The 115,343-nt window shown below is 34.8% G+C and carries 95 protein-coding genes and 1 tRNA gene (2 of these 96 running past the window's edge); 52 read left to right on the top strand and 44 right to left on the bottom strand.

The features are described 5' to 3' along the window. The 4 genes from hppD to uvrC form a co-directional block, all read right to left on the bottom strand. Positions 1-619: the 5' portion of a 4-hydroxyphenylpyruvate dioxygenase gene (hppD, locus tag G3A46_RS01300; RefSeq protein ID WP_139854083.1), read on the bottom strand. Its footprint begins 542 nt before the window's first position; the window shows 619 of its 1,161 coding nt (coding positions 1-619); its start codon is at positions 617-619; the stop codon falls past the left edge of the window. Positions 620-745: 126 nt separating this feature from the next. Beyond that, complete coding sequence (locus G3A46_RS01295) at positions 746-1,903, bottom strand: homogentisate 1,2-dioxygenase (RefSeq protein WP_165145198.1); 1,158 nt, start codon at positions 1,901-1,903, stop codon at positions 746-748. A 132-nt stretch (positions 1,904-2,035) separates the two neighbouring features. Further along, complete coding sequence (locus G3A46_RS01290) at positions 2,036-4,270, bottom strand: patatin-like phospholipase family protein (protein WP_165145195.1); 2,235 nt, start codon at positions 4,268-4,270, stop codon at positions 2,036-2,038. Between the two features lie 32 nt (positions 4,271-4,302). Further along, complete coding sequence (gene uvrC, locus G3A46_RS01285; RefSeq protein WP_165145192.1) at positions 4,303-6,105, bottom strand: excinuclease ABC subunit UvrC; 1,803 nt, start codon at positions 6,103-6,105, stop codon at positions 4,303-4,305. A gap of 131 nt (positions 6,106-6,236) precedes the next feature. Between uvrC and G3A46_RS01280 the strand changes: the two genes are divergently transcribed. The 6 genes from G3A46_RS01280 to G3A46_RS01255 all read left to right on the top strand — a co-directional run bounded on the left by G3A46_RS01280 (position 6,237) and on the right by G3A46_RS01255 (position 11,006). After that, positions 6,237-7,109, top strand: coding sequence for a RimK family alpha-L-glutamate ligase (locus tag G3A46_RS01280; protein WP_165145189.1), 873 nt, complete (start codon positions 6,237-6,239; stop codon positions 7,107-7,109). A 146-nt stretch (positions 7,110-7,255) separates the two neighbouring features. Next, entirely contained in the window at positions 7,256-7,681 is a 426-nt protein-coding gene (locus tag G3A46_RS01275; RefSeq protein WP_139854078.1) for a RimK/LysX family protein, read from the top strand. Further along, the gene (rimK, locus tag G3A46_RS01270) at positions 7,678-8,550 is read left to right on the top strand and encodes a 30S ribosomal protein S6--L-glutamate ligase (protein WP_139854077.1); all 873 of its coding nucleotides are present in this window, start codon (positions 7,678-7,680) and stop codon (positions 8,548-8,550) included. The genes G3A46_RS01275 and rimK overlap by 4 nt, the downstream gene beginning before the upstream one ends. A 2-nt stretch (positions 8,551-8,552) precedes the next feature. Continuing rightward, positions 8,553-9,566 (top strand): succinylglutamate desuccinylase/aspartoacylase family protein, encoded by a 1,014-nt coding sequence (locus G3A46_RS01265; RefSeq protein ID WP_165145186.1) that lies wholly within the window; start codon positions 8,553-8,555, stop codon positions 9,564-9,566. 230 nt (positions 9,567-9,796) lie between these two features. Beyond that, complete coding sequence (locus G3A46_RS01260; protein ID WP_165145183.1) at positions 9,797-10,252, top strand: DUF4168 domain-containing protein; 456 nt, start codon at positions 9,797-9,799, stop codon at positions 10,250-10,252. 187 nt (positions 10,253-10,439) lie between these two features. Beyond that, complete coding sequence (locus G3A46_RS01255) at positions 10,440-11,006, top strand: 5-formyltetrahydrofolate cyclo-ligase (protein ID WP_165145180.1); 567 nt, start codon at positions 10,440-10,442, stop codon at positions 11,004-11,006. Between the two features lie 39 nt (positions 11,007-11,045). On the opposite strand, the gene G3A46_RS01250 is transcribed toward G3A46_RS01255, so the two are convergent. The 4 genes from G3A46_RS01250 to G3A46_RS01235 all read right to left on the bottom strand — a co-directional run bounded on the left by G3A46_RS01250 (position 11,046) and on the right by G3A46_RS01235 (position 16,523). Continuing rightward, complete coding sequence (locus tag G3A46_RS01250; RefSeq protein WP_165145177.1) at positions 11,046-11,660, bottom strand: lipoprotein signal peptidase; 615 nt, start codon at positions 11,658-11,660, stop codon at positions 11,046-11,048. Positions 11,661-11,965: 305 nt separating this feature from the next. Then, positions 11,966-12,349, bottom strand: a complete 384-nt coding sequence (locus G3A46_RS01245) for a TraR/DksA C4-type zinc finger protein (protein WP_139854072.1) — start codon at positions 12,347-12,349, stop codon at positions 11,966-11,968. 3 nt (positions 12,350-12,352) lie between these two features. After that, on the bottom strand, positions 12,353-15,784 hold the full coding sequence (gene ileS / locus G3A46_RS01240) for an isoleucine--tRNA ligase (protein WP_165145174.1): 3,432 nt from the start codon (positions 15,782-15,784) through the stop codon (positions 12,353-12,355). Positions 15,785-16,004: 220 nt separating this feature from the next. After that, positions 16,005-16,523, bottom strand: coding sequence for a hypothetical protein (locus tag G3A46_RS01235; protein ID WP_165145171.1), 519 nt, complete (start codon positions 16,521-16,523; stop codon positions 16,005-16,007). A 403-nt stretch (positions 16,524-16,926) separates the two neighbouring features. Here G3A46_RS01235 and G3A46_RS01230 point away from each other — a divergent pair, with 403 nt between their 5' ends. The 13 genes from G3A46_RS01230 (at position 16,927) to G3A46_RS01170 (ending at position 30,789) form a co-directional block, all read left to right on the top strand. Then, complete coding sequence (locus G3A46_RS01230; protein WP_165145168.1) at positions 16,927-19,020, top strand: thioredoxin family protein; 2,094 nt, start codon at positions 16,927-16,929, stop codon at positions 19,018-19,020. A gap of 20 nt (positions 19,021-19,040) precedes the next feature. Beyond that, on the top strand, positions 19,041-20,531 hold the full coding sequence (locus tag G3A46_RS01225; protein WP_165145165.1) for an aminotransferase class V-fold PLP-dependent enzyme: 1,491 nt from the start codon (positions 19,041-19,043) through the stop codon (positions 20,529-20,531). A 58-nt stretch (positions 20,532-20,589) separates the two neighbouring features. Further along, on the top strand, positions 20,590-21,480 hold the full coding sequence (locus G3A46_RS01220) for a DUF6268 family outer membrane beta-barrel protein (protein ID WP_165145162.1): 891 nt from the start codon (positions 20,590-20,592) through the stop codon (positions 21,478-21,480). A gap of 107 nt (positions 21,481-21,587) precedes the next feature. Next, positions 21,588-21,941, top strand: coding sequence for a hypothetical protein (locus tag G3A46_RS01215; RefSeq protein WP_165145159.1), 354 nt, complete (start codon positions 21,588-21,590; stop codon positions 21,939-21,941). A 124-nt stretch (positions 21,942-22,065) separates the two neighbouring features. After that, entirely contained in the window at positions 22,066-22,599 is a 534-nt protein-coding gene (locus G3A46_RS01210; RefSeq protein ID WP_165145156.1) for a lipid-binding SYLF domain-containing protein, read from the top strand. A 165-nt stretch (positions 22,600-22,764) separates the two neighbouring features. After that, on the top strand, positions 22,765-23,853 hold the full coding sequence (locus G3A46_RS01205; RefSeq protein ID WP_165145153.1) for a HAMP domain-containing sensor histidine kinase: 1,089 nt from the start codon (positions 22,765-22,767) through the stop codon (positions 23,851-23,853). A 6-nt stretch (positions 23,854-23,859) separates the two neighbouring features. Further along, entirely contained in the window at positions 23,860-25,176 is a 1,317-nt protein-coding gene (locus G3A46_RS01200) for a sigma-54 dependent transcriptional regulator (RefSeq protein ID WP_165145150.1), read from the top strand. Positions 25,177-25,575: 399 nt separating this feature from the next. Continuing rightward, the gene (locus tag G3A46_RS01195; RefSeq protein WP_165145147.1) at positions 25,576-26,871 is read left to right on the top strand and encodes a Glu/Leu/Phe/Val dehydrogenase; all 1,296 of its coding nucleotides are present in this window, start codon (positions 25,576-25,578) and stop codon (positions 26,869-26,871) included. Positions 26,872-26,970: 99 nt separating this feature from the next. Then, positions 26,971-27,387, top strand: a complete 417-nt coding sequence (locus G3A46_RS01190) for a GreA/GreB family elongation factor (protein WP_165145144.1) — start codon at positions 26,971-26,973, stop codon at positions 27,385-27,387. Between the two features lie 93 nt (positions 27,388-27,480). Further along, entirely contained in the window at positions 27,481-27,861 is a 381-nt protein-coding gene (locus G3A46_RS01185; protein ID WP_165145141.1) for a hypothetical protein, read from the top strand. Positions 27,862-27,890: 29 nt separating this feature from the next. Continuing rightward, on the top strand, positions 27,891-29,024 hold the full coding sequence (locus G3A46_RS01180; protein ID WP_165145138.1) for an NAD(P) transhydrogenase subunit alpha: 1,134 nt from the start codon (positions 27,891-27,893) through the stop codon (positions 29,022-29,024). A gap of 3 nt (positions 29,025-29,027) precedes the next feature. Then, on the top strand, positions 29,028-29,336 hold the full coding sequence (locus G3A46_RS01175) for an NAD(P) transhydrogenase subunit alpha (RefSeq protein WP_139854057.1): 309 nt from the start codon (positions 29,028-29,030) through the stop codon (positions 29,334-29,336). 64 nt (positions 29,337-29,400) lie between these two features. Continuing rightward, entirely contained in the window at positions 29,401-30,789 is a 1,389-nt protein-coding gene (locus G3A46_RS01170) for an NAD(P)(+) transhydrogenase (Re/Si-specific) subunit beta (protein WP_165145135.1), read from the top strand. A gap of 95 nt (positions 30,790-30,884) precedes the next feature. Here G3A46_RS01170 and G3A46_RS01165 read toward each other — a convergent pair whose 3' ends face one another. Together G3A46_RS01165 and G3A46_RS01160 are read right to left on the bottom strand one after the other, a co-directional pair. Further along, entirely contained in the window at positions 30,885-31,826 is a 942-nt protein-coding gene (locus G3A46_RS01165) for a putative sulfate exporter family transporter (RefSeq protein WP_165145132.1), read from the bottom strand. A 54-nt stretch (positions 31,827-31,880) separates the two neighbouring features. Beyond that, positions 31,881-32,987, bottom strand: coding sequence for a mechanosensitive ion channel family protein (locus tag G3A46_RS01160; RefSeq protein WP_165145129.1), 1,107 nt, complete (start codon positions 32,985-32,987; stop codon positions 31,881-31,883). Between the two features lie 265 nt (positions 32,988-33,252). Here G3A46_RS01160 and G3A46_RS01155 point away from each other — a divergent pair, with 265 nt between their 5' ends. Together G3A46_RS01155 and G3A46_RS01150 are read left to right on the top strand one after the other, a co-directional pair. Continuing rightward, positions 33,253-35,271, top strand: a complete 2,019-nt coding sequence (locus G3A46_RS01155; RefSeq protein ID WP_165147548.1) for a cation:proton antiporter — start codon at positions 33,253-33,255, stop codon at positions 35,269-35,271. A 97-nt stretch (positions 35,272-35,368) separates the two neighbouring features. Next, positions 35,369-36,193 (top strand): SDR family oxidoreductase, encoded by an 825-nt coding sequence (locus G3A46_RS01150; RefSeq protein ID WP_165145126.1) that lies wholly within the window; start codon positions 35,369-35,371, stop codon positions 36,191-36,193. A 211-nt stretch (positions 36,194-36,404) separates the two neighbouring features. Here G3A46_RS01150 and G3A46_RS01145 read toward each other — a convergent pair whose 3' ends face one another. Further along, positions 36,405-37,151, bottom strand: a complete 747-nt coding sequence (locus G3A46_RS01145) for an SDR family oxidoreductase (RefSeq protein ID WP_165145123.1) — start codon at positions 37,149-37,151, stop codon at positions 36,405-36,407. A gap of 287 nt (positions 37,152-37,438) precedes the next feature. Here G3A46_RS01145 and G3A46_RS01140 point away from each other — a divergent pair, with 287 nt between their 5' ends. After that, positions 37,439-39,532, top strand: a complete 2,094-nt coding sequence (locus G3A46_RS01140) for an amino acid carrier protein (protein ID WP_165145120.1) — start codon at positions 37,439-37,441, stop codon at positions 39,530-39,532. 131 nt (positions 39,533-39,663) lie between these two features. Here the strand turns inward: G3A46_RS01140 and G3A46_RS01135 are convergent, their stop codons facing one another. The 5 genes from G3A46_RS01135 to G3A46_RS01115 form a co-directional block, all read right to left on the bottom strand. Then, complete coding sequence (locus G3A46_RS01135; RefSeq protein ID WP_165145117.1) at positions 39,664-40,854, bottom strand: MFS transporter; 1,191 nt, start codon at positions 40,852-40,854, stop codon at positions 39,664-39,666. A 104-nt stretch (positions 40,855-40,958) separates the two neighbouring features. Continuing rightward, on the bottom strand, positions 40,959-41,597 hold the full coding sequence (locus G3A46_RS01130; RefSeq protein WP_165145114.1) for an HdeD family acid-resistance protein: 639 nt from the start codon (positions 41,595-41,597) through the stop codon (positions 40,959-40,961). Positions 41,598-41,816: 219 nt separating this feature from the next. After that, the gene (locus tag G3A46_RS01125; RefSeq protein WP_165145111.1) at positions 41,817-43,208 is read right to left on the bottom strand and encodes an NAD(P)/FAD-dependent oxidoreductase; all 1,392 of its coding nucleotides are present in this window, start codon (positions 43,206-43,208) and stop codon (positions 41,817-41,819) included. Between the two features lie 270 nt (positions 43,209-43,478). Next, entirely contained in the window at positions 43,479-43,895 is a 417-nt protein-coding gene (locus tag G3A46_RS01120; RefSeq protein ID WP_165145108.1) for a DUF2141 domain-containing protein, read from the bottom strand. A 229-nt stretch (positions 43,896-44,124) separates the two neighbouring features. Next, positions 44,125-44,931: an META domain-containing protein gene (locus G3A46_RS01115; protein ID WP_165145105.1), complete on the bottom strand. Its 807-nt coding sequence runs from the start codon at positions 44,929-44,931 to the stop codon at positions 44,125-44,127. Between the two features lie 419 nt (positions 44,932-45,350). Between G3A46_RS01115 and G3A46_RS01110 the strand changes: the two genes are divergently transcribed. From G3A46_RS01110 to G3A46_RS01100, 3 genes are all read left to right on the top strand, one after another. Beyond that, entirely contained in the window at positions 45,351-46,985 is a 1,635-nt protein-coding gene (locus G3A46_RS01110; RefSeq protein WP_241836848.1) for a serine hydrolase, read from the top strand. A gap of 88 nt (positions 46,986-47,073) precedes the next feature. After that, positions 47,074-47,526: a Na(+)-translocating NADH-quinone reductase subunit F gene (locus G3A46_RS01105; protein WP_165145099.1), complete on the top strand. Its 453-nt coding sequence runs from the start codon at positions 47,074-47,076 to the stop codon at positions 47,524-47,526. 183 nt (positions 47,527-47,709) lie between these two features. After that, positions 47,710-48,288, top strand: a complete 579-nt coding sequence (locus G3A46_RS01100; protein ID WP_165145096.1) for a GNAT family N-acetyltransferase — start codon at positions 47,710-47,712, stop codon at positions 48,286-48,288. Positions 48,289-48,301: 13 nt separating this feature from the next. Here the strand turns inward: G3A46_RS01100 and recO are convergent, their stop codons facing one another. Both recO and G3A46_RS01090 read right to left on the bottom strand, forming a co-directional pair. Next, positions 48,302-49,021: a DNA repair protein RecO gene (recO, locus tag G3A46_RS01095; RefSeq protein WP_165145093.1), complete on the bottom strand. Its 720-nt coding sequence runs from the start codon at positions 49,019-49,021 to the stop codon at positions 48,302-48,304. After that, a complete protein-coding gene (locus tag G3A46_RS01090; RefSeq protein WP_165145090.1) occupies positions 49,021-51,318 on the bottom strand; it encodes a T9SS type A sorting domain-containing protein in 2,298 nt (765 codons plus the stop codon). Before G3A46_RS01090 ends, recO begins: the two co-directional genes overlap by 1 nt. 296 nt (positions 51,319-51,614) lie before the next feature. On the opposite strand from G3A46_RS01090, the gene G3A46_RS01085 reads away from it, so the two are divergent. Further along, the gene (locus G3A46_RS01085) at positions 51,615-52,415 is read left to right on the top strand and encodes a glutamate dehydrogenase (protein WP_165145087.1); all 801 of its coding nucleotides are present in this window, start codon (positions 51,615-51,617) and stop codon (positions 52,413-52,415) included. Positions 52,416-52,436: 21 nt separating this feature from the next. Here G3A46_RS01085 and G3A46_RS01080 read toward each other — a convergent pair whose 3' ends face one another. Further along, on the bottom strand, positions 52,437-53,579 hold the full coding sequence (locus G3A46_RS01080) for a cystathionine gamma-synthase (RefSeq protein ID WP_165145084.1): 1,143 nt from the start codon (positions 53,577-53,579) through the stop codon (positions 52,437-52,439). 154 nt (positions 53,580-53,733) lie between these two features. Between G3A46_RS01080 and G3A46_RS01075 the strand changes: the two genes are divergently transcribed. Together G3A46_RS01075 and G3A46_RS01070 are read left to right on the top strand one after the other, a co-directional pair. Continuing rightward, positions 53,734-54,492 (top strand): DUF3298 and DUF4163 domain-containing protein, encoded by a 759-nt coding sequence (locus G3A46_RS01075; protein WP_165145081.1) that lies wholly within the window; start codon positions 53,734-53,736, stop codon positions 54,490-54,492. A gap of 9 nt (positions 54,493-54,501) precedes the next feature. After that, positions 54,502-54,861 (top strand): ArsC/Spx/MgsR family protein, encoded by a 360-nt coding sequence (locus G3A46_RS01070; protein WP_139854035.1) that lies wholly within the window; start codon positions 54,502-54,504, stop codon positions 54,859-54,861. Positions 54,862-55,023: 162 nt separating this feature from the next. Here G3A46_RS01070 and G3A46_RS01065 read toward each other — a convergent pair whose 3' ends face one another. Then, positions 55,024-55,509, bottom strand: coding sequence for a thioesterase family protein (locus G3A46_RS01065; protein ID WP_241836847.1), 486 nt, complete (start codon positions 55,507-55,509; stop codon positions 55,024-55,026). Between the two features lie 85 nt (positions 55,510-55,594). Between G3A46_RS01065 and G3A46_RS01060 the strand changes: the two genes are divergently transcribed. From G3A46_RS01060 to G3A46_RS01040, 5 genes are all read left to right on the top strand, one after another. Further along, the gene (locus G3A46_RS01060) at positions 55,595-56,557 is read left to right on the top strand and encodes an alpha/beta fold hydrolase (protein ID WP_165145076.1); all 963 of its coding nucleotides are present in this window, start codon (positions 55,595-55,597) and stop codon (positions 56,555-56,557) included. A gap of 70 nt (positions 56,558-56,627) precedes the next feature. Further along, positions 56,628-57,485, top strand: coding sequence for a YicC/YloC family endoribonuclease (locus G3A46_RS01055; protein ID WP_165145073.1), 858 nt, complete (start codon positions 56,628-56,630; stop codon positions 57,483-57,485). Between the two features lie 66 nt (positions 57,486-57,551). Further along, positions 57,552-58,139 (top strand): guanylate kinase, encoded by a 588-nt coding sequence (gene gmk, locus G3A46_RS01050; RefSeq protein WP_165145070.1) that lies wholly within the window; start codon positions 57,552-57,554, stop codon positions 58,137-58,139. A gap of 37 nt (positions 58,140-58,176) precedes the next feature. Then, complete coding sequence (nadD, locus tag G3A46_RS01045; RefSeq protein WP_165145067.1) at positions 58,177-58,767, top strand: nicotinate (nicotinamide) nucleotide adenylyltransferase; 591 nt, start codon at positions 58,177-58,179, stop codon at positions 58,765-58,767. Positions 58,768-59,027: 260 nt separating this feature from the next. Continuing rightward, positions 59,028-60,032, top strand: a complete 1,005-nt coding sequence (locus G3A46_RS01040) for an NAD(P)H-dependent glycerol-3-phosphate dehydrogenase (RefSeq protein WP_165145064.1) — start codon at positions 59,028-59,030, stop codon at positions 60,030-60,032. 54 nt (positions 60,033-60,086) lie between these two features. Here G3A46_RS01040 and G3A46_RS01035 read toward each other — a convergent pair whose 3' ends face one another. From G3A46_RS01035 to G3A46_RS01020, 4 genes are all read right to left on the bottom strand, one after another. Next, entirely contained in the window at positions 60,087-62,225 is a 2,139-nt protein-coding gene (locus tag G3A46_RS01035) for a prolyl oligopeptidase family serine peptidase (protein WP_165145061.1), read from the bottom strand. Positions 62,226-62,344: 119 nt separating this feature from the next. Beyond that, positions 62,345-62,725 carry a DoxX family membrane protein gene (locus G3A46_RS01030; protein WP_165145058.1) on the bottom strand — a complete coding sequence of 127 codons (381 nt, stop codon included), beginning with the start codon at positions 62,723-62,725 and terminating at the stop codon, positions 62,345-62,347. Positions 62,726-62,835: 110 nt separating this feature from the next. After that, positions 62,836-63,594, bottom strand: a complete 759-nt coding sequence (locus tag G3A46_RS01025) for a tetratricopeptide repeat protein (protein ID WP_165145055.1) — start codon at positions 63,592-63,594, stop codon at positions 62,836-62,838. Beyond that, on the bottom strand, positions 63,584-64,171 hold the full coding sequence (locus tag G3A46_RS01020; RefSeq protein WP_165145052.1) for a sigma-70 family RNA polymerase sigma factor: 588 nt from the start codon (positions 64,169-64,171) through the stop codon (positions 63,584-63,586). Before G3A46_RS01020 ends, G3A46_RS01025 begins: the two co-directional genes overlap by 11 nt. A 102-nt stretch (positions 64,172-64,273) precedes the next feature. On the opposite strand from G3A46_RS01020, the gene G3A46_RS01015 reads away from it, so the two are divergent. The 5 genes from G3A46_RS01015 to G3A46_RS00995 all read left to right on the top strand — a co-directional run bounded on the left by G3A46_RS01015 (position 64,274) and on the right by G3A46_RS00995 (position 72,983). After that, a complete protein-coding gene (locus G3A46_RS01015) occupies positions 64,274-65,275 on the top strand; it encodes a hypothetical protein (protein ID WP_165145049.1) in 1,002 nt (333 codons plus the stop codon). Between the two features lie 228 nt (positions 65,276-65,503). Then, positions 65,504-67,264: a T9SS type A sorting domain-containing protein gene (locus G3A46_RS01010; RefSeq protein ID WP_165145046.1), complete on the top strand. Its 1,761-nt coding sequence runs from the start codon at positions 65,504-65,506 to the stop codon at positions 67,262-67,264. Between the two features lie 98 nt (positions 67,265-67,362). Continuing rightward, complete coding sequence (locus tag G3A46_RS01005; RefSeq protein WP_165145043.1) at positions 67,363-68,355, top strand: hypothetical protein; 993 nt, start codon at positions 67,363-67,365, stop codon at positions 68,353-68,355. A gap of 3 nt (positions 68,356-68,358) precedes the next feature. Beyond that, positions 68,359-70,371: a PKD domain-containing protein gene (locus tag G3A46_RS01000; protein ID WP_165145040.1), complete on the top strand. Its 2,013-nt coding sequence runs from the start codon at positions 68,359-68,361 to the stop codon at positions 70,369-70,371. Continuing rightward, positions 70,359-72,983, top strand: coding sequence for a CHAT domain-containing protein (locus tag G3A46_RS00995; RefSeq protein WP_165145037.1), 2,625 nt, complete (start codon positions 70,359-70,361; stop codon positions 72,981-72,983). The genes G3A46_RS01000 and G3A46_RS00995 overlap by 13 nt, the downstream gene beginning before the upstream one ends. On the opposite strand, the gene G3A46_RS00990 is transcribed toward G3A46_RS00995, so the two are convergent. From G3A46_RS00990 to G3A46_RS00975, 4 genes are all read right to left on the bottom strand, one after another. Continuing rightward, on the bottom strand, positions 72,975-73,964 hold the full coding sequence (locus tag G3A46_RS00990) for an aspartate-semialdehyde dehydrogenase (RefSeq protein WP_165145034.1): 990 nt from the start codon (positions 73,962-73,964) through the stop codon (positions 72,975-72,977). The genes G3A46_RS00995 and G3A46_RS00990 overlap by 9 nt on opposite strands. A gap of 399 nt (positions 73,965-74,363) precedes the next feature. After that, on the bottom strand, positions 74,364-74,774 hold the full coding sequence (mscL, locus tag G3A46_RS00985) for a large conductance mechanosensitive channel protein MscL (RefSeq protein ID WP_165145015.1): 411 nt from the start codon (positions 74,772-74,774) through the stop codon (positions 74,364-74,366). A 78-nt stretch (positions 74,775-74,852) separates the two neighbouring features. Next, complete coding sequence (gene alr / locus G3A46_RS00980) at positions 74,853-75,962, bottom strand: alanine racemase (RefSeq protein ID WP_165145012.1); 1,110 nt, start codon at positions 75,960-75,962, stop codon at positions 74,853-74,855. Between the two features lie 2 nt (positions 75,963-75,964). Next, on the bottom strand, positions 75,965-76,624 hold the full coding sequence (locus G3A46_RS00975) for a thymidine kinase (RefSeq protein ID WP_165145009.1): 660 nt from the start codon (positions 76,622-76,624) through the stop codon (positions 75,965-75,967). A gap of 184 nt (positions 76,625-76,808) precedes the next feature. Here G3A46_RS00975 and G3A46_RS00970 point away from each other — a divergent pair, with 184 nt between their 5' ends. The 3 genes from G3A46_RS00970 to rsmI are packed head-to-tail and all read left to right on the top strand — an operon-like array spanning position 76,809 to position 78,714. Then, positions 76,809-77,669 (top strand): hypothetical protein, encoded by an 861-nt coding sequence (locus G3A46_RS00970; RefSeq protein ID WP_165145006.1) that lies wholly within the window; start codon positions 76,809-76,811, stop codon positions 77,667-77,669. Positions 77,670-77,679: 10 nt separating this feature from the next. Continuing rightward, a complete protein-coding gene (locus G3A46_RS00965) occupies positions 77,680-78,036 on the top strand; it encodes a DoxX family protein (protein ID WP_165145003.1) in 357 nt (118 codons plus the stop codon). A 3-nt stretch (positions 78,037-78,039) separates the two neighbouring features. Continuing rightward, entirely contained in the window at positions 78,040-78,714 is a 675-nt protein-coding gene (gene rsmI, locus G3A46_RS00960; RefSeq protein ID WP_165145000.1) for a 16S rRNA (cytidine(1402)-2'-O)-methyltransferase, read from the top strand. Between the two features lie 34 nt (positions 78,715-78,748). Here rsmI and G3A46_RS00955 read toward each other — a convergent pair whose 3' ends face one another. Beyond that, positions 78,749-79,339 (bottom strand): carboxymuconolactone decarboxylase family protein, encoded by a 591-nt coding sequence (locus G3A46_RS00955; protein ID WP_165144997.1) that lies wholly within the window; start codon positions 79,337-79,339, stop codon positions 78,749-78,751. A gap of 82 nt (positions 79,340-79,421) precedes the next feature. After that, positions 79,422-80,912: a T9SS type A sorting domain-containing protein gene (locus G3A46_RS00950; RefSeq protein WP_165144994.1), complete on the bottom strand. Its 1,491-nt coding sequence runs from the start codon at positions 80,910-80,912 to the stop codon at positions 79,422-79,424. Between the two features lie 153 nt (positions 80,913-81,065). On the opposite strand from G3A46_RS00950, the gene recJ reads away from it, so the two are divergent. Beyond that, the gene (gene recJ, locus G3A46_RS00945; RefSeq protein ID WP_165144991.1) at positions 81,066-82,757 is read left to right on the top strand and encodes a single-stranded-DNA-specific exonuclease RecJ; all 1,692 of its coding nucleotides are present in this window, start codon (positions 81,066-81,068) and stop codon (positions 82,755-82,757) included. A gap of 39 nt (positions 82,758-82,796) precedes the next feature. Here recJ and G3A46_RS00940 read toward each other — a convergent pair whose 3' ends face one another. Further along, a complete protein-coding gene (locus G3A46_RS00940) occupies positions 82,797-83,564 on the bottom strand; it encodes a UDP-2,3-diacylglucosamine diphosphatase (RefSeq protein WP_165144988.1) in 768 nt (255 codons plus the stop codon). 52 nt (positions 83,565-83,616) lie between these two features. After that, a complete protein-coding gene (locus G3A46_RS00935) occupies positions 83,617-84,066 on the bottom strand; it encodes a 6-carboxytetrahydropterin synthase (protein WP_165144985.1) in 450 nt (149 codons plus the stop codon). Between the two features lie 107 nt (positions 84,067-84,173). On the opposite strand from G3A46_RS00935, the gene G3A46_RS00930 reads away from it, so the two are divergent. Next, positions 84,174-84,809 carry a 2OG-Fe(II) oxygenase gene (locus G3A46_RS00930; RefSeq protein WP_139854007.1) on the top strand — a complete coding sequence of 212 codons (636 nt, stop codon included), beginning with the start codon at positions 84,174-84,176 and terminating at the stop codon, positions 84,807-84,809. Positions 84,810-84,937: 128 nt separating this feature from the next. Here the strand turns inward: G3A46_RS00930 and G3A46_RS00925 are convergent, their stop codons facing one another. Together G3A46_RS00925 and G3A46_RS00920 are read right to left on the bottom strand one after the other, a co-directional pair. Then, positions 84,938-86,272 (bottom strand): MATE family efflux transporter, encoded by a 1,335-nt coding sequence (locus G3A46_RS00925; protein WP_165144982.1) that lies wholly within the window; start codon positions 86,270-86,272, stop codon positions 84,938-84,940. A gap of 40 nt (positions 86,273-86,312) precedes the next feature. Further along, entirely contained in the window at positions 86,313-86,819 is a 507-nt protein-coding gene (locus tag G3A46_RS00920) for a GNAT family N-acetyltransferase (protein ID WP_165144979.1), read from the bottom strand. A 135-nt stretch (positions 86,820-86,954) separates the two neighbouring features. Between G3A46_RS00920 and G3A46_RS00915 the strand changes: the two genes are divergently transcribed. Next, positions 86,955-87,028 (top strand) — tRNA-Ala (locus tag G3A46_RS00915). Positions 87,029-87,058: 30 nt separating this feature from the next. Here G3A46_RS00915 and G3A46_RS00910 read toward each other — a convergent pair. The 5 genes from G3A46_RS00910 to G3A46_RS00890 form a co-directional block, all read right to left on the bottom strand. After that, positions 87,059-87,898 (bottom strand): alpha/beta hydrolase, encoded by an 840-nt coding sequence (locus G3A46_RS00910; RefSeq protein WP_165144976.1) that lies wholly within the window; start codon positions 87,896-87,898, stop codon positions 87,059-87,061. Beyond that, positions 87,898-90,627, bottom strand: a complete 2,730-nt coding sequence (locus G3A46_RS00905; RefSeq protein WP_165144973.1) for a PD-(D/E)XK nuclease family protein — start codon at positions 90,625-90,627, stop codon at positions 87,898-87,900. The genes G3A46_RS00910 and G3A46_RS00905 overlap by 1 nt, the downstream gene beginning before the upstream one ends. A gap of 75 nt (positions 90,628-90,702) precedes the next feature. Beyond that, positions 90,703-92,094: an OmpA family protein gene (locus G3A46_RS00900; RefSeq protein WP_165144970.1), complete on the bottom strand. Its 1,392-nt coding sequence runs from the start codon at positions 92,092-92,094 to the stop codon at positions 90,703-90,705. 122 nt (positions 92,095-92,216) lie between these two features. Next, positions 92,217-93,416 (bottom strand): glycine C-acetyltransferase, encoded by a 1,200-nt coding sequence (kbl, locus tag G3A46_RS00895; RefSeq protein ID WP_165144967.1) that lies wholly within the window; start codon positions 93,414-93,416, stop codon positions 92,217-92,219. Between the two features lie 109 nt (positions 93,417-93,525). Further along, entirely contained in the window at positions 93,526-96,663 is a 3,138-nt protein-coding gene (locus tag G3A46_RS00890) for a UvrD-helicase domain-containing protein (RefSeq protein ID WP_165144964.1), read from the bottom strand. 159 nt (positions 96,664-96,822) lie between these two features. Here G3A46_RS00890 and G3A46_RS00885 point away from each other — a divergent pair, with 159 nt between their 5' ends. Beyond that, complete coding sequence (locus G3A46_RS00885; RefSeq protein ID WP_206735935.1) at positions 96,823-97,431, top strand: superoxide dismutase; 609 nt, start codon at positions 96,823-96,825, stop codon at positions 97,429-97,431. 103 nt (positions 97,432-97,534) lie between these two features. On the opposite strand, the gene G3A46_RS00880 is transcribed toward G3A46_RS00885, so the two are convergent. Both G3A46_RS00880 and G3A46_RS00875 read right to left on the bottom strand, forming a co-directional pair. After that, positions 97,535-99,433 carry an amidophosphoribosyltransferase gene (locus G3A46_RS00880; RefSeq protein ID WP_165144961.1) on the bottom strand — a complete coding sequence of 633 codons (1,899 nt, stop codon included), beginning with the start codon at positions 99,431-99,433 and terminating at the stop codon, positions 97,535-97,537. Positions 99,434-99,529: 96 nt separating this feature from the next. Then, on the bottom strand, positions 99,530-100,453 hold the full coding sequence (locus G3A46_RS00875) for a PfkB family carbohydrate kinase (RefSeq protein WP_165144958.1): 924 nt from the start codon (positions 100,451-100,453) through the stop codon (positions 99,530-99,532). A 232-nt stretch (positions 100,454-100,685) separates the two neighbouring features. Between G3A46_RS00875 and G3A46_RS00870 the strand changes: the two genes are divergently transcribed. The 5 genes from G3A46_RS00870 to G3A46_RS00850 all read left to right on the top strand — a co-directional run bounded on the left by G3A46_RS00870 (position 100,686) and on the right by G3A46_RS00850 (position 105,953). Then, the gene (locus tag G3A46_RS00870) at positions 100,686-101,819 is read left to right on the top strand and encodes an ATP-binding protein (protein ID WP_165144955.1); all 1,134 of its coding nucleotides are present in this window, start codon (positions 100,686-100,688) and stop codon (positions 101,817-101,819) included. Positions 101,820-101,875: 56 nt separating this feature from the next. After that, the gene (locus G3A46_RS00865; RefSeq protein ID WP_165144952.1) at positions 101,876-103,009 is read left to right on the top strand and encodes an SPFH domain-containing protein; all 1,134 of its coding nucleotides are present in this window, start codon (positions 101,876-101,878) and stop codon (positions 103,007-103,009) included. Between the two features lie 69 nt (positions 103,010-103,078). Then, a complete protein-coding gene (locus tag G3A46_RS00860; protein ID WP_165144949.1) occupies positions 103,079-104,167 on the top strand; it encodes a DNA helicase PriA in 1,089 nt (362 codons plus the stop codon). Beyond that, positions 104,167-104,892 (top strand): metallophosphoesterase family protein, encoded by a 726-nt coding sequence (locus tag G3A46_RS00855; RefSeq protein ID WP_165144930.1) that lies wholly within the window; start codon positions 104,167-104,169, stop codon positions 104,890-104,892. Before G3A46_RS00860 ends, G3A46_RS00855 begins: the two co-directional genes overlap by 1 nt. A 71-nt stretch (positions 104,893-104,963) precedes the next feature. Beyond that, positions 104,964-105,953, top strand: coding sequence for an acyl-ACP desaturase (locus G3A46_RS00850; protein ID WP_139853992.1), 990 nt, complete (start codon positions 104,964-104,966; stop codon positions 105,951-105,953). Between the two features lie 106 nt (positions 105,954-106,059). Here the strand turns inward: G3A46_RS00850 and G3A46_RS00845 are convergent, their stop codons facing one another. From G3A46_RS00845 to G3A46_RS00835, 3 genes are all read right to left on the bottom strand, one after another. After that, positions 106,060-107,613 carry an aldehyde dehydrogenase family protein gene (locus tag G3A46_RS00845; protein ID WP_165144927.1) on the bottom strand — a complete coding sequence of 518 codons (1,554 nt, stop codon included), beginning with the start codon at positions 107,611-107,613 and terminating at the stop codon, positions 106,060-106,062. A 98-nt stretch (positions 107,614-107,711) separates the two neighbouring features. Further along, positions 107,712-108,248, bottom strand: coding sequence for a 3-hydroxyanthranilate 3,4-dioxygenase (locus G3A46_RS00840; protein ID WP_165144924.1), 537 nt, complete (start codon positions 108,246-108,248; stop codon positions 107,712-107,714). Positions 108,249-108,314: 66 nt separating this feature from the next. Then, a complete protein-coding gene (locus G3A46_RS00835; protein WP_165144921.1) occupies positions 108,315-108,794 on the bottom strand; it encodes a CAP domain-containing protein in 480 nt (159 codons plus the stop codon). 198 nt (positions 108,795-108,992) lie between these two features. Here G3A46_RS00835 and G3A46_RS00830 point away from each other — a divergent pair, with 198 nt between their 5' ends. Both G3A46_RS00830 and G3A46_RS00825 read left to right on the top strand, forming a co-directional pair. Next, positions 108,993-110,054, top strand: coding sequence for an isoaspartyl peptidase/L-asparaginase (locus tag G3A46_RS00830; RefSeq protein WP_165144918.1), 1,062 nt, complete (start codon positions 108,993-108,995; stop codon positions 110,052-110,054). Between the two features lie 96 nt (positions 110,055-110,150). Continuing rightward, positions 110,151-115,343, top strand: partial view of an MG2 domain-containing protein gene (locus G3A46_RS00825; protein WP_165144915.1) — the 5' portion only. 456 nt of this gene lie beyond the right edge of the window; the window shows 5,193 of its 5,649 coding nt (coding positions 1-5,193); the start codon lies at positions 110,151-110,153; the stop codon falls past the right edge of the window.

Genomic DNA, 115,343 nt, shown 5'->3' with positions numbered 1-115,343 from the left:
CATCCTCGTACCATTTTACCCAAACGTTCATTTGATTCCAACCTACGTTTCCTACCATATGGTCGATGTATTTTAAACCAGTTGGTGTTGGATTGTAGTCGCTTTTCCACTCACGGAAACCAGGTAAAAAGGTTCCATTGTAATTTTTACGCTCAACAAACATATGTACTGTTTCACCATAAGTGTAAATACCACTGCGTACTACTTCTCCATTCTCGTCTTTTTCAACGGTTGGTTCCATATATGGTTTAGCACCGCGTTTTGTAGTTTCTTCGAATGCGCTTCTAGCATCTTCTACCCAAAGTGCAATCACCTTTACACCATCACCGTGTTTTACAATATGGTCGTTGATAGGGGACTTGCTATTAAGAGGTGTAGTTAAAACTAGTGTGATTTTATCTTGCTTAAGCACATAGCTTACCGAATCACGAGATCCTGTTTCAAGACCTTTATATGCATATGATTGAAATCCAAATGCTGTTTTATAAAAATGGGCACTCTGCTTTGCATTACCCACATAGAACTCTACGTAGTCTGTACCTAATAACGGCAGAAAGTCTTCTGCTCCTTCAAAAATCTTTTCTAGTCCATACTCGACCGACTTTACTTCTTTGCTCATAATTTAATTTTCTAAAAATCCTATTATTTATTAATCGAGAAGATTCTCTATGAGAGTTTCTTCTTGTAATTTTCTTTAATTGTCTTCAAATGTACTATATAATAAAGTATAATTACAATTGAAGGATTACTCTAACCAACTTTTGTAATAAGTGCCATCAGATAGTTTTAATCCATCTTCAGTAACCTTAAGAGGTTTAAAAGTATCTACCATCACGGCAAGTTCTTCCGTTTTAGTTTTTCCAATACTTCTTTCTGCTGCACCTGGGTGTGGGCCGTGAGGAATACCCGCAGGGTGTAATGTAATTTGACCTGCTTCAATATCGTTTCGGCTCATAAAATCTCCATCTACATAGTATAACACTTCATCGCTATCAATATTGCTGTGATTATAAGGAGCAGGAACACTTAATGGGTGATAATCATAAAGCCTTGGAACAAAACTACACACAACAAATGCATTTGTTTCAAATGTTTGATGTACTGGTGGCGGTTGGTGAATACGTCCTGTTATAGGCTCAAAGTCATGGATTGAAAAAGCATAAGGGAAATTATATCCATCATAACCAACAACATCAAATGGGTGAGTGGCATAAACCAATTCAAAAATTTCGTCTTGCTTCTTTACTTTAACCAAAAACTCACCTTTTTTATCATAAGTTTCAAGTTCTTCGGGCTTTCTAATGTCACGTTCACAATATGGTGAATGCTCTAATAATTGACCGAACCAGTTTCTATATCGTTTTGGAGTGTAAATAGGGTGTTTGGACTCTACAATAAACAAACGATTATCTTCAGTATCAAATTCAATTTGATAAATTATTCCACGAGGTACTAATAGATAATCTCCATACTTAAAATCAAGATTTCCTAAAAAAGTACGCAATTTACCTGAGCCTCTGTGAATAAAAATTAATTCATCAGAATCTGTGTTTTTATAGAAATAATCTTTCAGAGATTTTTTTGTAGCGGCAAGAACAATGCTGCAGTCGCTATTGGTAAGTACAGTTTTTCTACTCTCTAAATAATCGTTTTCTGGTTCAACATTAAACCCTTTTAATCGAAGTGATTCTATATTATTAGCTCTTGCAATTTTAGGGGAAACATTGTATTGTTTTTTTATCTCTTTTACTTGAGTAGGCCTGTGTTCGTGGTAGATATTACTATACATTCCATCGAAACCAATTGTGCCAAAAAGTTCTTCGTAGTAAAGACTTCCGTCTGGCTTTCTAAATTGGGTATGTCGTTTAGGCGGTATTTTGCCAAGTTTATGGTAGAAAGGCATATATGATGTTAAATATTAAATCAATAAATTTTGAGGTTAAAAATTTCAACGTCAACATTTTAATGTTTCAAATTGAAATGCTTAACCTCACAAATATCGGAAAAATATACTACTTACTGAACTAAGAAAACATTAAAACCTATAGCCTAATGCCACATACCATATCCCGTCATCGTGTTCCGGTGAGAAAGAATATTTTATTTCCATAGGTCCTAAAACTGTTTCTAAGCCGTAACCTAAAGAAAACCCTGAGTAGTCGATACCATCAGCCCAGTCTCCATTTTCTAAAATATCATTACCTACGTTAGCAATGTTTGCTGAAACATTTATGTGGTTTTTTTTGAAAATTTCATAGTCAATAGAAAGGACACTCTTAAGATATGTGTTCCCTCGAATTGAAATAGCGCTATAGCCTAAAAACGGAATAATGTTGTTCATCTCTTTAAATCCGTATCCACCAAGTGCGAAGTCTAATGTCGTGGTTTCAGTGCCTCCTAATTTAAAACCACCTTCAGCGGTTATGTGAGCCGAGAATTTATCAGAGATTTTATGTGCGTAACCCATTTTTGCTTTTGCAAGTGAGAAAGGTTTAAAGTCTTTGTTTCGACCGTGAGCAAATAAATACCAGTGAAAATCTCCAGAAAAATAGGTTCCACTTTTCGGGAAGAAGCTATTGTCGTAAGTATCGTACTTTAAAAGTCCAAAAGCACTATAGTAATTGGTGCTTTCAAAAACAGTACGAGGAATATTATTATTGTCTGTACCAATGGTTTCCGATAGGTATCTAAGGTATTTATGCTCTCCTCCTATACTAAATACAAAAGACCTTCTGAAAAGTGTTTCGAAGTAAATTTGATTAGTAAAATCACTATAATTAATAGAAAGATTATTAATCGGAAGTGAGAGTTCATTATTTATATCTGGGTCTATAAATGTAATTGGTACTTCTGTGTCAAAAAAGTGATATTTTGAATTAATACCTACACTCCAATAAAACCCTTTGTCGATATAATATTGAAAATTATACCGAAGATTATCTCCTGCTATTAAATCTAATGAAGCGATATCGTTATTAGTTAAAAGTCTCTTTTTAGTGATGTTTACTAATGCTGCAGTGTGGAATAAATCGTCGTAATGTGCTGAAAAACGAAGCAACATTGACGATTTGCTCTCCCGTAATTGCAATAATAAAGTGTTTTTTTGATTGTCGTCTTCTATGAATCTATAGTTAATATCTTGAAAATTACCTGTAGCTGATAGGTTGTTGATTCCTTCATTAAAAGCTTTGAAGGTTACTTTATCTGGAGTTCGGAGTTTTAATTTTCCTAATACATAGCTTCGAGTATAATTGTCAAGACCTTCAATTTTCACTTCTTTTATATAGATAGAATCTCGGTTTACAATATTTACTTTCTCTTTTTCTGAAGGTTTTTGTTTTGAAGCTACCTGAAGTAGTTCTTCTCTAAATTTATTTGCTTCATCAATACCAGATTGTACTATTTTCTTTCCTTCGTCGAATGAAACAACCGAGAAATCCTGAATATTTGGATGTATATAAATATCAGTTTTTCCACGTTTTTCAATCATATCATTAATGGTGCGATAGTTATTTATTTGTACTAAAACATCAATAGCAGATTTAAGTCTAGTTCTGTCTTTTAGACTGTCTTGAACATCAATCCCAATTATTAAGTCCATCCCCTTAGCTTTAACTTCATTAATAGGATAGTTGTTAACCACACCCCCGTCAATAAGAACGCGATCGTTAATTATTACAGGACTAAAAAGCGAAGGTAAGGCTCCACTTGCAGTAATAGCTCTAGGTAGGTAGCCGCGCTCTAGTATAACTTCTTTTCCCGTTTCAACATCGGTAGCAATACAGAAAAATGGAATTGGTAGTTTGCTAAAATCTGAAGTAGTGCTAACGTGACTCGTTAATTTTGAAATTAAGTTATAGACATTCTGACCTTTAGAAATTCCTGAAGGAAACCCAATTTTAAAATTATCGAAAGGTAGTATCAAGGAGTATTTTTCCGATTCTTCTTTCTCGTAAAATGTCTTGGCACTTCTCGGAATATTATCGCGAATTAAGGTATTAAAGTCTGTTTTTTGAAAAATACTGTCAAGCTGGTTTGCTGAATATCCCGCTGCGTATAGAGCTCCGATAATTGCCCCCATACTTGTACCGCCAATATAATCTATACGAACCCCAGACTCTTCAATAACTTTAAGAGCTCCAATATGCGCAAGTCCTTTTGCACCTCCACCACTTAAAACAACGCCTACTTTTAAATCTTCCTTATCTTTTGTTTGTGAAAATGAAAGCGTAGAAACCAGTATAAATAATATAAAAAGTGCTTTTTTCATTTATTAAATTTCTATTTTATTAATTAAATATATTAATCCGACTTAGTCTTTTGAAAATGGGTAACTATTTTCTTAGCTCTACTAGCACCTACTACTTTTGAAAGCTCTTCAAAATTAGCTGAAGCAACACGTTTAGTGCTTTTGAAATGCTTCAATAATTCAACGATTGTTTTTTCTCCAATTCCCGGAATAGTTTCCAATTCTGTATTAAGCGCTTGCTTACTGCGTTTGCTTCGGTGGAAGGTGATTCCAAATCGGTGAGCTTCATTTCGTAGTTGCTGTATAATTTTTAAAGTTTCACTTTTTTTATCTAAATATAACGGAATAGGATCGTCTGGATAAAACAGTTCTTCTAAACGCTTGGCGATTCCTATTATTGCTATTTTTCCACGTAAACCTAATTTGTCTAGGCTCTTTAACGATGATGAAAGTTGTCCTTTTCCTCCATCTATAATGATAAGTTGAGGTAAAGGTTGCTCTTCCTCCAACAATCTTTTATACCTGCGGTAAACAACTTCTTCCATTGAGGCGAAATCGTCTGGTCCTACTACCGTTTTTATATTGAATTTTCGATAATCCTTTTTGCTAGGTTTCCCATTTTTAAAAACCACACAAGCAGCTACAGGATTGGTTCCTTGTATATTACTATTGTCGAAGCATTCAATATGACGTGGCTCTACCGAAAGGCGAAGATCTTTTTTCATCTGCGCCATAATTCGCTTTTCATGGCGGTCTGGGTCTACAATTTTAGCTTGTTTAAACTTCTCCATTCGGAAGTACTTTGCATTCCTTTCAGATAAGTCTAAAATCGCTTTTTTGTCGCCTAACTTAGGTACGTGAACCTTTACTTCTTCTCCTAATTCCAATGCAAAAGGTACATAAATTTCTCTTGAAAGTGAATTGAATCGCTGTCGGAGTTCTATAATGGCTAGTTGAAGTAACTCCTCGTCGGTTTCATCCAACTTCTTCTTTATTTCCAGTGTATGCGACCGTATAATTGCTCCATGTGAAAGCTGTAAAAAATTAACGTAAGCATAGCCTTCATCAGAAATAATACTGAAAACATCAACATTGTTTATTTTAGGGTTTACAACAGTAGATTTAGATTGATAGTTTTCTAAAATATCTATCTTCTCCTTTATGCGTTGAGCTTCTTCAAATCTTAATTCATCTGCATATTGCTTCATTAGCTTTTTGAACTTGTGTAAGGATTCTTTAAAATTTCCTTTTACAATATCTCTAATAGCTTCAATATTTTCATGATATTCTTTTTCAGAATACAAGCCTTCACAAGGCCCTAAGCAATTTCCGAGATGGTATTCTAGACAAACTTTGTATTTTCCGTTTTTAATCTTTTCTTCAGATAAATCGTAATTACAAGTACGTAGTGGATACAACCCTTTAATTAAATCTAGGAGGGTGTGTACGGTTTTCATACTTGTGTAAGGTCCGAAATACTCCGACCCATCTTTAATCATGCGTCGAGTTGGGAAAACTCTTGGGAAACGTTCGTTCTTAATACAAATCCACGGATAGCTTTTGTCATCTTTCAGCAATACATTGTATCGTGGTTGATATTTCTTAATTAAGTTGTTTTCTAACAAAAGAGCATCCGTCTCTGTTTGAACAACAATATGCTTAATGTTGGCAATCTTTTTTACAAGAATTCGTGTTTTGCCGTTATCTTGTTGTTTGTTGAAATAAGAAGAAACCCTTTTCTTTAAATTTTTTGCCTTCCCAACGTAAAGTAATTTCCCGTCCTTATCGTAGTATTGATATACTCCAGCCGAATCGGGAAGCGTTGAAATTTGTAGTGTTAACGAAGCATTAGACATAACCCCAAAGATAATAGTTTGTAAATTTTAAATGATGCGTTTTCGGCTTCTAAATGTTAATAATAAATTATTTTTTTGGACCATTAAATCTCGTTACCTTTTTGGTTAAATTGCACCGCTAACTGTTATCTATGAATATCGCCATTTTATCGCGTGGAGAGACGCTTTATTCTACTAAAAGTCTACTTCATGCTGCTTCAGCCAGAAATCATAATGTAGAAGTTTTGGACCCTACTTTTTGCAATCTCGAAATAGAAAACGGAAAGGCAGTGGTCTATTACGAAGGTAATATTATTGATGACCTTGATGCAATTATTCCAAGAATTGGAGCTTCAAATACTTTTTATGGTACTAGTGTAGTCCGTCATTTTGAAGCTATGGGGGTTTTTACAGTGGTTTCTTCTTTGGGTATCACAAACAGCCGTGATAAATGGACGTGTTTTCAAGTATTAGCAAAACATCAAATTCCCATGCCGAGGACTATATTCGCGTCTTTCTATGATTTTGAAGAACAGTTAAATACATTTAAGGGAAAACCAATCATCATAAAACTTTTAGAAGGCACTCACGGGGAAGGGGTTATCCTTACCGAAAGTCCACAAAATGCATTGGCAACTATTGAAACTTTAAATGCCGCTGGAGTTAAGTTTTTATTGCAAGAATATATCGAAGAGGTAAAAGGCTCTGATGTACGTGCAATAGTGGTTGATGGAGTAGTGGTTGCTGCTATGAAACGAAAAAGCAAAGCAGGCGATTTCAGAAGTAATTTGCATCGCGGAGGTTCTTCAGAAATCATTGAGCTTTCTACATCTGAAGAAAAACTAGCTATTAAAGCGGCAAAAGCAATGGGTCTAGGTTTTTGTGGGGTTGATATCTTACAATCCAAAAACGGACCGTTAGTTTTAGAAATAAATAGCACTCCAGGTTTAGAAGGTATTGAAAATACTTCTGGAAAAAATGTTTCTAAAAGTGTAATTGGTTATATTGAACGCAATATTAAATAGTTAATACCTTGAGACGAATAGAAACTCGTCTCATATAATCAAAAAACATAAAACAATTATAATATATCATCTGCTGTTGAGGTTTGGTTTCGATTTTAATTTCAAATTCGTTTTCATACCTTGCATTTGTAAAAACCTAAAATACATTGAAAAGAAACATTGGTAGAATAGACAAAGCTGATTTTCCTTTACTCAATCTGTTTGATGTTGAAGTGAAAATTGACACAGGTGCATACACTTCATCCATTCATTGCAAAAATGTAAAGGTTGAAGATAATTACCTGAAATGCTTGTTTCTAGACGAAGAACATCCTAGCTATCACGAAAAGGAAATTATCTTTGACGAGTACGACGTAAAAGTTGTAAAAAGTAGTAACGGACAATCTGAAGCTAGATATAGAATAAAAACCGAAATCCTTCTTTTCGGAAAAACTCAAGAAATTTATTTAACCCTAAGCGATCGTGAGGAAATGCGTTTTCCAGTGCTTTTAGGCAGAAGTTTTTTGAGCAATAAATATGTTGTTGACATCAACAAAACCAATCTTTCGTATAAATTAAAAACTAAAAAATGAAGATCAGAATACTATCCGCAAATGCAAACCTATATTCTACTAGGCGACTTGTGGAAGCCGCTAAAGCTAGAAATCACGAGGTTGAGGTTATCAATCATGCAAAGTGCGATATAGTTATTGAAAAGAAAAACCCTGTAATAATGTACAAGGGTCAAAAGCTGGATCATACCGATGCTATTATTCCTCGTATTGGTGCTTCAGTTACATTTTACGGAACTGCAGTGGTTCGTCAATTTGAAATGCAACGCGTTTTTACAACTACCGAGTCGCAAGCATTAGTGCGTTCGCGTGATAAATTAAGAAGTTTACAAATTTTATCTCGTGCAGGATTAGGACTTCCAAAAACCGTTTTTACAAACTATTCAAAAAACGTAAAGGAAATTGTTGATCAGGCAGGTGGGGCTCCCGTAATTATTAAGTTATTAGAGGGAACTCAAGGAATTGGTGTTATTCTAGTTGAAACTAGAAAAGCTGCTGAATCTGTAATTGAAGCCTTCAATAATTTACAAGCTCGTGTAATTGTGCAAGAGTTTATTAAAGAAGCTGGAGGAGCCGATATTCGTGCATTTATTGTAGATGGTCAGATTGTTGGTGCCATGAAAAGACAAGGGAAAGAAGGAGAATTTAGAAGTAATTTACACCGAGGTGGTTCGGCATCCGTTATAAAACTAACAGATGAAGAAGAAACTGCAGCTTTAAAAGCAGCAAAGGCTATGGGACTTGGTATTGCTGGAGTAGATATGCTTCAATCTGCACGTGGGCCACTTATTTTGGAAGTTAACTCTTCTCCTGGTTTAGAAGGAATTGAAACGGCTACTGGAAAAGATATTGCTAACTCAATTATCAAGTATATAGAGCGTAACGTGTAATTATGGCCAAAAAAGAAGAACGCGATATAGTTATTTTAAATGAACGTATTGCCCTAGGTGAAAGCCGTACAGTAGATTTTAGTATTGCAAAGCTTTACACATCAACGAAAGTAGAAATTCCAATAATCGTTGAACGATCGAAAATCCCAGGGCCAACGGTATTGATAACAGCAGCTCTTCACGGCGATGAAATTAACGGTGTAGAAATAGTAAGGCAGGTTATTGCTAAAAAGATAAACAAGCCAAAACGAGGTACAATAATTTGTATTCCAATTCTCAATGTTTTTGGATTTCTTAATGGCGATCGAAATTTTCCTGATGGCCGTGATTTAAATCGTGTGTTTCCAGGGACTAAAACAGGTTCGTTAGCAAGTAGGGTAGCCTATCATTTTACTAAGAAGGTTTTGCCACACGCAGATTATTGTTTAGATTTTCATACAGGAGGGGCTAGTAGGTTTAATGCTCCACAAATACGCATAAAACCAGATGACGAAAAACTATTAGAACTAGCCAAAGTTTTTAATGCGCCATTCACAGTTTATTCCAATACATTAGAGAAATCATATAGAAAAACTTGCCACAAAATGGGAATACCTTCATTGCTTTTTGAAGGTGGTAAAAGTTTGGATAGCAATAAAGATATAGCACGAGAAGGTGTTGAAGGTATTATGCGGTTTTTAAAACATTTAGATATGTTAGGGTCTAGACATAGTGTTGCAGACGCTGAATCTGAAACCGTAATTATCGAAAAAAGTAAGTGGATTCGTGCCGTTAGAAGTGGCCTTTTACACGTAAAAATTGACTGTAATAAACACGTAAAAAAAGGAGAGTTTTTAGCTACCATTACAGATCCATATGGTAAAATGCGTTTCAAAGTTTTGTCTCCTAACGAAGGGTATATTATAAATGTAAATCAATCGCCCATTGTAAATCAAGGGGATGCAATATTTCACATCTCTACAGCAATTACTCCAAATACTTCAGAATCTGAAGAAGAAAATCTCGAAATAGTTTAATGCTAAGTAGAATTTTTTCTACGCAAACGTTTCGTAATAAGCTATGATTCAGTCTTATGAATCATAAAATACTACTAAATTTAAGTTAATAAAGTGATTTTTATTGGTAGACTTTAATGATGCAGTTAGCTTTGAAGCTTTCGGAATTGACAATTGACATTGATTTCTCATTTAGACCTATCTTATTATTGAGTCAATTCTTCTAATCATTTTATCTTTAAATATCAATTATGTTAAAATCAGTAAAACTTAAAAGTGTATTTTTATTTGTAACAATGTTGGGGACTTTTGGTCTTTTTGCCCAAGATAACCAAGTTAGTGAGGCAGAGTTAACAAAATTTGCCAATGCTTATATAGAATTACAAGTTCAAAATCAAACGGCACAACAAAAGATGGTTCAAATTATTGAAGCAGAAGGAATAGATGTACAACGCTTTAGTGCAATTCAGCAAGCTAGTATGAATCCAGAGGTAAAGGTTGAAGCCACAGAAGAAGAAATAAAAAAGCACCAAAGTGCAATTGAAAAAATGCAAAAATTGCAACCAGAATTAGAAAAAGAAGCAAGTCAGAGAATTATTGCTACTGGCTTAACGATGGAACGTTTTGAAGCACTTGCGGGATTAATTCAAAATGATGAAAGCTTGCAGCAACGTGTGGAAGCTATTTTAATGAAAAGTCAGGAATAATATAATATTTCAAATTTGTATAAAGAGAGAGGTTTTAGCCTCTCTTTTTTTATTTCTTGATTTCTCCCAAAATATGAATAAAAAAGAGAGACTCCAATCCCTATATTTGTGTAATAAATAAATAATTACAGTAAATCTTAGTTATATTATTTCTGACTAATGTTACTTGTATTATATGGCCTGAATTATGCTCGATAAACCCACATTGCGAAAAAAATATAAAGAATTACGCAAAAGCCTTTCTGATGAAGCTATTGATGATATGAGCCTGCAGATAGCAAACCAAGCCTTAAAACTGCCAATTTGGGATAAAACCAACTATCATATTTTTCTTACTATCACAGGAAAACAAGAGGTTAATACGGAGTACCTTTTGCATATATTACAAGGAAAGGATAAAAGCATTATCGTTCCCAAAGCTGAGTTTTCTTCAGGTGAAATGAAAAATATATTGTTACAGGAAAATACTGCTTTAAAAACTTCAGAATATGGGATTCCGGAACCTGTTTCAGGAATAGAAGTGCCGGCAGAAATAATAGATGTGGTTTTTGTTCCTTTATTAGCTTACGATAAAAAAGGAAATAGGATAGGTTACGGAAAAGGTTTTTACGATAGGTTTTTAAATAAATGTAAGACTACAGCAGTATTTATTGGACTTTCCTTTTTTGATGCTGAATCTGAAATTCCTTACGAAAACACAGATATTCCACTAGATTATTGTGTAACACCTAAGGGTACTCAATCATTTAAATAAATGCTACTTATAGTCGCTTGCGTAATGTAAGATGTTTTATTATTCAGTAATCTGCTCCTTTTTCGGAAACGCGGTTTTATTAAAAAGAAGTAATAAAATAACCCCAACGCTAATAGCAGAATCAGCAATATTGAATACAGGGTCGAAGAATGTAAAATACGTTCCTCCGAAAAAAGGAATCCATTCTGGTAGTGTTCCTCCGTATAATGGGAAGTATAGCATATCTACTACTTTTCCGTGAAACAGTGTTCCATATCCACCCTCTTCCGGGAATAAAGTTGCTACCTGTCCATAGCTGTCGTTAAAAATAATACCATAAAACACCGAGTCTATTATATTACCTAAGGCGCCAGCAAAAACCAAGGAGATACATAAAATTAAAATCTTAGGAGCGTTTTTTCTAACAGAGTCCCACAACCAATACCCAATTCCGCCAATAGCTACAATCCTAAATAGAGTTAAAAAAAGTTTGCCGTATTCTCCAGGAATTTTAGCGCCCCAAGCCATACCTTCATTTTCTACAAACAGTATTCGGAACCAATCGAAAACACGAATTTCTTCGCCTAACATAAAGTTAGTCTTGATGTAATATTTTGAAATTTGATCTATCAATAAGATCAAAATAATAATGAGAGAGGCTTTTTTAATACTCATAATTTTTTAGGCAATTGCTTTTCAGCTATACAGTTTTAGAGAACCATTGTTTCAAAATTTTACTTTAAAAAACAGGGTTTTCCAATAGCATATCTTTTGAGAATGACGGCAAAAATAGTAATATTTATCTATACTTAGTACTGAAACACTTTGGTTATTTCTTTCAGTTTCAATAGGAAGTGATTTAAATGAACAATTGGCAATTATACTTTCTTCAATTGAGGATTTCTGAAATTGTATTCCATAAAAAAAGCCCCGAATTTCTCGGGGCAATTGATGATTTTAAAATAAGTCAGCGGTCTAAATTACTTTTGTAAGTTTTTAGCCTCAATACTCAATGTAGCGTGTGGAACAAGTTTTAAACGCTCTTTGTTTATCAACTTACCTGTAACACGGCAAATTCCATAAGTTTTGTTTTCAATACGCACTAATGCGTTTTTAAGGTCACGGATAAACTTTTCTTGGCGAATAGCCAACTGTGAAGAAGTTTCCTTGCTCATAACCTCACTTCCTTCATCAAAAGCTTTGAATGTAGGTGAAGTATCGTCTGTACCGTTATTGCTATCGTTTTTATAAGCACTTTGGATAAGTTCTAGTTGTTCAGTTGCATTAGCGATTTTTTCATTTAAAAGTGCTCTAAACTCTTCTAGCTCAGCATCTGAATATCTGGTTTTTTCTGTGTCAGTCATAATCTAATGTTTTATAATACTAATAAGTGTTTCAATTTCATCAAATGCAATTTCCGTTCCGTCCTGTAAATTTGGTTGAAACTGCATAACCTCTGTTAGTGTTTCTTCTTTAATATACTGCATGTATTGTGTCACAGCAGTTTCTAATATTTCGTTGTTTTGAAGTGTAACTTTTATTTTGTCTGTAACTTCAAACCCGCTATCTTTTCTTAGATTTTGAATTCTGTTTACGAGCTCACGAGCTATACCTTCATTTTTTAAATCTGGTGTTATTGTAACGTCTAATGCTACTGTGATACCATTAGCATTTGCTACTAACCAGCCTTCTATATCTTGAGAGCTAATAATTACATCTTCAAGTGCCAATTTAGTATTTATTTCATTAATAAGTACAGTTATTTCCCCCTCTTTTTCAATTTCTGCAATTTGTTGTTGGTCAAATTTTGAAATTGCTGCTGCTACAGCTTTCATATCTTTCCCAAAACGTGGTCCTAGCACCTTAAAGTCTGGCTTTATTTGTTTTACCAATATACCAGATCCTTCGTCAATAAGCTCTATCTCTTTTACGTTTACTTCACTTTTTATTAAATCGGAAACAGCTAGTATTTCTTCTTTATCAGAATCATCCAATACAGGAATCATTATCTTCTGAAGTGGTTGACGTACCTTAATCTTCTCTCTTTGGCGCAACGATAATACCAATGACGATATTGTTTGCGCTTTTTGCATTTTGTGTTCTAGTTTCTTGTCAACGAACGCAGCATCGGCCTTTGGAAAATCGGTCAAATGTACTGAGGCTTTTTTATCTCTAGATGTCCCCTCTGTTAAGTCTTTGTAAAGCCTATCCATAAAAAATGGAGCTACAGGCGCACCTAATTTAGCAACGGTTTCAAGACAAGTGTAAAGCGTTTGGTAAGCCGAAAGTTTATCGATGTTGCTAGTGCTTCCGCCATTTTGATTTGGTCGAGCTGTTTTCCAATATCTTCTTCTACTTAATCGAACAAACCAGTTGCTCAAATTCTCTTGTACAAATTCTGAAATTGCACGTGTAGCCTTTGTCGGCTCATAATCTGAATAATATTCATCCACTTTTTGAATAAGTGTATGTAATTCAGAAAGTATCCAACGGTCAATTTCAGGTCTTTCCTCTAAGGCTATGTCTTCTTCAAGATACTTAAAATTATCGAGATTAGCATATAAACTGAAAAAACTGTACGTATTATATAGTGTTCCGAAGAATTTATTTCGCACTTCTGAAATACCGTCTTGGTCAAATTTTAAATTATCCCAAGGGTTGGCATTGCTTATCATATACCAACGTGTAGCGTCTGGACCGTAATTATCTAAAGTCTCGAATGGGTCTACAGCATTTCCTAAACGCTTACTCATTTTCTGACCGTTTTTATCTAATACAAGTCCGTTTGAAACTACGTTTTTATATGCTACATCATCAAAAATCATAGTAGCAATTGCGTGAAGTGTGTAGAACCAGCCACGAGTTTGGTCAACTCCTTCCGCAATGAAATCTGCTTGGCGCCAAGTTTTTTCAACTTTTTCTTTGTTTTCGAAAGGATAGTGCCACTGTGAGTAAGGCATACTTCCACTATCAAACCAAACATCAATTAAATCTGATTCGCGCTTCATTGGCTTTCCACTTGGAGAAACAAGTGTAATTCCATCAACTATGTTTTTATGAAGGTCAACCTTATCATAGTTTTCTTTTGAGAAATCTCCAACTTTGAAATTTTCAAAAATGTCCTTCTCCATCAATCCTGCAGAAACCGCTTTTTGCATTTCGGCCTTCAGTTCTTCAATTGAACCAATTATAATTTCCTCTTTTCCGTCTTCGGTTCTCCAAATTGGCAAAGGAATTCCCCAATAGCGTGATCGTGAAAGGTTCCAATCGTTAGCATTTGCAAGCCAATTACCAAAACGGCCTTCACCTGTGGCTTTAGGCTTCCAGTTTATTTCTTTGTTTAATTCGTGCATTCTATCGCGGAACTCGGTTACTTTAATAAACCAAGAATCCAATGGATAGTATAAAATAGGTTTGTCTGTTCTCCAACAGTTAGGATAGCTGTGAAGGTATTTCTCTACTTTAAATGCCTTGTTTTCAATTTTTAATTTAATGGCGATTTCAACGTCAACAGACTTTTCTGGTACATCAGCATCGTCATAATATTCATTTTTCACATACTTACCAGCAAACTCCTTCATCTCTGGACGGAATTTTCCTTGAAGATCTACTAGAGGTACAAGGTTTCCGTTTTCGTCTTGCACCAGCATTGGAGGAACTTCGGGAACTGCTTCTTTTGCAACTTTCGCATCATCTGCACCAAAAGTTGGGGCTGTATGTACTATACCTGTTCCGTCTTCTGTGGTAACGAAATCTCCTGCAATTATTCTAAAAGCATTTTCGGGATTGTCGTGAGGTTGAGCATAATCTAATAACTGCTCATATTTAATACCCACTAATTCCGATCCTTTAAATTCCTTTACAACTAAATATGGAATGTTTTTATCTTCTTTATTGTATGCGTCTAACGCTTCTGCATTTGTTACTTTCTCGTATTTATTAGAGAATTGGTTAGCAACTAGATTTTTAGCCAAGATTACGTTTATAGGCTCAAACGTGTATTGGTTAAATGTTTTTACTAATACATAATCAATTTTTGGACCTACAGTTAGTGCTGTGTTACTTGGCAGTGTCCAAGGAGTTGTAGTCCAAGCTATAAACCAAATATCTTTTGACTCTTCCGATAGAAAGCTTGGGAGGGTTTCAGAGATTGCTTTAAACTGAGCAACAACGGTTGTATCTGTAACATCTTGATAAGTTCCAGGTTGGTTAAGCTCGTGTGAACTTAATCCTGTTCCCGCTTTCGGTGAATACGGCTGAATTGTATAGCCTTTATAAATTAAGTTTTTGTTGTAGATTTCCTTTAAAAGCCACCAAACAGTTTCCATGTATTTTGGTTCATAGGTAATGTATGGATCTTCCATATCTACCCAATAACCTGCGCGTTCGGTAAGGTTGTTCCAAACATCTGTATATCGCATCACGGCTTTTTTACAAGCAGCGTTATATTCTTCAACAGAAATCTTTTTGCCGATATCTTCTTTGGTAATTCCTAATTCTTTTTCTACTCCCAACTCAATAGGTAAACCGTGAGTATCCCACCCAGCTTTTCTATCTACTTTATATCCTTTTTGGGTTTTATAACGACAGAAGATGTCTTTTATAGCTCGCGCCATAACGTGGTGTATTCCTGGAAGACCATTTGCAGATGGTGGTCCTTCAAAAAATACAAATGGTTCTGCTCCTTCACGAATGGAAATACTCTGTTCAAAAATGTTTTCATCTTTCCAGAAATCGAGTACTTCTTCCGCCAGTTTAGGGAGGTCTAGCCCTTTGTATTCTTTAAATTTTGTGCTCATAAGTTGGGTGTTGTAATGGTTTTTATGCCCTTTTTGTAGACAGGGTGCAAAAATAAGCAATTTTACAGAATTGAGTAGCAGAGACTAAAGGCAAAATTTGAAGTAGAAGCGTTACTAATTCAATTAGTGTTTGTAAAGAGGTGTCTTCAAAAATTATTCAATAAAAAAAGTCGTCTAAAACTTAATTTTAGACGACTTTTTAATAAGGTTAATTAATGCCTTAGATGCGCTCATAGTTTACTTTGAAACTACCTACAGTAGGAACATCATTAATCGTTTCGTTAATTTCTCTTTTTAAGTTCAATTTTGTTTCATTGAAAAGAGAAACATCAAAAGTTTCAGAATTACCGTCAATTGTAATAGTCAGTCTCTTTTTATCTGGACTAATAGAATATGTACCTTCATCATCTACAACGATAATTTCAGAATCGGTAGTAGTGTTACCAGCTGTTGTGATTTTAGTTTCAATACGGTATTGTCCTGAAGCACTATAAGAACCATTAGCTCCAAATACTGTAGTCATTTGAAAAGTATCACCAACAATTTTAGTAATAGATTTTACTTCTGTTCCATTTACAGTGTAAGTCTGCTCAATATCGCCTGTTAATAATGTTGTTTTGTAGTTACCTGAAAGGTTATCATTATTAAATACGTAAGGTCCTGGACCATCATCATCACTACTACAGCTAATTGTTGCAAGAGCAAGTGTAAAAAGAAAAATTAATTTTTTAAAATTCATAATCGTGGTTTTAAATTAAATTGTTTTATAAATAAAGTTGAGATATAATACTTTCATCAAAACTTAGATTTATATATTTTATTGTAAAGGCGGCGAAAGTAATGCGTATTATCCAAATAATAAAGTGATTAACAGATTTTTTACAGATCTAGAGTTTATGAAATTTAACCCTGAACTAAATCAAAATCCTCATTTCAAATTTGGGATTAAATAATGTTAAGCTAATGGACTAATGTTAATACTGTAGAATATTTAAATTTTAGTAATTGAAAACGGAAGATATCAATATATTTGTGGATTACCTTTTTAGGGTTTAAAATTTTAGTGACTTGTAATTAACTCCCCAATAAAAATACGTAGGTCATTGGCTATCGGTTTTTTGGGAAAAATTCAAAAATTGAAAATGAACAAATTTTTTCTCTACCTCCTCTTAACTATTGTTTCGATTTCTACAGTTCAATCTCAAATATTAGACCCAGTAAAATGGTCTACTAGTGTAAAAAAAATATCAGAATCAGAATACGATTTAATTTCAAAAGCTACAATTGAAGGTGGTTGGCATCTTTATTCACAAGTAGTTCCAGAGGGAGGACCCCTACCAACCGTTTTTACTTTTGAAGAAAATAATGCTTACAAAACTATAGGAAAAGTAAAAGAAGGGAAGGGAGTTACAGAAATGGACCCTGTGTTTGATATGATAATTACTTTCTTCTCAAACACTGCTACATTTACTCAACGTGTACAATTAACAGGTGATAAAGGAACCACTATAAAAGGTGAAGTTGAATTCATGGTGTGTGACGATACTCGTTGTTTGCCACCAAACTATGTAGATCTTGTTTTTAAAATTCCAGACCCTAAAAATGATTCAGATTCAGCAATAGCAGTTGTGGATAAAGATGATTCTAAATCTGATGACGTAAAAGAGGAAGAAAAGAATGTTGAAGAAATTGTTCCTTCCACTACCGATTTTCTAGAAAATGTAACTACTACAGATACAATACAAGGAACGGCAAATTCGTCAGACTCTTCTAAGGCTGCGGTTGAGCAAACTAAAAAACAAGAGAGTAAAGGACTTTGGACAATATTTGTTGTTGCTTTCCTTTTTGGGTTTACTGCATTGCTTACACCTTGTGTATTTCCAATGATTCCGATGACTGTTAGCTTTTTTACGAAACAAAGTAAATCTAGAGCAGCGGGAATTAAAAATGCTATTATTTACGGTATTGCAATTATTGTAATTTATGTATTCTTAGGAGCGATTGTAACTTGGTTTTTTGGAGCTGATGCGCTTAATGCCTTATCAACAAACGTATGGTTTAATTTCTTTTTCTTCATATTACTAGTAATATTCGCACTTTCATTTTTAGGTGCTTTTGAAATAATGCTTCCTAACTCTTGGGCAAATAAAGTAGACAAACAAGCAGATAGAGGAGGTATAATTGGGATTTTCTTTATGGCACTGGCATTAGCCATTGTTTCTTTTTCATGTACAGGTCCTATTATTGGAACATTGCTAGTAGAAGCTGCCTCTAAAGGGGGAATTGCTCCTTTTGTTGGGATGTTCGGATTCTCATTAGCGTTAGCAATGCCATTTGCATTGTTCGCAGCATTCCCAGGGTGGATGAATTCACTTCCAAAATCTGGTGGATGGTTAAACACAGTAAAAGTGTTTTTAGGATTCTTAGAATTGGCATTAGCATTTAAATTCCTTTCAAACGCAGACTTAGTTCTTCAACTACATTGGTTAGAAAGAGAGGTATTCTTAGCAATTTGGATTGCTGTTTTTGGAGCTTTAACGCTTTACTTATTCGGAAAATTCCAATTACCACACGATTCACCTATCGACAGATTATCGGTAGGGCGTCTAAGCATAGGATTAATTGTTGCTGCATTTACTATTTATCTAATACCAGGATTGTGGGGTGCTCCTCTAAAACTAATTAGTGGTTTCCCACCTCCAATGCAGTACAGCGAATCTCCTTATGGTGTAGGTTACACAAAATTAGGTAGCGGTGGAAGCGCTACTACAGCTGAATTCCCTGAAGGAGCTCATCTTGGACCACACGATATTTTGGCATTCCACGATTATGAAACTGGATTGGCATATGCTAAAAAAGTTGGAAAACCTGTATTGGTAGATTTCACGGGGCACGCTTGTGTAAACTGTCGTAAAATGGAAGAACGCGTTTGGAGTGAACCTAAAATATTAAAGTTACTGAATAACGACGTAGTTCTTATTTCACTTTATGTTGATGATAAAAGACCATTGCCAGAAGGAGAAAAGTACATTTCGGAAATATCTGGAAAGGAGTTGAAGTATATCGGTCAAAAATGGAGTGAATTCCAAATTTTAAGATATAAAGCAAACGCACAGCCATTCTATGTGTTAATGGATCACAACGAAGAAAATTTAATAGATCCAGTAGGTTATACTCCAGATATTGAGGAGTATTACGATTGGCTTCAAAATGGTGTAGGTGCCTTCGATAAATAATAACATTTAAATTTTAGACAGTGATAACTTCTGAAAAAAATATAGAGGCTAGCGCGCTGGAAAAGTATTTTGAGACTTTCAGAAATAATATTGTTGGTATCAATCAAAGCTTTACTTCGCCATTCGGAAGCAAAAAGATAATTTATACCGACTGGACAGCAAGTGGTCGTTTGTATGCGCCCATTGAAGAAAAACTTCTAAAAGACTTTGGGCCTTTTGTAGCTAATACGCATACCGAAACATCCGTAACGGGAACGGCTATGACTAGAGCTTACCACGAGGCTAGAAACATTATTAAAAGGCACGTTAATGCCAACCAAAATGATGTGTTAATTACCTCTGGTAGCGGAATGACGGGAGCTGTAAATAAGTTTCAACGTATTCTTGGATTGAAAATTCCTGAGAATATTAAAAAGTACACTAAGATTCCTGACGAAATAAGACCTGTGGTTTTTGTTACTCATATGGAGCACCACAGCAATCAGACTTCATGGTTAGAAACTATAGCAGATGTTGTTGTAATTCCACCAAATGATGATGTTTTAGTTTGTCTAGAAACTTTTGAAGAAATTCTAAAAAAACACGCAGACCGACCTATAAAGATTGCTGCAGTTACTGCTTGCTCTAACGTAACAGGAATTCAGACGCCATACCACGAAATTGCAAAATTGATGCACGCGCAAGGAGGCCTTTGTTTTGTAGATTTTGCTTGTTCTGCGCCGTATATTTCAATTGATATGCACCCAGAAGAAGAAGGTGCTCACCTGGATGCGATATTCTTTTCGCCGCATAAATTTTTGGGAGGTCCTGGAAGTAGTGGTGTGCTAATTTTTAATAATAATCTTTATAAAAATACTATTCCTGATAACCCAGGAGGAGGAACTGTATCGTGGACAAACCCTTGGGGGAATCATAAATATATTGACGATATCGAAACTCGTGAAGATGGCGGTACCCCAGGATTTTTACAAACTATTCGCACAGCGCTTTCAATTCGTTTGAAAGAAAAAATGGGAGTTGAAAATATTTTAAAACGCGAACACGAAATTTTAGATATAGTTTTTGAAAAACTCAATAAAATCCCAAACCTAAACATACTCGCGCCCAATATTCAAGATAGATTGGCGGTAATCAGCTTTTATATAGATGATTTACACTTCAATCTTGGTGTGAAAATTTTAAATGATTATTTCGGAATTCAAACTCGTGGAGGTTGTTCTTGCGCAGGCACTTATGGCCATTATTTGCTTCACGTAGATCAAGAAACTTCAAATAGTATTACTTGTGAAATAGACTCTGGAGATTTATCGCATAAACCAGGGTGGATAAGGATGTCTTTTAGTCCAACAACAACTAATGCTGAAGTTTTATACGTTTGTGAGGCATTAAAACAATTAGCAGAAAACTTTCCAACTTGGAGTAAAGACTATAAGTATAATTCAAAAAGCAACGAATATATTCATATCAATGAAGCTGTAGACAATAAAATGGAGGACTGGTTTACGTTCTAGTAAATATTTATTTTATCTTTAAAACGATAAACTTGCTTACCATTTTATTCTACATATATTGAAAAAACTATTACTTCTCGTTTTTCTGTTTCCGCTTTCAATTTCTGCACAAGAATATGTGGATCTATTCCGAATAGGATATGGGCAAACTTTAAATAATAATTTTAAAGATTCCGACAGTGATACAAATGTTGATTTTTTTGATGTTGGCTTCACATTTCCTTTAGTTTTAAACGAAAACCACGCATTAATTACTGGAGCTGATTTCAGCTTTAATAAGGTTCAATTATTTCCCGAATCAAAATTTTCAAATCTTTACAGTACGAATTTGAAATTAGGAATGGCCTCTACATGGTCGGAAAAATGGAGTACAACAATAGTTTTGTTGCCTAAAATTGCTTCAGATTACCATGATATTTCTAGTGATGACTTTTTTCTTGGAGCCTTTGCCTTGTTAAAATTAAAAAAGAACAAAAACCTTACCTATCGCTTTGGGTTTTATGGGTCTCAAGAAGCTTTTGGGTTGTTTACTACTCCTATTTTAGGATGGTATTATCTAAGCCCAAACAAACGATTTGAAATGGATATGAGTCTGCCAATTGCAGCAGATGTTAGTTACAAGCTAGGTGCTACAACCGTTGGAATTGACTACTTTGGAATTGGACGCAGTTATAATGTTCATTATGAAAACATCAAAACACTTTACGCCGATTTAAGTTCATTAGAATTTGCAAGTTATTTACAATTTAATGCTTTACAAGAAAGTGTGTTGCTACGTGCAAAGGTTGGATATTCTACCAATAAATATGAAATGTATGCCGAAGGCGAAAAGATTGATTTAGGTCTTTCTGCCTTTAGTTTTGGCGATAATAGAACACAATTAAATCCTACTTTAAGTGGCGGAGTATTTTTGAAATTGGAAGCTATTTATAGATTTCATATTAAGTGAAAATTAATACCAATTAAAACCTAAAGATCAAGAGATGAATTTCTAAAATAGCTGAATTTCAGATTTTTAAATTGGAAATTGATCCTTGAATTTTTTATATTTAGACTATGGAGCGAAAATGTCCAGAATGCGGGGGTAAAATTATAGGTCGCGCAGACAAGAAATTCTGCAGCGACGCTTGTCGTAATTCCTATAATAATTCACTTAATAAGGACAGTAAAAACTTAGTTAGAAATATAAATAACCGACTCCGTAAAAACTATCGTATTCTCGAAGAGTTAAACAAAGAAGATAAAACCAAAACCACAAAAAGTACACTTCAAAGAAAAGGGTTTAGTTTTGAATACTTCACAAGCACCTATACCACAAAATCAGGTTCTACCTATTATTATTTATACGACCAAGGATATCTTCCATTAGACAATGACTTTTATCTTTTAGTAAAAAAAGATCTCAAATAAATATTGCAGCCCCTTCCTTTTTAATAGCCTATTGGCATATAATTATATTTAATCTAACACTCTTTTAACCTATCCTTTTTTGTGAAAGAATTAATTTTAGGCTTAAATAATAAAAAGTAAGATTATGAAAACTAAAAACATATTAATGGTAATGATGCTATTTTTTAGTGTATCATTATTTGCGCAAGCCGTCGATGATAAAAGGGTAGTTGCAGATGCTGAAAATGCGAAAGCTGCTTTTCTAGAAGTAAACCCAAAACTTCAACGCTATTTTGATGATGCAAAAGCCTATGTAATTTTTCCAAATGTAGGTAAAGGAGCTGTAATTATTGGGGCTGCATCTGGTAATGGAGCAGTTTACGAACAAGGTCAACTTGTAGGTATGGCCAGTATGAAACAACTTGATGTGGGAGCCCAAATTGGAGGAAAAGCCTTTAGCGAAATTGTTTTCTTAAAAACAGATAAAGCTGTTGAAGACTTTATGAATAATAAATTTCGTTTTGGATCGAATTTATCAGCCATTGCTGTAAACCAAAGTCCACCTTCATTTGATGTAACATATACCGATGGTGTAGCCGTATTTACACTTCCGAAAGAAGGATTAATGGCTGAGGTTTCAGTTGGAGGACAAAAATTTGAATTTAGACCTTTCGATTAATCTATTTTCATAATAGATATAAAACTTAAGGCATTTTATAAAAACTGTTTAAGACGTATTTGAAGTCTTAAACAGTTTTTTTATTCGGTTTTTTCAAGTGAAACTACTACTAAAACCCTACGAAGCTTTTATTTTGATACCTTTGAAAAAGATCTATTATCTTTTATGACACCAGAAGAAAATCTTACCGAGCGTCTCAAAGAACTCACCTGTTTGTATGAGGTTTCGTCTATAATTGTAAACAACGATTATAACGAATTAGATAAAACTCTATACTCGATTGTATTGAGTCTTAGGAAGTCTTTTCAATTTAACAAGCATACTACTGTTGAAATAAACTCGCATCCATTTCATCTTATTTCAAATGCGCTGCCTAAAACCAGTGTTACCATTGAAAGCAACATTAAAGTTTTTAATGAGCCGAAAGGGTATATTAAAGTGCACTATCCTTCGAATAAATACTCTAAAGAAGATTTTTTAAAAGAAGAAAAACAGTTGTTAGATACTGTGGCAATTAATGTTGGTGATTTGTTAGAGCGCGTGTCAATTCGAGAAAATGAAACGGTTCTAAAGCGAAAAATGGAACACGCAGACCGATTGAGTATTTTGGGTGAAATTACTGCGGGAATTGCTCACGAACTCAATACCCCTCTTGCTAATATTCTTGGTTTTGCAGAATTACTAAAAAGTAAAGAGACTGAAAACACTCAAACGAGCAAAGACCTCGATAAAATAATTAATAGCGCAATTTTCTCAAGAGAAGTAGTTAAAAAACTGATGTTTTTTGCTTGTGAAATGCCACAAAATCTGGATCAAACAGATATTGTTCCTGTAATTAGAGATGCCGTAAACTTACTTGATCCTACGTTTAAAAAGAACGAAGTTAGGTGTAAGGTGATACTTCCTGATGAGCCAGTTATGCTTAAGGCCGATACTATTCAGCTTACTCAAGTAATTTTCAATCTAACTTTAAATGCCATTTACTTTTCTCCTCAAGATGGGTTGATTACAATTTCATTGGAACAGAAAAATAAAAGTATAATCTTAAAAATTTCTGATGAAGGACCTGGTGTTCCAGATGAGAATGTTGATAGAATTTTTCAACCATTTTACACGACAAAATCTGTTGGAGATGGTTCAGGACTTGGGTTGAGTGTTGTGCACGGAATTATAAGAAGTCATCGTGCTACCATTGATTATCAGGATAATAATCCTAGAGGTGCTATTTTTGTAATTACATTTCAAAAACATTAAAAACAGATGCTGCAAAAGGAAAACATATTGATAGTTGATGATGATATAAATATCCTTGAGCTTATACAGCGGCATCTACATTCGTTAGGATATCATACGTATAAAGCTGTTTCGGTAAAAGAAGCAGTAGCTATCTTACGCGACACGGATATAGACTTACTTATTACCGATTTAAAAATGCCTGAAGTTGATGGATTTCAACTTATTCAATTTGTTTCAGAACACTATCCTAATATGCCTAAATTGGTGGTTACAGGCTACCCTTCTATTCAAGATGCCCTTTCAGCTATTAAGTCTGGTGCCGTGGATTATTTGGTAAAACCTTTTACCAAAGAAGAATTAAAACAAGGAGTTTTAAAATCACTTTCAACCAGGTCAAAAAGAAAGAAATCTACAGAATCAGTTGACACAAAAAGGTACAATGAAATTATCGGGGAGAGTCAGTTAATTAAAAATGTACTTCAGATAATTGATAGGGTAAAAGACAACAAGGCCACAATATTTATAAGTGGTGAAAGTGGGACAGGAAAAGAGTTGGTAGCTCGTTCAATTCACTATAATGGTAAGTTTTCTCGTGCGCCGTTTATTGCGGTTAACTGCGGAGGAATCCCTGAAAATCTATTAGAATCAGAACTTTTTGGTTATGTAAAGGGAGCGTTTACAGGGGCTAATGAAGACCGCGATGGTTTTTTCCAGGCTGCAGAAGGTGGTACTATTTTTTTAGATGAAATTGGAAATGCGCCATTATCTGTTCAAACCCGACTTTTAAGAGTTTTACAGGAGAAAGAGGTGATGAAAGTAGGTGAAAGAAAAACAGAAAAAATTGATGTTCGTGTAATTGCAGCAACAAATAGCGATTTAAAAGATATGATTGCGAAGGAGACTTTTAGAGAAGATCTTTTTTATCGATTAACAGTTGTAGAAATAAATGTACCGCCACTTCGCGAGCGAAAAGAGGACATTCCGTTATTAGCAGATAAGTTTTTGTTTAAATATGGAAATGAATACAAAGATCGTTACGTTACACTAGATTCTGATGCGCAAGCCTTATTACAGCGGTATGATTGGCCAGGAAATATTCGGGAATTGGAAAATGTAATCCAGCGTGCGGTAATTATGTGCGATCGAACAATTGGCGTAAAAGACTTGCCTGAAACACTTAAATATCAGATAGACTTTCCTGACAGCGATTTACTTTCTTTAAAAGAAATGGAGAAGATTTATATCCAAAAAGTGCTAGAGGCCACAAATAATAATCAAACTAAAGCTGCCGAAATTCTCAATATCGACCGAAAGACACTTCGCGGTAAAATTAAAGAATAGCAGCTAGGCTCTTTCAAAAAACTTTTAACCTTTCATATCATCCTTCATTTTAGGTTGGGGAATTTCTCCCCACCTGAGAAAATTTTCCCCAGAGTATAGCCTAAATTTTTTAATGTAAAAAATCGTCTAAAGGCCTGTGGTTTCAATTGTTTGTGTAAATTTATGACTATAAAATAATAGATGGCACGCGCCTTGCCGATAAAATATTTAAGTAATATATAAGCAGGAGAAAGCATAAGAAATTTATGTTATCAAACGTTCGTACGTTACTTGTTTTGTGTTTACGCATAATCCAAGCTTGGTGTTTATCTGTGGCGATTTTGAGAAATTTCAGCAAAACGCACCGAAGCCTTTATTAAAAAGGAAGCCAGAAATGGCAGCTAATTAAAATTAATTAAAATGATAAACGAACAAACAGTGGAAAAACCAAAGCCATTAAAAAGAGGGATGTTGGACAATGTGTTGGAGCAATTCAACCATGCAGCAGATATTATAAATCTGAATCCAAATGTTCGCAAAATCCTAAGTATTACTAACACCGAAATTATTATAAATTTTCCAGTTCGTATGGATAATGGCGACGTGGAAATATTTACAGGGTATCGAGTTCAGCATAACAATGCACTTGGGCCATACAAAGGAGGTCTTCGTTACCACCCTACTGTAGATATTGATGCTGCACGTGCATTGGCGATGTGGATGACTTGGAAAACTTCGTTGGCAGGTTTGCCTTATGGAGGTGCAAAAGGAGGGATTCAAATAGATCCTTCAAAGTTTTCTAAAAATGAATTAGAGCGTATTACCCGTAGGTTTACTTATGCTTTAGGTGAAAACATAGGACCTGAGCACGATATTCCTGCTCCAGATGTAAATACAAACGCTCAAACAATGGCGTGGATTGCCGACACTTATATGAGTACTAAAAGTACTAGTGAGCGTTCAAAAAACCAGCACGTTGTTACAGGAAAGCCAACAGGAAGTGGTGGTTTAGAAGGTCGTGACCGAGCTACAGGTTACGGTGTTTTCTTAACTATTAAATTCTGGGCAGAAAAGAATAATATTAGTTTAGCAGGAAAAAAGTACATCGTTCAAGGTTTCGGTAATGTGGGCTATTGGGCTTCACACTTCCTAGAAATTGAAGGTGCCAAATTGGTAGGTGTACAAGATGCTTTTGGAAGTATTCAAAATCAAGAAGGTATTTCTACAGAAGATCTTTTCAACTATAGCGTTTCAAACAATGGAAGCATCTTAGGTTTCCCAGAAGCAAAACCATTTGACAGTAAAGATTTTTTCAGTATAGATTGCGACATCTGTATTCCAGCAGCATTAGGAAATCAAATAACTAAGCATAACGCACATACAATAAAAGCAACTTTAATTGCTGAAGGAGCAAATGGTCCTACAGATGTTGAAGGAGAAAAAATATTAATGGAACGTGGAATAACTATTATTCCAGACATTCTATGTAATTCAGGAGGTGTAATTGGAAGTTATTTTGAATGGCTTCAAAACCGTAACGGAGAGCTTTGGCAAATGGATGAGATTCTAGAAAAGCTTGAAAAGAAACTTCGTACTTCATTTGAAAAAGTTCTTAAATACACAGAAGAAAATAAAACAGATATGAGAACAGCAGCTTTCAGTATAGCTATAGAGCGTATTGAAAAAGCTTATATACTTAGAGGTATATTTCCATAATCTTTTACCAACTTATACAAGATAGTTCATCCTCCTCACATATTGTTTTTTATAAAGCACTGTGATGAACTATCTTTTTTTAAAACAGACAAAGGAACCATGAAATATGGAAATTTGATATTAGAAAAAAAGGAATACGTCTTTTTAAAGCGTCTATTAAATGTTTCCGGCTATTATAAAGACGAAAACACAAAAGAATCGTTGAAAAAATTGAGTACAGAAATGACTGTAGCTCGTATTTGCGATAACGATGAAATGCCTGATGATGTAATTCGCTTTAACAGTGTAGTTACGGTTAAATCTGGTACTTGGGAAAATCAATTTCAATTGGTAATTCCTACCGAACGTGATATAGCGGCAAATAAAATTTCGATTTTGGCTCCAATGGGTGCAGCTGTAATGGGATATGCGCAAGGCGATTCTGTAATTTGGAAATTTCCTAATGGTTCAAAAGAATTGCTAATTACAAGCGTTCAACAAGCAGAAAAACCTATAGATATAGACGTATTGTTATAATAAAAGGCAAGACCTTTAAATAATTTAAGAGTGGTTAGTTACAAAGGAGTTTTTGTAATTAACTGCTTTAATAAACTTAAAAAAAAGAGTATCATGCAGATTTACAATCACGATTCCCCTGAATCAATAGCTTATAAAAACAATTATGTTGAGCTTGAAAACTGGTTAGATCATTTAAATTACATTGGTAAAGAAATAACTAATCTAGTAGATCTAGGTAAAGCCCAACTTACAACCAAAGAAGATTCACAAGCTGTGCTAGAGAAATTCCTAAAGGAAAAAGAAGTAAACGATTTAAAAATAATTGAGTTTCAAAAGTACCAAGATGGTTTACCTAGAGCTGCTGAGTGTGAAGATGTTGAATGTGATATGTTTTTTGTGTCTGAACACGAAAAATTTAGAAAGAACTATATGCAACATTTAGAAAACTATAGAAAAGTAAAAGAAGAGTATTTTAGCGTTTTATTAAAGTAATTTTTTAAAACCGAAAACTCAATTCACATATGAGCGAAAACACTCAAGCCAAAACTATAGGTATTTTAAAAACCCCTAATGATACCCGGGTTTGTTTATTGCCTAAAGAAGTAAAACGCCTAACGGCAGAGTTAAAATATAATGTTCTTTTTGAGTCAGGACTTGGCGACTCGCTTCAGATTAAAGATGAAGAATACGAACAAGCTGGAGCAACTAGTGCGAAGCGAGAAAGTATTTTCGAAAAGTCGGATACCATTATATCTATCAACCATACTTCTAGTGAAGTTGAAATAAAGGAAAATACTTGCTTTATCGGTATTTTTAATCCACTATTTTACGACACTAAATTTGAAAATTATAAAAATAACAAAGCAACAGTCTATAGTTTAGATTTATTGCCTCGTACTACCTTGGCGCAATCTATGGACGTGCTTTCGTCTATGGCTTCATTGGCCGGCTACAGAGCGGTTATAAAATCATCTGAAATTTACAATGGAGTTTTTCCAATGTTTACTACAGCAGCGGGAACACTTACTCCTGCTAAAGTATTAATTTTGGGTGCTGGAGTTGCAGGACTACAAGCTATTGCAACAGCGCGTCGTTTGGGTGCGGTAGTAGAAGCTTTTGATGTCCGCAAATCTGCAGGAGAAGAAGTACGAAGTCTTGGTGCAACTTTTATAGAAGTTGAAGGTTATACTGAATCCTCTAGTGCTGGTGGTTATGCTGTAGAACAGAGTGAAGAATATCAGAAAAAGCAAAAAGAGCTTATCCACAATCATATTCTTACTGCAAATATTGTAGTTAGTACTGCAAATATTCCTGGGAGAAAAGCACCTTTACTAATTGAAACTCGTTCAGTAGATGCAATGATGCCTGGAAGTGTAATAGTAGATCTTGCAGCAGAGCAAGGAGGTAACTGCGAACTTTCTAGAAACAAGGAAACAATTCAGCATAACGGTGTTACAATTATAGGGAATTCAAACCTATCTGCCGATATACCTGCAGCAGCTTCTAAGTTACTATCCAACAACTTTTTCTCTTTCTTAAAATATAAACAAAAAGCTGAAAATTCAGTAGATGATCCATTGTTATCAGGTTCTAAAATAATGGACAATGGAGAATGGACACACCCACATTTCATCAACAAATTCCAACCAGCCTAAATTATGGATTTCATCAACCAACACATTCAAGAAATTTATTTTGTTATTTTTTGTGTCTTTATTGGCATTGAAGTAATTTCAAATGTTCCTGCTATTTTACACACCCCACTTATGTCTGGTGCTAATGCTATTAGTGGAGTTATTTTAGTAGGAGCTATTATAGTAATGCTAAACGTGCCAGAAGACGATTACCTCAATCTCACTTTAGGAGGTATTGCAGTCTTTCTTGGAACATTAAATATTTCTGGGGGCTTCTTTGTAACCGGACGTATGCTTAAAATGTTTAGTCCTAAAAAAGAAAATAATAAATAGAAGGATTACTCTTAATCCTTAAATCTGATTTCTTTCCAACTAATTTCCAAATCTTAAAAAACCAATGCAAGCAATCATTGAAATAGGTTATTTATTAGCAACTCTTTCCTTCTTAGGTGGATTAAAATTTATGAGTTCTCCTAAAAATGCAAAAACCGGTAACCTTATAGCTGCCTCGGGGATGACCCTAGCTGTGGTAATCACATTTATTTCGGCTGTCACAGAAACTGTTCCATATACTAACTTAATAATATTGTTTTTAGCTATTGCTGTCGGAACTGTAGTAGGTAAAAGACTTTCAGATAAAGTAGAAATGACAGGTATGCCACAACTAGTATCGTTGTTTAATGCTACTGGGGGTGGGTGTGCTATGTTATTAGGTTTAGTGGAAGCCAACCAAATGGATGCTGCAACAGCCATATTAGGAAATAAAATCCTTCTTATTTCAGGGTTAGTAACAGGAGCTGTGGCTCTTACTGGTAGTATTATTGCCGAGCGTAAACTGGCAGGTAAAGTAAAAGACAAACGTACTAAGTTGGTAATATTTTCAGCAAGATTTCTTTTACTATTAATGTTCTTGCTTCCAGTGCTTTATTTTATCGGATTTATCCCTGTTGAATTTACTGTGTTTATGTACATCTTAGCTGTTATTGCAATGGTTTATGGTGTGCTTTTCGTTTTGCCAATTGGTGGTGCAGATATGCCGGTAGTTATATCACTTTTAAATAGTATTACAGGTATTGCAACAGCTTTCGCCGGATTTGTTTACGGCAATAAAGTGATGATTGCAGGTGGTATTTTTGTTGGAGCTGCAGGGATTTTACTTACATTGTTAATGTGTAAGGCGATGAACCGCTCTTTAATGAAAGTGCTTGCTGGGACTTTTAAAAAGAGCAAAGGAGGAGCTGCAGAAGAAGAGCAGGAAATTAAAGATATAAGTGTTTCAGAAACGGCATTAGCACTTTCGTTTGCTCAAAGAGTAGCAATCGTTCCGGGTTATGGTTTGGCTGTTGCTCAAGCCCAACACACCTGCGGGCAATTGCAACAGATGTTAGAAAAAAGAAATTGTGAAGTAGATTATATTATTCACCCAGTAGCAGGTAGAATGCCAGGGCATATGAATGTTTTACTTGCAGAAGCAAACGTTGAGTATTCTCGTTTAAAAGAAATGGATGAGGGTAACGAAAATATGTCACAATACGATATGGTTTTAGTTATTGGAGCTAACGATGTTGTAAACCCAGCTGCCGAAAATAATCCAGATAGCCCCGTTTACGGAATGCCAATTATACGAGCTCATGAAAGTAATCAAGTCGTGGTTATGAAACGAAGCATGGGGAAAGGTTATGCAGGAGTTCAAAACGATTTATTTGGACTTGACAATTGTAGTATTCTCTTTGGCGATGCGAAGGTTTCTTTACAAGAGATAATAAATCAGCTTAAATTAATTTAATACTACATATTAATTAAAAATAACTCTCTGCGTCTTTGCGATTTAAATAATTGCAAAGGCGCAGAGTCTTTTTATAAGACTTTTTGATGTTGAGGTTACAAGCTAAAGATTGCTAATAAAGCACTAACCGAAATAAAAACCCATAAGGTAAAGCCGAGTATCATAGGTTTCCATCCAGCAGACTTAATTTTATCTAAAGAAAGTCCGGCGCCAATTAAGAACAAGGTAAGTACTAATAGTGATTTTGAAATACCGGTGATACTAGTAGTAATTGTTTCAGGAATTGGTAAATAGCTATTCAATATAATAGCCAAGACGAATAAGAAGATAAAATAAGGAATTTTCACGCTCTTCCCTTTTCCTTTGAACAAATAAACCGATAGTAATGCAAGCGGAATAATCCAAAGTGCTCTAGCAAGTTTTACTGTTGTAGCCACTTTTAAGGCTTCATCCCCAAAAGCATAAGCAGCTCCTACAACAGAGCTTGTGTCGTGAATGGCAATAGCGCACCAAAGTCCGAATTGATGCTGGCTAAGGCCAAGCAAATGCCCTAAAGGAGGAAAAACGATTAAAGCAATAGAGTTTAATAAGAAAATCACTCCCAATGAAATAGAGATGTCTTTTTCTGAAGCATTTATTACAGGTGAAACCGCAGCAATTGCACTTCCACCACAGATTGCCGTACCTGAACTAATTAAGTGACTAGTTTTACGATTCATTTTTAAGAGCTTCCCCACTAAATAGCCAACAACTAAAGTGGCGATGATAGAGAAAACAGTCAATAAAAAACCGTCCTTTCCGGCAGCTAAAGTTTCTTTAAGGTTCATTCCAAACCCTAAACCGACTACGGCAATTTTTAAAAGCCAGTTAACTGCTTTGCTGTTTAATGTTAAAAAAGGATGGCCTAAAAAGTAAGAGAATAGAAATCCTCCAACCAAAGCTAATGGACTGCTTACATATCCTGAAATACAAAGCACCATAATAATTATAAAAGCAACTTTTACAATAGTCTTTGATTCGTTTTTATCTTTTTCCATTAACAGGTAAAATGAAATTTACATTTAACTTTCTGAAGTATGAAAATTGAACTTTTAACTCTCTGGTTTCTTGTTTTTAAACAATTCTTCATCTTTAAAAACAACGGTGGTATGTGGATAGGCGAGGTCTATACCTTCAACATCGAAACGTTTTTTTACTTGTTCCAGAATGTCACATCTTAAATTAAAGGAGTCGCTATAATTTCTAGCCCAGCACCAAGCACGAACAGACAAGGTGGAAGCGTTAATAGAAACTAATGCAGTACGTACAATAGGTTTTCCATCCAAAATATCTATTTCCGACCTATTGTCCAGAATTAATGGATGTGATTCACATACCTCTTGCATTATCTTTTTAGCTAGATCTAGGTCGCTTTCATAGGATATTTCAAACTCTATACGTTCACAGATTTTAAGATCGCCAATATCATAATTGATAATTTTTTCTTTATTTATGATTGCATTCGGAATAACAATCATTTTGTTTTCGAAGTTTCGAAGTACAGTGTGCCTTAATGTAATATCGGTAACTGTACCAACCATAGAATCGGTGATTTTTATTATATCGCCAATTCTAAACGGTTTAAACGAAATAATAAAAACTCCACCTACAAGGTTTGCCAAAGCTTCTTGCGAGGCTACACCTGCTATTAAAGCAATAACACCAGCACCACCCAGAGCAGTTTGTGCAACACCTTTTAAGGAAGGAAATGCTAATAAAGCAATTAATAAACCAAGTATATAAACGGAAAAAACTACCACATAACGTAGGAACTTGAATGCCGTCGGGTCTTCATTTTCGATAGTTTTTCGTTCTATAGCTCGTCTAAACCATAGGTTTACAGATGAAGCAGCAACAATGGTAATAACGGCTACAATTCCTATGTAAATTACTATTCTAAAATCGTCTTGAAGTTTTTTGTAAGCTTCCCCAAAAAACAAGAAAATTAAAGCCATTAAACCCAATACCAACCAAAGTGAATTTAAAATCCTTTTAATTAGATTTATAGCATTAGACTTCATTCCTGGAAATCTTTTCTGCTCGGCGATGATTACGCGTTTATGAAGAATCCCTGTTAAGAAACGCAATATAAAAACACCGATAATAACTATAACCGCGTAGATAAGTTGGATTTTATTCGCTTCAAAAAATTCAGTCATAACAATTCTATATTTTCAATTTATTACAAATACGTAATGTGTAATATGCAGATCACAAATTTATGCCTTTTATTGTTAGGGTTTGAATTCAATGAGGCAATAAGTAATTACTTAATTTTAATATTACTGCAAAACAAAGTTGAATAGTAACATAACTATTGCCATTCACAAAGTATATTTATTATTTTTACGATATACCTTAGGAGCGAATAATGCTGATTTAGAAAATTAGAGATTGCTTTTAGGAAAACAAAACCAACACCCTATGGATGCTATTCTCAACGAGCTTACGGAGCATTTTCAGCTGCCTCTTCACAATCCGGTATTGATATTTTCATTGGTGCTTTTTATTATTTTATTGGCACCCGTTTTATTAAACAGAATTAGAATCCCTGGAATTATCGGCTTGATTGTATCAGGGATTATCATTGGCCCTGAAGGTCTAAATCTATTAGAAGACAGTCTGTTTGTAGATGTATTTTCAACTATTGGGCTTTTATATATTATGTTTATTGCTGGATTGGAATTGGATTTAAACGAGTTTAAAGCCACCAAGAATAAAAGTATAATTTTTGGATTTCTCACCTTTTCAATTCCCCTTGCGCTTGGCTTTCCAGTATGTCATTACCTTTTAGGTTTCGATGTAAATGCTAGTTTGCTTACCGCAAGTATGTTTGCTACTCATACTTTAGTGACTTACCCAATTGTTAGTAAACTTGGAGTTTCTAAAAATATCGCAGTTGCCATTACTGTAGGCGGAACAATTTTAACAGATACTGCTGTGCTTATTTTACTAGCGGTAATTTTAGGTTCGCACACAGGCGGACTTACTCAAGAGTTCTGGATTAGATTGGGAGTCTCTCTTGTTTTGTTTTCAGCTTTTATGTTTCTTGTTATTCCTAGGATTGCAAAATGGTTTTTTAAAACTCTAGAAAGCGAAAAGCATTCGCATTATATCTTCGTGCTTTCAGTTGTTTTCTTTTCTGCCTTCTTAGCAGAACTTGCAGGGCTCGAATCTATTATTGGTGCCTTCGTAGCGGGATTAGCTCTTAACAAACTTATTCCGAATTCCTCCGCTTTGATGAACCGCATTGAGTTTATTGGTAACTCTCTTTTTATTCCTTTTTTCTTAATTAGCGTGGGGATGGTAGTAGATGTTAGTGTGATTTTAAGTGGACCTATGGCGCTTATTATTGCTGCAACCTTAACTGTAGTTGCTATTACTGGAAAGTGGATTGCAGCTTTTTTCACACAGCTTATTTTTAAATTTTCAAAAGGACAACGAAAACTGATTTTCGGATTAAGTAGTGCTCATGCTGCGGCTACTCTAGCTGTGATTTTAGTTGGGTTTAATGCCGGAATTCTTGATGCAAATATTCTTAACGGTACCGTACTTCTAATATTAATTACATGTATAGTTGCTTCCTTCGCAACTGAAAGCGCTGCAAAAATGGTTATCCGCGATGGAGATGATGAAGTCCCAGCAATTTCTGGAGCAAATAGCGAACAGATTCTAATACCTATCGCCAATATGACCAATATTGATAAGATTTTAGAATTTGCTGTTTTAATAAAGGACAAAAAATCTAGCCATCCACTTTCATTGTTAACTGTAGTGCCGAATACTACAGAAGCCGAAATAAAAATAGTAAAGGCGAAACAAGGACTTGAAAAGTTTATTGCAGAAACTACCGCTTCAGAAACAAATGTCACAATTAATGCTACTATCGATCATAATGCTGCCAGTGGAATTTCGAGAACCGCTAAAGAAATTACAGCCGATCTTATTTTATTAGGTTGGCCTCAGAAAACAGGGTTTTTAGATATTTTGATTGGAGATAAAGTTGAAAGTATATTAGAAAACACTGAAAAGACGCTATTTATATGTCAGTTTGCTGTGCCTTTGGTGGATCATAAAAGATTGTTTGTGGTAGTGCCGCCAAATGCTGAATTTGAAGAAGGTTTTGAATCTTGGGTTAATAAATTAATTAAACTTTCGGTTGAACTCTCTATTCCAATTAATCTAAACTGTACTGAAGATACACATCAAGAGATTTTAAATTTCGCAAAACGCAATAAAATTAATTTAGCTTTAAATTTCCATCTGTTTAGTAAGTGGGAAGATTTCCGTAAGTTGTTAGAACAAGTTAATCCTACAGATTTTATAATCTTAGTCTCTGCTAGAAGAGGATACGTTTCACATTTTGGTCAATTAGATAGATTACCTGCTAAGTTAGAAAGACGTTTTCCAGATTTAAGTAAAGTGGTAATTTATCCACGATAGAAACCCAATTTTCAGTTGTTACTTAGTGATTTATATCATTTCAAAGCAAAGTGATAAGTGTTAACTTTGAGGTTGTTGAAAATTTAATTTTAGATATATGGAAGCTATAAATAAGAAAAAAACAATAGTAATTACTGGTGGAGCAGGAGGGATTGGAACTGCTTGTGCAAAAGCATTGAAAGACCATAAATTAGTAATTACCGATTACTCCAATGATGCTGTTGATGAAGCAGTAAAAAGCCTCACAAAAGAAGGTTATGATGCGGTGGGGATAGCTTGTGATATTACGAAAAAAGATGATGTTGTAAAGTTGATGAAGTTCTCTCTTAATCACGGAGATTTTGGTGGAATAATCCATACAGCGGGAGTTAGCGGTAGCGGGCAAAAGCCTAAAAACGTATTCAATATAGACTTAGTAGGAACAGATATTGTTATAGACGAATTCTATAAAATAGCGACTAAAAATTCTGTGTTAGTATTGTTTTCATCTATTATGGGGCATACTATTCCGCCAAATGACGAGTATGATGCTGCTTTATTAAACCCTCAAAAGGAAGATTCATTTTCTACAGTGGCGAAATTTGTAAATGACGATGCCGATATGATGTATAATTTCGCCAAGCGAGGAGTATTGCTACTTCTTAAAGAGAATGCCTTTAGAATAGGGCAAAAAGGTGCGCGAATTGTCTCAGTATCGCCAGGAGTGATTATGACTCCTATGGGACTTAAAGCAGCGGAAGAACATGCAGACAGAATTAATAAAATGATAGAGGTAACACCACTTGGAAAAACAGGAACTCCAGAAGATATTGCTGAGGTTGTAAAATTCCTTATCAGTGACAAAGCAAACTTTATTACTGGTAGCGATATTTTAATAGATGGCGGAATTCTAACTTCTTTATTGAAGGAAGGGAAGGAATAACCTTCAGCATCTAAAATATCCTGAAACTAAAAAAACCACTTGCTTTGCAGGTGGTTTTTATTTTTCTTGAATTACTGTCGTTTGAAAGAGAAACCTCACAACAAACACAAGTTTTATCTCGTGATGTTGCCGGCTCTTTTACTTATTTTGGGGCTCCCCATCTATTTTTCCTTCTAAGTTGAATAATTCTTTTGTGTTCATATATTTTACTCTATCTCAATTTTATATCTCCACCATCTGCCATCAAGGTTTGGCCGGTCATATATTGACTGTCCTCACTCAATAAAAATGCGATAATTGGAGCTACATCTTTTTGAGGATCTCCAAAACGATGCATTGGGTTTTTACCAATAATCTCTTCGTACTGTTCTGGGAAAGCTTCTTTCCACTGTTTAACTCCATCGGTAAACGCAAGCGGGCATACTACATTTACTCTAATCCCATCTTCTGCCCATTCATTAGCGGCAACTCGAGATAAGCCTCTAATAGCTTCCTTTGCAGCAGCATAACTTCCTTGGTTTTTCTGCCCTAACAATCCTGCGCCAGAACCAAAGTTTACAATAGAACCTTTGTGTTTTTTAAGTTCAGGGTATGCGGCTTTCATGAAGTTTAAGGTGCCTTTTAAACCTGTATTCATAGATAAAGCCCAATCCTCTTCGGTAAGTTCTAAAAGTGGTTTTTGGCGAGAGGCATGAGCGTTATTTACCAAACTCGTAAGTTTTCCAAATTTAGAAACAGCTAATTCAACAGCTTCCTTTGCAATAGACTCTTTAGAGATATCTCCTTTTAAAAAGGCTATTTTCTCTGGGTTAGATGCTACTTTTTCTTTTCCTGCCTCTTCATTTAAATCTACAGCAACTACACTAGCACCTCTTTCTGTTAGTTCGGTGGTCATTGCACCTCCAATTCCTGCCGCTCCACCTGTTATGATTATTACTTTACCTTCTAAATTTTTCATATTATTTTATTATGGTCTTGAGAGTTCGAGTTTTTCTATTTCTCTCAAATATAACGAATAGGAGGGCGAAAGTTTCTCTAACCGAAGAATCTTAAATATTATTTAACAGACTATATTCTTTATTTAAACGAGTTAAAAGCAATTCAGAAATAAGAATTTTTATAGAGAAAAACACTTCATATATAAATAATGAATTTTGAGAAAGGGTGGGAATTTCTTGGGTAGACTTCTCTTTATCATTAAATTGCAAAATTCAACATTTTAAATCCAAAAAAGTCCAAAAATTGATGATTAGAGCACTATGTATTCTATTTCTTTCATTTATTCTAATGTCGAGCAGTTATGCCCAAAGCCAAACTGATGCCAATGGTAATTTGGAAATCAGTCTCGAACTAAACAACCCTTCCTCCGAAATAAATAACGGAACCGCTCAAATAAAAGTTAAAGGTGGTACGCCTCCTTATCAGTATAAATGGAGTAATAAAAACACTTCATTAATCTCGAAACGATCAAAGGGTTTAATTGAAGGAATGGATCATTCGGTAACGGTAACCGACTCTAAGGGAAATACAGCTTCGAAATCCTTTAAAATTCCAGCAGAATCAATCACCGAAATCTTTAACAGTAAAGTTCAGCCCGCAGTAGATTTTCTAGGAGCTATCCTTTTTTGGGATCCATTTGCGACCTTAGGAGTGTATGATCCTACAGTTTATATTTCTCACGAAAATATATCACCACCAGATACAGATATTGAGCAAAATAACTATTTAGTAAAAAAATGGTTAGTTGAAGATGGAGGTGAAGTAAAGAAAAATCAACAGCTTGCTATACTTGAAATTGATGGTGAGGAAACTATATTGCAAGCAAATTATAACGGAACCCTACATCAAATAGTAAAAGAAGGTACACTTATAACCCCGACTTCTTTAGCCTCTTCTGCGGAGGAGCTTACTGTGGGTAGGGTAGATTTTAAAAGTGAACAACATCTATTACATCCTAATGGGGACATAGTGACAAACACCATCCCATTTATTGTAATTTGGTTAATCTTCGGAAGTATATTTTTCACACTTCGTTTAAAGTTTATCAATATCCGAGGGTTTAAACATTCTATTGATTTAGCACGAGGGAAGTATGACGATCCTAATGCTCCAGGAAGTATTACGCATTTTCAGGCTATGGCTACTGCTGTTTCTGCAACTGTTGGTTTAGGGAATATCGCAGGTGTTGCTGTTGCTATTTCATTAGGAGGAGCTGGTGCTACCTTTTGGATGTTTATGGCTGGGTTCTTCGGGATGTCTATGAAGTTTGCCGAATGTGCTATGGGTGTGAAATATCGTGTTATCGACTCAGATGGACGTGTTTTTGGTGGGCCTATGAATTATTTGCGATATGGTCTTGAAAAGCGCAACCTTAAAGGTTTAGGAAAATTTCTAGCTGCGTTTTTTGCAATTTTAGGAGTTGGAGCTTCTTTTGGTGGTGGAAATATGCTACAATCAAACCAAGCATTTAAAATTGTTTCGGAGCAGATTCCAATCTTACAAGGGCAAGGTTTTTGGTTTGGCGTTGGATTCGCAATTCTTGTTGGAATTGTAATTATTGGAGGAATAAAAAGTATAGCCAAGGTTACAGAAAAGGTAGTGCCATTTATGGCTCTTCTTTATATAGTGGGGTGTTTAGTAGTAATTGGATCTAATATTGAAGGTCTAGGTGGAGCGTTTTTAGCGATTTTTGACGGTGCTTTTTCAGCCGATGCACTTAAAGGTGGATTTATAGGTGTGCTTATAGTTGGATTACAACGTGCAGCCTTTTCTAGTGAAGCAGGAGTTGGTTCTGCTGCCATTGCTCATAGTCCTGCAAAAACGAATCACCCTATCGCTGATGGTTTTACTTCTATTGTTGAACCATTTATCGACACTATGGTAGTTTGTACAATGACGGCCTTAGTATTAATCTTTACAGGGAAACATGAAGGAAATAGTGGGATGGGAGGTGTTGAACTTACAGCCGATGCTTTTGGAAGTGTGGTGTCTTGGTTCCCAGTAGTATTAGCAATTGCAGTTTTTCTATTTGCTTTCTCTACCATGGTTTCGTGGTCTTATTACGGAATGCGTTCTTGGACATATTTATTCGGAAGAAGTAAAAAAGGAGAGTTGCTTTACAAGTTTATGTATTTAGGTTTTGTTGTTCTAGGAGCTTCAGTAAGTCTTGGAGCGGTACTAAGTTTTGCCGATATGATGATTTTAGCAATGTCATTTCCAAACATAGCAGGATTGTACATTCTAGCTCCAGAGATTTATGCGGATATGAATAATTACCTAGACAAGTTGAAAAAGGGGAAGTTGTACCTCAATCCTAAGTTTGTTAAAAGCTCTTCTTAGGATTAAGAGAGGAGTTTTTAGTTAGGAGTGAGCAGGTCTTCAAATAAAATTGAAAACATCAAGATTGTTTTTGTTCAAAAAGTAAAGAGAAGCGGTCTTTTATCGGGCAATGCTAAACTGTGTGTAGGTTTTTATACCTTTTGAGCTTTTCCTGCTTGTAGTCCTGAAATTAGCTTGTAAATAGCGACTAATACTAATAGTCCTAATGAATACATCCATTCATTTGTAAAATCTTGAATTACTCCAATAAGAAAAGGTCCAATGGCTGCTAGAAAATACCCTATAGATTGCACCATCCCAGAAAGCTCTGCCGCTGTTTCGGAATCTGGAGCGCGTAAAACAATTAGAAGAAGTGCTAGACTGAAAGCACCCCCAAGAACAAACCCAAGTATAGAAACCCAAATGTAAATTGGAATAAAAGCAGGTAGCATTAATCCTATGAAGCTTATAATTTCGAATAAAATCAAAAATGCAACTACTGCACGTTGATCTTTGCGTGAGGCTGCCCATATTGGAATGATAAGTGCTCCGAGAATTCCAGTAGCTTGAGATAAGGAAAGCATCCAACCCCCAAATTCTGCATTGTAGCCGAAATCTATTAAAATACTTGGTAGCCAAGCTAACATCACGTAGAATGCAAAAGACTGTAGTCCCATATAAATTGCAATCTGCCATACTAGTCTAGAACTACTGAGTTTTTTCATAGCTTCTTTAAGACCTCTAGTCGGGGTGGTATTCTTTATTTTTTTAATCTGAGGAATCCATATAAAAAATGCCATAACAGCAAGTGCTGCCCATACCGAAAGTGAGCCCCGCCATCCAAGATTTAAGTCTTTTGCTAATGGAACACTCAATCCTGCAGCCAATCCTGCGCCTAAAGACATTGAAGCTGAGTGTAAACTCGTTACTAATCCTGCTTTATTTGGAAAGTTACTTTTTGTTATCGCTGGAATTAAAACGTTACCAAAGGCAATAGCAATTCCTAAAAGCATAGTTCCAAAATACAATGCAAAAACCCCACCACTTGAACGGATTAGTATCCCTAGTGTAAGAAGGACCATGGATGCTAGTAAGGTTCTTCCAAGACCGAATTTTTTAGTGAAAAAAGGCGTAATTGTAGATATAAAACCAAAAGCCAAAAGTGGCAATGTAGTTAATAAGCCTAATAAACTTTCTGTTAGGTTTAGGTCGCGGCCAATATCATCTATTAAGGGTCCAATACTAGAAAGTGCTGGACGAAGGTTGATTGCTAGGAAAAGTATTCCGAACAGTAACCAGATACGGGCGGTTTTAGACAATATGGATTTAGTGTTATTAGACATTGAAAAATGTGCAAAATTAGGCTATTCCTATGAATATTAACGTCGAAAAATGGCCTAAAATATTTTCAGAAATACGTCTAAAACCTCCCGAGAAATTCTTGATATTAACTATCCCATTCTTTGCGAATATCTTCCATTAGGATTGCATAACGATTTTTTAAATCGTCGGAAATTTCCTTAGTGGCCTTATGTATCTTTCTTAATTGGAATGCTAATAGAATGCTGAAAATTCCAGCAAATAGGAAGCTTAAAGCAACTAATACAACTACGCTTAATCCTGCAACAAGTGGATTCCAAATTAATAAGAAGGAAACAATTGCTCCTAAAATTCCAAAAACAAGTAATCCTCCCCAATTTTTACTACCATATTTCTTAAGGTCTAAAGCAAAGCTTATAGACGAAATAGAGCGGAAAAGAAGTAAAAAACCAATGTAAAATGCCAGTACTGTTATTGAAAGTGCTGGATGACTTAATAATGAAATTCCCACAATAAAAGTAATAATTCCAAAAGCTAAAGACCATCCCCAGTTGTCTAATCGGTCTCTGTTGGCAATAGAGAAAATAATTTCGGACAGTCCACTAAATAAAAATGATAGCGCAAAAAATATGGACAGCGTTAACATTGATCCTACAGGAGATGAAAACACTACTATACTTAGTATTACAAACAATAACCCAACAAATAATGGGATGTACCAATGTTTAATAGTATCCTTAATAGATTGTAAAAATGAAGTTTGCATGATTATAATTTTTGGTTAATTATTAATATTTTGATTGACTTTTCGTGGGTAATGAGTCGCATCCATCCAACTACAAAACAAAATTACGATTAGTTCGGTATTTTACGAACTAAAATAAATTAATCTATTGTTAAATATTTAAGGACAACCTTTTGTATAAAAAAAAACTACCCATTAAAATGTTTTAATGGGTAGTTCTGTTTATGAAATAAGAAAACTTTAAATGTTTTCTGGAATAGCCTCTTCCTCTTCAGGTTCGTATAAATAGCGTTCCTTACTGTCGTCAAGTTCATCCATCCAATCGGTATGATGTTCTGCAGCCATTGTTCCTGTAACCACACTTCTATATGTTTTATCACGATAGGTTAAGATGTTTTCTTCTTTGTCTTTCAACCAAGATTTAAACATTTCACCTACAGTATCTACATTAAAATCTGGATAGTCTGAAAGTGCTAACAAGTCTTTTATATAATCAGATTGGAAATCTACGTGATCGAAAGATGTTTCTAATTTGTCATTTCTTTCCAACCATTTATCCATATCTAATCTTCTTTCATTTTGCTCAGGAAGCTTATAAGTTCCCATCATAAAGTCGCGTGCAACCCATGCTTGAGCATCAAACATATTGAAAGTATAATACTGATCTTGCATTCCCAAGTAAATTAATTGAGGAAGCTTGTTAAAGAAAATCCCCTTGTAAAGGTGATCAGGATAAAGATTGTTTTTTGTTTTTAATCTAAGTTCATCTGGTAAAAATGGGAATTTGTGTTGGTATCCAGTACACATAATTACAGCGTCAAACTTTTCAGTAGTCCCATCTTTAAAGTAAGCAGTATCATCTTCGAAGTGCGTTACGAGTGGAAGTTCTTTTATCCCTTCTGGCCATGCAACCCCAATAGGGTTACTTCTGTAGCTAAGTGTAACCGATTTTGCTCCGTGTTTATGGCATTGTACTCCAATATCTTCAGCGGAATAACTACTACCAATCAATAGTAAATTTTGATCCTTAAACTGATCTGCACCTCTAAAATCGTGAGCGTGTATTACTGTTCCAGGGAAGTTTTCTATTCCTTTAAAGTAAGGCATATTAGGAGTAGAGAAATGTCCAGATGCAACAATTAGATAATCAAATTCTTCTGAATAAGTTTTATCAATTTTTAAGTCGTCGAGAACAAGGGTAAACTTCTTTGTTTTTTCGTCATAACTTACCCAACGCGCTGTAGTATCAAAACGAATGTATTCGCGGGCTTTACTTTTTTTAATTCTTCCTTGAATATAATCGAATAAAACCGGTCTTGGTGGATATGATGAAATAGGCTTTTTGAAATGCTCATCAAACGAATAATCAGAAAACTCTAGGCATTCTTTAGGTCCATTAGACCATAAATATTTATACATACTTCCGTGGATTGGCTCGCCATATTTACCAACACCAGTTCTCCAAGTGTAATTCCACATTCCTCCCCAGTTGCTCTGCTTTTCAAAACATACTATCTCTGGAATTTCTTCGCCTTTGTTTTGTAATGCTTCAAAAGCTCTAAGTTGAGCTAAACCACTCGGTCCAGCACCAATAATACCAACTCTTTTCTTGTTCGTGCGTTTCTTATTCATAAAATAATATAGTTATATCAAGCATGCTACTTTAAGTAACTGCTTAATGTTAATAATCGATTGTGAAAACGTTGCGATTGGCAACTAGAAAGTCTAATTATTAGACTTAAAATAAGAGGTAGTTAGCTAAAGAATATGCAAAAAAGAACCTCTTAATATGATAATTTTAAAACACAATGGCGCGAATATACCATTTTATTGTGTAATTAACAATGTTTGGTTTGTAGGGTATTGGTTTTAAGAGAGTTGCGGTTGTAAAATGGTGATATCTTAATTCAACAGAGATATTTTAACCGATTTATCTGAATTCAATTCAAATTGGCAATCTTCAAAAGTAGGGGCAGAAAACTTCGGCCTAATGTTGTTTGAGAAGGCATAAGGTTCTTTGGGGATACCGAAAAAGTTTTGGTTGCAAATTTTATCATCGTTAAGATCTTGAAACAGTGAAATTGCATACGTCCCTTTTGGAATATTATTTATAGTAATAGTTTCCGAGCTATTATTTACATCAATGGAAATACTTTTATAAGCTTGACCTTTTTCTAGAAATCGATCGCCATTGTTAAAAAGACCTATTTCAATAGTGCCGTTTACTTCTTTAATATTATCAACGGTTAAAGTAAGCGTATAAGTATCGGTTTGTGGTTGAGAAATTAAAAAGTAGAAAAATATAAGTAAGTAATTCATATTGGTGTTTTAGTTGAAATCATACACTAAGTTGTTGATTATCAAATTCAAATACTAAATATAATAAATAGTATGAAATAGAAGAAATTAAAAAATATTGATGGAAAACCTTAATCTTAAAAATCGTTAGTTTTCCATCAATTTGATTTATTTTCTGTAATGAATATACTGAAAAAGCGTCAATTAAAATCACTTTTGTAATTCAGCATAATGAGAAGACGATTAAAATTTAGTTGAAATAAACGGCCTCAAAGACGGCTAGAGGAGCTCTTCTTCCAAAATTTAATGTAAGCGTATCTCCATCGATTGTATAATTATCTACTATTTGGAAGATTTTCAGAAAATCAGCCTCATTAATATCAACATCTGGACAAGCCATCATTGTAGATCCCATATTAGAAAAACGAATTCTATTTCCTTCTTCTAGCTTATAAGACCCTAAGATTGTGTTACAACCTGCAAATCCAGTTACTCGGTTGTCATCAGTTTTTAACATGAAGAATATCTCTTTTACTTGGTTTTTAACCATCTTAATATCCTTTCCTTCTAGCTTTTTCAATTTCCAATATTTCTCTACAATAGGTTCTGCATAATTTTTAGCTTTTTTAAATACAGCTAAAGGTGCTCTTTTGCCTACATTTAATTCCAATCTATCTCCATTAATTGTATAATTATCGGCTAGGTTAAAAATCTCTAAAAAGTCATTTTCATTAATAGCGCCTTCAGGACAAGCCATTCTTGTTGCACCTAAAGCTGAAAATCTAATTCTATTTCCTTCTTCTAGATTATAAATCCCAAAAAAACTGTTACAACCAGAGAAACCATTAATGCGGTTTTCTTCAGTGTCTAATGTAAAACTTATCTCTTTTCCGTTTTGAAAAGCATCAACTTTTTGCCCTTCCAGTGTTTGAAGAACCCATTTGGTATTTGTGATTTCTACTTGGTCGTTATTAGCTGACATACTTTTGTTTTGATTTACACCGCAACTGAACAATGTTAGTGCGGCAAATGCAATGGTAAATAATTGAAATTTCATAATTTATAAATTTTTTGGAAAACTACCTTTTAAAATTCACATGGATACTTATCAAAATCCTAAACTAATGTGAAGATTATGGTAATCTGTGGACGTGCATTTCATAAAGCGAGCCATAAACTTGAAATGCGTTAGAAACTGAAGATTTTATGATAAGTTTCACTTTTTACAGTTAACATAAAATATAGATTATTAATGAAATGTTAAGTAATAAAAGTGACTTCATAACATAAATTTTGGTTAGGGTTTTAAATAAATTAATCTTAAAAATAATGTTTTTATAGATGTGGATGCGCTATAAGTCGTTAAATATCAAATATTTTGTTCTTAAAATACTGTTGATTTCGTTTTTCATTTTAGAAACCCATATGCAATTTTAATACCCTTATGTGGGAATTTACTAGGGTTCGACTTAGAAAATGACAAAGAAATTAAGGAAAGATTACCTACTTTTAAGCTTTAATTTCAAAATATCATTTTATATGAATCCAATTGCCATTAAGACTTCTCTTCTTTTTATTTTCTTATTGTCTTTTAATCTTTCTGTAACCTCACAAGAATTGAGTAGTTCTCAAATTGATAGTTTGGTTAATAAAACTATGAAAACTTTTGACGTTCCAGGTATGGCTGTAGCGGTACTAAAGGATGGAAAAATCTATCATAAAAACACTTATGGAGTACGTTCACTAAAAACGAACGAAAAGGTTAACGAAAACACACTTTTTGGAGTTGCTTCAAATACTAAAGCATTTACAACTGCTGCGCTTGCTCAATTAATAGATCAAGGGAAATTGGAATGGGATACAAAAGTAACTGATATTATCCCAGAGTTTAAATTACACGACTCCTACGTAACGGCCGAATTTACAGTACGCGATTTGGTGACGCACAGAAGTGGTCTAGGTTTAGGCGCAGGTGATTTAATGGTTTTTCCAGCAAAAAATACCACCACTATGGATGAAATGATTCATAACCTGAGGTATTTAAAACCAGTATCTTCTTTCCGTTCAAAATATGATTATGACAACCTTTTATACATTGTAGCGGGGGAGATTGTAGCACGAGTTTCTAAAAGGGATTTTGATACTTATATAGAAGATAACTTCTTTAAGCCATTAGGGATGAATCGCTCCTTGCTTTCAATTCCTGAAATTGATGCAGATAATAACCGTATAGACGGACACGCTCCAGTAGATGGAAAATTAGAAATAACAGGTTACACTTTTACGCAAATAGCTACGCCTGCAGCTGGAATCTACGCTTCTATTAACGATATGAGCAAATGGGTTCAAGCGCAAATAAACGAAGGAAAATACGGCGAAAAACTTCAAGACAGCCTATTTAGCAAAAAGATGCATCGTGAAATGTGGACGCCACAAACTTTAGTTAGAAGAGGGAGAGGACATTATAACACCCATTTTTCAGCTTATGGTTTAGGTTGGTTTTTAAGTGATGAAAATGGCTATTTTCAATCTACACACACAGGTGGTTTATTAGGAATCGTTAGTCAAGTTACCATAATTCCAGAATTAGAATTGGGGATTATTGTACTTACCAATCAACAAAGTGGCGCTGCTTTTTCAGCAATTACTAATTCTATTAAAGACGGATATTTTGGAATAAAAGGCGAAGACAGAATTAAGGACTACAACGAACGCCGATTAAAAGGAGAGCGTGCTGAGGATAGCATTAATGCTCAAATAGCATCAGATTTAAAAATTCAATTAAAAAGTAAAGCACCAAAACCAGACCCTTCTAATATTTTAGGGACATATAAAGACCCGTGGTTTGGGAAAGTGGAAATCAGCAATAAAAATGGAAAAATTCGTTTTAAAGCTGAAAAGGCAATAGACCTAGTTGGTTCTATGACTTTTTATAAGGGAACTACTTATATAGTGCGTTGGGACGACACCTCACTTAAAGCAGATGCCTTTGTGAATTTTAACCTTGATACCGAAGGGAAAGCCAATGGTTTTAAAATGAGTCCAATTTCACCATTAACTGATTTTAGTTATAACTATCAAGATTTAGATTTTCACAGAGTAAACAAATAAAACTGCTGTAAACTGTAAAAAAAAGAACCAATATTTTTGAAGGGTTTTTTAAATTGCTTAATTTCATAGTGTTGTAAATTAGGTGATTATGAAATTAACCAAAAGATTGGATGATGCTTTAGATAAGCTTTATACTGCTTTTCATAATGGCACTTTAAACGCTGAGTGTTGCAAGAGTTGTGCTGTTGGCACTATTTGTAACAATACTGATAGTTGGAAGCATTTAAGCGATTATCACGGTTCGTTGCAGTTAAACTATGTAGGTTTGGTGCATCAAAGGCTAGGAAGAAGATTCTTTGGATATACACCATTAGAGCTCTTAAGAATAGAAAAAGAATTTCTTAAAGGCTGTGGTTATGTATTGCCATTACATTACAAAAACGCTAAACCTGAATTTACTACTTCTAAAGAAACACTTTTTAAAGGACTGTGTGCTGCGGTAAATTTATTATGCAGTCTTGATAATGTAGAAAACGTTATGGAATTTTATCCAGTTTTTGAAGTTCAAGACGACCATCATCTCATACTCGCTCACGAATAACCACTTTACTTAGTGCTTCTATTTTTGAAGGAATTAAATACTCTTTTAAAGTGAGCGTGTGCTCCTTCTAAGACTTTTTATCTATTAAAATCCTTTAGAAAAATTAGGTCTTAAGAAATTGTTATTCTTTTGAAAACCGTAAAGAGTTTGACTTACTTTGGCGGTTAAAAATTTATTTTTAATATGAATAATGTGGAGACTCTAAATATTCGAGCAGCCAAACCTGAAGATTTTAAAGACGTTGTACCCTTAATGGTTCAAGCAATGGAAGAATTAGCTTGTGCTTTCGCTAATACTAATAAGGTTGAAGATACTTACGAATTGTTTGCACATTTCTTTCAGAAAAAAGAAAATCAATACAGTTTCGATCATACTCTTGTTTATGAAGAAGACGGTGTGGTAATGGGTTCTATTACAACATATGACGGGAAATTACTACCAATATATAGAAAACCATTTATGGAATATATAGCAGAAAAGTATGGTGTGAATGACTTAGTGATAGAAGATGAAACCGCCCCTGGGGAAGTATATATCGATACAGTAAGTGTTTCTCCAAATTACCAAGGAAAAGGAATTGGTAAAAAACTAATTGCTGCTGCAATGGATGAAGCAAGAGTAGAAGGTCATGAAAAAATAGGACTTCTAGTAGATTTCAATAATCCAAATGCAAAGAAGTTGTATTTAAAACTAGGCTTTCAAAGTGTTGGAAGAAAGCAGCTTGGCGATGGCGATTACGAACATCTTCAGCTTAAATTATAATCAATAATAAGCCTTAATTAAATAACTGGTTTAATATAGCCAGGGATTTTGGTTTGTGATAACCTTGCACGTGGAAGCTATAGTAGGTTAAGATTAATTCTAACACTAGTTTTCTATCGTCTTTGGTAAGTTTAATGTCATTTAAATTTTTAGCATTTACACTGAAAAACTTTTTAAAGCTTTCAACTTGTGGCCCCTCAAAACAAATGTTTTCAAAATCTGTTGTTTGGAAAAGACCTGCTTCAATGTTGAAATATTTTCCTTCTATTCTAGAGGTGTCAGGATAAAAGCCTAAATACATACTTAATTTTAGTAGGAAGTAAATATGGAAGTTGGCAACTTCATCATTCTGATCGAGCCATATAAACGAGTTTTCTAGAAAAGAATAAAGTTCCTCGTTAACTTCCTCTTCACGAATACAGTTTTTAAGCATTTCAGATAAAAACATCACGAGACTAGACTTCACTATATCTGTGTGTAATGTTTGATATGGATAAAATACTTTGGCATCCTTGATATATTCTAAGGTGCCTTTATTTTTGTGGTCTGCTATTATTTCTAATTGAGTAAGAGGCTGAAAGAATGAAGTTCTTAATTTCCCTTTTTTCGACTTAAGAATGTTGCGTAACAGATAGGTTTTAATGCCTGCTGCTTCAGTATAACATACAGCAATTAAATCGGCTTCAGAATATTTTATAGCTGAAAATACAATGGCTTTTGTAGCGACAACCATTATCGAATTATCATTATTTTAGAAACTTTAGTTTCGGCATAATCGTCTGTAGTTACTAATACAAAATACACTCCAGATCTCACTTTGTATTTTCCAAAGGCAGTGGTATCCCAAAGAATGCTTCCTCCTTCAGAAGTTTGTTCGAATACAAGGCTTCCGTTAATATCTGTAATTTTAACATTAGCTCCAGCTGTAAGTCCATCTATAGTAACATTTCCATTGAACCCTGGGCGTACAGGATTCGGAAAGGCGCGTAACTTATCTAAGTTTTCACTTGGCGCAGTTGCACTTCCTTTGTAGGCTAATAATCCTTGAGAAGTTGCAAAGTAAACAACTCCGCTATTAGGATCGATGGCTATATCTTGAACGTTATTTGTTGGTAATGGTGAATTATCCTTGTTAAATCGCAATAAGGTTTCTTGTCCATTTGGAGAAAGATAAAACACTCCTGAAGTGGCAGTTGAAATCCATTTATTATTTGATCCGTCAACTTCAATATCTGTTATGGATTGTTCGTAAAGCAATTCTTGAGGAACTCCGTTTTCTAAAATAATTATAGCTTGAGACTGTGGAATTGATCCTTCATCAAAAAAGCTTCCTGGACTGTATAGCACTCTAAGTCCTTTTAATGTGCCAATCCATAATCTGTTTTGGCTATCTAAAGCTAATGCTCTAACGCTAAGGTTGGGTAAATTTCCAGAGCCTGTACCCTCGCCAATTTTGTTGAATTTATTTGTTGATGGATTGTAACCAACCATCCCACTGCCATAAGTTCCGAAGAAAATGTTGTTAGATCGATCAACAACTAATTTTGTCATTGCAAAATCAGATACAGGATTGATAATACTTGAAATATCTATTTTTTGAAATTGTCCTCCAGAAGATAGTTTTACAAGCGCATCATCTGTTCTACTTTGCAAAAACCAAAGGTTACCTTGACGATCATAGTCTGACCCATATATTCTTATCCCCGCGTCACTTCCATTTAGTATGGCTTTGTCTAGAGGGCTGTTATTTTCGTTGTATAATATTGATGGTGCGCCTTCAACCATTTTAAGCAAACCAAATTGAAAACTACTCATAAATACCTCGTTGGGGTCTTGTGGATTTATAGTTACGTTTATCAAATCTGTTGGTTCACCATTTACAGCAGTGCTTAATTCTTCATAAGAAGTATTAATCCAAATGGAATCTTTAAGCTGACTAACACCATATCTAGACAATGGGTATGGGTTGAAGTGTACCGTAACATCTCCAAAAGTTACCCAAAGTTGATTTTCACTTGCATCTAATGCAAAAGGTCTATTTCTTATAGGGCCATTTGGTAATACTTGCGTAGCTTGATTATTTCCTATTGGCACTATAAGTAATCCGTCTTCTGTGGTTCCTAAGTAAACATTGTTTCCAAAAACGAGACCGGATTGAAGTTTTAAATCAAAATCAATAACGTTGTTTACCATTGCTTCTTCAATAAAACCATCGGAAAAAGCTTGAACGGAATTACTTGTTGTTATGGTAAGCAAGTTATCTGCTTTTCGAAAACTTTGAATGGAAGTACTGAAATTACGTACTGTTGTAGTCCCGCCTTGAGGAGTAACTTTTAAAACAGCATTTGAAGAGTTGGCGGCATAAATGCTTGAACCCAAAGTTTCTATTGCTTTAAATCCACCGCCAACAATAGTAGTCCACTGTCTGTAATCTATTAAATCGTCGTTATCAACTAATGCTCTTTTTATACCATCGGTAGATGAAGCAGCATAAATATAAGGCTCTTGAATAGTGGTTTGTATAATATCAATTTGGGCGCCCAAATCTCCAATAAAATAAGTATCTCCAAATTCTAAACGCGAAAGGTCATACACTGAAACGCCATATTGAGTAGATAAATAGAGCTGACCATTGTGTTCTCGAATGTTATTAATTCGTTTTTTATTAGGAGGAATAGATTGTTTTTCAACTATATCTACCACTTTTAATACATTCTGATCGTCTTTTTTTACGATTTCAATAAGTCCATTTTCATATCCAATAATCAACAAGTCGAAATCATCGCTGTAGTGAATTGTAGATATAGAATTCCCTGAAAGACCATTTATTGATGAAATAGTTTTTAATTCTTGTGTATTAAGATTGTAGGTAAATACAGCATTTTCAGCACCAACAAAAATAGTATTATCGCCTTGGGAAATATCTTTTACTGAAACATAAGAAAAATGACCAGTCCATTGGTCTTCATAGTTCTGAGCAGTTGCCAGAATGGGAAATAACAATAGGAAAGCAATAGCCCACCACTTCATAAAATAGGTTTTGTATATTAACTTGCTAAAATACCATTTATTGCAGTATCAAAATAAATACAAGTATAAAGTTTTCTCAAACTTTTAAAATTGGGCATTCAGAAAATATAGACAAATTAGCCATTATTCAAATTTTGTAACTATCAAGAAACAGAACTAAAAACCTTGTTCTATATTCATTTAAATAAAAAAATATCACTTGAATAATTATAAATTAACTAATTAGTAGAATAAAATTCAGACGTTTAACAAGTTTTTATATATTTGTTATAATACAATTTAATCCCATATACATAATGAACATAAGAACTTGGCTTTTGGTAATTTCCTTTTTGGGGCTATTCCAACAAGCGGTATATGGTCAATTTGGCTTTTCTAATGAAGTAGGAGTTATTGCTGGTCCAGTAGCATTTTACTCAGATTTCGGTCAACGTCACGATTTTGAAACAAACTCAGGTAATATTGGTTTTGGAGTAGGTATCGTTCATTATCTAAATTTCGCCTATAGAGGTGATTTTAATATCTACACGAGATACACTTATTTTAACGATCACTTCAAGGTAAGGTCTGAGCTTGATTATCATGTAACAAAACTTAAACATTATGGCGAGTGGGTAGCTCCAGATAAAACATCATTATTTGCTGATCAGCTCCGCGCTATGTCTGGCGAAGTTACGGTTATAGATATTGGATCTCGATTAGAATATTACCCATTAAGTATTAGAGCTTTTCAAGCAAATGGCTATAAACTTATGCCGTATATAGGATTAGGAATTCACTGGGTGCATTACAAACCAGAAGTTCGATCTTCATTGGGAGATTTAAATAGCCCAATAACAACTCCGGTTAAATACTTTAATGCATTTCAGCAGCAAGCTGGTTCAACTTTTTCGGTAGTTGGAAGTGTGGGTGTTAGATACAAAATAGGTCAATTTAGCGACATTATGTTAGACAGCCGTTGGCAACAATATTTTACAGATTGGGCGGATGGATTAAATCCTTCTTTAGAAAATAATGGAGTAAGACCAGTTCCAGAAAACAAATCGAATGATTGGATTTATTGGTTAAATGTGGGATACATTTATTATATAAATTAATTTACTTCACATTTCAAAACCTTAACCAATAGCCTGTTTTAGATCTGCAATTAAATCTTCTACATCTTCAATTCCCACAGAAAGACGTATTAACGAATCCACAACACCTAATTTTTCTCGCTCCTCTTTTGGAATGCTAGCGTGTGTCATGCTTGCAGGATGTCCCGCCAGACTTTCTACACCACCCAGACTTTCAGCTAATGTGAAAATTTTTAGGTTTTCAACTATTCTAATTGCTTCATTATAATTGTTGCCCTTGGTTACAAATGAAATCATTCCTCCAAAATCTTTCATTTGCTCTTTTGCTATTGCATGATTTGGGTGAGTTTCAAATCCTGGCCAATAAACTTTTTCAATTTTTGGGTGTTCCACTAAATATTCAGCGATAGCTTTTCCATTTTCACAATGGCGTTGCATACGAACATGGAGTGTTTTTAAACCACGTAAAACCAAAAAGCTATCTTGTGGGCCACACACTGCACCACTAGCGTTTTGTATAAAATATAGTTTGTCTGCTAATCCTTTGTCTTTTACAATTAAACCACCCATTACCACATCGCTATGACCTCCTAAGTATTTAGTAGCGCTGTGCATAACGATATCTGCTCCTAATTCTAATGGTTGCTGAAGATAAGGTGATGCAAAAGTATTATCAACGGCTAAAAGCAATTTGTGTTTTTTAGCAATTGATGCAACTTTTTTAATATCTACAATATTTAAAAGCGGGTTTGTTGGGGTTTCTACCCAAATAAGTTTGGTGTTATTGTTTATGTATTTTTCAATAGTGTCGGCATTGTCCATTCCAACAAAATGAAAGGTAATACCAAATCCTTCAAAAATCTTTGTAAATAGTCGATAAGTGCCACCGTAAAGATCATTTGTTGTGATTACTTCATCTCCAGGTTTAAAAAGCTTCATCACAGCATCTATTGCAGCAAGCCCACTTCCAAAGGCAAGACCAAATTTTCCATTTTCAATACTCGCAAATGCAACTTCCAAAGCAGCGCGCGTGGGATTTGCACTACGCGAATACTCGAAACCTTTATGTCCACCAGGTGTAGTTTGCGAATATGTTGAGGTTTGATAAATTGGAGGCGTTACAGACCCGTAAGCTGGGTCGATATTTTCTTGTCCGCCGTGAATGGTTTTAGTGTTAAATTTCATAGTATATTTTAAAACTTGAAAACGTAATTTAATATTCTGAAATAATTATATATCATTTAATAAAAATTTCACAATAGCTGATTTTAAAGTTATTACTTTTGAAAGAATAAATCTACCCCATTGGGGTAACAAATTAACCAATTCTTAAAATAATATGTATAAAAAATACGCGGTAGTAACTTTAGTTTTAATTGCTCTAACCAGTTGTACCCAAGATAAAAGTATAGAGTTTTCGTCTCAAAGTTTGACCGAAAAAGAACTATCGTATTGTAAGGACAAAGACTGTCCTGAAGTTACAATAAACTATGTTGAGGTTTTTGGAAATGAGAGTATTGCTGGAAAGATTAACAACAAAATAAAATCATTTATCTATCAGTCGCTTTTATTAGGTGAAGATACAACTCCAAACGCCAAAACCATTGAGGAGGCAGCAACTGGATTTATAGAGGTGTATTATGCCGACAAAGAACAGTTTCCTGATATGGCCGGTGAGTATTTTGCTGAGATTTCGGTAAATGAAATATACAACACTGAAAACCATATTTGTTTTGAACTGCGCCAATATCTTTATACTGGTGGTGCTCACGGATATGGAACAACAACATTCTTAAATATTGATCCAAGAACTGGAGAAGAACTTTCGGCAAATGAGCTTTTTAAAAACAAAAATGAATTTGTCGATTTCGCGGAAGAAAAGTTTCGTGCACAGCAAGAAATTGATAAAAATGAATCAATAAATGCTACAGGATTTACCTTTGAAAACGATAAGTTTAGTCTTCCTGAAAGTTTTGGTTTTATACAAGACAGTTTAATTTTTGTTTACAATCAGTACGAAATTGCAAGTTACGCCGATGGTCCAATCGAGCTAAAAATTGCTTTAAAGGAAGCAAAACCATTTTTAAAGATTGATTAAATTTGAATTATGCAGAAAGTATATTATTTATCCACTTGTGACACGTGTAAGCGTGTAATGAATGAAATTGAAATTCCTTCGTCTTTTATAAAGCAAGACATAAAAGTTCAGGGGATTTCAGAAGAGGAGTTAACAGAACTTTTCAACCTTACTAACAGCTACGAAGATCTTTTTAGTAGAAGAGCAAAACTTTATCAAGAGCGTAACTTGAAAAATGAAGAACTTCTAGAGGAGGATTTTAAAAACTTAATTCTAGAGCATTATACGTTTTTAAAGCGACCTGTAATTGTTAATAACGACAAGATATTTATTGGCAGTAGCAAAAAAACTGTTGCAGCGGCTAAAGAGTCTATTCACTCAAATAAATAAACACTTTACATTATAACCTAATACAATAGGTGCATTTACTTTTTTAAATAATGTAGATATTATAATCTAACTTATTTAATCAGATAAATGCACCTATGTTTATATAGCTTTATGAATACTTTTTTAAAAGTAATTCAATAAGTAAAATCAAAGAGATTTAAATTAAGCTTGTAATTCTAAATCTCTTGGACGTATGTTGTTTTTACGTGTATCTTCTTTAGTAATTACTTCGAAGTCGTCTGTTTTTTCAAAAGCGTTGAATTTTTCCAAAATTTCTTCTGGAAGTCCTGTTAGTTTACGAGCATTTAGGTCTATCCAACCGCCCATCATTTCACAGCTTGCAAAGTTTTTACCATTTTCATCATAAAAGTTGTGAAGGAATTTAAAATACATTCCATCTTCTGAAAGTCCTTTTAGTTGAAGAGAAACCGAAACAGGTTTCCCAGGAAAAACTTCTCTGAAATAATACATATGTTCATAAAATGCCACTGGACCTAGATTGTACTTCACTAAATGCTTTTGGTCTAAGCCGTGTTCAATCATAAAAGCCATTCGAGTGTGGCTCATGTAATCTATATAAGCACTGTTACGTAAGTGACGATTTGCATCCACATCACTCCAACGTATTTCAAATTGTTTTATATACATCTGTAATTTTTTCTGCAAATTTAAAGTACTTTTACTATGCAAGCATAATAAATTTGTTTAGATTGTGTTAAATCTTCATTAGCAAATGCCTATTCTAAAAAGTTCATATAATCCTAAATTTCCATTTAAAAATGGACATTTTTCGACTATTTACTCTTCGAAGTTTCGCCCCTTACCTCAATTGTTGCAGCATCGTGAAAGGTTAGTGTTACCCGACGCCGATTTTTTAGATATTGATTGGTCATATTCAAAAGGTAATTCTAGTAAAGTAGCAATTCTACTACACGGATTAGAGGGAAACGCACAACGCACTTACATTGTAGCACAAGCAAAACACTTAGTTGATGATGGGTGGGATGTGGCTGCTGTAAATTTTCGAGGTTGTAGCGGGGAGCCAAACCTTTCATTTCAATCTTATAACGCTGGAAAAACAGACGACTTGGAAGCAGTTGTAGAACTAGTTTTAGACAAGAATAAATACAATGAAATAGCCTTAATGGGATTTAGTCTCGGAGGTAATTTACTTTTGAAATATTTAGGGGAGCGCGATACTTTTCCGAAAGAAATTAAAAAAGCAGTTTCAATCTCAACTCCTGTTAGTTTAAGAGGATCCTTAGAGTCGTTAAATAAGCTTTCAAACTGGATGTATAGAAAATCTTTCTTGATAAAACTTCGAGAAAAGTATAAAGTGAAAATGAATGATTTCCCTGAAAAAATGAGTCATTCAGAATATAAGAAAATCACCACTTTATTAGAGTTCGACAATGTTTATACCGCTCCAGCACATGGGTTTAAAGATGCTTATGACTATTACGAAAAAAACAGCAGTCTTCAATTTCTGCCGAATATTACTATTCCAGTACTTCTTTTAAACGCCCAAAATGATAGTTTTCTCTCTTCAGAATGTTACCCGATTCAGTTAGCAACAGAAATGAAAAACCTTTATTTAGAAATTCCCAAATATGGGGGTCACGTAGGTTTTCATCAATCTAATTTACGCTATTACAGTGAGGAGAGAGCTTTAAAATTTTTAAATGAAGATTTTTAAAAACAGCTGCACTTTAACGACTATCCGCTAAAGACTATTTTATTACCTTTGCCGTCAATAAATTAAGTATATGATTCAATCAATGACGGGCTATGGCAAGGAAGTTGTCCAATTGCCTTCAAAAACAATTACTATAGAAATTAAGTCGCTTAACAGCAAAGGTCTAGATCTTAACACACGTGTGCCTTCAGCATACCGCGAAAAAGAATTAGAAATACGCGATATTCTTGCAAAATCTTTACAAAGAGGAAAAGTAGATTTTTCTCTTTACATTGAAGTTACTGGACAAGAAGTTGCTACTCAAATTAATGAGGATGCTGTAAAACAATACATCAAGCAACTAGCAAATGTTGTAAACGGCGATCCAGTTGAGCTTTTAAAAATGGCAGTTCGCATGCCAGATGCTTTAAAAACGGAACGTGAAGAGATTGACGAGAAGGAATATGAAGAAATTTTAAAAGGTATCAATAAAGCTTTAGAGGCAATCAATAAATATAGATCGGATGAAGGTTTAGTACTTGAAAACGATTTTATTGAGCGTTCAAAAAATATATCGAAGTTACTCGATGACGTTGTGGCAATAGACCCAGAACGAATAGATGGAGTTAAAGAAAGATTGCGAAAAGCAGTAGCAGATATCAAAGAGAAAGTTGATGAAAATCGTTTTGAACAAGAACTTATCTACTATTTAGAAAAATACGATATCACTGAAGAAAAGGTTCGACTTAAAAACCACTTAGATTATTTCAATGAAACTCTAAAATCAAGCGATTCTAATGGTAAAAAACTTGGCTTTATTACTCAGGAGCTAGGTAGAGAGATTAATACTATTGGAAGTAAAGCAAACTACGCACCTATGCAGCAAATTGTTGTACAGATGAAAGATGAGCTAGAGAAAATTAAAGAACAAGCATTAAACGTACTTTAATACTTAGAGTTTAAAAAATAACTACAAAGCGTTCTACGCAAATAAGTTTTAAGTCAATACAATTTTATGAATTCAGAAAAAGGGGGTAAATTAATAGTGTTTTCGGCACCTTCAGGAAGTGGAAAAACCACTATAGTTCAACATTTGTTAAAGCAAGAAGATCTCAACTTAAAATTTTCGGTTTCTTGTACTTCACGAGATCCAAGAGGTGATGAAAAACACGGTGAAAACTACTATTTCATTTCGTTGAAAGAATTCAAACAACACATAAAAAACGATGATTTCCTCGAATGGGAGGAAGTTTACCGAGATAACTTTTACGGAACTTTAAAATCTGAAGTAGAACGTATTTGGGAAGAAGGAAAAAATGTGATTTTCGATATTGATGTTGCGGGAGGACTTCGTATTAAAAAGAAATTTCCAGACCGCACACTTGCTGTTTTTGTAAAACCACCAAGTATAGACGAACTAAAAATCCGTTTAAAAAAGCGAAAAACTGAGAGTGATGACCGTATTAATATGCGAATTGCAAAAGCCTCTGTAGAGCTTGCCACAGCCCCTCAGTTTGATAAAATTATAAAAAACCACGATTTGGAAACTGCTTTAAATGAAGCTCACGATTTAGTAAAAAACTTTATCGTTTCCGACAAATAACATACGTAAGAACATTGCCTAGCAAGGTCTCAGCGATATGAAAAAACAAAAAAAAATAGGACTCTACTTTGGAACTTTCAACCCCATACATATGGGGCATCTGATTATTGCCAACCACATGGTAGAGTTTAGTGATTTAGATGAAGTTTGGTTTGTAATTACACCTCATAATCCGCACAAAAAGAAAAAGAATCTTTTGGAAGATTATCACCGTATGGCAATGGTGGAATTAGCGATTGATAATTATGATAAATTGCAAGCTAGTAATATTGAGTTTGGTTTGCCCCAACCCAATTATACCGTTAATACTTTAGCTCATTTAGAAGAAAAATATCCTTCAAGAGATTTTTGTTTGATAATGGGAGAAGACAACTTAAAGAGTCTTCATAAATGGAAAAACTACGAAGTAATATTAGATCGTTATTCTATCTATGTTTACCCACGTATTTCTGAAGGAGTAGTAGAAACACAATTCAACAATCACGAAAAAATAATTAAAGTTGATGCACCTATCATCGAATTATCTTCAACATTCATAAGAAAAGGTGTAAAAGACAATAAAAATATTCGTCCAATGCTTTCACCAGAAGTTTGGAAATATTTAGACGAGATGAATTTTTATAGATAAAAAAACCGCCCCATTTAATTAAGATGGGACGGTTCTCAACTAAATAACCAACCAATAATTTTTCAAACTATCTCCACTGTATGGAGCTCTCATTTCAAAAATCACAACTATAACGCAGGACCTTCATTAAAGATTGCAATGGCTTTATTAAGGTAGTGTTAAAAGTTTCGATTGTAATTATGTACTTTTGACTTAAGAGTATCGATAGAAGATAAAATCTCTTAAGGTTGTAAAACCAAATCAATTTCTAAAACAAGAAAATGTCAGATAAACCAAAATTTGCAGTCTTTGGTGGCGGAAGTTGGGCCACAGCAATTGTAAAAATGCTAAGCGAAAACCTTGATGAAATAGGTTGGTATATGCGAAGCGAACAGGCTATCGAACACATAAAAGAACACGGTCATAACCCAAACTACTTGAGTTCGGTTGAGTTCCGTTTGGAACAACTTAAACTCACCAATGACATAAACCAAGCTGTTGAAGATGCAGATTACTTAATTTTTGTAATACCCTCTGCTTTTCTTCATCAGGAATTACAGAAACTAACCGCCTCATTAGAAGATAAAGTAGTGTTTTCTGCAATTAAAGGTATTGTTCCTGAAACAAGCTTGATTGTAGGCGATCATTTTAATACACATTATAAAGTTCCTTTTAATAATATAGGTGTTATTTCTGGTCCTTGTCACGCTGAAGAAGTTGCTTTAGAAAGATTGAGTTACCTGACCATAGCTAGTGCAGACGACGAAAAAGCACAGATTGTTGCCAATATGTTGAGCAGTGATTACATAAAATGCACAACTAGTGATGATGTTTTAGGAACAGAATATGCCGCTATGCTAAAGAATATTTACGCCGTAGCAGCGGGAATAGCACACGGATTAGGTTATGGAGATAACTTTCAAAGTGTTTTGATGAGTAACGCTATTCGCGAAATGAAAAAGTATGTAAAGAAGGTTCATAAAATGAAACGCGATATAAATGATTCGGCATATCTTGGAGATCTTCTTGTTACTGGGTATTCAATCTTTAGTCGAAATCGTTTGTTTGGAACAATGATAGGAAAGGGGTACACTGTAAAAAGTGCTCAATTAGAAATGAGCATGATTGCCGAAGGATATTACGCATCAAAAAGCGCATACTTGCTCAATCAGCAAAGAGGTAAGAAGAAAGCTAAAACACCAATAATTGATGCGGTGTATGAAATTCTTTACGAGAATAAAGATCCAAAGAAAACATTTAAGAAACTTACAGATAAGTTAGATTAAAAGAAAAGCCTCGCAATTTGCGAGGCTTTTTTTAGTTGTATAGTTTCGATTTAATTATTTCGATAGGCTTTTATAACCCATATTGTATAATGTAAATCCAAAGATATCTGCGTATTGCTCGATGGTTTTACTTACAGGAGTTCCTGCACCGTGACCAGCGTCTGTTTCAATTCTAATTAATACTGGATTGTTACCAGTTTGCTTAGCTTGAAGTTCTGCAGCAAATTTAAAACTATGTGCTGGAACAACTCTATCATCGTGATCACCAGTAGTAATTAATGTAGCAGGATATTCTACTCCTTCTTTAACATTGTGTAATGGCGAATAACCTTTTAAGTATTCAAACATTTCTTTGCTGTCTTCAGCAGTTCCGTAGTCGTATGCCCAACCTGCACCAGCAGTAAAAGTGTGGTAACGTAACATATCTAGAACACCTACAGCAGGAAGCGCTACTTTCATTAAGTCTGGTCTTTGCGTCATTGTAGCTCCAACAAGTAATCCTCCGTTAGAACCTCCGCGAATCGCTAGGTAGTCACTAGAAGTGTAGTTGTTTGCAATTAAAAACTCAGCAGCAGCGATAAAATCGTCGAATACGTTTTGTTTCTTCATCTGAGTTCCTGCATCATGCCATTTCTTACCATATTCACCACCACCTCTTAGGTTTGGTACAGCATAAACACCGCCTTGCTCCATCCAAACCGCATTTGCAATGCTAAAGCTAGGAGTAAGACTAATGTTGAATCCACCGTAACCATAAAGGATTGTTGGATTTTTACCATCTAATTTTAATCCTTTTTTATGCGTAATGATCATCGGGATTTTTGTTCCGTCCTTAGAAGTATAGAAAACTTGGTTGCTTTCAAAATTGTCAGGATTAAAATCAATTTCTGGATTAATAAATGATTCTGATTCTCCAGTTTCAATATTAAACTTATAAATGCTTCCTGGAGTAACGTAGTTAGTGAAAGAATAGTAAAGTTCTTTTTCTTCTTTTTTTGTTCCAAAACCACCTGCAGTACCTACGCCTGGAAGTTTAATTTCACGGATTAATTTTCCGTCGTAGTCATATTGTTTCACTTTTGAAACAGCATCAACCATATAGTTAGCAAAAATGCTTCCACCTCCTGTGCTTGGTGTAAGAACATTTTCCGTTTCAGGAATTAAATCTTTCCAATTTTCTGGAGCTGGATTAGCTGCATCAACTGTAACAATTTTTTTATTTGGCGCGTTTTTATTTGTTACTATGTAAAGCTTAGAGCCTACGTTTTCTAGTACATAAGAATCTGAATCCGTATCATTTAAAATTGTAACAAATTTTGCATTTGGATTTTTAAGGTCTTTTATAAATAGTTTGTTTCCTGAAGTTGATGTGCTAGCGCTAATTAATAGATAGTTATTGTCTTCAGTAACTGATGCTCCAACGTAGCGGTGTTTTTCTTCTGGAGTTGCACCAAAAATTACTTTGTCATCACTTTGTGGAGTTCCCAATTTGTGATAGTAAACTTTATGCTGGTCTGTTTTAGCAGATAATTCACTTCCTTTTGGCTTATCGTAGCTAGAGTAGTAGAATCCATCTTCACCTTTCCAAGAAAGTCCACTAAACTTTACATCCTTAAGAGTATCGCCTACTATTTCTTTAGTTTCGGTATTCATTACGATTACTTTTCTCCAATCGCTTCCACCTTCAGAAATAGCGTAAGCTAATTTACTACCATCTTTTGAAAAGCTCGCTTGCCCTAATGAAATAGTACCATCTTCCTTAAACGTGTTTGGGTCTAAGAAAACTTCAGCTGTGCTTGGGTCTTCTCCAGTTTTGTATCTGTAGATTACATATTGATTTTGTAATCCATCGTTTTTATAGAAATAAGTGTAGTCTCCTTCTTTAAAAGGTGCTCCTACTTTTTCATAGTTCCAAATATCAGAAAGGCGTTTTTTTAATTCCTCTCTAAATGGAATTTTATTTAAATAATCGAAAGTTACTTCGTTCTCAGCTTTAACCCATTCTGCGGTTTCAGCGCTGCGGTCATCTTCTAACCAGCGATATGGATCTTTTACCTCAACACCAAAATAAGTGTCTACTGTGTCTACTGTTTTAATCTGTGGATATGTCACTGTTGTTACTTCTTTTTTAGGCTCTTCTTTACAGCCAACCAGAGCAAGTAATAAAACTGCTGGAACGATTGAAAACTTCATATTTGTTGATTTTTTTTAAGAAGTGTAAATGTACAATTTTTTAAGATTGCAGGAAACTATATAAAAAGCGAAAAGCTTCCATAATTGAAAGCTTTTCATTTTAAAAATTTTAAAGGTGATTAAGTAAATAGTGGCCTATATACACTCCAATATTTGTAAATTAATATCACATTCAGAAGGATGACAATTATTGCAATTAAAAGTCCGGGAGTGTCTAAGAATAAATGAAATAATAGGATGTTAACGGAAATTGGAGCTAACAATAATAGCGCAAATGGAACCCATTTCCCTATTACAAGCATAAGTCCAATAGCAACTTCAAACACTCCAACTACATACATAATATAACCAGAGTCGCTTAGTGAGTCTATGAAACGTGCGGCGTCATCAGTATAAATGTGAGTGGGTAAAAAACTAAAGTGGAATAATTTGCTCAGTCCAAAAAAGAGCAAACCTAAACCCAAAATGGTGCGGATTATTTTTGTAAATGAGGAGTTCATAACTTGTTAAGTTTAAGGTTGGTTCCTTAAAGATAATAAAAATAATCTCGTTAATAGATATTGATATGTTTAAAAATCAATAGATATATTATAAATTTAATATTTTAGGCTTAAAGCTTTGAAAGTAGCTTTTGAGCTTTTTGATATTCGGGGTCACTTGAGGTAATAGAATTAGCGACTTTCTTAGTTTCCTTATAGCGTTTTTGTTTAAGATAACTTAACGCATTAATCCATTTGGCTTTTGATGCGTAAACAGAATTACTTTCAGATATTTTTTTCAATAAACTATCTGCTTCATCATACTCACTCAATTCAACTAAGGCAACCGCTTTATAATATTGAAGTTGTAAATTATTAGGTTCTACCTCCAACAGTTCGTTAAAATGTATTAGTGCTTTTGCGTAGTCTGCTGAGTTAAATGATAATTCAGCATTTTTAGAAGTTTCATCTACATCGCTTCTTACAGTTAATGAAATAGTTTCCTGTGTTGCGAAGTCAGAATACGTGGGTTTACTGAAATTATTAAAAATGAAAATTCCAATTGCCAGTAATATAGATGCGGCAATTCCGTATTTCCAAGGCTTAAATTTAATTACTTTTTTCTCGGTTTTCTCTGTAGTAACTTTTAACGGCTTATAATTAAAATTTGAATTAGCCTGCTTGATGGTTTCCAAAACCGAAGCTCGCTCGGGCGATAATTTATTTTCTAAAATGACATAAATATTTTTAAACTCTAAAAATTCCGCTTCAAACTTCGAATCTTCATTCAATTTTCTTTCAAAGATTTCGCGTTCGGAACTTGACAGTTCGTTTTCTAGATATGCAACAAATAATTCATGGGCTTCACTTTCCATATCACTAATAGTCATTTTGAAGCTTTCTATACAGAGAGCTTTCTTTAATTAATTGGGTTAATTTGCTAATGCAAAGTGACTTTTTTTTGCGGGCGTAAGCATAAGTTACCCCTAATTGCTCTGCCACTTCTTGCATAGACATTGCTGAAAAACCTAAGGTAATTATTCGTTTACAGGTTTCTCCCATTTTTGAAAGCACAGACATATATAAATTCTGTTGCTCTTCAAATTGCTGAGTTTGTTCTGCGTTTTCATCAGCATTGTCTTTAATAGATAAACGTTCCTCCTCAATTGTTACCTCTTTACTACCACTTTTTTTAAGTGTATTAAGCCATTTCCGTTTACAGATCAGAAAAAAATAGGCGTCAAAAGGGCAAGTAAGCTTTAGCCCTTTTGTTTTTGCCTGATCATAAACTGTAATTAAAGTTTCTTGAATTATATCTCTTGCCGCTGTTTCATCTCCACTGTTTTTACAAACATAAGCAATCACTTTGGGCGCAAATTTTTCATAGATCTCATTTATAAGAGTGCTGTCGTTAGCAAGAAGTGCTTCAACATATCGCTGGTCTGAATGTATCTTTTTTGTTTCCAAAGTTTGGTTTTAAAAACTTAAAAATAATGAAAACTAACAACTGATGGGTAACAATATTTAAAACTATTGATATAAGGGTATAATCTTAAAAAATTAGAACTCATGAAAAATGTAATGAACAAACAAATGAAAACACCCTTTTCAAAACTTTTATTAGTCGGCTTACTAGCTTTAATAGCTATAGGATGTAGTAAAGAGGAAGAAGTAGATACAATACCAGATATAGCATTCGTGCCTCCTTCTTCAGCTCAGTTTCAAGGGTTAAGAGAAATTGCTCTAAACGATCACACAGAAACTGTAAGTTTTAATGCTGAAAACGGCCTTTCTTTTACTTCAAATGATGGAACTGTTTTAAATATTCCAGCAAACTGTTTAACGCTAAATGGCAATTTAGTAACTGGTGAAGTAGAGCTAAGTTTTGTCGATATTTTTGAAAGTGGACATATGTTACCTACCAATAAGCCAACTATGGGGCTAAATTCGAATGGAGATAAAGCAATGCTAATTACCGGTGGAGAGTTTTATATAGAAGTGACAAAAGACGGCGTTCCTCTAGATTCTGGATGCGTATTTCAGCTTTTAGTACCCGGAGAAAATACTGGAGGGGCAGATCCAGAAATGATTTTGTGGAAAGGAATTATTGATGAGAAGGGAGATCTTACTTGGGATGAAGTTGAGCCAGGTACACACAATGAGCTATTTACTGAAGGTGAAACTTATATTGTGTTTTTAGATGAATTTGGATGGACAAATATTGATAAGTTTTACAGTGATCCTAGACCTAAAACTACATTAAAAGTAAAAGCTCCTGAAGGTTTTGATTATGAAAATAGCGCAGTATATCTATCTTACGATGGCGAACCTAATGCCTTGGCTCAACTAGATACCTTTGATGAGCAGGCAGGATTGTTTTCTGAACATTATGGACAAATACCTATAGGGTTGAAAGTGCATATAATTTTTGCAACCGCAGAAGGAGACAATTGGAGATACGCCATTCAAGGAGTTACAATTGCTGAAAATGATATTTATGTATTTGATCTTGAAGATACCCAAGTGAATACGCACGAGAATATGGTGTCGGCTATTAATAATTTACCATAGTAAGTTGGTGTGTTGATTAGTTGTTTAATTTGATAGCCAGAGAAGGTCACTACAAAAGTGACCTTCTTTTTTTATAAAATATCACTGTCAATTAAGTCTCACAGAGGTTTAGAAGCTCTTCTTTTTTATTTTTTTCTCAAAACAGGGGTAACATTTTTAAAAGCTATTGATATAAGTATGAAGCAGCAAAAGGTTGCTGAATTATAAATATTAATTAAAGACATTTTTATGAAGACAAAATTATTTTCACTCGCATTAATCGGATTATTTTGCTTAACAATACAAGCGCAGCCTTTTCAAAGAGAGGTACAGCATAATTCAGATATCTATCACGATCTTAACATCGAGGTTATCGATGACGGCAGCACGGACTTTATAGTTGCCAGCAATATATTTGATTCTACAATGACTAGTTCTGTGGTTAGTCTAAAAAGAATGGATGAAAATGGAATGATTATTTGGGCAAAAGAATATTCAGACAGCTCTTTACAGAACGCAAGAGTTTTTGATGTTGCAAATATGTTAGGTGTTGTAGCCATTACAGGTTCTATAGATGTAGGTAGTACAAAGCGAACTTTTATCGCAAAAATTGATGCTGCTTCAGGAAATGTGATAAATGTAAACTACTACGATATTGTTGGTTCAAGCTTCAATTCAACAGGGCTTAATATTGCATACACAGATACAGATGCCGATAACGACGGAACTACAGATCCAGGTTTTGTAGTTGGTGGATTTGTTAGTAGTTGCTATAACTTAGACAACCAGTGTTCATTTAATATGGGGTATGTGCTTAGAGTTGATGAATTCTTAAATGTAATTTGGACTACAGAGGTAGATAGTTTAGGAACATCTGGAGCAAATAACGACTACGATTTTATCAATAACATCACCGAAACTAACAATGGGTTTTTCCTAACTGGAAGTGCTACAGGTATTACTCAGCAAGGTTTTGAAAGACAAGGTGTATTGGCCTTGCTTATAGATCATCAAGGTAACTCACTTTGGGATAAAAGTTATATATACGGAAACTCCAGAGATGTAAGTGTTGATGCATATTATGAAGCTAGTACTGGAAATATTTACATGCTATCTAATTACTCCTCAATGCATAATTTTGGAATTACCGTTTTTGATACTTCTGGAAATATAATAAACAGCCTATCTTGGGTAATTAATTCAGGATATTTAGATCGATACGGATTTACCTTAAAAGAATCTGTTCTTAGCCCAGATAACTTAGTGGTCTTTGGATATAATCGAGAAGAGTATTGGACAAATGGAGCTGGAGATGTAAAATTTGGACAAAGCAATGTGTTTACCTACGAATTTGAAAAAGCAACTGGTAATCAGGTTTCCATTGCTTACCAATATTTGAATACTCATGTTGAAGCACCTGGAGATGAATATAATTTTTGGAACGGGCAAATGCCTTTAATTTACTATCCAGATATGGCCACAGTGCTGAATTTAAATTCTGGATCTCAAGACGACTATATCACTGTAGGATATCAAACCCCAGAAGGAATGCCATTTACTTTTGCCGAAATCACTAGAACTTCAGATAAAAGAAATATGTGTGATAATATGGATCTTACTTTATCGCATACATCCATTAGTGTTTATGAAATCCCAGTTAGTTCTGGTCTTGTAACTACTACTGAAGGCCCGATGAATTTTAATGATACTGCATATTCTTATACACTTACTAACTGTGATGGTACGATGGGAGTAGGGGATAACTCTATCAACACAGGTGGTTTGTTTCCTAATCCAACAAACGGAGAGCTTACAGTTTTCCTAAATAATAACACCATAAAATCTCTAGCTATTTATTCAGTTTTAGGACAAAAAGTGAAAGAGATTAATCTTAACGGAACAGGAAGTACTACAACTTTAAATGTTTCAGACTTACAGAAAGGAGTTTATTTTATTAATATAGAAGACAACTTGTCTAAAAACCAAGTGCTTAAATTTATTAAAAACTAATAAATACCTTCAATTTAATTAAGCTCCCATTTCAGTTAATTCTGAAGTGGGAAGCTTTTTTATAAAAGTTGTATCTTGTGTACTGTAATAGCTTAAATATGAAGAAATTATTTAATTGTATTTGTATAGGTGTTTTCTTAATGGTGTCTGGCTGCAGTTCCGATTCTGAAGACTGTGAAGTTGGAGCTGTTGAAAACCCAAATCAACAAGGACCAATTGATGGTGCAATCTATAAACAAAGCGCATTAGACTGCCGAGTTCCAAAGCTACAAGTTTTTCAGTTCAATAATTTTACAAGCACCGAGATTAAGGCTAACCAAAATACAATTCTATATATTTCTGAAAGGACCTTTCAACATTTGGATGGGACCATAATAGATGGTGAAATAACATTTTCAATACTTGAAATGTATAACCCTGGGGAAATTATTGCTTGTCAACTTTCTACAAATGGCATTAATAACAACCAAACAGTAGAGCCTTTACTAAGCGAAAGCATATTCTACATAAATGCTGAACACAATGGGAACCCAGTATTGATGAATGGGGAAATACAAGTGTTTATCCCTTCTGATAATGAAAGCTTAGATTTATCTTTATTTGTATCTCCTTCTTGTAATGAAATTGAATGTTCAGTGCTGTGGGAGGTCGTGCCTCAATACAGTGTTTTTGAAGAACCTTATCAAGATGCATCAGGAAATATAATTTTAGGATATCGCTCTATAATAGGTGAGTTAGGCTGGTATAGTTTTGCACGATACAATCCTAGTACTGAAGAAAGGGGTGTTTTATATAACAAAGCACACTCGCCATATTCACTTGCAAATAGCAATGTTTTTCTTAAGTACGATTCCAATAGTATCGGAGTTGGTATGTTTTCAGAATATGATTCAGAAAACGAGGTTTTTAGTGAAAAGTTTAGCCAGATCCCAAAAAACACAGTTGCGAATGTAATATTTGTAAGTAAACCTGAATCAGAGTTTTTATTCGATTCTTCCCCAGTAGTTACAAAAGATGGTAAAATAACCATCACTCGAAACACCCAAAACGGTTCGGAGAGAAATCTAGTTGACTACATTAACAATTTATAAACTATGGTGAACCTTTTACGCACTTTCTTGTCTGCACTACCTGTATTATTATTTTCAATAAGTATGGTAGGGCAAAGTCTAGTTCAAGATACACTTACGCGAACTGCTCCTATATTTTATGATGTAATGGGGAACAAAGTTGACTTTTCTCCAGAAATGCCTCCACTAAATCAAATAGCAGGTGCGCCGAAAGCTTTTTATACTTACCACTGGGAGTTTGGTGATGGGAACTATAGCAATAAAAAAAATCCGAAACACACTTACAAAAATAAAGGTGAATATACTGCTAGGCTTTGGAGTACCAATAATTACGATAATGGAAAACCGCCAAAAAGCCGACCTGAAAAAATTAGAATTACCTCAACAGAAATAGATGGTGCAAGTGCTTCTCTAGATTCTTCTGAAGCTATTCCCTCAATTTTTCCTGAAGATGAACACTTAATTATACGCTCCAATCGCGATCCACTTCCCGACGAAGAAATGGTGCTAATTACTAGTTACAAAAACACAAAAGATTATGTAACAAGTGGAAGTTTATATCTTTTTTATAACGATAAAAAGTTTAAAGACGACAATTTTATTCTTGAGGATACTCGTTTACATCACGGTGAAAAAATAGCTCCAATAGATCCAATGTTTGCTGCTCAATTTGAAGCTGATGAATCCGATTATTATATGGCTGGAACAGAAGTTATTCCTCGTATTCGCACAAAAATAATTCAGGATTCTACTAAGAGATTGGTGCTGCCAGTTACGCTGGAAGAATCAAGAAAACTATACCGGAATCACCAACTAATAGAATTCGAAAACATGCAGCCAGGGGAGGAACGCCATATTTTTAGAACCTTAAAAACCACCCCTGAAATGCTAAAAGATACTAGCGCTTTAGTAACGCTTAGAACCATTTATGTTCCTGATAATAACTACGGAAACCATACCGTAAAAGATACCGAATTGGAGATTGTGACTTCGCACGACCCTAATAAAATGTCGACTAACGGTTTCTTATTAAACTATCGCTTGGTTCGATATAAAAAAGTGAAGTTTAAAGTAAAATTTCAAAATGACGGTGAAGGTCCAGCAAACACAATCCGTTTAGAAGTTGACACTCCAGAGATGTTTGATAAAAGTACATTAGAAGTAATCGATATGTATCCCGAATGTCCGATTTGTCCGAAAGAAAAAGAGGTTAATTATTCTTGTTTAGATACTATAGCAGAAAAGGATAAACTTATATTCACTTTCAAAAACATTTATCTTCCAGGTACAGCACAAAAAAATGTTATGGAACGCGATTCTACTAAGGGTTTTGTGAAATATGCTATGAAGTTTGGCGATGACTTTCATAAAAAGAAGACTAAGAGTCGAACCGCAATATATTTTGATAAAAATGAACCCATAATCACAAATTATAGTACAACCCGATTTATGCCTGGAATTTCTATAGGAGCAAAAGCTGGGTATATTTATACGCCTTCGGTAGATAAAAGTCGAGAGGTATTTGCCGGAGTAACAGTTTCCCCTTTTAAATCGTATCGTGGGTATTGGCAAAGTGAATTTTTTGTTTCTGCAGCATCCTTCGAGGAGTTAAAGAGTTTTGAGTCCTCCGACCTTAATGATGTTGGAATTGAAAGTCTTCAACGTTTTTCACAAAAAAATAAAGAAAATAATATTACAGCCTATCTCGTGCCTATTTCCTATCGCTATAACTTAAATAACTTCTTGGCTGTTGGTGCTGGAGTTCAACTTAAACTCGATTTTCAAAGTAAAATTTCTACCGAAACAACTGGAGAGGCTTATTTGAATATTCCAGATGAAGGAATAATTAGGGATGAAACGAATGATACATTTCAAAAAACCGAATGCACCGAAAATTTTACCAATTTTAATAGTGGGGTTTTTATAGGTGTGAATGCAGGTGGTGTTAGAATCGGTCCGAGTGTGGGAGTTCGATATGTGTTAAACTTTAACCAACCCACTTCTCAACTTCAAGCCTATGCAATTTGGAAATTTTAAAAAAACACATAACTGGAACTTTATTTTTCCTGATTTGTATCGGAAGTTCCGTTGCACAAACACAGGATGTTGATGTTATTTATTCACTTTTAGATTCCTATTTAGAACAGCCAAACTCCGAGAACCAATTCGAACTCTTGAATGTAGTGGATGCTACGCTCTCAAGAGATAAAGAAGTGCTGTTGGCGAAAACCATTGCTTATTGCAATATTGGTTATATAGAAACTCAAAACAAAGCACTTCAAAAAGCTATCGATGTTTACGAAAAAGCAAAGCAACTATACTTTTCTGAAAACCTTAGTAACTACGATATTATTGAATATTGTCTAAAGCCTCTAGGTAATCTATATATAAAAACCCAAGCCCTATCTGAAGCAGAAAACACTATAAAACATTACATAATTTATGCTAGGGAAACTAGGCAATCTAAACAGCAAGTTAGTGGTGTTTTAAATCTTTCTGTTTTATATCACAGTCGAGGAGAATTTCATAAAGCGAAAAATATCTTGCTTCAAGCCCTAAAAGAGTCACCAACCAATGATGATTTAAAAATTAATTTAGCAAGTGCATATTTTGCTTTACATCAGATAAAAGAAACCAAAAATCTTTTAAATGAAGTTTTAAAATCAAATTCTAATGACGCAAAAGCTTATCAACTTTTAGCGCAAGTTGAGCTTTCAGAAAAAGAAAATGATAAAGCAATCTTCAATTTAAAAAAGGCAATTAAAATCCTTCATAACACCTCTAATATAAATTTTCGAGAAGTCTCGAAAATGCAATTATCATTGGCAGAAACTTATTTTGTTTCAGGACAGATGGAAAATTCTCTTTCTCAAATTCAGCAGATTTATAAGTTGTTAATTCCTTCATATAATTTAGAACAGTCTCTTCCTAGAAATGATCAAATACATGCGGAAACGATTTTAATGGATGCCCTGGACTTACAGGGAAATGTACTCAACAATCAAAGTAATTTAGATGAAGCGTTAGAAGCTTTTAATCTCGCTTCTGAAGTTAGTGATTATCTTTTTGCAGAATTGTATGTTCAGGGTAGCAAATTGTTAGCTCAACAAGACGTAAAACGTAGAAGTGAGATGATGATGGAAGTGTTTTATAAGCAATATCAGTCAACTAAAAACAAAGAATGGATTGCTAAAGCCATACAGCTCGATAACAAGGTGAAAGGGAGAATTGTAAGTGAGGCGGTGTTTTTAAAAGCCAAACTGAACTCGTCAGAAAATAAAAAGTTTTCAGAATTTCAAAAGCTTCAAAAGGAGTTCGCTGTAATAAGTGATCAAATTCAAAAACAGGTTTTAAATAATAATCTTGATTATGATAAGTTGGTACATTTTCAAAAAGAATACAGTGCACTACTTACCAAACAAAGAATACAATATACTAATATTCAATCTGAAATAGCGAATTCTCTAATGTCAAACTCCTTTGTTGATCTAGATGAAGTTATACATAAGGCTACAATTTCAAATCAGACTTTGGTAAGTTATTTTGTTGGTTCCGAGGTTGTTTATCAGTTTGTTGTTTCAAAAGAAAAATTAATATTTAAGAAAATTGTCGAATCAAGGACAGAGCATCATCAATTTATAGAAGCAATTCGTTCTTATAATCGTTTTTTTGATAACCCAGCAACTATTAACAATGATATACCGCTCTTTACTGATTCTTCTTTAAAGCTTTTCAGAAAACTGCAGTTACCAAAAGCAGAAAACTTGATAATTATTCCCGATGGGATTTTATCATTTATTCCTTTTCAAACATTATTAACTTCAGAATCATCGATTTTTAATTACGCTGAAATGCCTTTTTTAATTTTTGAAAGTACAGTTTCATATACAGTTTCATTTTCTGAATACTTAAGAAATACTACCTCTTTACATGAAAAGCAATCCGTTTTAGGGGTGTTTCCTGTGTTTAAAAATTCAGCTCAGGAATTAGAATATTCGGTTAACGAAGCAAAAGCGATAGCCGAAGTATTTAAGTCTGATATGTTAATGGAGACTAAGGCCACAGTAAAAAACTTTGTTGCAAGTGCCGATTCCCATACAATTTTACATCTGTCTACTCACGCAACTGGAGGTAGTTTTAGCAGCGGACCATCAATAAATTTTTTCGATCGAACATTTTCGGTAGAAGAACTTTATGGGCTTGAACTTTCTAATCAATTAGTGATTTTAAGTGCTTGTGACACCGGAGTTGGGAAAGTAGTAAAAGGTGAAGGTGCTTTGAGTTTAGCGCGTGGATTTCAGTATGCGGGTGCTTCTAATGTGTTGTTTTCTTTGTGGCAAGTAAATGATAAAAGTACAGCCGAGTTAATGGGGTGTTATTATCAAAACCTAAATAAAACCCATTCTCGAAATCTTTCACTTCATCGAGCTAGTTTAGATTATCTCCAAAACAAAACTATAGACAACACCCGTAAATCACCTTATTATTGGGGTGCATTTGTTTATTATGGTACCACAGATGCTCCTCAAGAAAAAAGTAATATAAGTTCGGTTTACTTTTTACTTCTTTTAATTCCTTTAATAGGAATAGGAATTTGGTATTTTAAAAAGAGAAAGAATACCTCAGTAAATTCAAAAGAATTATATTAAAGAATTAGCAACCAAGTACTCCGCAATTTGAATTGTATTTGTAGCTGCGCCTTTTCTTAGGTTGTCACTTACAATCCACATGTTTAATGTGTTTTCCTGTGTTTCATCTCTACGAATTCTTCCAACAAATACCTCATCTTTATCGTGTGCGTAAATTGGCATCGGGTAAATGTTTGTGTCTATATTATCTTGTAGTGTAACGCCAGGAGTTTCGTGAAGCATTTTACGAATATCACCTAATTCAAATTCGTTTTCAAATTCAACGTTAACCGATTCACTATGTCCACCAGAGGTTGGAATTCGCACTGCTGTAGCCGTAATTGAAAAAGTGCGATCGTCTAATATTTTTTGAGGTTCTCGAGCAAGCTTCATTTCTTCTTTGGTATAACCATTTTCTTCAAAAACATCACAGTGTGGAAGTGCATTTTTATGAATAGGGTAAGGGTAGGCCATTTCCCCTTTTATTCCGGCAATTTCATTTTCCATTTGTTGCACCGCTTTCAATCCAGTTCCAGAAACCGATTGGTAGGTAGAAACAACAACGCGTTTCATTTTGTACTTTTTATGAAGTGGTGCTAATGCCATCACCAATTGAATGGTTGAGCAGTTTGGATTAGCTATTATTTTATCCTCTTTAGTTAAAATATGAGCATTAATTTCAGGAACAATTAACTTCTTGTCACGATCCATTCGCCAAGCAGAAGAATTGTCGATGACCGTTGTACCAACTTCAGCAAACTTTGGAGCCCATTCTAATGATGTACTTCCGCCTGCAGAAAATAAAGCAATATCAGGTTTTGCTGCAACAGCTTCTTCTAGACCTATTACTTTATAGGTTTTGCCTTTAAAAGTCATCTCTTTTCCAATAGATCTTTCTGAAGCTACTAAAAGCAGTTCATCTATAGGGAAGTTGCGTTCTGCTAATACTTTAAGCATTACTTCACCAACCATTCCAGTTGCACCAACTACAGCTAATTTCATATTCTGAAAATTATTATTCGTTATTTTAATTCTGTAAATACACTAATCTAGCGTGCTCGAATTATTAATTACTCACCTACAAAGGTCGGAAAGATTTTTACAAAGCAGGCAATGAGTTTCAAGTTAAATTTCACTTAATAGGAAAGCCTTAATACAAAGGAAAATTAACCATATATAGACGCTACTTTGTGCTATTGTAAATGATTTGAAATTTTATTTCGTCTATTAACAGTGTTGTCAAATTAAAACAAAGAAAAACCCTCTATCTTTTTATTGATAGAGGGTTAAGGTTAGAATATGTAGTGTAGCGGTACTTCGATAAAATTTCAATAAAATCCTTAGATAATTTATCAGAACCACTCAGTAATCTTTATTGATAAAGTTACTTAAGTAAGAAAATTATTTTTTTCTAAGCTCGTCACGAATTTCTAATAAAATATCCTTTTCAGATGGTCCTGGGTCTGGAGCAGGAGCTTCTTCTTTTTTCTTACGTACTTTTCCGTAAGCTTTTACTATCATAAATAAAACAAATCCTACAATTATCAGGTTAATAATGGAATTTACCCATTTACCCCACATAACTGCATTTTCTGGTTCTACAACTTCGCCATCTGGACCAATTACAGCTGGATCTAATACATACTTAAGATCGGCAAAATCCATTCCACCTGCAAAATGCCCAACGATTGGCATAATCATGTCGTTAGTAAATCCTGTAACTACAAGGCCAACGGCACCTGCTAAAATTACAGCAACGGCAAGATCTACGACATTGCCCGTCATAATAAAATCTCTAAATTCTTTTAACATGTTGATTAGTTTAATGTGTTAGTAATCCCAAATTTAGTAAAATAATTATATAATATATCACAATAAAATAAGATTTGATTATTTACGGCAAATCACTCTCTTTATACGTTGTGAAATTGCAGTTAGTAACTCATAAGATATAGAGTTTATAGCTGCAGATAAATCTTCTGCCGTATTAGTAGTGCCAAATACAATAGCTTCATCGCCTTCCTCGCACTCGATATCCGTTACATCAACCATAATCATATCCATACACACATTTCCGTGGATAGGAGCTTTTTTACCATTAATAACTACCCAACCTTTGCCTTGGCCATAAGAACGTGGAATTCCATCGGCATGACCCAGCGGTAAGGTGGCAGATTGAGTGGTCTTCTCAACAATTATACCTCTGTTATACCCAATGCTTTCACCTTTTTTAACTGTGTGAATTTGTGAAATAACCGTTTTTAAAGTTGCTATTGGTTTAAAGTTTTTATTTTCTACTTTATCGTTACCAAAGCCATAAAGTCCTATGCCCGAACGGACCATATCAAAATGTGCTTCAGGGTAATTAATAATTCCTGATGTGTTTGCACAGTGTAGCAATGGCTTGTATCCAAGTTCCGCAGTTAATTTTTCAGAAATGCTTTTAAAAGTATTAATCTGCTTTAGTGAAAAATCTTTTTCTGATAAATCTTCAGAAGCTCCTAAATGTGAAAAGGCTGATTTTACTTTTACACTTTTTGTAGCTGCTAGTTTTTTAGAAATTAATGAAATATCGTCTTCTGTAAATCCTAACCGGTTCAACCCAGTATTGAATTTTAAGTGAATTGGATAGTTTTTTTGATTAGTTTTTTCGGCGTATGCGATGAATTCATCTAATATTTTAAAAGAATAAATACTAGGCTCTAAGCATCGATTTACTATAATATCAAAATTTACAGGGAGTGGATGTAATACCAAAATTGGTGTTTGTATTGCTGCATCTCTAAGAGTAACTCCTTCAATTGGATAGGCTACAGCAAAATAATCTGCACCTAAATCAACAAGTTCTTTGGCGATAGCAACTGAGTCGCTTCCGTAAGCATAGGCTTTTACAACAGCCATAAACTTGGTGTTGTTTTTTAATTTTGAAGTAAGGTATTTGTAATTATTGCTTAAGGCGTTTAAGTCTATTTCTAATATTGTTTCTGTTGCTTTGGGCATAGTTATGCTTTTTTTCCTGTATTTTCAGGAGGAATTTTATCGTTTAATTCTTCAACATCTTTCACTTCTAGTTTTACGACTTTGTCACGTAACTGTGCTTTATAAAATGCAGCTCGGCTTAAGGGTTCATATTCTTCTGTTTCTCCGAGTAAAACAAGTGATTCACTTTTAGCTTTACGATAGCTATAGTGAGCAAGATTTCCTGTTCGGGTGCAAACAGCGTGTACTTTAGTTACATATTCAGCAGTTGCCATTAATGCAGGCATCGGCCCAAAGGGGTTTCCTTTGTAGTCCATATCAAGTCCTGCAACAATCACTCTTACACCTCGATTGGCTAGGTCGTTACATACTTTTACAATTTCATCGTCAAAAAATTGAGCTTCATCAATCCCAACTACATCGCAATTATCTGCCAGAATTGGAATATTTGCTGCAGCAGGCACTGGTGTAGATCTAATTTGGTTGCTATCGTGACTCGTTACTGCATCTTCTGCATAACGAGTATCTATGGAAGGGGTGAAAATCTCTACTTTCTGACGTGCAAACTGAGCTCGTTTAAGCCTTCGGATAAGTTCTTCGGTTTTTCCTGAAAACATGGAACCGCAGATTACTTCAATCCAGCCAAATTGTTCTTTCTGATTTACGGTATTTTCAAGAAACATAGTTTAAATTTACACGCAACATTCAACTTTAATAATTTTACCAAAAGGATATTCAACTTGCGGTTTGGTTGAAGCCTTTGGAAATCAACGTATTTACATAAGTATATAAAAATAGTTGATGATTACACAAAGGATGCGTAAATTTATAAAAACAAAATAGAAATACGGTTTAATTTAATAAGATATGAAGAAGAAACTGCGAGAGCAATTATCGACAGTCGCAAAGAAAATAATAGCTAATGAAAGTACCTTTGAAACCACATCTGTTAAGGGGTTAGTCAGAGAACTTTACGATAAATTGATAGTGCTTGAGTATCTAGAAAAACAACTTGAAGGCGATTACGAAACAGAGCCAGAAAAGGAGTTTGAACAAGAAGAATCGTTAGACTCTAAAAGTTTTCGTGAAGAAAATTGGTTTACTGAGCCTGAGCCTGTGCCGCAACCAGAACACAAGGAAGATCTTATTGAACCTTTAATGGAGAAAATTAAGGATATAGTAGCTCAAATGCCTGAAGAAAGCGATAAGATAGATGAAATGCTAGACGAATTGCTTCCTAAAGTTGAGGAACCAAAAATTCCTGAGGAATCGAAAACACCTGAGGAACCTGCTCCAGATACAGCGCCTTCAAATCATATAAAAAATGAATTAGAAGAATTTGCTTCTAACTATCAAAGAATGCCTGAATTTGAAAGAAAGCAAACAAATTTGTTTTCAAACCCAGTTGAAGTTTCAGAACCAGTAGAAGTGAAAGATGTTGAAGAAAAGAGAAAACCTGCGTCTGAAACAAAAGTGAAATCTTTAAACGATGTTGTAAATAAAGGATTGAATGTAGGATTGAATGATAGGTTGGCATTTATAAAGCATTTATTTGATGGGCAAATTGAAGATTACACTCGTGTGTTATCACAAATAAATACTTTAGAAAGTTATGAGGAGGCACAATCCTTTTTAAACGCTCAAGTAAAACCAGACTATAATCATTGGGAAAATAAAGAAGTTTATGCCGAAAGGTTTATGAATATAATTGAAAAGCGATTTAACTAACACTTAATTTATGAGAGCCCAAAAATCAATTTATTGGATTGCAACTGGGCTACTAAGCGCTTTATTTTTATATTCTGCATTTATGTACTTAACTGATACAGCGGTTATTGAAGGTGATTATCAAGATTATCAATACCCTACTTATTTAGTTATACCTATGGCAATTGCTAAAATAATTGCCATATTTTTTATTTTATACCGAAAACCAAAATGGGTGATGGAATGGGCTTATGCAGGTCTGTTTTTTGATATGGCATTGGCTTCTTTTGCTCATTATTCTATTAATGATCCGGGAATAACACTTCCACTTATTGGAATTGTATTATTACTAATCTCTTATTTCTTCGGAAAAACTGTACGCCCATAAACTATGAAGGGAAAACTCTATCTAGTGCCTACACCAATAGGTAATTTAAAAGACATGACTTATCGCGCTGTTGAGGTGCTTAAAGATGTAGATTTAATATACGCAGAAGACACGCGAACTAGTGGAAAACTACTGAAGCATTTTGAAATAAATACTCAAATGTATTCTCACCATATGCACAATGAGCACAAAACTGTAGATGGCATTGTAAAGCGTATTGAAAACGGTGAAAACATAGCATTAATTAGTGATGCAGGAACACCAGCTATAAGCGATCCAGGGTTTTTACTAACGCGCGCTTGTGTTGAAGCCGGTATTGAAGTGGATTGTTTGCCTGGAGCTACAGCCTTTGTTCCTGCTTTGGTAAACAGTGGGTTTCCAAATGATAAATTTGTATTTGAAGGCTTCCTTCCTGTTAAAAAGGGAAGACAAACTCGTCTTCAACTTCTAGCTGAAGAAACTCGAACTATCATATTTTATGAATCACCTCATAAATTACTGAAAACACTTGCACAATTTGTTGAATATTTTGGCGCTGAAAGACAAATATCGGTTTCACGCGAACTCACGAAGCTACACGAAGAAACCGTACGCGGGACTGCAGAAGAGGTTTTAAAACACTTCGAAAACAAACCACCAAAAGGAGAAATTGTAGTTGTTGTTTCGGGCAAGAAATAACGAAAATCTAAAATTATAGATCGTCAGTTTTACATTAGATGTGTTTCCCTTTATGCCATCCGTGTTTGCCGAGATATTGCTCACCGCTTTCAATGGCTCCTTCTTCAATAGTAGTACCCATTGAGTCATTCCAACGATTTAAATATCCAAAAAGAGAGATAACACCTAGCATTTCCACTATTTCACCTTCATTCCAATATTTGTAGAGTTGTTGTTTTATTTCATCATTCACTGCATTCGGCACCTGACTTGCCGCTAATGAAAAGTCTAATGCGGCCCGCTCAGCCTCTGAAAAAGAAGGGTGAGTTCTGTATTCCCATATGTTATCGAGTTGCTCCTGCTCGGCTCCATAGCGTTCTGCAGCTCGAATGGCATGGGCTTGACAATAGCGACAGCCTGTGGCATTACTACTTACCCAAGCAATCATTCTTTTTAAAGCGGATGTAACCCGTCCTTCATTCGCCATTACGGCTTTGTTCAGGTTTATAAACGCTTTGCTAATCGCAGGGCGGTGTTGCATAGTGAGCACACTATTTGGACAAAAGCCCAATGTTTCATTAAAAAATTCGGCCAATTGTTTTGTTTCGGCATCGTGGTTTGGGGAAAGAGGTGTAACTAATGGCATAGCTTAAATTCGTTTGAAATCCGAAAGTACAAAATGCCATTCGCAAATTCTAAATCACAAGCTCCAAATACCAAGAAAACACTTAATTCTTCAGCAATCTAAAAACACTATTATACGTTTTCAGAAAATAAACACCATTTTGTGCAGAAGAAAGATTCAACTGTGATTGTTTTTCAGTCAATTCGCCAGAGGTGATAATTTTTCCTGTAATATCTGTTATTTGGAAAGGTATTTTTTCAGAAAGCAGTCCGCGATCAATTGTGAAAATCCCATTTGATGGGTTTGGATATATAGCAATTGTATTGGTGTCAAACTCCGGTATAGACAACGGATTGTTCAAATGGCGCTCCATAACAATATCTTCCTGCCCATTATACCATAATGTACTAGCTAAACAAGTGATTTTACCATCTTGTTGAATTACCATATCTGCAACAGCATTGTCAGAAGAATATGTAACGAAGTTAAAGCTTGAGTCTACAGTTCCATCAATATGATAACGCCTCATATAAAACTTGCCCCCGCCTTCAACAGGATTATTCAGTCCTCCAAAAATTAATAATCGTTGATTTTGTTGAACTTCAATTTTATTAATGCCTAATTGGGGATTGTTCGGGTTTATAAAACCACCGCTACCAAATGAGGTGTCAGTACTCCCGTCTGCTAAGTATCTTGATATTAGATTATGCCCTATTTCATTTTGCCAATTAAAATAAGAACTTTGTACTACAATTTTCCCATCTTCGTATACAGCAATGTTTTTTGACGAATATTCAGAGTCAATTGTAATAATCAATACACCATTGTCTCCAAAAGAACTATCTAATGAGCCATTAGGCAAATAACGCAATAACACATCCAAGGACTCTCCATCGTGATTACAATTTGCAAGCACAAATATTTTATTATCAGAAGTTAGTACTAATTTTTTAGCGATATTTGATTGATTTCCTACCGCTGTTATTGCCACCCCATTATTACCAAATGAAGTGTCTAAAGTTCCGTTTGGCAAATATTTTTTTAAACCTATTTTAGAAATTCCATTTTCAAACAAACTACCTGCTGCCAAAATAGAATTATCACTTAATAGTGCAAAATCGCCGTAACCAGTGTTTTCAGAAAAAATTATTAATTCGCCATTGTTCCCGAAATCTATATCAAACGAACCATCGCCTAAAAACTTATTGACTACTAATTGATCGCTAGAAGTCAAACTAAAAATACCACCTGCAACAATTTTACCGTCACTTTGGCTTAATACCTTATTGTAGTATTCATCTTCATAATTCTGGCGATTAAATAATACCACTCCATTACTGCCAAAAGAAGTGTCTAAATAACCATCTAAGTTAAATCTAGCGATGGAAGGGAAGACTTCACCTTGTATTTTAAATTGTCCTGCTACTAATATCTTTTCATCTGTTTGTTGTGTGATCGATATGGCAAAATCTGAGTCGCCATTAATATCTGTTTGAAGGGTTCCATCGTCACCAAAAGAAGTGTCTAAAGCTCCATCTTGAGCTCCCATAAGTGCATACGTTAATAGCACTAAAAAATGTAGAATTTTTTTCATAATCTAGGGTTTTATGTTGGGAGGAGAGCGATACCCTTAAAGATACGAAATAATGAAAAAACAAAAATCTCGTTATCCTCTTTCAAATTTTGTAATTTTGCAAGTCCCCCTTTTTAATTTCACCCTACTTAAAGTTTATACTTTTCATAGCATATGCGCTGGACATTAAAACCTATACCTGATTCTCAAAAAGTTAACGCACTTTCAAAAGATTTGAATGTAGATCCGTTAGTTGCCTATCTTTTGGTACAACGCGGAATAGAAACCTTTGAAGAAGCTAAAAGTTTTTTCCGTCCAAGTTTAGAGGAGCTTCACGATCCGTTCTTGATGAAAGATATGGACAAAGCTGTTGAACGAGTTCAAAAAGCTATCGAAAACGGAGAAAATATTCTGGTTTATGGCGATTATGATGTAGATGGTACCACTAGCGTTGCCTTATTATCTTCATATTTAAAAACGTACTACCCGAATGTTTCCACTTATATTCCAGATAGATATGATGAAGGTTATGGAGTATCTTATAAAGGGATAGATTTTGCATTCGACAATGATTTTACTTTAATAATTGCATTGGATTGCGGCATTAAGGCAATCGATAAAGTAGCATATGCTTCTGAGAAGGGTATAGATTTTATTATTTGTGACCACCACAGGCCAGGTGATGAAATACCAAAGGCCGTTGCTGTTCTCGATCCAAAAAGAGAAGATTGTGAATACCCGTTTAAAGAACTTTGTGGTTGTGGAGTTGGGTTTAAATTAATTCAGGCACTTTCAGAAAAAAGAGGGCTAGGCCTAGATAATATTCTACTTTATTTAGATTTGGTTGCTACTGCAATTGGAGCCGATATTGTACCTGTTACTGGTGAAAACAGAATCCTAGCGTATTATGGATTAAAGGTAATAAACAGCAATCCCCGTACTGGATTTAAAGCAATTCTTAAAGAGGTAAAAAAGGAAACTCTTACCATTACCGATGTAGTTTTCATAATCGCACCGCGAATCAATGCAGCAGGTAGAATGAAGCACGGTAATCATGCTGTAACCTTACTTACTGAAGAAAATCAAGAGGATGCCGAGAAATATGCTGCAGAAATTGAAGCGTTTAATAGTGATAGGAGGGAAGCCGATAAAAAAATTACAGAAGAAGCACTTCAACAAATAATTGAAAATGATGAAGAAGATCGAAATACAACTGTAGTTTATCACGAAAGCTGGCATAAAGGTGTTATCGGGATTGTTGCCTCTCGATTAACCGAAACATATTATCGCCCAACCCTAGTGTTTACAAAAAGTGGCGAAAAGTTAGCTGCCTCAGCTCGTTCTGTAAAAGGTTTTGATGTTTACAATGCCTTGGAAAGTTGTGCAGAGCATATTGAACAATTTGGAGGACATAAATACGCTGCGGGTCTTACTTTACTGGAGGAAGATTTCGAAAATTTTAAAAATGAATTTGAAAAGGTTGTTTCTGAAACCATTTCACCACAGCAATTAATCCCTGAGATTAGTGTAGATGCTATGATAGACTTAGTCGATATAACTCCGAAGTTTTATAGAATCTTAAAGCAATTTGCTCCTTTTGGTCCGGGGAATATGACTCCTGTATTTATGACTGAAGATTTAACCGATGTAGGTGTGGGTAAATGTGTTGGTAAGGATAAATCTCACTTACGACTTGTGGTAAAACAGGAAAATTCCAATCAATTTACTGGAATAGGTTTTGGTTTGGCCGATAAGGAAGATATTGCTTGTAATGGCAAGCCTTTTAAAGCAGTGTATTGTATCGATGAAAACGAGTGGCAGGGGAACGTTAGCTTACAACTCCGACTTAAAGATATAAGAGAATAGTTTATAAGATAAAGCGCTTAAATATCCCTAAGGTAAGATTTACTTTTTGGAAGTATTAAAATTCTGCAACTCGAACTTTTCTCCGTCAAAAACACCGTAAGAGTAATAATTTATCCAATCGCCTAGGTTAAAGTAAGTTGAGTTTTCTCCAACATTAATTTCCATAGGCAAATGACGGTGCCCGAAAATGAAGTAGTCGTAATGTTTACTTTCTAATTTTCGTTTAGAATATTGGGCTAGCCATTCCTTGTCTTCTCCAAGAAATTCTTTATCCTCATCCCCAGATATCAATTTATTTTTAACAGAAAGATGTTGTGCTAAGCGCACTCCTAAATCGGGATGTAACCATCGAAAAAGCCATTTAGAGAACGGATTTGTAAACACTTTTTTCATGCGTTTATATCCCTTATCTCCTGGGCCTAGTCCATCACCGTGACCTATTAAAAAATGTTTGTTGTTAAACACAAACTCCTTAGGTTTATGGTAAACAGGAATGTTTAATTCCTTTTCAAAATAATCGTGCATCCACAAATCGTGATTCCCCACAAAAAAGTGAATTTGAATACCGCTATCGCGAAGTTCGGCCAATTTACCGAGGGTTCGTACAAATCCTTTAGGTACTACAGTTTTATATTCAAACCAAAAATCGAAAAGGTCACCTAGTAAAAATATTACTTCAGCATCGTGCTTAATACTGTCTAGCCATTTCACAAAAATCTTTTCACGCGGCAAGCTTTCTGCATGAGTGGGCGCGCCAAGGTGATTGTCGCTAGAAAAGTATATTTTTTTGCCTTGTGGAATTTGCATATTCAAAGATATAGAAAAGACATTTTGACTAAACTCGGGTTACATTCAAAATTTAATTATCTGCTGCAAACCATTCAGCATAGCTGCTGTCTGTTTCTTGAAGCCTTAATGAATGAAGCTTGATATTGTCAGGCAGACGATTCTTAATCTTATTTGAAAAATCGATTACCATCATTTCACTTGTAGGCTGATAGTCTACTAAAAGTACACTGTGCCCACGATCACTCAGTTCTTTCGCCAATTCGACGTGAGGTGTGTTTTTATTGAAAACCGTAGCGTGATCAAAAACATCGACAATTTCTTCTTTTACAATTTTCTTGAGATCGCTAAAATCTATTACCATTCCAAATTTCACGTTATTGTTGTCCTGGATTGGACTACCAATAACTGTAACTGAAAGTTTGTAGCTATGCCCGTGAACATTACGGCATTTACCGTCGTAGCCGTATAAAGCATGGCCAGTTTCAAAGGAAAATATCTTAGTGATTCTAATTGTCTGCATTGTCTTAATTTAAGGAATCAAAGATACAGTTTTTGAAAGGAAAAATATTTTTGAAAATCATAATCATTTGTAACCTATATTTGCCAGCTTTTTTTTAAATTACATAAATGACCGAAGAAATATTTGAACAACTGGAATTCGTTGAAAATCCATTGTTTGAAACCATTATTTCTGACTTAATAAATCAGAAATACAGTGTTGTAAACGACTTTTTTTCTTCAGAAGAAGTTGTGTTACTCCGAGAATCATTACTTGCAAAATATGAAGCAGACAAGTTTAAAAAATCTGCCATAGGGAACCGTGTTAATGAAGAAATTGATAAAACGGTTCGTGGTGATTTTATTCTTTGGATGGATGAAAAAAACGCCAATGAAACAGAAAACATATTTTTTAATAAGATAAACGAACTTGTTGGTTACTTAAACAAAACGTGTTTCTTAGGAATTTTATATAAAGAGTTTCATTACGCTGTTTATCCTAAAGGGACATTCTACAAGAGACATTTAGACACCTTTCAAAACGACGACCGTCGTAAACTTTCGATTGTTTGTTATCTGAATGAAGATAATTGGTTAGTTGAAAATGGAGGTGAACTTACAATTTACACCGAAAACAACGAACTAGATATTTTACCACTTCCAGGTAGAGTAGTGATTTTTGAAAGTCAGATTCTAGAGCACGAGGTAAAGGTGGTAAAAGAATCAGAGCGCTTGAGTATTACGGGTTGGCTTAAAACTCGTTAATTACTTATTTTTTATTTTGTTGTAAATAACAACAGCAACCACCAAGAGTGCTAATATTAAAAATAGGCCTGGGCCACCTAAAAACTTTAAAATATCCATAGTTCAGAATTTTGTTGGTAGTAAATGTATTAATTTCCTATCAATGGAATGTATTTTCTTCGGAATTTGATAAGTAATGCCACTCCTCTATATGCTACCCATACATTCATCGCAATCCAGATTCCTAATAACCCCCAACCCATATATTTCGAAAAGTACAAAACGGGAATAAACCCTAAAAATGTGGCACCTAATAGTACATTTCGCAAATACTTCATTTCTCCTAATCCTTTGAAGATAGAATCCAAAGTAAATGCAAGCGCATTCAAAGGAAGGCTTATTAAGACCATAAAGAACATCCCGTATAATATCGTTAATACCGTTTCATCTTTATTAAAAATAAGCCCTAGAGGTTCATAAAGCAATATTCCGATAATCACCAGAGACGTTGAAACTAATAAGTTGTAGAAACTCACTCTTTTAGTTAATTTCCATAGAGATTTGTAGTTGCGTTCTCCCAAAAGTTTTCCAGATAAAATATTGCCTGCCGCGCCATAGCCATCCAAGAAGAATGCAGTAAATATCCATATATTAAAAGCAATAGTGTGTGCTGCAACATATTCCTTTCCTAAATCGGCAGCTTCACGAGTTGCTAGAATTAATGCTACATTTAAAGAAACAGAGCGAAGAAATAAATTCAGGCTCATAGATACTAATCGGTTAATTTCGTGATGAAGAGGCATTTTTAGCTTAAGAGAAACATTGGTTTTCTTCATCAGAAATGCAAAAGCTAAGATTGCCATTATTATTTGTGAGATTAAACTAGCCCAGGCTGCTCCTTTAATTCCCATCGGCTGTATTAAGCCTTCAATCCCGTAAACTAGGGCAAAGTCTAAACCTATGTTTAATCCAGCTCCAAGCGAAGCAATTATCATTGGCCAAAAAGTGTTTTGTAGGCCACGAAAGATTCCAAAAACTGCAAATGTGAATAGCGTTAGTGGAAAGCCCCAAACCCGAATATTGTAGTAGTCGATACTGAAATCGAGAACAATGCCTTCTGCATTCATCATCGAGAATATTTCCTCAACGAAGAAATAAGTAGAAAAAAGTACAATTATACTTAAGCCAATATTAAAATATATGGCTTGTGCTGGAAAATTTTCTAGTTCGCTTATTTTTCCTGCCCCTAGATTTTGTGCTACTATAGTTGAAATTGCACTTCGTGTTTGTCCTAAAATCCAAATAAGGGCCGATAGGAAAGAACCTACAATTCCGACAGCTGCGAGAGATTCTATACCAAACTCTTTAATGTTACCAACCACTGCTGCATCTGTAGCAGAAAGTACAGGTTCGGCAATTCCAGAAATTATAGCTGGAATTGCTAGTTGTTGAATACGTTTAAAAGAAATATCTGTTGTACGCATATAACGTGCAAAGCTACAAAATAGGATTTGTTAAGCTCTATTATTTCTTCAAAGGAAGTTCATAACAGTAAAATGGAAACTCGCTTTGGTTTGGGAAATAAATGTTTTCTAACTGCTTATATCCACGCGCCTTATAGAATTTTTGATTTCGAATGTTTTTGCTAAAAGTGTCTAGTCTTATTGAAACGATGTTTTTCTGAACGGCTAATTCTTCAGCAAAATCCATCAAATTTCTTGCAATTCCCTTTCCTTGATGCTTCGGATGAACTGCTAAGCGATGTATGTAGTAATTATTTGAATTCGGTGTAAGCCATTTCATACTTTTATACTCTTCATCCATTACTGTTGAAATAACGATACATCCTAAAACAATATCCTCAGATATATAAACATACAATTCACTTCTTTCTATGTCTTTTTGAAAAGCTTCAGCATTCGGATAGGTTTCATTCCATTGAAATATACCATCACCTTTCATCTTTTCACCACACGCTTTGGTAATTGCAAGAACTTGGTCTATTTCAGAAATATTTGCTTTTCGAATCATTAAATTTTATCACCGCTTACAAAGCCATTAAGTTTATAAAATTATTGAAAGTTTTCAGTGTTGTGCTCACAGTCTTTATAAAAAAATAGATGTATATTGAAAAAAGTAGTACTTTCGCAATCTAAATAATCCTTTGGGGGATTAGCTCAGCTGGCTAGAGCGCTTGCCTGGCAGGCAAGAGGTCACCGGTTCGACTCCGGTATTCTCCACAAAAAACCACTGCTTTTCAGTGGTTTTTTTTATTTAAGAAAATCGATAGTAATTGCTACTGTTTGTGATAAAGCTTCAGGCAAGCTATTTTCCTCCCATGGATGTTTGGCATTAAAAACGTGATCAGCTCCTTCTATGATAGACAATTTGCTGTTTTGATTCCAAGAATGAATTGCTTTACCCTCTTTTAATGAAACTGTAGGGTCTTCACTTCCGTGTATTATAAGAAGTGGTTTTTTTAATTCTCGTACTGCTCGATGGATTGTAAATCTTTCTTCATTTTCTTTAAAATTCTCGTAAAACTGAAAGTTATGAGGTAGTTGTTGTTTGGTGCGGCTATTTTCGACGTGAATAACGCCTGTTTCTTGCCATTTGTAAAACTCTGGACTTCCTTCTTGAAATCTTGCTTTAAAATCGCTAACACTAGCCCAAGTAACAACTTTATCAATTCTCGGATCTTCCTCAGCCTTTATTAAAACAATGCCACCACCACGACTGTGACCGATTAAGGAAATCTTAGAAATATGTTTTGGAAGATTTTCGTTCCCATTTTCAATCTCGTGGAGAACTCTATCTAAATCATCCATTTCTTTACTGAAGTTATTTTCAGCGAAAGCATCCAAATCTGGAAAATCGATAGGTTGATTTACCGTTCCACCATTATGAGAAAAATTGAATTTTAAGAAACAAAATCCTGCATCAGCAAATTTTTCAGCTACTAAATGCCAAGCTCCCCAATCTTTAAAACCTTTATACCCATGGCAGAATATCACGATAGGTTGAGGTTTTTCTGTTTGCTTATAATAAACGTCGTAAAGGATTGGTTTTTTGCCTTCTGAAGTAAGTATTTGATTTTTTCTAACTATCATTATTCTATCTCTTTTTCTGTAAATGCAATGTTTGGGTCACAAATCTCTAAAATTAGCTTCTTTAATTCAATTGTAAAATTCTCTAAGGTTTCTTCGGTGATTAATTGGGTTTTATTTCTGCCTCTAGGTTTGTCTTTTTTCCCAAACTTAAGAAACCCACTGCCTAGATTTTTAAAAGAAATTATGCCAGCCTCTGCATTGTGTACAGGTATTTCTTTATTCATCATTAGAGCATAAGTAAGTACCTGAAATGCCTTGCTGTATTTGTAATCTTCATTAATTTCTTCCCATTCGGTAATCTCAACATCGCCTTGACTTACTTTTCCTGATTTATAGTCAATAATTCTTAAATGTCCGTTGTACTCATCAACACGATCAACTTTTCCGTGAATATTTACCGGAAACTCAAGTTCAGGTATTGGAACTTCTAATGTTAAGTCTGTTTCAATCTTTAAAATTTTAATAGTGTTTCCAGCTTCAACATCGGCTATTTCTTTGTCTAAGAAGTTTGATATATATCTTTTAGCCACTTCAAAAATGATGAGGTTTTTTCCTTTTGAGAATGTACCTCCTTTAAAAGTTCTTTTGAATTGAGAAGTAACTTCTTCATTAATTTTCGACTTCATTTCAATAATATGTTGAAAAGTAAGAACTTCTCCTTCTAGAGGTTTATAGAATTTTTCTAAGGTGTCGTGTACAATGGTTCCTAAGGTATTAGCAGCAACGGTTTCTTCAATTTCTTCAAACTCGTTTAACCTTAAAATTCTCTGAAAATAAAAGTCTAACGGATTTCTAATATACCCTGTTAAAGCTGAGGGAGAGAAGCCTTTTGATGCAATTTCTTTAAGTCGCGTCATTACTGCTTCCGTCTTTGCAATTTCTTTTAGGGAATGAGGCTTAATCTGTATTTTTGGAGACAGAATTCTTTTTTCAATACTGTGGTTTTCAAATTTATCAATTGTTAATTGTCGTATAAAACGACTTTTCTCACCTGTATTAAGCCCTTCTGAATTATTGTTGTAAAGTAACGTTACATTGTTTGCGCGTTGTAATAATCTATAAAAGTGATAGGTGTATATCGCATCCTTTTCGGAATAGCGAGGAAGATTAAATTGCTCTTTTAAATCGTACGTAATAAAAGAGGCATTTGACTTTCCTGAAGGAAAAACGCCTTCATTAACTGATGTGATTATTACATTTTCAAAATCCAAAACACGGGTTTCTAATACTCCCATTAGTTGTAGTCCGTCATATGCATCACCTTTAAAATCTAGGGAAGCCGTGCTAGTTAATTCAGCAAACAGAGTTTGAACGCTTTTAATAGTGTTTAAATAAGGATATTTTTCGTTTAAAGTTACAATTTTATTAAATACCAATTTCAACTCTTGAAGAACAAGGTGCTCAACACTATTAACCTTGTTTTTTTCCTGGATTGTTTTGATAATCGTTAAAGCTGAATTAACAGCTGTTGAAACATCGTCACTCCATTTTTCGAATAAAAGTTTTAATAGGTCTTTGCCTTCATTTTCTGTTAAACTTAATATTGTTTCACTTGAAAGGTGTGTAATATTTTCTTTTACTAGTTTTTCAGAAATACTTTGTGCATTAGGTAAAAACTTAGATGCTAATGGATGATTTAATATTGAAAGTATGTCTTTGTAATACAGATTATCTGTATCTCGAAGATGAATTGAAAACAGCAATTCAAAGAATACTACTGCAGGAAAATTTTTCAATGCAACCCCCATAGTTACATTAATGTTTTTTACATTTTCAGGTAGGGAATATAGAAGGGGGACGAGTAAGTTTTCATCGCCTAAAACTATCGCAGTTTTATTAATCTCTTCATCTGATAGTTCTGAAAGTAATTCTCCCACGTATTTAGCTTGCCCAATATTTTTTTGTACTTCTACTAGTTGAATGTGTTTGGGTTGTTTAAAATTATCAGAATGAATACTTGGCGGATTATTCTGGAAATATTTCCATTCCTTGATGTATTTTCTGATAAAATATGAGGCGCTGTGTTTTGGATCTTCATAAAATGATAGATCTGTATCCCAATAAACTTTAGTGTTACCGGTTTCTAGTAGTTCTTGAAAAATATATTGTTCAGCAGTGTTTAACGCATTAAACCCTACAAATAGATGTGTTTTATTTCCATTGCTATTTATATAATGCTCAATATTTGCAGCAGCTTCCCTATATACCATTCCTTGGTAGCCGATGTTTTCTTTTAATAGTAATTCTTGGATATTATTATACAACAAGGGCAGGCTTTCCCAGAACTTAAGGTAGTTTTCGATTAATTCAGTTTTTTCATCTGAAACTCCCCAGCGTTCTAAAGTTTTAATACTTGCCAAATAACCGAAAAAAGGAACTGTTTCAACTAAATAACGGTCAATCTCATTAAAGTCGTTTAGCAGTGTGGTCGCCCAAGTAGCGTAAGTTTCAAAATCATCTTTTTGTTTTATCGCAGCTGTATTTTGGTATGCCTGATAACTTTTAAAAAGTAATTCTGTATTATCTATTATAGAAAGATTGGATAGTTGTTCTATAAACTCTTCTATACTTAATATTTCGGGAGCGAATTGTGTGTGTGAAGCTTGTTTCTTCAATTCGTTCATAAGAAAGCCACCAGCTCTCTTACTTGGTAGGATAATGGTTACTTCGGATATATCCGAATAAGTATTTTTTATCTCTGCTAGGGTTTCTTGAATGAATGTTACCATAGCCTAAAAATAAGAAACGCCCCCGAAATTCGGAGGCGTTTCAAAAATATTTATTTAAAACTTATCGGCTGTTAATTATTTCTTTAAAGAAATTTCAACACGACGGTTTTGCTGTCTTCCAGCTTTAGTTTTATTAGTAGCGATTGGTCTAGATGGACCGTATCCTTCAGAAGTTAATCTGCTAGCGTCCATACCAATTGTAGTTAAGTAATCTTTAACTGAAGCAGCTCTTTCTTTAGAAAGTCTTTCGTTCAATTTTAAACTACCAGTACTATCAGTGTGACCTTCAATTTCGAACTTCGCGTTTGGATATTCTTTCATGATATCAGCGATGCTCTGAAGAACAGCGTAAGATTCTTTACGGATAGATGCTTTTCCAAGATCGAATAAGATAGTTTTAGAGTAATCGTTCAATTGCTTGATGATTTCTACAGAAACTTCTGGACAACCTTTGTTAGCTACAGTACCAGCAACATCTGGACACTGATCGTCTTTGTCAAGAACACCGTCACCATCTCTATCTGGCCAAGGGCATCCGTTGTTTTCTTTAGGACCAGCTTCGTTTGGACAAGCGTCGTCTTTATCAGCGATACCATCACCGTCAGCGTCTGGACAACCGTTAAGTTCTTTAAGACCAGCTACAGTTGGGCACTCATCTTTATGATCTGGCACACCGTCACCGTCAGTATCAGGACAACCGTTGAATTCAGCTAAACCTGGAGTTTCTGGGCACTCATCAAGTCTATCTTCAATACCGTCACCGTCAGTATCAGGACATCCGTTAAACTCAGCTAAACCTGGAGTTTCTGGACACTCATCATCTTTATCGTAGATTCCGTCACCGTCTGTATCTTTTCCACCAAATTGGAAAACAATACCTGCAGAGTGCTGGAAGTGAGAGATACCGTAAGCTTCTTCGAAAGCATGCTTGTAAGTAGACTGTAGGTTAAGACCTAAGTTTTCAGTAAACCATACTTTAATACCAGCAGTTGCGTTAGCAGTTCCAAAACCGATATCGTCAACCCAAGTATAACCACCACCAATACCAAGAGATGGGTCAAACCAACCACCTGGAGCGATAGCGTTTCTGAAGCTGTACTTAATAGCACCATCAGCACCGTAGTAGCTAAGGTCATTTGCAGCAACGTCACCTAGTCTGTCAATTCTGTTGATAGAACCAGCAGCAGTAAATACAAATCCACTACCTACATATCTACTGATAGCAAGTCTTGAAACAGATGGTAAAATGTTCCAGTGGTCGTTTGCATTAAAATACTCGTCAAAGATCTCCCCTCTCATTCCAGGAGCTTGTAAACGTAATTGATCCTCATTTAGACCAGCAGGGTAAACGTCAACAGCGTTTACACCAACTTCAACAGCCCAAGGATTGTTCTCGTCTTGTGCATTTGCTACTCCAATTCCTAAGAAAAGAATAGCAGCAACTAAAAATCTGTTAAGATGTTTCATATTCGATTGTTTAATTTTTAAGTGTTAATTAAGAGCAAAAGTAAGTTGTTAAATATTATAAACAAAAGCAAATCTAATAAAATTTTCCTAAAATGCTTGCTATTAAAGAAGAAAGCGGGCTTTTAGGACGGGATTACCTCTAATTCTTTTCCAATCTTAATAAAGGCATTTATTGCTTTATCTAAGTGCTCCTTAGTGTGTGCTGCTGATAGCTGTACGCGTATACGAGCCTTACCTTTAGGCACAACAGGGAAAAAGAATCCTATTACATAAATACCCTCTTCTAAGAGTCTGTCTGCCATTTTTTGCGATAATTTTGCATCGTATAACATAACTGGTACAATTGCAGAATCTCCATCGATAATATCAAAACCTGCTTCTTTCATTCCTTTTTTGAAATATAAAGTGTTTTCAGCAAGCTTATCACGTAAAGATGTATCTCTAGAAAGCATTTCAAATACTTTAAGCGATGCACCTACAATAGCAGGAGCCAAAGAGTTTGAGAATAAATATGGACGAGAACGTTGTCTCAACATATCGATAATTTCTTTTTTACCAGTGGTGTAACCACCCATGGCACCACCTAAAGCTTTTCCTAATGTTCCGGTAATAATATCTACACGGCCCATTGCTCCTTTTTCTTCTAAAGTACCTATTCCTTGTTCTCCAATGAAACCTGTTGCGTGGCACTCATCGATCATAACCAAAGCATCGTACTTATCGGCTAAATCACAAATTTTATCAAGTGGCGCTAATAAACCATCCATTGAAAATACTCCATCGGTAACAATTAATTTAAATCTTGCTCCATTTTCATTTGCGGCAATCAACTGCTTTTCAAGATCCTCCATATCATTGTTTTGATATCTGTATCGAGCAGCTTTACACAGTCGAACACCATCTATAATAGAAGCGTGGTTTAATGAGTCTGAAATAATTGCATCCTCTTCACCTAATAAAGGTTCAAAAACTCCACCATTTGCATCAAAACATGCAGCGTATAATATAGTGTCTTCAGTTCCGTAGAAATCGGCAATTGTTTGCTCTAGTTGTTTGTGTATGTCTTGAGTACCACATATAAAACGAACTGATGACATTCCAAAGCCGTGTGTATCCATTGTGTCTTTAGCAGCTTGGATTACCTCTTTATTAGCAGAAAGGCCTAAATAGTTGTTTGCACAAAAATTTAAAACTGTTTCTCCAGTAGAAACAGTGATTTCGGCATCTTGAGGAGAAGTGATAATTCTCTCTCTTTTATATAAACCGTTTTCTTTGATTTCTTCTAATTCTTTCTGTAAGTGTTCTTTTATTTTTCCGTACATATTATAGTTTTTTAAGACGTTTGTGTATTCTGATATTTAACCCAATAAAGTTCTGTGGGTTAATTAAAGCAAGGTCAAAATGCTTAACCAACTTCTAGAACTTTCAAAATTAAACTTTATTTATTACTATTTCACCTTCGTTACTATAGATAAGTATTTTTTGTAAAACCTCAATATCCATTTCCTGTAACGCATTAGCGTATTCTGTTAACTGATCGGCATGCCAAATATTTTGAGAACCTGTTTTGTAATCTATTATTACAGCAGTATTTTCTGAACTGATATTAATTCTATCTGGACGCAATACTAATCCCGTTTTTGTAATTACACTGCGCTCATTGTAAACTTTGTCATCGCCTTCAAATAAATTTTTTAAAGCTGAATGATTTATAATTTGATTTACAATATTACTTAATACTTCAAATTCTTCTTTCGGAATAATTGCACGTTCTTTTAAGTTGGCTAGAACCGTTTCGGCATCTTGTTTCGTATAAATCTTAGCCATTGTTTCGTGTAAAAGATTCCCGGCAGTAATTGCAGCTTGTATTTCTTCATCCTGAATTAAATTTTCTGATGAAACTATATTTAATCCGTGTTTTTTAGGACTACTAGATAGATATATAGGTAGCTGCTGCGAAACCATTTCTTTATCTTTTGAAAGCTTAGGTAAGTTTTTTCCAAATTCATAAATCATTTGATCGGAATTCCACATTCCTTTATTCTTTAAGAACTCCATAAAAAGTTGGTTGTAACTATTAGGTGTTCCATCTTTAGTCTCCGTTGGCGTTTCAGCAAAAACATATAGTTTTTCTACTGCACGAGTTAAAGTAACATAAAGCAAGTTTAGGTTGTCTAGCTCTAATTGACTTCTATGTTCGTAGTACATTTCTTTCCCGATTTCTCCATAATTTTCAATTTCCGACTTAAAGTTAATTTGTGCTTGATTGAAACTGAATTCATCATTTAAAGGGTACCAAAGTTTATCGTATTTGGCATCGTAAAGTTGAATGTCTGCAAACGGAAAAATTACCACTGGAAACTCTAAACCTTTAGATTTATGAATGGTCATTAATTGTACAGCATTTGCTCCTTCGCTAGAAGGGATAGAAGCGTTGTCTTTCTTGGTGTCCCAATAGTCTAAAAATGAAATTTTATCGGCTTGAGGTTGTTGTTCAAACTCATAAACTAAATCCATAAACCCGAATAAATAAGCATCGGCAACTTGTTGCATTTTGAATTTATCGATACAGTACTCGAATGCCTCGTATAAAGAAACAGATCGCATTTCTTTAAATTTAAAATCTATACCGTATTCCGATAGGTTTTCCGAGAATTTTGCTTCTGAAATATTTAGGAATTTCGTGAAAAAACTGTGCTTCTCCTCTTTAAGGTTTAAATGGTCGTGTAATAAGTCTAACAGATTAACTTTTGCTTCGTCATTCTTAGGATACAAACAAAGTTGTAATGTGAAAACTAAAGTTTGTACTAATGCAGAAGACTGAAGTAAAAGTGTTTCAGATGAAATAACGGACACTTCTTTTTCCATTAAAAAAGTACTTAAAGCAATTCCATCTGCTTTTCTGCGAGTTAGTATGCATATATCACTTTCTGAAAAGCCCTTTTCTTTTAAATCAAGTATTGTATTATATACAAGCTCACCGTAATCTTCTTGTTTCTCTTCCTTTCTCTGTTTCTCGATAAATTCAAATTTTATATAACCTTCTTTCTTGTTGTTTAGCTTTTGTTTGTTGCCTAACTCATAAAGTTTTGCGTGGGTTTCGTTAGAGAAATATGAAGCGGCAAAAGTGAAAAACTGATTGTTGAAGTCTATAATTTCGGCACAACTTCTATAATTTGTGTCGAGTGAAAGCACTTCTTTTTCACGTTGAAAAGGATTGTTGTTGCCATACAGTCCCATAAATTGCTCGGGAAGTCCACCACGCCATCGATAGATAGATTGTTTAGCATCACCTACCAATAAAAGGCTTCCCGAATTCGGGTCTATCTCTTGCGAAAGCGCATTGTCTATTAAAGGAATTAAATTATCCCACTGCAATTTTGAGGTGTCCTGAAACTCATCAATAAAAAAGTGTCGATACTTTTCGCCCATACGTTCATATATGAAAGGAGCGGGTTGATTTTTAATTTCTTTATTTATAATCGAGTTAAATTCTGAAATAGGAAGTATAGTTTTTTCTTCCTTAATCTTTTCAATTTCTTGGTTGACAAGATTTATTACAGAAAGAGGAGTGATATTTTTTAAGATTGAATCGTATAAATTAAACTTATTTACCATTTCCTTTATTTTCAAGTAATTTGAAAGAAAGGTAGGAGTTAAGCTATCAATAATAGAGGTTATCGAAGGATCTTCTGTAACTTTATAAAGACTTTTTCCTGTTTCTAAATTTTCCTGAAGTTTGTTGGCGTACACATTATATTCTCCAGATTTCAGTTTTAAAAAATGATTTGGTAATGTAGCTCTGGTGAAATCTGAGTGTTCTAAACCACTTTCATCTATAAGTTGAAGCGTCTCGCTGGCAATTTTTTCAATTTCTTCGGAAAGGTGTTTTCTTTTTAGAATTAGTTGCTTCTTAAATTCAAGAAAATCTTCAAGTGATTTTTGTTTTAACACCGAAACCTGATCGGCATCATTTTCATTAAAAAGTAATTTTGCAGCATTCGCTATATCACGTGATATATCCCAAGATTTATCGTCGTCGGTTTTTTCTAGTGCGAATTCGAGTAAAACTTTAGTGATTTCCTTGTTTTCTCCTGCTTTGCTTAACAACAAATCTACAGCTTCAGCCAAAAGTTCGGGAGTATCTAGAGAAACTTCAAAATTATTGGCAAGCTTTAAATCTCTTGCAAAAGTTCGAATTAGTCTGTGGTTAAAACTATCAATTGTTTCAACACTAAATGCGGCATAATTATGAAGTAAATTTTTTAGAATTCGTTTTGAGCGTTTTTGAATTTCTTCAATAGACATTCCAGTTTCCTCTGCAATAATAACTTGCATAGGTAAGGGGTCTGAAATGCATTTTTCATCACTGAAAGCAACAAGAGTTTCTACAATGCGTTGCTTCATTTCGGCCACCGCTTTGTTTGTGAAAGTTATTGCTAGCAGATGTTTGAAGTAGTCATCTTTTGTTGCAGAAAGAATTTGCTTTAAGTACTCTTTTACAAGCGTAAAAGTTTTTCCGCTTCCTGCAGCGGCGTCATATATAGAAAAGGAAGTTTGTTTTGTCAAGATTTTCACATTTTGCACTAAATTACTGTTTTTATCTCTTCTGAATCAAATTAATCTATAGCAGTATAGAAATCTTATAAAACCTATAACACTTTTTGATAGAGATAATGATTAAATTTGAGTCAATTTAGTAATAACCAATAAAAAAACGATATAATTATGTCTTTTGAATTACCAAAATTACCGTATGCACACGATGCATTAGAGCCTAATATTGACGCTCAAACTATGGAAATACACCACGGAAAACACCATCAAGGTTATACCAACAATCTAAATGCTGCGATTGAAGGTACAGATATGGAAGGAAAGTCTATTGAAGATATCTTAAAGAATTTAGATATGAACAACAAAGCTGTTCGTAACAACGGCGGTGGGTTTTACAACCATAGTCTTTTCTGGAAAGTAATGTCTCCAAATGGAGGTGGTAAGCCTTCAGGTGACTTGGCTAAAGCTATTGATGATGCTTTTGGAAGTTTTGATGCTTTTAAAGAGAAGTTTTCTGATGCAGCTAAAACTCAATTCGGTTCTGGATGGGCTTGGCTATGTGTACATAAAGGTGGAAAAGTAGAAGTTTGCTCAACTCCAAACCAAGATAACCCATTAATGCCAAATACTGGATGTGGTGGAACTCCAATCTTAGGATTAGATGTTTGGGAGCACGCTTATTATTTAAAGTACCAAAACAAGCGTCCTGATTATGTAGGAGCATTTTGGAACGTAGTAAACTGGGACGAAGTTTCAGCTAATTACTCAAAAAACAAATAATAGCAAGTTTTTAAATAACAGCTATAAATAAGAAATCCGCAATCAAATTGATTGCGGATTTTTTTATGGTGCTAAGTTTAATAAACTTAAATAGTTTTCAGCATTAATAGGCGCGACCTAAATTACCTTCATAGAAGTTTATGTAAGCGCGATTTACCACTCTATTTCCTCCTGCAGTAGGATAATCGCCAGTAAAATACCAATCTCCTAAGTTTTTAGGACAAGCTTTGTGCAAGTTGTCTACACTTTGGAAGATTAATTTAACCGGAGATTTAATAGTTTCAGAACTAATTATTTCAGCAATTTTATCTGAAATCTCCTCATCGGTAAATGGTTCGTATAGTTTCTTTACTTGGTTTACTACCTCTGCATCTTTTAGCGTTGACTGTTCAATACACTTGTTGTAAATTTCTTCAACTACCGAATAGGTGCCGCGTTCTTTGTGTAATTCTAAAGCTGCTTGGAATGCCACTAAGTCTTCAAGTCTCGCCATGTCTATTCCGTAGCAGTCTGGGTAGCGTATTTGTGGAGCAGATGAAACTACTACAATTTGTTTTGGATGCAACCTATCAAGCATTGTTAAAATACTTTTTTTCAGGGTTGTACCACGTACGATACTGTCGTCGATAATTACTAAACTATCTTCAGGTTTTACAACTCCATAAGTTACATCGTAAACGTGAGCTACTAAATCATCTCGACTGCTATCGTCGGTAATGAAAGTTCGAAGCTTAACATCTTTAATTGCGATTTTTTCAGTTCTTACTTTATGTGCTTGTATCTGCTGAAGTCTTTCTGCGGTAAGATTGTCTTTTTCACGAAGAATTACTTCGTTCTTTTGTTTGTTTAATTCGTCTTGTGCAGCATCCAACATTCCGTAGAATGAAGTTTCGGCAGTGTTTGGAATAAATGAAAATACTGAATTTTCTGTATCGTAGTTGATGGCTTCTAATACCTTAGGCATAACTAGTTTTCCTAGCATTTTACGCTCTTGGTAAATTTCTGCGTCGCTTCCACGTGAAAAGTATATGCGTTCAAATGAACAAGATTTTCTTTCTAATGGAGCAAGAATTTCGGGAGTACTTAACTTCCCGTTTTTCTTGATAATTAAGGCGTGACCTGGTTCAAGCTCTTTAACTGATTCAAAAGGAACGTTGAAAGTGGTTTGAATAGCTGGTCTTTCTGAAGCTACTACAATAACCTCATCATCCTGATAATAATACGCTGGTCTTATCCCTGCTGGATCCCTTAATACAAAGGCATCTCCGTGGCCTAATAATCCTGCCATTGCGTAACCGCCATCCCAATTGGATGCAGATTTACGAAGGATTTTAGCAACTTTTAAATTTTCTGCAATATAAGGAGAAGCTTGCTGCTTGTTAAGACCTTTTGTTTTGGCCTTTTTATAAAGCTTGCTTACTTCACTATCAAGAAAATGTCCGATACGTTCCATAACAGTAACAGTATCAGCTTTTTCTTTTGGATGCATTCCTAACTTAATAAGATTGTCAAAAAGATCGTTTGTATTGGTCATATTGAAATTCCCCGCAATAATAAGGTTGCGATGCATCCAATTATTCTGACGAAGAAAAGGGTGAACATTTTCAATACTATTTAAACCGAAAGTTCCATAACGAACGTGACCTAAAAACAATTCGCCTATATAAGGAATGTGTTTCTTTTGTTCTTCAACACTGTCCTTTAGTTCAGGGTTGTTTTTAAATTCTAGGTTTATTCTTTCGTTAATTTGCGAAAATATATCCTGAATAGGTTGTGCTTGATTAGAACGCACTCTACTGATATAGCGTTCTCCAGGCGATACATCCAACTTAATACTTGCAAATCCAGCACCATCTTGACCTCGATTGTGCTGTTTTTCCATCATAAGGTACATTTTGTTTACCCCGTAAAAGGCAGTGCCGTATTTTTCCTTGTAATATTCTAAAGGTTTTAGCAATCTTACCATTGCTATTCCGCATTCGTGTTTTAAGGCGTCGCTCATTTTTTGAAGATACTCGTTAAAGGTTAAGAGTTATTAAGTTGTGTTATTTTAAATATTTAAAGTATAAAAAACGCCCTGAAATTTCAGGGCGCGTATTTATGTTAGTTTTATATCAAACTGCGTTAGGCTTTTAAATTGTTGGATTCGTTCGTACACTTCTTTATTGGATAAATTCAATAATCTTTCTGGTCCAAACTTTTCTACACAAAATGAAGCTAATGCTGAGCCATTAATAACAGCATTTTTCATATTTGAATAGCTATAATCTCCTGTTTTTGCTAAATATCCTGTAAACCCTCCTGCAAATGTATCACCAGCTCCGGTTGGATCAAAAACTTCTTTCAATGGCATAGCTGGTGCAAAGAAAACATCGTCATCGCCAAATAGTAATGCGCCGTGTTCTCCTTTTTTAATTACTACGTAATCAGGCCCCATTTCCATTATTTTATGAGCTGCTTTTACAAGCGAATATTCTCCTGAAAGTTGTCTTGCCTCTTCATCATTAATTGTAATTACATCAACCTTAGCAATTACTTTCATTAAATCCTCTAGTGCACTGTCCATCCAGAAGTTCATTGTGTCTAACACTATCAATTTAGGGTCGTTCATTTGTTCAATAACACCTAATTGGACGAGAGGATGAAGATTTCCTAACATAACTACTTCAGCATCTCTATAATCTTGAGGAACTTTAGGTTCAAAATCAGCTAAAACATTAAGATCTGTAATCAATGTATCGCGAGTGTTCATATCGTTGTGATATTTTCCACTCCAAAAGAATGTTTTTCCTTCCTTTACAATTTCAAGTCCAGAAAGGTTCATCCCTTTTTCTTTCAGCATCTCTAAGTTTTCTTCAGGAAAATCACCTCCTACTATAGAAACGATTGCACCATCAGTTTTAAACTGCGAAGCTGCTAATCCGATATAAGTGGCAGCGCCTCCGAGAATTTTTCCGGTTTTCCCGAAAGGAGTTTCAATGGCGTCAAAGGCTACAGTACCTACAATTACAAGTTTACTCATAGTTTTATGCTGAACAGTTTAAGTTTATTTAATCATTTCTTAACCTGAAAACCATAACTTGAAGGCCTCAAATTAAGAAGGTGCAAATTTAGTAATAAAATGCTGTATTATACACGTTTTTGAAATCAAACATATTCACAAGATAATTACAGGTTTTAATATCTTTGAGATACCCCATAATAAAGCTTTGCTATTTTTAAATTTCCTAGTAGACTGATAACGAGATTGAACAATGATTAACAAACGACTTCTTATTAAAAACTTACTCGCACATAACGATGAGAGTAGCTTCTATGATAAGAAACGAAAAATTGATCTTAGCAGTAAAGAAGGAAAAGCAAAATTCTTGAAACACATCTGTGCTTTAAGCAATAGTAATCCTGCAAATAATTCATTTATTGTTATAGGTGTAGAAGATGAAACTAACGAAATAAGAGGTGTCGACTTTTTTGATGATAGTAAAATTCAAAATCTTGTAAATGCGTATCTCACCAACCCTCCTTTAATTATTTACGAAAACGTTGCTTTTCCAAATTTAACCGACAAAGTTGTTGGGTTGGTAACCATTAGACCTCACGGAAAAATCACTTCGCTGCGAAAAAATATTTGGAAGTATTGGGGTGGAAGCATTTTTATGCGTGATGGCAGTATTTCAATGCCAAAAGATTTCGATATTGAGATTAAAGATGTGAACTCTGAAATCGTGAGATCTATAGAAAACGCAGCTAAAAACAATATTAAATTAACGCTTGATGGTGTTATCGATTTTATAAATAATCGACACAAAGACTTAGAAAGTCACTACAAAGTTTTTAAGGAACAGTTTGTGGTTTGTTGGGCAGGAACGCCAAAGAAGCTAAAAGATAAAACCTACTATTCTAGAGTTGATATTGAATTAATCAACGAACAAGTTCGACTTTTTTATTCTGCCTTAGATGAAATTAGCATCGACTTTACTGAGGATTATTTCAAGATTGTAGAATATGTACACTTAGGTTTGAATGAGCAGTTCAAATATTATCCTTTGGAAGAAGTTACCATTCATTTTTATGAAAATGGATCCTATAATATTGATACAGAACTAATTTTCGAGCCGCCTCAATTTAATAAGAAAACACTTTATCATATTTTTAACGCAAACAATGCGGTGTTGGAAAAAATAAAACACAACATTCCGCTAAACGATTCAGAAAAAAAAGATTTGCCTCTCCTTCCTTCAACATATCTCATTTGTTATTTAAACAATTTTGAAGATGCCAAACAAAAATTACAAGAAGCCAAGGAGGTTTTAAGAGATTATGATGTAAAAGCTTATCAACTTTCTAAAGAATCGTTGCGAATTTTAAGGAAGGTGAGTTATAATTAAAAGCACTTTTCGCCTAATTTTTATATCTTTAAACCACAATAATAAATTTTAATCCTATGGGCATATTCGATACTATCAAAGAAAAATTAAGCAATGAATTTATTGACATCATTGAGTGGTTGGATTATACAGATGATACCATATGTCATAGGTTTGAACGCTACCAAAACGAAATAAAAAACAACGCTAAACTCATCGTTCGAGAAGGGCAGACAGCTGTTTTTATCAATGAAGGCCAACTTGCAGATGTTTTTGAACCTGGCACATATACTTTAAACACTCAAAACCTTCCAATTTTAACTACCTTAAAAGGTTGGAAATATGGTTTTAATAGTCCGTTTAAGGCTGAAGTTTACTTCGTAAATACGCATCTTTTTACCGATGAAAAATGGGGGACCAAAAACCCGATTACACTAAGTGATGAGCGTTTTGGTTTGGTTGAAATTCGTGCCTTCGGAACTTATGCATTCAAGATTAACGATCCTGGGAAATTTATAATTGATATTGTTGGAACAGATAATAATTTCACCAATTTTGAAATTAACGAACACCTTAAAAGCTTAATCGCTACAAGATTTACAGATACTGTTGGGAAGGCTAATCTTCCTATTGAACTTTACGCAGCAAATACTACCGAACTTTCTGAAACCTGTAAAGAGGTTATGCAGCCTGAATTTAATAGTGTAGGTATTGCTTTAGAAAAATTCTACATCGAGAATGTTTCTATGCCGGAAGATCTGAAAAAGGAAATTTTTGAATACAGCCGAATCGATAAATTAGATCTTGATAAATTAACAAAATTCAAAACTGCAAAAGCTATTGAAGCTGCTGCTGCAAATGAAGGTGGAACAGCTGGTGCTGGTATGGGAATGGGAATGGGCTTTGTACTTGCGCAACAAATGGGTGGAATGATGAACCCACAAATGGGACAACAGCAAGTTCAACAACAGCAAGGCGGAGTAATGCCACCGCCAATGCCTACAGCAGTTCAATATTTCTATGCTTTAAATGGCGCACAAGCTGGCCCAGTGAGTATAGAGCAACTAAAAGGCTTGTTTGCTAATAGAACAATAAATAAAGACACCTTAATTTGGAAAGCAGGTTTGTCTGATTGGACAAAACTTCAAGAAGTGGAAGAGCTGAAATCCTTCTTAGGTGGAAATACACCTCCGCCTTTACCACCACAATAGGCTTCGATAATATTTTAAAAATGTTGCTTTATAACTTTTTTAAAATGGTTCCGAACCACAGCGTAATTTATGGAAGAAATTTCACCTAAAAAATCTGAACTTAAAAAGTCCTGTGTCAATTGTGGTGCAGAACTTATTTATGCACCTGGTACAACAGAACTTAAATGTGATTACTGCGGTTATACAGAAGAGATTAAACCTTCACAAAGTGAAATCGAAGAGTTAGAGCTTAAATCTTATTTAGAAAAGATGGGCTCTTTGAGTCACAGTGAAGAAATTACTATGCTTCATTGTAAGAACTGCGGGGCAAATCAACACATTGAAGAAAATTACAAATCTCTATCCTGTGTATATTGTGGTTCACCCTTAATTATAGAAGATGCTTATACTGAAGAGTGGATATTGCCGGGAGCAGTTCTGCCATTTCAAATAAACCAACAAAAGGCGCATCAAATTTTTAAAAACTGGGTAAACTCTCTCTGGTTTGCGCCGAATAATCTTAAAAAAGCAGCAATAGACCCGCAAAATACTAAAGGTTTATATGCTCCATTTTGGACATTCGATGCACAACTTTATGCAAATTATTCAGGACAAAGAGGCGAATATTATCACGTGAGTAAAACTGTAGGAAGCGGTAAAAACAAACGTACAGTTCAAGAAAGAAGAACACGATGGTATCCTGCTTCTGGAAGCGTTTCAGGCTTTGTAGATGACACATTAATAAAAGCTTCTAACCAAAAAAATGGAGTGATCCCACCTAAAATAGCACGATGGAATTTACAGCTTTTAAGACCTTTTGACAGTAGTTACTTATCAGGATTTATAACTGAAAAATATACTATTCCTTTGTTAGAGGGACACAAAGCGAGTAATGAAGTTGCTGAAAGCATAGCTCTAACATGGGCGAAAAGAGATATAGGAGGGGATACACAACAAGTTTCATCAATTGATGTAAAGCTAAGTGATGAAACCTTTAAACATATTTTATTGCCAGTTTATATCAGCACTTATAGATTCAAAGGGAAGCGATATAACTTTTATGTAAACGGACAAAGTGGAGTTATATCTGGAGACCGACCATATTCATTCTGGAAAATATTCTTCTTGGTATTATTTATAATTTTTGTAATAGCAATCATTATTTTATTTTCATCCTAATGAGAACAGTTGTAATAGGAGATATTCACGGAGGTTTAAAAGCTTTAAAACAATTGATTGAAAAAGCAAACCTTCCAAAAGACACGAAATATATATTTCTGGGTGATTATGTAGATGGCTGGAGTGAATCTGCAGAAGTTATTGAGTACTTAATAAATTTTTCTCAAGAAAATAAGTGTATCCTTTTAAGAGGAAACCACGATGAACTGCTTTATAATTATTTGAAAACAGGTGAAAAAAATTCAATGTGGCTAAATCAGGGTGGTGAAAGTACCGTTAAAAGCTATTCAGGTTTATCAAAAACTGAAAAAGGAATTCACATTCGTTTTCTTGAAAATCTCACTAATTATCATATCGATTCAGAAAACCGCCTTTTTCTCCATGCAGGATTTATGAATTTACACGGTCCTCAACACGAATATCACCCACATTTGGTGTATTGGGATAGAACTTTATGGGAAATGGCTTGTTCGTTAGATACTAGAATTCCCATGGACGACGATAGATATCCTAAGCGTTTAAAACTCTTTAAAGAAATATTTATAGGCCATACACCCGTAACTCGGGTGGGTTTTGATGTCCCAGCTAATTTCGCAAATGTATGGAATATCGATACTGGAGCTGCTTTTAAAGGAAAGTTGTCTATGCTTGATATAGATTCTAAGGAAATTTGGCAAAGCCAAGCTGTTCATTCTCTGTATCCTAAAGAATCAGGAAGGAATTAGCACTTCTTTATTACAAAATACATTTTACAGTTCTTATATTTGTATAAGTAGTTTCCCCAAAAATAAATATCATGGCACTTAAAAATATACGTCTCGAAGTAATGCAAACCATAGAAAAAGAAGTTGATAATTATATCGATCAATTTCTTATTCCTGTTGAAAAAATTTGGCAACCAACCGATCTTTTGCCAGATTTCCAGAAAGAGGATTATATGGATGAAGTAACTCAGATTCGTGAAGAAGCAAAAGAACTCGGATACGATTTTTGGATTGTATTAGTAGGTGATATGGTTACAGAAGAAGCATTGCCAACCTATGAAAGTTGGTTAATGGATATGGAGGGAGTAGATCAGCACGGTCGTAATGGATGGAGTAAATGGATTCGTCATTGGACAGGTGAAGAAAATCGACACGGAGATACATTAAATAAGTATTTGTATTTATCTGGAAGGGTAAATATGAGAGAAGTGGAGATAACAACACAGCATTTAATTAATGATGGTTTTGAAGTTGGTACTGGTCGAGATCCATATAGAAACTTTATTTATACAAGCTTTCAGGAGTTAGCAACCAATATTTCGCACAGCCGAGTGGGAAAAATCGCTAAGAAAAAAGGAAATAAATCACTAGCAAAAATGTGTACTCTAATTGCTGGAGATGAAATGCGTCATCATTTAGCTTATCGTCAATTCGTAAAAACTATTTTTGAATACGATGCTAGTGAAATGATGTTGGCATTTGCAGACATGATGCAGAAAAAAATTATAATGCCAGCCCAAAACCTCCGACAAAGTGGTGGAAAAATGGCTTCAGCTTTTGATGATTTTAGTAATGCTGCTCAACGATTAGGTGTTTATACAACATATGATTATATCGATATTCTTGAAAGATTGAATTCTCACTGGGAAATTTCTAAAATTTCAGGACTTACAGATGAAGCTGAAAAAGCTCGTGATTACCTTTTAAAATTACCTTCAAGAATGCTTCGAATTGCAGATCGAATTAAAATACCAGAAGACGCAAACCGTTTCAAATGGGTTGAGCCTAACGGAATTATATAATTATTAGTGATTTTAGAACATTAAAAAACCCCAAAGATTAATTAATCTTTGGGGTTTCTTTTATTTAATAAGACAAATGAATCTTCAGTTTGTCAAATTTTAAATATTACAAATCAAATTTAATACCCTGTGCTAATGGAAGCTCAGTTGTATAGTTGATTGTATTTGTTTGTCTGCGCATGTAGATTTTCCAAGCGTCACTTCCACTTTCGCGTCCGCCACCTGTTTCTTTTTCACCACCAAATGCACCACCAATCTCAGCACCTGAAGTACCAATGTTTACGTTAGCAATACCACAGTCTGATCCTTGAACAGATAAGAAGCGTTCAGCTTCACGTAAGTTATTAGTCATTATAGCAGATGAAAGTCCTTGCACAACTCCATTTTGAAGTTCGATAGCATTTTCAACATCACCACTATACTTCATCATATATAATACAGGTCCGAATGTTTCGTGTTGAACGATTTCGAAGTCGTTTTCTGCTTCAGCAATAGCTGGTTTTACATAGCATCCACTTTCGTATCCTTCACCTTCTAGAACGCCACCTTCAACGATAATTTTTCCGCCTTCTTCTACAACTTTTTCTAAAGCGTGTTGGTAATTCTTAACAGCATCTTTGTCGATAAGCGGTCCAACGTGATTTTTTTCATCTAGTGGGTTACCAATACGAAGTTGCTTATAAGCAGCAACAACAGCATCTTTTACTTTATCGTAAATACTTTCGTGAATAATTAATCTTCTTGTTGAAGTACAACGTTGTCCTGCAGTTCCAACAGCACCAAATACAGCACCAATTACAGTCATTTTAATATCTGCGTCTGGAGTAACAATAATTGCGTTGTTTCCACCAAGTTCAAGAAGTGATTTTCCTAAACGTGCTGCAACAGCTTGAGCAACTATTTTACCCATTCTAATAGAACCTGTAGCAGAAATTAAAGGAATACGCTTATCGTTAGTCATTAATTCACCAACTTTATAATCACCGTTGATTAAACAAGAAATACCTTCTGGCAAATTGTTGTCGGCAAATACCTTAGCAGCAATTTTTTGACAAGCAACACCAGTTAAAGGTGTTTTTTCTGATGGTTTCCAAACACAAACATCTCCACAAACCCAAGCTAATGCTGTATTCCAAGCCCAAACCGCAACTGGGAAGTTAAATGCAGAAATAATTCCTACAACTCCAAGTGGGTGGTATTGTTCGTACATTCTGTGCCCTGGACGTTCACTGTGCATTGTTAATCCGTGAAGTTGACGAGATAAACCAACTGCGAAATCGCAGATATCAATCATTTCTTGTACCTCACCTAGACCTTCTTGGTAGCTTTTTCCCATTTCATAAGAAACTAGCTTCCCTAGAGGCTCTTTCAATCTTCTTAATTCCTCACCAAATTGACGTACAATTTCTCCTCTTTGTGGTGCTGGCTTTACTCTCCATTCTTTAAAAGCTGAAGTAGCAGTTTCCATTACCTTTTCATAATCTCCTTTTGAAGATGTAGATACTTTTGCAATTACCTTTCCATCAACTGGTGAGTATGAAGTGATTTCTTCACCTTCAGAATACCATTTATTACCTGTAGAGGTACCAAGGTTTGTGTCTTTAATTCCTAATTGTTCCAATGCTTCTTCAATTCCGAAGCTAGTGGTTGTTGCTTGCATATATTTTTTATTTTTAATCTAAAATTTTACGAAGTGCAAAGGTACACAATGCACTGTAGAATGTAAAACGAAAGTGTATGTGATTGATAAGTAAGATGTTAATCTTGTGTGAAACGAGAATCAGCTTCCATTACAGTACCGCATTTATCGCAAGTGCGTAAATCTTCGTCGTTGTAGAAATGGTTAAAATGTTTTAAAAAATCAGTTTCGATATTATTCAATGGAAAATAAACTTCGTGTAACTTATTGTTGCAGTTATCACAGAACCATAGCAAACCATCTTTTCCTTCAAGATCGACGCGTTTTCTTTCAATAACTAATCCAATTGATCCTTTACTTCTACTAGGAGAATGGGGCACTTTTGCAGGATGCAGATACATATCACCTGGTCCTAAGTCCATTATTTTTTTCTCTCCATCTTCCTGAATTGCAACCTGAATATTTCCTTCTAACTGATAAAATAGTTCTTCGGTTTCGTTGTAATGATAATCTTTACGAGCATTAGGTCCAGCAACGATCATTACGATATAGTCGTCAGACTCTACGTATAAATTTTTATTGCCAACAGGAGGTTTAAGCAACTCTCGATTTTCTTCTACCCACTTATTTAAATTAAACGGTTTTTTGATTGCCATAACCTTACTTTTTATGTTATAGAGTAAAATTACGGCAATTTAAGGGAATAGAAAAGGGATGTAGAACTACTTTTTATAAAACATCTGTGTAAAGTAATTACGATTATTATCGCTTTTTAATACACCAAATCCAGTATGAGTAAAATCACCTTCAATTATTACTTTGTGACTTTCACTGTTTAACCACGCATTTACAACACCTTCTGCAGTATCATAGCCATATCCAACTATTTCACTTACAGTTTTAGCTTTTTGATAATATTTTATGGCATCTGAACGATACCCAAAATTATCGTGATTTAATTCATTAACATCAATCATGTACAATGAGTGATCTACAGCAAGAGCAGATGAGTATTGGTTGTCTAACTGAAGTGTGTTTAACCCTAAAGAGTCTCGATGAATGTTAATGATTTCTAAGATTCGAGAGGACAACTCACTATTGTTTTTTTTAACAAGCTCTAAGTCTATTTCGTACTTATCTTGTTGATCATTAATTGAATTGTCTTTTGAGCAGGAAGTTAAAACAAGGCATAGGAATGCCATGAGGAGGCTTTGTTTTATTCTAATCATTATTGTGGGGATATAAGATTTTTTTCAAAAGTAAAAATATTATTGAACCTGCAATAGATTTATTGAAAAAAAGTTTAAAAAAGGGTAAATTTGATGAGAATACTATAGTTAAATTAAGGATAAATTAGTATTATTATTATAAACAATGTCTGAAATGATAAACTCCATATTATGAATAAAGTGTTATTACCTCTATTGTGCTTTCTATTATTAAGCTGCAAAAACCCCAATAAACACAGTGCTGAGGCTTTAAAAGTTCAGGAAATTCTAGGTAGTAAAGAAGATGTTTTTGGGATTGTAATTCACGGTGGCGCCGGAACTATCTTAAAAGAAAATATGAGTGATTCGTTAGAAGCTGCTTATAAAGAGAAGCTAAAGGAAGCAATTTCTATCGGACATGAAATCCTTAAAAATGGGGGTACTTCTTTGGAGGCTGTTACAAAAACTATTAACGTATTGGAAGATTCCCCACTTTTCAACGCAGGAAAAGGATCTGTTTTTACTCATGATGCAACAAATGAGCTCGACGCTTCTATAATGGACGGTGTAACTCTAAACGCAGGTGCGGTAGCGGGAGTAAAACACATAAAGAACCCAATAGATTTAGCGAAAGATGTAATGCAAAAAAGCGAACACGTTATGCTATACGGCGCAGGTGCTGAAGAATTTGCTCAATCTTTAGGTTATAAAATGATGGATACAACTTATTTCTATACAAAAAGTAGATACGAATCATTACAAAGGGTTATGGAAAAAGAAAAAACTAAAAACACTGGAAAAATTTCCTTTGAAGATTCATACATAAAGAATTCAAAATTCGGTACTGTTGGTTGTGCAGCACTAGACAAACACGGAAATCTCGCTTCGGGAACATCTACGGGAGGAATGACAAACAAACGCTGGAATCGAATTGGTGATGCCCCAATAATTGGAGCAGGAACGTATGCCAACAATGCAACATGTGCTGTTTCTTCAACTGGATGGGGGGAATTTTTTATTCGTTCGGTTGTGGCTTATGATATTTCGGCCTTGATGGAATACAAAGGATTGAGTTTACAAGATGCTGCAAAAGAGGTTATTCATAAAAAAGTGTCTGCACTTGGAGGAGATGGTGGCATTGTTGCAATTGATAAAGACGGAAATGTAGCAATGGAGTTTAATACAGCCGGAATGTACCGAGCATCAATGAATTCTGAAGGGGAATTAGTTATAGGTATCTACAAAGAAAATTAATAGCTTAAAAAAGTTACTTGATTTCAAGATTTTTTGGAAAGTCAATTGGAAGCCTACTGATTTTCAGTTACATTTAAATGTTTCAATACCAATCCTATGAAAATCTTCAATCGCCTGCTTATTTTTTCTGTAATTCTTCTCGTTTTTTCCTGTAAAGACAAGAACAAACACGCCGAAACAGACAATCTTTTTAAATTTAAGGATTATATTTCCTATAACACTTACGGAAATCAATCTGTTACAACGGCTATTCGCGTTGAGCTTACGAAATCATTGGAGCAATTTGAGATGACACAGGAACTTTCTGCTGATGATTACTTAAGTATTTCTCCAAAAACAAAAGGAAAACTGGTAGTTGAAAACGGCAAAACCCTAATATTTCAACCTTCAGAATACTTAAAACCAGACACCGAATACACTGTAACGGTAAAGCTGAATAAGTTATACGAAGACATTGCTAAAGACTTCAAAACATATACCTTCAGTTTTAATACAATCACGCCAAATTTTAAAGTTGACATCGGCAATCTTCAAAGTTACAGCAAACAATGGCAATACGTTGAAGCATCTGTGGAAGCCTCAGATGTAATTTCTTTAGAAAAAGCCAAGCAATTGGTTTCAGTTTCACATGAAGGCAAAAAGCTAAATTTGAAATGGCCGGCAGAAACGACAGAAGCTCGTTATTTCAACTTTACAATCGATAGCATTAGCCGTAAAATGAACGATTCTGAAATCCTAATAAAATGGGACGGCAAGTCTATAGGCGCAGAAAACAAAGGCGAAAACAAATTTAAAATTCCGGGCCAAAATAACTTTACAATAGTTGATATAAGTAGCACTGTGGGCCCTTCGGCATTATTGAGCATTAACTTTTCCGATCCATTGATGGAAAATCAAGATTTTGCAGGATTGGTAACAATTGAAAACACTAGTAGCTTGCGTTATGAAGTTGATGGCAACGTACTAAATGTTTATCCTCCGAACAGAGTAGTTGGAGAGGTAAAAGTGACCGTTTTTTCGGGAATTAAAAATTCTGAAGGTTTTGGTTTAAAGAAAGAGTTTACAGAGTTGGTTTCATTTGAACAGCTAAAACCCGCCGTGCGAATGATTTCAAAAGGTGTGATTCTTCCAAACTCTGCTTCTACGCCTGTTTATTTTGAAGCTGTGAATCTTTCAAAAGTAGATGTTCGCATTATTAAAATTTACGAAAATAATGTCTTGCAATTTCTTCAAAGCTATAATTTGAACGACATTAATACATACGATATTCGACGAGTTGGTAGGCGAATTGCCAAAAAGACTATCGATTTAAAAAATGATGACTTGGCAAGTAATGGAAGCTGGAAAGCCTACGCAATTAATCTTTCGGAATATTTTAAAGCAGATCCTGGTGCTATTTATCAACTTGAAATCAGCTTTAAAAAAGACTATATAATTTATGATTGCGCCGAGAATACAGCAAATGAAGATGATAGTAACGAAAGCTACGAAGAAGACCCATATTATGCATTCGATCCCTCTGAAGATGAAGATATTCGCGAAGAGCGATATTGGGATAACGAAATTTACCGTTGGAGAAAATACACCTATAATTGGCGAGAGAGAGACAATCCTTGCCACCCTGCTTATTTCAACGAAGATCGCTTAGTGACGGCAAATATTTTGGGTTCCGATTTAGGATTAATTGTAAAAAAAGGAAACAATAGATCCTATCAATTTATTACTACAAATCTACTATCAGCAAAACCAGAAAGTGGGGTGAAAATTAAACTTTTCAATTATCAGCAACAACTAATTGAAACGGTTACTTCAGATGGTGACGGAATGGCTCTTTACGACAGTTCCAAGAATGCAGCTTTTGCAGTCGCACAAAAAGGGAGCAATTTTGCCTACATAAAACTTGAAGATGGAAACGCCCTTTCAATGAGCAATTTTGATATTTCTGGGAAGGAGCTTCAAAAAGGCCTAAAAGGTTACACCTATACCGAACGCGGTGTTTATCGTCCTGGCGATAGTATTCACTTAACATTTGTGCTAAACGACAATGCAAATCCACTTCCAAAAAACCATCCTGTAACGCTTTCTGTTACCGATGCTAGAGGAAAGTTAGTTCAAAGAACGGTTTTGAATAGTAGTTCAAGTTTATCAACTTCTGGAGGAGTTGCCGAAGGCGGAGGGGATCTAGGAGCAAGAGGACTAGAGTCTTTTTACTATTTCCCAATCGCCACAGATGCTTCGGCACCCACAGGAAATTGGAATGCAACTATTAATGTTGGTGGCGCACAATTTTCGCATACTTTAAAAGTAGCAACCATAAAGCCAAACCGTTTAAAACTCAAACTCGATTTTGAAGATGAGGTTCTCGATGCTACAAAACCTGTAAAAGGTACGGCAAGTGCAATGTGGCTTCACGGTTCACCTGCTCGAAATTTAAAAATAGATATGGCTGCCACGCTACGTTCGAGCAACACAGCTTTCCCGAAGTTTCCAAAATATCATTTTATAGATCCGGTTCGCGATTTTGATGAGGTTGAAATCCCAGTTTTAGATGGGCAACTCTCTTCGGAAGGAGCTATTTCTTTTAGCCAAAAGATGGAAGTTGGAAAAAACGCACCGGGAATGTTGAAAGCTACGTTTTTAACCAAAGTATACGAAGGTGGCGGCGATTTTTCAATGGATATTTTTTCGAAAGATTTTGCACCTTTTTCACATTTTGTAGGGTTAAAATCGCCCGAAGCAGGTCGTTACGGCTCTTATTTTACAGATGAAAACACAACTTTCGATGTTGTTTCTGTAGATGCTCAAGGCCAAGCTGCCGCCAATAGGGAGCTACAAGTGAAAGTATTTCAAATTGAATGGCGTTGGTGGTGGAACCGAGGAAGAGACAACCTTTCAACCTATGAAAACTCCACTGTTCACAGACCAGTAAAAGATTTCATCTTAAAAACCGATGGCAGCGGGAAGGGAAAATTCACCGTAAATATTCCCGAAGAAGAAAGCGGACGTTATTTAATTCGCGTTATCGATAAGCAATCTGGTCACGCAACGGGGCGTATCACTTATTTCTACAGAAATTGGTCGCAACGCCCAAGCGATGGAGATGCCGAAAGTGCAAAAATGTTGGTTTTTTCAGCAGATAAAGATAAGTATAATGTAGGTGAAGAAGCTTTTATTACATTCCCTTCGGGTAGCGACGGACGTGCATTAATTAGTATTGAAAATGGCACAGAAGTTTTAGAAACCCATTGGATTGAGACCAAAAAAGGAGAAACCAAAGCAGGGATAAAAATCACTAAGGAAATGGCACCGAATATTTATGTGAATATTTCACTACTGCAGCCACACAATCAAACTAAGAATGATTTACCAATGAGGCTTTACGGCGTTATTCCGTTATTAGTAGAAGACCCTTCAACCGTTTTGCAACCGAAAATCTCGATGCCGAATGTGCTGAAACCTGAAAAAAATTTCACCGTAAAAGTTTCAGAAGAAAAAGGCAAGCCAATGACTTATACTTTGGCTGTTGTTGATGAAGGATTACTAGATTTAACACGCTTTACTACACCTAATATACACGAAGCTTTTTACAGTCGCGAAGCTTTAGGCGTGAAGACTTTTGATATGTTCGATTACGTAATTGGCGCTTATTCGGGTAGTGTGGATAATATTTATGCAATCGGTGGTGGCGATGCTGCATTGGGTGCAAAAAATAGAAAAGCGGACAGATTCAAACCTGTTGTAAAATACCTCGGCCCGTTTGAACTTGCCGCTGGTAAAACCGCATCGCACAATATAATGATGCCAAATTATGTAGGTTCGGTGCGCACAATGGTAATTGCGGGCGACAAAACCAAAAGCGCCTACGGCAGTGTTGACAATACAACGCCTGTCCGTACACCTCTAATGGTACTTGCTTCACTTCCGCGGAAATTATCACCTGGAGAAACCGTTACGCTTCCAGTGACCGTTTTCGCCATGGAAAATAAAGTAAAAACCGCCACGATTACAGTAAAAACTGGCGATGCTTTGAAACCGATAAATGGAACTTCAAAAACTGTTACTTTCAACGGGCCGGGAGAACAAATTGTAAATTTTGAATTCGATGTTTCGACTCCGCTCAACACAGGCGTTTCGACTGCGCTCAATGTGACAGATGCGGTTCAAACTATAGAAGTAACCGCTTCGGGCAACGGTGAGAAAGCGAGCTACAAAGTTGAGATTGATGTGGAGAACCCAAACCCGATTTCACAAAAATCTACGCAATACACAATTTCAGAAAATGGTGCGCAAACCATAAATTTTGAAACTTTCGGCGTGCCCGGAAGCAATGCCGCGACGCTTGAATTTTCAACCTTGCCACCGATGGATTTTGGCAAACGAATGGAGTTTTTAATCAACTATCCTTTCGGATGTTTAGAGCAGACTACTTCTGCCGCATTTCCGCAATTGTATTTGGCAGATGTTTTCGATATTCCATTCGACAGAAAACAAAAAATCGAAAAAAATGTAAAAGCAACAATAGAGCGTTTAGGTAGATTTCAACTTTCCAACGGCGGACTTTCTTATTGGCCCGGTGAGCGCGAAGCAGATGAATGGAGTACAACTTATGCGGGGCATTTTATGCTAGAAGCTAAGCAAAAAGGATATGCCTTGCCGATAAGTTTTATGAGTTATTGGTTGTTGTATCAACAAAACATGGCGCGCCAATGGCGAAATAGTTATGCGGTGTACAATTCAAGTTTAACGCAGGCTTACAGGCTTTACACTTTGGCATTGGCTGGAAAACCTGAATTGGCTGCAATGAATAGACTTCGCGAAAGCAAAGAATTGAGCAATGACGCTAAATGGCGACTGGCTGCAGCTTATTCTTTGGCTGGAAAGAAAAACGTTGCCGAGCAAATTGCACAAACGGCAAATATTAATTTTGTCCCTCAAAAATCTGACTATTACACCTACGGTTCTCCGTTCAGAAATCGCGTAATGGCTTTGGAAACTATGGTTTTATTAGGGAATCCAAAACAACGTGAAATGGCGATTTCGGTAGCGAAAGACCTTTCATCCGGAAGTTGGTATAGCACACAAGAAACATCGTATGCCTTGATGACGATGGCAAAAATGGTTGAAAAAAACGGCGGAAAAGCCATGGAACTCACGTTTACTAACAGCGGGAAATCTGTTGAAGTGAAAACCGACCGGGCTATTGCCCAGCGAGATCTTTCGTTTGTAATGGGAAGTAATTCCGTTTCAGTAACCAATAAAAAAGGAAATATTGTTTACGTTACGCTTTCG

Origin of the sequence: Aequorivita sp. KMM 9714, assembly GCF_011065475.1 — a bacterium.
In the GTDB taxonomy this organism is placed as follows: Bacteria; Bacteroidota; Bacteroidia; order Flavobacteriales; family Flavobacteriaceae; genus Aequorivita; species Aequorivita sinensis.
The sequence above is the reverse complement of the archived record's forward strand: the minus strand, read 5'-3'. Positions and strand labels throughout refer to the sequence as shown.

Coding starts and splice junctions, on each gene's coding strand:
- G3A46_RS01205 (WP_165145153.1), top strand. CDS start 22,765: ATGACACCAGAAGAAAATCTTACCGAGCGTCTCAAAGAACTCACCTGT.
- G3A46_RS00855 (WP_165144930.1), top strand. CDS start 104,167: ATGAGAACAGTTGTAATAGGAGATATTCACGGAGGTTTAAAAGCTTTA.
- G3A46_RS00935 (WP_165144985.1), bottom strand. CDS start 84,066: ATGCAGACAATTAGAATCACTAAGATATTTTCCTTTGAAACTGGCCAT.
- G3A46_RS01190 (WP_165145144.1), top strand. CDS start 26,971: ATGAAATATGGAAATTTGATATTAGAAAAAAAGGAATACGTCTTTTTA.
- G3A46_RS01165 (WP_165145132.1), bottom strand. CDS start 31,826: ATGGAAAAAGATAAAAACGAATCAAAGACTATTGTAAAAGTTGCTTTT.
- G3A46_RS01215 (WP_165145159.1), top strand. CDS start 21,588: ATGGAGCGAAAATGTCCAGAATGCGGGGGTAAAATTATAGGTCGCGCA.
- G3A46_RS01170 (WP_165145135.1), top strand. CDS start 29,401: ATGCAAGCAATCATTGAAATAGGTTATTTATTAGCAACTCTTTCCTTC.
- G3A46_RS01175 (WP_139854057.1), top strand. CDS start 29,028: ATGGATTTCATCAACCAACACATTCAAGAAATTTATTTTGTTATTTTT.
- G3A46_RS00930 (WP_139854007.1), top strand. CDS start 84,174: ATGACCGAAGAAATATTTGAACAACTGGAATTCGTTGAAAATCCATTG.
- rimK (WP_139854077.1), top strand. CDS start 7,678: ATGAAGATCAGAATACTATCCGCAAATGCAAACCTATATTCTACTAGG.
- G3A46_RS01035 (WP_165145061.1), bottom strand. CDS start 62,225: ATGAAGTTTTCAATCGTTCCAGCAGTTTTATTACTTGCTCTGGTTGGC.
- recO (WP_165145093.1), bottom strand. CDS start 49,021: ATGGTTGTCGCTACAAAAGCCATTGTATTTTCAGCTATAAAATATTCT.
- G3A46_RS01015 (WP_165145049.1), top strand. CDS start 64,274: ATGAAAAATGTAATGAACAAACAAATGAAAACACCCTTTTCAAAACTT.
- G3A46_RS01255 (WP_165145180.1), top strand. CDS start 10,440: ATGCTCGATAAACCCACATTGCGAAAAAAATATAAAGAATTACGCAAA.
- G3A46_RS00940 (WP_165144988.1), bottom strand. CDS start 83,564: ATGCAAATTCCACAAGGCAAAAAAATATACTTTTCTAGCGACAATCAC.
- G3A46_RS01010 (WP_165145046.1), top strand. CDS start 65,504: ATGAAGACAAAATTATTTTCACTCGCATTAATCGGATTATTTTGCTTA.
- G3A46_RS00950 (WP_165144994.1), bottom strand. CDS start 80,912: ATGAAAAAAATTCTACATTTTTTAGTGCTATTAACGTATGCACTTATG.
- alr (WP_165145012.1), bottom strand. CDS start 75,962: ATGCCCAAAGCAACAGAAACAATATTAGAAATAGACTTAAACGCCTTA.
- G3A46_RS01290 (WP_165145195.1), bottom strand. CDS start 4,270: ATGAAAAAAGCACTTTTTATATTATTTATACTGGTTTCTACGCTTTCA.
- G3A46_RS01070 (WP_139854035.1), top strand. CDS start 54,502: ATGCAGAAAGTATATTATTTATCCACTTGTGACACGTGTAAGCGTGTA.
- G3A46_RS00875 (WP_165144958.1), bottom strand. CDS start 100,453: ATGAGTAAACTTGTAATTGTAGGTACTGTAGCCTTTGACGCCATTGAA.
- G3A46_RS01160 (WP_165145129.1), bottom strand. CDS start 32,987: ATGACTGAATTTTTTGAAGCGAATAAAATCCAACTTATCTACGCGGTT.
- G3A46_RS01065 (WP_241836847.1), bottom strand. CDS start 55,509: ATGTATATAAAACAATTTGAAATACGTTGGAGTGATGTGGATGCAAAT.
- G3A46_RS00835 (WP_165144921.1), bottom strand. CDS start 108,794: ATGGCATTCCTATGCCTTGTTTTAACTTCCTGCTCAAAAGACAATTCA.
- G3A46_RS00830 (WP_165144918.1), top strand. CDS start 108,993: ATGAATAAAGTGTTATTACCTCTATTGTGCTTTCTATTATTAAGCTGC.
- G3A46_RS00865 (WP_165144952.1), top strand. CDS start 101,876: ATGGGCATATTCGATACTATCAAAGAAAAATTAAGCAATGAATTTATT.
- G3A46_RS01100 (WP_165145096.1), top strand. CDS start 47,710: ATGAATAATGTGGAGACTCTAAATATTCGAGCAGCCAAACCTGAAGAT.
- G3A46_RS01180 (WP_165145138.1), top strand. CDS start 27,891: ATGAGCGAAAACACTCAAGCCAAAACTATAGGTATTTTAAAAACCCCT.
- G3A46_RS01230 (WP_165145168.1), top strand. CDS start 16,927: ATGAACAAATTTTTTCTCTACCTCCTCTTAACTATTGTTTCGATTTCT.
- G3A46_RS00920 (WP_165144979.1), bottom strand. CDS start 86,819: ATGATTCGAAAAGCAAATATTTCTGAAATAGACCAAGTTCTTGCAATT.
- G3A46_RS00905 (WP_165144973.1), bottom strand. CDS start 90,627: ATGGTAACATTCATTCAAGAAACCCTAGCAGAGATAAAAAATACTTAT.
- G3A46_RS01060 (WP_165145076.1), top strand. CDS start 55,595: ATGCCTATTCTAAAAAGTTCATATAATCCTAAATTTCCATTTAAAAAT.
- uvrC (WP_165145192.1), bottom strand. CDS start 6,105: ATGTCTAATGCTTCGTTAACACTACAAATTTCAACGCTTCCCGATTCG.
- G3A46_RS00990 (WP_165145034.1), bottom strand. CDS start 73,964: ATGAAATTAGCTGTAGTTGGTGCAACTGGAATGGTTGGTGAAGTAATG.
- G3A46_RS01210 (WP_165145156.1), top strand. CDS start 22,066: ATGAAAACTAAAAACATATTAATGGTAATGATGCTATTTTTTAGTGTA.
- G3A46_RS01110 (WP_241836848.1), top strand. CDS start 45,351: ATGACAAAGAAATTAAGGAAAGATTACCTACTTTTAAGCTTTAATTTC.
- nadD (WP_165145067.1), top strand. CDS start 58,177: ATGAAAAAACAAAAAAAAATAGGACTCTACTTTGGAACTTTCAACCCC.
- G3A46_RS01000 (WP_165145040.1), top strand. CDS start 68,359: ATGGTGAACCTTTTACGCACTTTCTTGTCTGCACTACCTGTATTATTA.
- ileS (WP_165145174.1), bottom strand. CDS start 15,784: ATGAGCACAAAATTTAAAGAATACAAAGGGCTAGACCTCCCTAAACTG.
- G3A46_RS01195 (WP_165145147.1), top strand. CDS start 25,576: ATGATAAACGAACAAACAGTGGAAAAACCAAAGCCATTAAAAAGAGGG.
- G3A46_RS01080 (WP_165145084.1), bottom strand. CDS start 53,579: ATGAAATTTAACACTAAAACCATTCACGGCGGACAAGAAAATATCGAC.
- G3A46_RS01200 (WP_165145150.1), top strand. CDS start 23,860: ATGCTGCAAAAGGAAAACATATTGATAGTTGATGATGATATAAATATC.
- G3A46_RS00900 (WP_165144970.1), bottom strand. CDS start 92,094: ATGAAACATCTTAACAGATTTTTAGTTGCTGCTATTCTTTTCTTAGGA.
- G3A46_RS00975 (WP_165145009.1), bottom strand. CDS start 76,624: ATGTTTCTTGAAAATACCGTAAATCAGAAAGAACAATTTGGCTGGATT.
- recJ (WP_165144991.1), top strand. CDS start 81,066: ATGCGCTGGACATTAAAACCTATACCTGATTCTCAAAAAGTTAACGCA.
- G3A46_RS00880 (WP_165144961.1), bottom strand. CDS start 99,433: ATGAGCGACGCCTTAAAACACGAATGCGGAATAGCAATGGTAAGATTG.
- G3A46_RS01140 (WP_165145120.1), top strand. CDS start 37,439: ATGATTAGAGCACTATGTATTCTATTTCTTTCATTTATTCTAATGTCG.
- G3A46_RS01105 (WP_165145099.1), top strand. CDS start 47,074: ATGAAATTAACCAAAAGATTGGATGATGCTTTAGATAAGCTTTATACT.
- G3A46_RS00965 (WP_165145003.1), top strand. CDS start 77,680: ATGAGAGCCCAAAAATCAATTTATTGGATTGCAACTGGGCTACTAAGC.
- G3A46_RS00845 (WP_165144927.1), bottom strand. CDS start 107,613: ATGCAAGCAACAACCACTAGCTTCGGAATTGAAGAAGCATTGGAACAA.
- G3A46_RS01245 (WP_139854072.1), bottom strand. CDS start 12,349: ATGACTGACACAGAAAAAACCAGATATTCAGATGCTGAGCTAGAAGAG.
- G3A46_RS01115 (WP_165145105.1), bottom strand. CDS start 44,931: ATGAAATTTCAATTATTTACCATTGCATTTGCCGCACTAACATTGTTC.
- rsmI (WP_165145000.1), top strand. CDS start 78,040: ATGAAGGGAAAACTCTATCTAGTGCCTACACCAATAGGTAATTTAAAA.
- G3A46_RS01085 (WP_165145087.1), top strand. CDS start 51,615: ATGAACATAAGAACTTGGCTTTTGGTAATTTCCTTTTTGGGGCTATTC.
- G3A46_RS01145 (WP_165145123.1), bottom strand. CDS start 37,151: ATGAAAAATTTAGAAGGTAAAGTAATAATCATAACAGGTGGAGCGGCA.
- G3A46_RS01025 (WP_165145055.1), bottom strand. CDS start 63,594: ATGACTATTAGTGATATGGAAAGTGAAGCCCATGAATTATTTGTTGCA.
- G3A46_RS01005 (WP_165145043.1), top strand. CDS start 67,363: ATGAAGAAATTATTTAATTGTATTTGTATAGGTGTTTTCTTAATGGTG.
- G3A46_RS00970 (WP_165145006.1), top strand. CDS start 76,809: ATGAAGAAGAAACTGCGAGAGCAATTATCGACAGTCGCAAAGAAAATA.
- G3A46_RS00955 (WP_165144997.1), bottom strand. CDS start 79,339: ATGCCATTAGTTACACCTCTTTCCCCAAACCACGATGCCGAAACAAAA.
- G3A46_RS00870 (WP_165144955.1), top strand. CDS start 100,686: ATGATTAACAAACGACTTCTTATTAAAAACTTACTCGCACATAACGAT.
- G3A46_RS01030 (WP_165145058.1), bottom strand. CDS start 62,725: ATGAACTCCTCATTTACAAAAATAATCCGCACCATTTTGGGTTTAGGT.
- G3A46_RS01135 (WP_165145117.1), bottom strand. CDS start 40,854: ATGTCTAATAACACTAAATCCATATTGTCTAAAACCGCCCGTATCTGG.
- G3A46_RS01260 (WP_165145183.1), top strand. CDS start 9,797: ATGTTAAAATCAGTAAAACTTAAAAGTGTATTTTTATTTGTAACAATG.
- G3A46_RS01265 (WP_165145186.1), top strand. CDS start 8,553: ATGGCCAAAAAAGAAGAACGCGATATAGTTATTTTAAATGAACGTATT.
- G3A46_RS01130 (WP_165145114.1), bottom strand. CDS start 41,597: ATGCAAACTTCATTTTTACAATCTATTAAGGATACTATTAAACATTGG.
- G3A46_RS01075 (WP_165145081.1), top strand. CDS start 53,734: ATGTATAAAAAATACGCGGTAGTAACTTTAGTTTTAATTGCTCTAACC.
- G3A46_RS01155 (WP_165147548.1), top strand. CDS start 33,253: ATGGATGCTATTCTCAACGAGCTTACGGAGCATTTTCAGCTGCCTCTT.
- G3A46_RS01150 (WP_165145126.1), top strand. CDS start 35,369: ATGGAAGCTATAAATAAGAAAAAAACAATAGTAATTACTGGTGGAGCA.
- mscL (WP_165145015.1), bottom strand. CDS start 74,774: ATGTTAAAAGAATTTAGAGATTTTATTATGACGGGCAATGTCGTAGAT.
- G3A46_RS01280 (WP_165145189.1), top strand. CDS start 6,237: ATGAATATCGCCATTTTATCGCGTGGAGAGACGCTTTATTCTACTAAA.
- G3A46_RS00925 (WP_165144982.1), bottom strand. CDS start 86,272: ATGCGTACAACAGATATTTCTTTTAAACGTATTCAACAACTAGCAATT.
- G3A46_RS01235 (WP_165145171.1), bottom strand. CDS start 16,523: ATGAATTTTAAAAAATTAATTTTTCTTTTTACACTTGCTCTTGCAACA.
- G3A46_RS01090 (WP_165145090.1), bottom strand. CDS start 51,318: ATGAAGTGGTGGGCTATTGCTTTCCTATTGTTATTTCCCATTCTGGCA.
- G3A46_RS01125 (WP_165145111.1), bottom strand. CDS start 43,208: ATGAATAAGAAACGCACGAACAAGAAAAGAGTTGGTATTATTGGTGCT.
- G3A46_RS01185 (WP_165145141.1), top strand. CDS start 27,481: ATGCAGATTTACAATCACGATTCCCCTGAATCAATAGCTTATAAAAAC.
- G3A46_RS00860 (WP_165144949.1), top strand. CDS start 103,079: ATGGAAGAAATTTCACCTAAAAAATCTGAACTTAAAAAGTCCTGTGTC.
- G3A46_RS00840 (WP_165144924.1), bottom strand. CDS start 108,248: ATGGCAATCAAAAAACCGTTTAATTTAAATAAGTGGGTAGAAGAAAAT.
- G3A46_RS01295 (WP_165145198.1), bottom strand. CDS start 1,903: ATGCCTTTCTACCATAAACTTGGCAAAATACCGCCTAAACGACATACC.
- kbl (WP_165144967.1), bottom strand. CDS start 93,416: ATGTACGGAAAAATAAAAGAACACTTACAGAAAGAATTAGAAGAAATC.
- G3A46_RS01055 (WP_165145073.1), top strand. CDS start 56,628: ATGATTCAATCAATGACGGGCTATGGCAAGGAAGTTGTCCAATTGCCT.
- G3A46_RS00910 (WP_165144976.1), bottom strand. CDS start 87,898: ATGATAGTTAGAAAAAATCAAATACTTACTTCAGAAGGCAAAAAACCA.
- G3A46_RS01120 (WP_165145108.1), bottom strand. CDS start 43,895: ATGAATTACTTACTTATATTTTTCTACTTTTTAATTTCTCAACCACAA.
- gmk (WP_165145070.1), top strand. CDS start 57,552: ATGAATTCAGAAAAAGGGGGTAAATTAATAGTGTTTTCGGCACCTTCA.
- G3A46_RS00885 (WP_206735935.1), top strand. CDS start 96,823: ATGTCTTTTGAATTACCAAAATTACCGTATGCACACGATGCATTAGAG.
- G3A46_RS00850 (WP_139853992.1), top strand. CDS start 104,964: ATGGCACTTAAAAATATACGTCTCGAAGTAATGCAAACCATAGAAAAA.
- G3A46_RS01250 (WP_165145177.1), bottom strand. CDS start 11,660: ATGAGTATTAAAAAAGCCTCTCTCATTATTATTTTGATCTTATTGATA.
- G3A46_RS01040 (WP_165145064.1), top strand. CDS start 59,028: ATGTCAGATAAACCAAAATTTGCAGTCTTTGGTGGCGGAAGTTGGGCC.